The sequence below is a fragment of the Microbacterium sp. zg-YB36 genome (assembly GCF_024623575.2).
Taxonomy (GTDB): domain Bacteria; phylum Actinomycetota; class Actinomycetes; order Actinomycetales; family Microbacteriaceae; genus Microbacterium.
The window spans coordinates 392,682-507,659 of the sequence record NZ_JANJFD020000003.1 but is presented as its reverse complement, the minus strand read 5'-3'; the positions used below and the strand labels follow the sequence as shown (position 1 = coordinate 507,659).

Here is a 114,978-nt window from a genome sequence, read left to right as displayed (position 1 = left end):
GCTCGACGCTGCGGAATCTGGGTGAGCTCGAGCGCTCGGCAGAGATCTTCGCGCTGGCTCGCCGCGACTTCCCCGGGTCGCCGTCGCTGACGGTGTGGGAGGCGATCACGCAGCACGCAGCGGGCCGCTACCACGAGGCGATCGCCGCCCTGCTCGAGGTCATCGCCGACGGCGTCGTGGCACCCGACCTCGAGCGGTACAAGCCCGCCGTCCGCGGCAACGCCGCCTACATCCGCTCCCTCGCGGGCTCGTAGGCTCCTCCCGCGCCGTCGCGCGACCGCCCCGTAGACTGGCCCGGCACCCTTCCCGCGACATCGGAGCCCCCACATGCCCACCATCGTCGTCGACGTCATGCCCAAGGCCGAGCTGCTGGATCCCCAGGGGAAGGCCGTCTCCGGCGCCCTCGATCGCCTCGGCGTCGAGAACTTCGGCTCCGTGCGCATCGGCAAGCGGTTCGAACTCACCGTCGACGGCGAGGTCACCGACGAGGTGCTGGCCACCGCGCGCCGCATCGCCGATGAGATCCTCTCGAACGCCGTCATCGAGGACGTCGTCGGCATCGAGGTCGTTCAGTGACCGCCCGGGTCGGGGTCATCACCTTCCCCGGCTCGCTCGACGACGGCGACGCGCGGCGCGCGATCCGTCTGGCCGGGGCCGAGCCCGTCGCACTCTGGCACGGCTCGCACGACCTCGAAGGCGTGGACGCCCTGGTGCTGCCGGGTGGCTTCAGCTACGGCGATTACCTGCGCGCCGGCGCCATCGCCGCCCTGGCCCCGATCATGGCCGAAGTCAAGGATGCCGCCGCGAAGGGCATGCCGGTGCTCGGTATCTGCAACGGCTTCCAGATGCTCGTCGAAGCCCACCTGCTGCCGGGCGGACTCATCCGCAACGCGCACCAGCAGTTCATCCGCCGCGACCAGCGCCTGCGCGTGGAGAATGCCTCGACCGCCTGGACCAGCGAGTACGAGGTCGGCCAGGAGATCGTCATCCCGCTGAAGAACGCCGACGGCGGCTACATCGCCAGCGAGTCCGAACTGGACCGGCTGGAGGGCGAAGGTCTCGTCGCGCTGCGATATGTCGACGTCAACCCGAACGGGTCGCTGCGCGACATCGCCGGGCTCACCAACGGTCGAGGCAACGTGGTGGGGCTCATGCCGCACCCGGAGCACGCCGTCGAACCAGGCTTCGGGCCCAGCACGGCCGCTGCGATGCGCTCCGGCGTCGACGGCCTGCCGTTCTTCACATCGGCGGTCGCCGCCGTGGTGGCATCCGCCGTCTGACCCGTATCGTCGAAGAGTGACCTCCGACACCCGTCCCCTCCTCATCAGCGTCCCCTCCGACCAGCTCGCCGCCGACCTGGCGCCGCTTCCCAACGGAGTGGAGGTGATCGTGTGGGCGATGGACACGGATGCCCCGAGCGACCGGATCGACATCGTCGTGCCGCCGTACATGAGCAAGGGCTCGCTGCTGCAGCGGCTTGACGGCATCGACGTGCAGCTCGTGCAGGGTCAGGCGATCGGCTACGAGGGCGTCGCCGACCTGCTGCCGAAGGGCATCGTCTTCGCCAACGGATCCAGCGTGCACGAGACGTCGACCGCAGAGCTGGCCGTCGGGCTGACCCTCGCCGCCCAGCGCCACATCGACGACTTCGCCGTCAACACCCGTGAGGGCGTGTGGATGCCGCAGTTCTCGCAGAGCCTCGCCGACCGGCGGGTGCTGCTGATCGGCTACGGCGGGGTGGGCAAGGCCACGGCCGCTCGCCTGGCGCCGTTCGAGATCGAGCTCACGGTCGTTGCCCGCACCGCCCGCGATGAGGACGGCGTGCACGTGCACGCGATCGACGAGCTCGACGACCTGCTGCCGCACGCCGAGATCGTCGTGCTGACCCTCCCCGGCGGAGACGAGACCCGCGGCATCCTCGATGCCCGCACGCTCGCCCTGCTGCCCGACGGCGCCCTCGTCGTCAACGTCGGGCGCGGTTCGCTCATCGACACCGACGCTCTCGTTGCCGAGACCCGCTCCGGCCGGCTGCGCGCGGCGCTGGATGTCGTGGACCCCGAGCCGCTGCCGGCCGGTCACCCGCTGTGGGGCACGCCCGGCGTGCTGATCGCACCGCACGTCGGTGGCGCCTCCAGCGCCATGCGGCCACGCATCGCGCGGCTGCTGCGGACGCAGGCCGAGCGCATGGTCGCCGGCGAGGAGCCGATCAACGTGGTCCTGCGCACCTGACGCGTGTCACGGGCGTAGGAGATGGGGCGAGCGTAGGACGGATGCCGCGAGGAAAGTCCTACCTCCGCACCATCTCCTACGCTCGCGACCGCTGCCGGCCGCCGCGCGCCGGTCAGGCGGTGAACACCGCGTGGACGTCGCCGACGGCTTCGCGGCCACCGAGGCCGGCAAGCTCCATGAGCACGGCCGTGCCGATGACCACGCCGCCGACGGCCCCGACGAGTTCGTGTGCGGCCACGAGCGTGCCGCCGGTGGCGAGCACATCGTCGACCAGCAGCACGCGGGTGCCGTCGGGGATGTCGTCGTGCGCCTCGATCGTGGCCGTGCCGTACTCGAGCGTGTACGAAACGGATGCCGCAGGACGCGGGAGCTTGCCCGCCTTGCGGATCGGGACGAGCCCCACCCCGGCGGCGGTGGCCATGGCGCCGGCGAGCAGGAATCCTCGCGCCTCGATGCCTGCCACGACGTCGAACTGGCCCGCGAACGGAGCGATCATCGCATCGATGACGCTACGCAGCGCCGCGGCATCGGCCAGCAGAGGCGTCACGTCCCGGAACAGCACTCCCGGCATCGGATAGTCGGGGATCGTGCGGATGAGGGAGTCTGCGTGCGCGAGCGCGGGTTCGGGGGTCACCGATGGATTCTACCGGCCGCTCCCGCGGCATCCCCTGGGAGCGTGACGCCCCCCATCCCACTGCAAGCGCTTGCACTAGCATTGCCGCATGACTCTTCCCGAGACCGTTCTGCCCGGCGACTCGCTCGCGGACTCCCGGCCCGGTGCGCAGTGGTGGCGCACGGCCGTCATCTACCAGATCTACCCCCGCTCGTTCGCGGATGCCTCCGGCGACGGTGTGGGCGACCTGCCCGGCGTGACCGAGCACCTCGATGACCTCCGCACCCTCGGCGTCGACGCGATCTGGCTGAGCCCGTTCCAGCGTTCGCCGCAGAAGGATGCCGGCTACGACGTGTCCGACTACTGCGACGTCGACCCGCTCTTCGGCACGCTCCCCGACTTCGACGACCTGATCGAGGCAGCGCACGCCCGCGGCATCCGCATCATCGCCGACCTCGTGCCGAACCACTCGTCCGACCAGCACGTGTGGTTCCAGCAGGCGCTGGCCGCCGCCCCCGGCAGCCCGGAGCGCGCCCGCTACATCTTCCGCGACGGCAAGGGCGCCGACGGCGAACTGCCGCCCAACAACTGGGACTCCGTCTTCGGCGGGCCGGCCTGGACCCGCGTCGTCGAACCTGACGGCACGCCCGGCCAGTGGTACCTGCACCTGTTCGACACGTCCCAGCCCGACTTCGACTGGTCCAACCCCGAGGTGCACGAGGAGTTCCGCCGCATCCTGCGGTTCTGGCTCGACCGCGGCGTCGACGGCTTCCGCGTCGACGTGGCCCATGGCCTGGTCAAGGCCGAGGGCCTCCCCGACTACAGCCCCGACCCGGAGAGCGGCTCGATGGGTGGCGACGAGGCAAACGTGCCGTATTGGGGCCAGGAGGGCGTGCACGAGATCTACCGCGACTGGAACAAGCTGCTCGCCGAGTACGACGGCGACCGTGCCCTCTGCGCCGAGGCGTGGCTGCCGACCGTCGATATGACGGCGCTGTGGGTGCGTCCCGACGAGATGCACCAGGCGTTCAACTTCGCCTACCTTGAGACCGAATGGGATGCCGCCGCGCTGCGCGATGTCGTCGACGAGTCGCTGCGGGCCTACCCGGCGGTGGGGGCTCCCAGCACCTGGGTGCTGTCCAATCACGACGTCGTGCGCCACGCGTCTCGGCTGGCACTGACGGCCGAGAACCCGCAGGGTCATGGCATCGGTCCCGACTCCCCCGGTCAGCCCGACCCCGTGCTGGGCCTGCGCCGCGCCCGCGCCGCCTCCGCGGTCATGCTGGCGCTGCCCGGCTCCGCCTACATCTACCAGGGCGAGGAACTGGGCCTTCCCGAGGTCATCCACCTGCCCGGTGAGGCGCGTCAGGACCCGACGTGGTTCCGCACCGACGGAGAGCGCTACGGGCGTGACGGATGCCGCGTGCCGATTCCGTGGCACGCCACCGCCCCCGCCTACGGCTTCAGCCCGACCGGCCAGTCCTGGCTGCCGCAGCCGGAGGAGTGGGAGTCCCTTGCCCGCGACGTGCAGGCGGCGGACCCGGCATCCACGCTGTCGCTGTACCGCACCCTGCTGGCCGCACGCCGCGAGCATCGCCTCGGCGCCGGGACGCTGGAGTGGCTCGACGGCTACGGCGACGACGTGCTGGCGTTCCGCAACGGCGACGTGACCGTGATCGCGAACCTCGGCGAGGCGCCGGTGGAGCTGCCCACGGCGGACCTCATCGCCGCGAGCGAGCCGGTGACCGGCGGCATCCTCCCCACTGACACCACGGTGTGGCTGCGACCGGCCTGACGGGCGGCGGGCCGCGGGCATGGTGAGCATCGACGAGGTCGCCCGCGCGGCCGGGGTATCAACGGCCACGGTGTCGCGCGCGCTCAGCGGCCGCGGCCAGGTGTCCGATGACACCCGGTCGCGGGTGCTGGCCACCGCCGCCGCGCTCGGCTACGTCGTCTCGGCGTCGGCGTCGAGCCTGGCGTCGGGGCGCACCCGCAACATCGGCGTGCTGCTGCCGGTGGTCGACCGCTGGTACTTCTCCACGGTGCTCGCCGGCATCGCGTCAGGGCTGCAGCGTGCCGGATACGACATCACGCTGTACGCGCTCACCGAAGATGCCGGCGAGCGCGCCACCGTCTTCGAGACGTTCCTGCGGCGCCGCCGGGTGGATGCGGTGATCGCGATCGCGATCTCGCTGGACGCGACCGAGGTCGAACGCGTCGTGGAGCTGGGGCTCCCGGTGGTCGCGCTCGGCGCCGCCCACCCGCGGCTGCCGAGTCTGTCCGTCGACGACGTCGCCGTTGCGCGCGTCGCGACCGGGCACCTCACCGCCCTCGGGCACCGCGACATCGCCCACATCGGCACGACTCCCGAGTACGCCGTCGACGACGCCCACATCCCGACGCAGCGACGGCGCGGGTTCGAGCAGGCGCTGGCGGATGCCGGCATACCCCCCGCCTCCGCCCGGCACGAGTACGGCGACTTCACGATTGAAGGCGGCCACCGCGCGGCCATGCGGTTGCTGCGGGGCGAGCGCCCACCGACGGCGATCTTCGCGGCATCCGACGAGATGGCCATCGGCGCGCTGATCGCCGCCCGCGACCTGGGGCTGGACGTGCCGGGCGATCTGTCGGTCGTGGGCGTGGACGGCCACGAACTGAGCGGGTTCTTCGGGCTCACCACCGTCGACCAGTTCCCGCACGGTCAGGGTCTGCGGGCCGCGGCGGCGGTGCTCGCCGAGCTCGAGGCGACCGTGCCGGTGGTGCCACTCGCCGCGCTGCCGTTCGAGCTCGTCGTGCGGGCGTCGACGGCCCCGCCGACGACGTAGTCGCGGGCCTGCCCCTAGGCTCGCGGCATGAGCATCGACCTCGAAGCCCTCTATATCGATCTGCACCGGCATCCGGAGCTGTCGTTCCAGGAGACCCGCACTGCCGCAGTCGTCACCAGGGTGCTGGAGCAGCTGGGGATCGAGTTCGAAGAGGGCATCGGCAAGACCGGTGTGGCGGCGGTGCTGCGCAACGGCGAGGGGCCGGTGGTGTGGCTGCGCGCCGACATGGACGGCCTCCCCGTCGAGGAGCGCACCGGACTGGGGTACGCCAGCACCGCCCGCGGGACGGATCCGGCCGGGCAGGATGTGCCGATCATGCACGCGTGCGGCCACGACATGCACGTCACGGCGCTGCTGGGCGCCCTCGAGCGGCTGCACGCGACGACCGATGAATGGTCCGGCACGATCGTGGCGGTGTTCCAGCCGGCCGAGGAGTACGGCTCCGGCTCGCAGGCGATGATCGCCGACGGCGTGCTGGACCGGTTCCCCCGACCCGACATCGTGCTCGGCCAGCACGTCACGCCGTTACCGGTCGGGGTGGTCGGGGTGCGCAGCGGCACACAGATGGCCGCATCCGACGGACTCACCGTGACGCTGCTCGGACGGGGCGGCCATGGATCGCGACCGCATTCGACGATCGACCCGGTCGTGATGGCCGCGGCGACCGTGATGCGGCTGCAGACGATCGTGTCTCGCGAGGTGGACCCGCGCGACGTGGCCGTCGTCACGGTGGGGTCGATCCACGCCGGGCTGAAGAACAACATCATCCCGGCGGAGGCGCGACTCGAGCTCAGCCTGCGTTACCCCGACGACCAGGCGCGTGACCGGGTCATGGCGAAGGTGGAGCGCATCATCCGGGCCGAGGCGGATGCCTCCGGTGCCGAAGCGCCGCCCGTGATCAGCATCCAGCACACGCTGCCCCCGACGATCAACGACGCGGATGCCACGGCGCGCCTCACCGCCGCCTTCGAGCGCGCGTTCGGTGAGGGCACCGTGATGGACCCGGGCATGTTCACTGGCAGCGAGGACGTGTCCTGGTTCGCCCGCGACAGCGGAGCGCCGCTGGTGTTCTGGTTCTTCGGCGGCGTGGACCCCGAGGCGTACGCCGCCGCGGTTGCGGCCGACACCGTGGAGAAGGACATCCCCACCAACCACTCGCCGTTCTACGCGCCCGTGATGCACCCCACGATCGAACGCGGCGTCGCGAACCTCGTCGTGGCGGCGCGCGAGTTCCTCGGCTGACGCGCACCCGGGCAGGCTCCGGCGCGGCATCCGTCGCGCTCGCCCTGCACCTGTTGCCGAAATGCGGAGATCTGCCGGAGTGAGGGCCGGACGCCGGAAACCCACCGCATTCCAGCCGATCCCCTCATCCGGTCGGCCGGAAGACGCCGTCACGCCCGGCGTGGCGCTTCTCGCCGGGCCGAGGTGTGCCTGCCACGATGTGCAAGTGACCGCCCCCGCCCGAGACGGATCTCGCGTCGGACTCCTCGTCGCCCTCACCGCTGCCGCCGTGATTGCCGTGGCCCTCGCGGTCGTCGGCGTCTTCGCCCTGTCCCGAGCAGACGTGAACCCCACGCCCACGGCATCCGCGCTTCCGAGCCCGTCTGCGTCGAGTCCCTCCCCGCCCGTACCGACTGCGGACACCACGGCGCCGACCCCTGTATGAAGAGGGGGGGCCGGCGCGCGAGCAGTATCACGAGCCTTCGTACGCGCAGTACACGGGCAACGAGGTCGCGGATGTCGCGGTGACCGGTGAGTTCGGACTGCGGATCGGGATGCCGACCGACGAGGTGCGCGCCCTGGGGCCCGATGACGAAGTGACATACGACGTACGACTGGTCCTCAGGTTCGGGCTCGAGCGCGCCGAGGTCGGGGGCGACCACGCTGTCTTCGTGCACACCGACGCGGCCGGACACGTCGTCGAGCAGATCACCTACGGCAGCTACTTGGACATGTGACGAGCCCCACCCGCGTCCACCGGGAGTCGCTCGGCCCCTGAGTCCGCGGCATCGGCGGGGTATTGTCCGGACCCATTGCGCGTCCTGTCCCACAGGCGTAGCGTGCCGCGCCGTGACCACAGACGATCCCGACCCGGGGGTGGAGTCCCCCGCCGTCAAGCGGCTGCTGCTGGGCGGCCCGCTCACGTCAGCGAAGCAGGAGCAGCAGCTGCTGCCCAAGCGGCGAGCGCTGCCCATCTTCGCCTCGGATGCACTGTCGTCGGTGGCCTACGCGCCGCAGGAGCTGCTGATGATCCTGATGCTCGGAGGACTGAGCTTCCTGGCGTTCAGTCCGTGGGTCGCCCTCGCGGTGGTCCTGCTGTTGACGGTCGTGGTGCTCAGCTACCGCCAGCTCATCACGGCATATCCCTCCGGCGGCGGCGACTACGAAGTGGCCCGGACCAACCTCGGCCAGCTGCCAGGCGTCGTGGTCGCATCCGCGCTGCTGGTGGATTACATCCTCACCGTCGCGGTATCGATCGCCGCCGGCGTGGACAACATCATCTCGGCGCTTCCCGCGCTGGATCCCTGGCGCGTGGAGCTGGCGGTGGGGTTCGTCGTCGTGCTCGTCACGGTGAACCTGCGGGGCGTGCGGGAGGCGTCGCACGCGTTCGCGGTGCCGACGTACGTCTTCATCGGCTCGGTGGCCCTCATGATCGTCACCGGTCTCGCACGGTGGGCGCTGGGCGATGCGCCCGTCGCCTCCAGCGCCCACTACGCGGTGCAGGCGGAGAGCCTCACCCAGGCCGCAGTGGTGCTGCTGGTGCTGCGTGCATTCGCGAGCGGATGCTCGGCACTGACCGGAGTGGAAGCGGTCGCCAACGGTGTGCCGGCGTTCCGTCCGCCGAAGGAGCGCAATGCGCGTGCGACGCTGGCGATCATGGGGACGATCGCGATCGTCTTGTTCGCGGGGCTCACGACCCTCGCGCTCGTCGCCGGCGTGCACTACGCCGAGAACCCGTGTCACCTCGTCGGATTCGACTGCACGCAGCCGCAGCCGTCGCTCATGGCTCAAGTGGCGGCGGCGACCTTCGGCCTGGGGTCAGTGCCCTTCTACGTCATCCAGGCGGCGACCGCCTGCGTGCTGCTGCTCGCCGCCAACACCGCGTTCAACGGCTTCCCCCTGCTCGGATCGGTGCTCGCCCGCGACGGGTACGCGCCGAAGTCCCTCGATACGCGCGGGGACCGCCTGGTGTACTCCAACGGAATGATCATCCTCGGCATCGCCGCGATCGCGGTGCTGGTGGTGTTCCAAGCGACGCTGACCACGCTCATCCAGCTGTACATCATCGGGGTCTTCGTCTCGTTCTCGATCGGTCAGATCGGCATGGTGAGGCATTGGCAGCGCGAACTGCGTCTGCTGCCGAAGACCGCCGCCGCCGAGCGGCGCGCTGCCACGACGGGACTGATCATCAATGGTGTGGGCGCGATGTCGACCGCGCTCGTGCTCGCCATCGTGACCGTCACCAAGTTCACTCATGGGGCGTGGCTGGTCTTCCTCGCGATCCCGGTGCTCACGGCGCTGATGATCGGCGTGCACCACTACTACCGCAACGTGCAGATCGAGACCGCGATGGACGACACGGTCCACTTCGGCGCGCACGGCGACGTGGCATTGGTGCTCGTGGGAAACCTCCACAAACCCGCGGCCAAAGCGATCGACTATGCCCTGGCGGCCGAGCACGACACGACGCTGGCGGTGCACATCGCGATCGCCAGGCGGGAGACCGCCCAATTGGAGGCCGACTGGGAAGAGCACGCGGTGCCGGTGCCGCTGGTCATCCTCGAGTCGCCCTACCGTCACTACGCCGCCCCGCTGGCGGGATTCATCCGCGACTACCGCGAGAAACACGGGTCGTCGGTGGTCACGATCTACCTGCCGCAGTACATCGTCGGGCACTGGTGGGAGGTGTTCTTGCACAACGGACGCGCCAAACGCCTCGCACAGCACCTCATGCTCGTGCACGGCGTGGCCATCACACTTGTCCCGTGGCTGCTGGATTCGTCGAAGCTCATCGACCGGCGCCGGGCTCGGCCACTCCCCGGCGACGATCGCGCGGGTAACCACCAGGCCAGCTACGGCCTGGTGGCCCACATCGATCCGCAGCCACCCGCCGCCACGCGGCGTAGCCTGGAAGGGTGACAACTCTCGCATCCGAGCCCGGCCGGGTCCTCGACGCCGCCGCGCTGCGCGCCGACTTCCCGATCCTCGGTGAGACCGTGGGCGGCGAGCCGCTCATCTACCTCGACTCCGGAGCGACGAGCCAGAAGCCGCGGGTCGTGCTCGACACCGAGATCGACTTCCTCACCCGGGCGAATTCCGCCGTGCACCGCGGCGCGCACACCCTCGCCGCCGAGGCGACCGAGCTTTTCGAGGACGCCCGCGAGACCGTCGCCGGATTCGTCGGTGCGGCACCGGAGAACCTCGTCTGGTCCGCCGGCGCGACCGCCGCCCTCAACCTCGTCGCCTACTCGATCGGCAACGCCACCGCGGGCCGCGGCCTGCCGGCATCCGCACCCTACGCGCTCCGCCCGGGCGACGAACTGGTCGTCACCGAGGCCGAGCACCACGCGAACCTCATCCCCTGGCAGGAACTGGCAGCCCGCACTGGCGCCGTGCTGCGTCACATCCCGGTGCGCGACGACGGCACGTGGGACCTGGATGCCGCCGCGTCGATCATCGGCGAGCGCACCCGTGTCGTGGCGTTCGCGCACGTCTCGAACGTGCTCGGCATCGTGAACCCCGTTGCCGAGCTCGTCGCGCTCGCGCGGGCGGTCGGTGCGCTGACGGTGATGGATGCCTGCCAGTCGGTGCCCCACCTGCCGCTGGACCTGCCGGCGCTCGGCGTCGACCTCGCCGCGTTCTCCAGCCACAAGATGCTCGGCCCCTATGGCCTCGGCGCCCTGTACGGCCGCACCGAGGTGCTCGAGGCGCTGCCGCCCTTCCTCACCGGCGGGTCGATGGTCACCACCGTCACCCTCGACGAGGCCGGCTTCCTGCCCGCGCCGCAGAAATTCGAAGCCGGCACGCAGCCGGTGTCGCAGGCCATCGGTCTGGGCGCCGCGGTGCGCTACCTCCAGGACATCGGGATGGATGCCGTGCACGCGCACGAGCGCGCCATCGGCGGGCGCCTGCTCGCGGGGCTCCGCGACATCGACGGCGTGCGGGTGCTGGGGGATGCCGCAGACGGCACCGTCGATCGGATCGGACTGGCCTCGTTCGACGTCGCCGGCGTCCACGCCCACGACGTGGGCCAGTTCCTCGACTCCCGCGGCATCGCGGTGCGCGTCGGCCACCACTGCGCCAAGCCCCTGCACGCCCGGTTCGGCCTGACCGCCTCGGTGCGCGCATCGGCATCCGTCTTCACCACCGACGACGACATCGACCGCTTCCTTGACGCCGTCTCCGGAGTACGCGCGTTCTTCGGAGCCGAAGGAGCACACGCATGAGCGGGCTGGAATCGCTGTACCAGGACCTGATCCTCGATCACTCCAAGCACCCGCACGCCCGCGGACTCGCCCCCGAGGACGGCCGCACCGCCACCTCCCACCAGCACAACCCCATCTGCGGCGACGACATCACGCTGCGCGCGCGCGTCTCCGACGACGGCGAGACGCTCACCTCGGTCACGTGGGACGGCGCCGGATGCTCGATCTCGCAAGCGTCGGCATCCATGCTCGCCTCGCTCGTGGACGACCGGGTCGAATCCGACGGCGGCATGAGCCGGGAAGAGGCGATCGCCCTGATCGCCGGCTTCCGTGAGGCGCTGCGCTCGCGCGGGCGGATCCCGCTCGACGAGGACGTCTACGGCGACGCGACCTCGCTGTCGGGGGTGTCGAAGTTCACCGCCCGCGTGAAGTGCGCGATGCTCGCGTGGGTCGCCCTCGAGGACGCCCTGCCCCGCGCCTGACGGCGGTTGCCGCGGCCGGGGTTGCCGCGCGTTGCCGCGCCCGCCGCTACATCAGGTCGTCGGGTGCGATGATCTGCATCCCGCGGTCGTGCAGCACGAATTGCGCGCGCACGCGGGCGCCGTTGGCGCGCAGCGCCCCGCCCAGGGCCCGGCCCCAGGCGCGCTCTTCCGCGCGAACCTTCGCACCTCCCGGCCGTTCCCACACGAGCACGATCTGGGCGAATTCAAGTTCGCGCATGAGGAGCGATAGTCGCGCGCCGAGGACGTCGGCGAACGGGCCGTCGCCGAAGTCATCGACCTGCACGACTACGGCGGGGTCACCGGGCAGTTCGCCGACCGGAAGTACCGGACCGTCGAGGCGGTCGTCCGCGTCGAGAAAGAACAGCCAGAGTTGGCGACGAGTCGCGCTCTGCAGGAGCGGCTCCAGGTATTCCTGCAGGCGCAGGTCATCGGTCAGCGGTGGGGATTGGATGGGTGCGCTCATGCCCTCAGCGTGCAACGCCGCCGCGCGGCCTGGAGGTCGCGCGGCGGCGTTCTGGGGATAACTCCCCGGAGTTGCCGGCCTGTGGAGGAGGCGCTGCGCGTCAGTGGACCGCCGTTTCGCCGGCGAGCACCGACTCCAGCCGCGCGTAGCTGGTTTCCATTCCCTCGGCCATGCCGGTCGCGAGGATCATGTCGCGAGTCTCGGCGTCGGGGTACTCCATCACCAGGGTCAGCAACGTGGCGCCGTCTTCTTCCTCGAGGGTGAGGTCGTTGATGACGGTTGGGCCGTCCGTACCGATCATCCGCTCGGTCGTCGCGGCACGCCGCGGCGGGTCGACCAGCAGGGTTTCGCCCTCGAACCCGAAGCCGGAACCCTCGACGCCGTTCTGCACCCACTCGTAACGGTAGGTCTGCCCCACCTCGGGGGCCACCTCGCACGTGGTCATCGACCAGCCGTCGGGACCGAGCATCCACCGCCGCAGCAGGTCGGGCTCATGGTGCGCGCGCCACACCAGTTCACGCGGGCCCTCGATCAGTCGGGTGATGCGCACGTGGGCGTCGTCGAGCATTTCCACCTGCGTGCCCTTGCCCTGTGCGTACGCCCGCAATCCGGCCAGAACGCGGTCGAGCTGGTTCATGGCCATCGTCGAACCCTCGATCGCGCCCATCGCGATGACCTCTTCCAGCGCCTCGACCGACGTGAAGTAGGTCACGCTGCGCAGACGGCATCCGTCGGCCGTCGGCTCGAAGTCGTAGGTCACCCGCATCCCGGGCGGCATCCCTTCGGAAGGGGCGCCGTCCTCGTCTACGAAGGAATCGATGACTTCGAAGCGCGTGGGTTGCTCGATCGAAAGGAACTCCCAGGCGCCACGGGCGTGCTCGCCGTGCTGACTGACCATTTCGTAGCGGACGCGGCCGCCGACGGTGAGGTCGAACTCGGTGAAGGTGGCCGGCCAGCCGGGAGGACCCCAGAACCGCTCCAGCTCCCGCGGGTCGGTGAACGCCTGCCAGACGCGTTCGACGGGGGCGGCGAACTCGGCGCTGAGCGTCATCGTGAGCTCTTCGGGGTCGGTGGTGACATCTGTCACGGGCATGTCAATCTCCTTGCGTCGTTGAGGGAGAGGGTGGTTCGGTGGGTTCGGCCAGCAGATCGTCCAGCCGGTCGATGCGAGCGCGCCACAGAGCTTCGTAGGCCGCGAGGAGGGCGCGTGCCCGGGCGATCATGGTCGGATCCGCCCGCACGAGCCGCTCGCGCCCTTCGGCGCGCTTGACGATGAGCCCGGCCATCTCGAGCACGGCGACGTGCTTCTGCACGGCCGCGAACGACATGTCGTACGCGGCGGCGAGTGCCGAGACGGACTGCTCGTGTTCGAGCGTCCGCCGCAGGATGTCGCGCCGCGTCGCGGCCGCCAATGCGTGGAACAGGCGGTCGGTCTCATCATCGGTCAATTCCGTTTGTACAACCATTTGGTTGCACGTTACGACGGATGCCTGTCGTCGTCAAGACCTCCGATGCGGCTCCGGAGCCAGATCGCGGTGGTGACGACGAGCGGCACTTGGGTGATCCCGTAGAGCACGTGGAACGCGTAGTGGGCGGAGGTCTGAGCCGGATCGAAAGGAAGGATCGGCAGGGGCAGCACGGTGAAGATTGCGCCCAGGAGGTTCAACACACCCCACCCCAAAAGAGCCCACGCTGCGACGGATCGCAGCCGCGTGAACCACGCAGCGACGAGCACGACCGTCAGTGCCAGAGGGATGAGCGATTCTGGGCTGAGGATCGTCTGACCGGGTAAATCGGCCACATTGTGCACGAGCAGTCCGACCCAGCCGAGGGCGGCGGACACGGGAACCCACGGTGCGCTCCTCCTCGGACCGCCCGGTCCGTCGTGCACCCTGGTCCCGGTCATGCGGCGGACCCTCGTGACGGCGCGGTCCTCCGCATTCTCACCCTCTCTACACACCACATCGTTCGCGCTTTCCCATTGTCTCCAGCCGACAGCAGGCTCATATGACCTCGCGCGGCCCTCGGGCTCGGAGCGTACTGCGCACAGGGGTGAGACGGAACCACCACGACGCCTCAGGCCCCGCCCGAAGCATCTCGTCCCGAAAATGGCTGTGTCCTGGCAGAGCATGCCCCGCTGACGACTCTGCGCGTAGCCTCGCCGTCAGGGACGACACCGTGAAGGAGCAGCACGATGCACACACGAACACTCGGACGGGGGCTGCAAGTCTCCGCCGTCGGGCTGGGCTGCATGGGCATGTCCCAGAGCTACGGCCCGAATCCCGGGTCCCGCGGCGACATGATCGCGGTGCTGCGATCCGCCGTCGACCTCGGCGTCACCTTATTCGACACCGCCGAAGTGTACGGGCCGTACGTCAACGAGGAACTGGTCGGCGAAGCTCTCGCGCCGGTGCGAGATCAGGTCGTGATCGCGACGAAGTTCGGTTGGGACATCCAGCACGGCATCAGCGTCGGCCTGAACAGTCGACCCGAGCAGATCCGCCGCGTCGCCGATGCATCCCTCGAACGGCTCCGTACCGACGTGATCGACCTGTTCTACCAGCATCGCGTCGACCCGAACGTTCCCATCGAGGACGTCGCGGGCACCGTCGGGGAGCTCGTCGCGGAAGGCAAGGTGCGCCATTTCGGGCTATCGGAGGCATCCGCCGCCACCATCCGCCGCGCCCACGAGGTCTTCCCTGTCACCGCCGTCCAGAGCGAATACTCACTCTGGACCCGGGACCCCGAAACCGACGTGCTCCCCACCCTCGCCGAACTCGGCATCGGATTCGTGCCCTTCAGCCCCCTCGGCAAGGGATTCCTCACCGGCACCGTCACCACATCCACCACCTTCAGCGAGAACGACATCCGACGACGCGTTCCCCGCTTCGAGGAAGGAAACCTGGCCGCGAATCAGGCGCTGGTCGATCAGGTCAAAGAACTCGCCGCCGCCAAGGACGTCACTCCGGCGCAGGTCGCGCTGGCGTGGCTGCTCGCGCAGCACCCGTGGATCGTGCCCATCCCCGGCACCCGCAGCACCTCCCGCATCGAGGAGAACGCAGCCGCGACGACCGTGGGGCTGTCCGCGGACGAACGAGACGACCTGGACGGCCTCACCCGCCGCATCAGCGTCCAGGGTGACCGCTACAACGCCCAGCACATGGGCTACCTCGACCGCTGAGACCGCACCTCGACGCGACGAATACTCACTCGGCAGCGCGAATACTCACTCGGCAGCGCGAATACTCACTCGGCAGCGGGTCAGCCGAGGCCGGCGCGGGAGGCGTCGGGGTCGACGTTGCCGGCGACGGGCTTGCGGGAGATCCCGACGGCACCGGCATCCGGAGCCTTCGACACCGCCGCGGCGACGGCGACCGACTCGTCGACGTCGACATACCGGGGGCGCAGCTTCACGGCCTGCTGGCGACGGTGCTCGCGCTTGGCCTTGTTGGCCGCGTAGACCAGGTTCAGGGCCTCGACGAGGATCGCGAACGCCATCGGCGCGTAGATCAGGGCCTTGTCGATGTGCACACCGAAGCCCTCGGCGATGAGGAACACACCGATCAGCAGCAGGAACGACAGCGCCAGCATCTTCACGGTGGGGTGGTTGTTCACGAACGTGAAGATGAACTTCGACGCGAACAGCATGATGCCGAACGACAGCACGACCACCGCGACGATGACGAGGATGTTATCGGTCATGCCGACGGCGGTGATGACGGAGTCCAGCGAGAAGACGATGTCCAGCAGCAGAATCTGCGTCAGCACCGAAGCGAAGGTGATCGTCTTCGGCGCCGCGCCGTGGGAGTCTTCCTCACCCTCGAGCTTGTGGTGGATCTCGGTGACAGCCTTGTAAACCAGAAACAGGCCACCGGCGATGAGGATGATGTCCTTCACGGAGAAGCCCATCCCGAACAACTCGAAGATGTCGTCCTTCAGCGTGATGATCCAGCCGGCGAAGCAGACCAGCACCACCCGGATGACCATCGCGAGCGTGAGCCCGAGGTTCCGCGCCTTGGCCTGCTGCTCGACGGGGAGCTTGGAGGCGAGGATCGAGATGAAGATGACGTTGTCGACGCCGAGCACGACCTCCAACACGAACAACGTGAAGAACACGGCGATGAGATCGGGGGTCAGCTCGAGCGCGAAGTCCATCCGCTCAGGCTAGAGGGTGGAATCTATGCGACCGCCGTGAACCGCCGTCCACGACGACGGGTCCAGCGCGTATCGACATAACAATGGTGGCGCACGCGCATGCGTGGTAGTCATGTAAGCGCATACATCGATCCTCGGATCTACAACGACCAAAGGAATAGCACATGACCCACCGTCGAGTCGCGTTGCCCACCGCCACGGGGATCGCCCTGACCGGCCTCATTCTGTCCGGCTGCGCCACGGATGCTTCATCGCCCGCCGAGGGAGGCGGCGACGAGACCCTGATCGTTTACTCCAACTCGGTGTCCGATGGGCGGGGCGAGTGGCTCGTCGCGCAGGCCGCTGAGGCGGGGTTCGATGTGGAGTACGTGGATGCCGGCGGTGGAGAAATCGCGCAGCGCGTCATCGCCGAGGCGACGAACCCCATCGCCGATGTGGTCTTCGGCCCGAACAACGTGCACTTCGAGTACATGAAGGCCGCCGACGCGCTCGAGGCCTACGAGCCGGCCTGGGCCGACAAGGTCGAGCCGATCGACCCCAGCGGCGTCTATCACGCGATCGTGCAGGAGCCGATCATGATCGTCTACAACACGGAGGCCTTCGCGAACCCGGGTGATGCACCGCAGGACTGGACCGATCTCTTCGAGGACGAGTCTTTCCATGGCCGCTACGAGACGGCCACCACGCTCACCGGCGGCACGACGCAACTGGTGGTGACCAGCCTGCTCAGCCGCTATCGCGAGGACGACGGCTACCTCGGCATCAGCGAAGACGGCTGGGCCGCCATCGACAGCTTCTTCGAACACGGCTCCCCCGTGGTGGAGGGCACGGACCTCTACGCGCGGATGTCCTCCGGCGAAGTCGACATGGGTCAGATGTGGCTCGCCGGCAAGGCCAGCCGCGAGCAGGAGTACGGGGTGCAGAGCGAAGCCATTCGCCCCTCGGTCGGCGTACCCCTCGTCAACCAGGGCATCGGAGTGGTCAAGGGCAGCGACAACGCCGAGCTCGCGCAGGAGTTCGTCGATTGGTTCGGCAGCGCGGAAATCCAGGCCGCCTGGTCTCAGGAGTTCTTCACCGCGCCGACCAACGCCGACGCGATCGCCGATGCGAACCCGGGCGCGGTGGAGATGACGGCGTCGTTCACCGCTCAGGACATCGACTGGGCATTCGTGGCCGAGAACCTCTCGAGCTGGGTCGAAGAGATCGAACTGAACCACCTGGGCTGAGCCCCCTCACCGAGTCGGCACCCCGGCTGGAATGCGAATCGAAAAGTGATCACCTTCTCCGACGTCACCGTGACGTACGCAGACTTCACCGCGTTGCCGAGCTTCTCCCTGACGGTCCAGGAGGGTGAGTTCTTCACCCTCCTGGGCCCGTCGGGCTGCGGCAAGACCACGGCGCTGCGCACCCTCGCGGGACTCACCGCGCCCGCCTCAGGCACCATCACCATCGGGGGCAAGAACGTCACCCGGCTGCGCAGCGATCAGCGCGACCTCGGGATGGTGTTCCAGAACTATGCACTCTTCCCGTCGATGAGCGTGGCGGAGAACATCGCCTTCGGGTTGAAGACCAAGCGGGTCAGCGCCGCCGAGGTCGCCGAGCGAGTGCACGCGATCGCCTCCGAAGTGGAACTGCGCCCGGATCAGCTGACCAAGAACGTCAGCGAACTCTCCGGCGGCCAGCAGCAACGTGTCGCGATTGCTCGATCGCTCGTGCTGCGCCCCAAGATCCTGCTGCTGGACGAGCCGCTGTCCAACCTCGATGCCAAGCTGCGCCAGCAGCTGCGGCTGCAGCTTAAGCAACTGCAGCAGCGCTTCGGGATCACGACGGTGTATGTGACCCACGACCAGGACGAGGCGCTGGCTATGTCGGACCGTGTAGCGGTCATGAACGGCGGTCGTATTGAGCAGGTGGGCACACCCGAAGAGGTGTACGCCCACTCGACGACGGAGTTTGTTTGCACATTCATAGGTGAGGCCAATCGCCTGGAGGCTGCCCTTGTGGCACATCTGCGTGAACAGGGGGCGACACACCTGGACCCGGCGGCGACGAGCTACCTGCGCCTGGAGAAACCGACCCTTCTCGCAGGTGACGAGAATGTCGACCAGCCGGTCGTGGCTGGAACCGTGGCGTCGAGGGTGTATCACGGCACCAACTCGGCGTACGCCGTGGACTGCGGGCCCCTCGGCGTGCTCCGCGCGATCGTCCGCGAAGACGGGACGGTCGGACACGAGCCGGGAACGCGCGTGCGGCTCGCGCTGCCCGCCCAGCACGTCCTGCAGTATCCAGCCGCGGACGTCGAGAGGTGACCCGCTCGCTGCGCATGCTGCGCAACCCGCTCTGGCTCGCGGTCACCGTCGTGCTCGCCTGGGGTATCGGCGCGTTCCTGATCATGCCGAACGTCACTCTCCTGGGCGAGGTGTTCACTGACGACACCGGCAGCATCACGCTGCGCGCGTTCGACCGCCTCTTCGGCTCCGAGCGTGCGGTGCGGTCGTTGTGGAACAGCGTGCTGCTGGCCACGATCCTCTCCATCACGGTGAACATCGTCGGCATTTTCCTCGTGCTGGTGACCCGGTTCTACGCGATCCGCGGCGCCCGCCTGCTGTGGATCGGGTACGCGAGCACCCTCGTCTGCGGTGGCATCGTCCTGGTGTTCGGGTACAAGCAGGTCTACGGACCGACGGGTGCCGTGACTCGCCTCGCGATGCAGTTGTTTCCCGAAATGGATCCCAACTGGTTCTCCGGGATGTTCGCCGTCGTCGCGGTGATGACCTTCGCATCGACCGGCAACCACCTGCTCTTCCTCGCCGCAGCGATAAGCAAGGTGGACCTGCAGACCATCGAGGCAGCGCGAATGATGGGGGCGAGCGACCTGTCCATTCTGCGCCGGATCGTGCTGCCGGTGCTGAAACCGATGATCTTCGCGATCACGATCCTGACCTTCCTCGGCGGGTTGGGCGCGCTGGCCGCACCGCAGGTCCTCGGCGGCCGGGACTTCCAGACGGTCAGCCCCATGATCCTCGCGTTCGCCACCACGTCGACCTCCCAAGACCTCGCGGCGACGCTCGCCATCCTCCTCGGTATCGCAACCGTGGTGCTGCTTGCAGTACTCAACCGGGTGGAGCGAGGTGGCGTGTACTTCTCAGTGTCGAAGGTCCCGACGCCGCTGGAGAAGCAGCGCATCCACAACCCGGTCGTGAACGCCGTCACCCATGTGATCGCCTACGCCTTGTTCGTCGTGTACGTGCTGCCCCCGGCTTTGGTGGTGCTGTATTCGTTCACCGATGTCACCGCGATCAGTTCGGGCACCCTGAGCGCGTCGAGTTTCACGGTTGACAACTACGTCGCTGTCTTCACGACCCAGAAGGGGCTGCAGCCGTTCCTCGTGAGTGTCGCGTACGGCATCATCGCAGCGACGGTGGCGCTCGCGTTGATGGTTTTCACTGCGCGGATGGTGCAGCACAACAAGAACACCCTCACGCGGGTGATCGAGTATCTCCTACACATCCCGTGGTTCCTCCCCTCGACGATGATCGCCCTCGGACTGATTCTCACGTTCAACCGGCCACAACCCGCGGTGCTGGGCGCGGTGCTCACGGGCAGTTTCTGGATACTCGCGATCGCCTACATCATCGGGAAGATCCCATTCACGTTCCGGCTCCTCAAGGCCGCTTTCGCCGGCGTGCCGAACAACCTCGAGGAAGCGGCGTCCATGCTCGGCGCCAGCCAGATGTACACCTTCCGTCGGGTGCTGCTGCCGCTCATCGCGCCCACGGCTGCGGCGATCAGTGCGCTCAACTTCACGAGCCTTCTCGACGACTATGACTCGGCGATTTTCCTCTCACACCCGCTGCTCCAGCCCCTGGGCATCGTCATCAAGAACGCGACGAGCGCCGAGACCATCAGCGACGGCGTGGCCCTCAGCTACGTCTACACGGTGCTGATCATGGTCATCTCCACGGCGGCGATGTGGGCGGTGTACGGGCGCAAGCCCCGCCGACGTTCTCCCCTTCCCACGAGTGCTGCAATCACCCGAACGCCCCGAAAGAGCATCCGATGACCGCTGACGTCACCAACATTCGCCGCTCGGAGTTCGGGCAACCCGCGCACACTCTGATCAACCGGCGCCTCAATGATCGCTTCGCGCTGCGCGGTCTCCTCATCGCCGTGCACCGCGGCACCGGACAGGGCATGGTCGCCGAGAACACGGCTGCCGCCGTGACCGCCGCCGTCCGCAGCGGCGGCGACTTGGTCGAGATCGACGTCGTCCGCTCACTCGATGGCGAGTACTTCGTCTTCCATGACGGTTACGAACGGCAGCACTTCGGCATCGACCGTAACCTGCAGACGATGAGTTCGGTCGAGATCGATCAGCTCGCTTACCCTCATCGGACAGCGGCGCCACTGGTGCGCGTGCAGCGACTGGAGGCGCTACTGGAGGATTGTCCCGACGCGCTGCTGAACGTCGACAGGTCGTGGCGCTATTGGCCGGGGTTCTTGGATGTGCTCGATAAGCATGGCGTTGCCGACCGGGTCCTGATGAAGGTGGATGCGACGGACGACGAGGCGCTGCACGCCGCACGGCGACACGACACCAAGTACCCGCTGCTGCCCATCGCCAAGTCCGCCGAGGCGGCGGAAGCGCTCCTGGGGGACTCGCGGCTCAACGTCGTAGGAATCGAGGCGGTAACCGCCGATCCCACACATCCGTTCTGCGACCCGGCGTGGTCCCATGGACTGCGCGAACGCGCTACGTTCTCCTACATGAACGCGCTGGACCTGGGCAATGGCTCAGACCTGCTGGCCGGGTGGGATGACACGATCTCGGTGCTTGAGGATCCTGAGGATGGGTGGGGGCGCCTCGTGGACACCGGCGCCGATGTGATCCAGACAGACTGGCCGGGTCTGCTGCAGGACTTCCTTGTGGGCCGTGGCGCACGCAGGCCATGACATGACCGCAGCGCGTCGGACGCGCACGTGGCCGCGCGTGACCATGAAGGACGTCGCTCGCGAGGCGAACGTGTCCGACGCAACGGTTTCCCGCGTGCTCGACGGTTCTGCCGGGGTCTCGGAGTCGACCCGAAGTGCGGTGCTGGACGCCATCCGCCGCACGGGATACATCCGCAACGGGGCCGCACGACAGTTGGCAGGCAGCGCATCTGACGTGGTCGGGCTTCTCGTGCGCGACGTACGCAACCCCTACTACGGGCTACTCCACTCCGAACTCCAGCACGGAGCCACCGAGCGCGGGCTGAGATTGCTCACGGTTTCGCCAGCCTTCATGCAAGGCGTCACGCACGAGTTGAACGCCCTCGATCACCTCCTGGAACAGCGCGTGCGAGGCCTCCTCATCGCGACGGGCACGATTCCGTTGGACAAGGTGGCGACCTTCGCGGAATTCGTCCCCGTGGTGGTCGTCGGCCGCCCCGTGACGCTGGAAGGCATCCATTCCATCGCATACGACGAGCCAGCGAACGGACGCCTTGCCGCCGAGGAGGTGTGGGCGCGCGGGCACCGCGACGTCGCCGTGGTCGCGACCGCCGAGGCCGTCTCGTTCGTTGAGCACAGCCGCTCGGAAGCGATGATCGCGCGTCTACGTGAGCTCGGCGCCCGCCCCGTACCCGTGCACACAGATTCGTTCGCGCGGCTGAGTGACGTCACCCCCGAGTTGGTGCGCCTGACGCGGGAAGGGCGCGTGAGCGCAGCCATGTTCCCCTCCGACGAACGCGTCGTAGCTTTCCTGGAATCGACTCAAGGCACCCAGCTGCGCGTGCCGGAGGACCTGTCCGTCACCGGTGTCGACGGCGTGCTGCCGGGCTTGAAGCTGCTGGGCTTGAGTACCGTGCGCCTTCCGGCCGAGGAGCTGGCCCGACGAGGGATCGAGGTAATGGCCGAAGAGCTCGGGACATCTGATTCCCGTCCGCCGGTACGTGAGGTGTACCCGTCGACGTTCATCGCCGGCCACACCCTGCGGCGGGCCGACCCGGGAGAGGCGCCGGATGCCCGCGGCTAGGATGGACCCGTCCGGCGCCCCCACCGAATCCCTGGAGCTGAGCCGCGTGACCACCCCCACTTCGACCGCTGTCGCCGATACCGTCGAGAACGCGGTCGCCACTCCCGGCAGGGAGCAGCCGTACGCGGCGCTCGGCCTCAAGGCCGACGAATACGCCAAGATCCGTGAGATCCTCGGCCGCCGCCCCACGAGCGGCGAGCTGGCGATGTACTCGGTCATGTGGAGCGAGCACTGCTCCTACAAGTCGAGCAAGATCTACCTGCGCCAGTTCGGCCAGAAGGTCTCCGACGAGATGAAGACCCGCCTGATGGTGGGCATGGGCCAAAACGCCGGCGTCGTGGATGTCGGCGAGGGCTGGGCCGTGACCTTCAAGGTCGAATCCCACAACCACCCCAGCTACATCGAGCCGTTCCAGGGCGCGGCGACCGGCGTCGGCGGCATCGTCCGCGACATCATCTCGATGGGCGCGCGGCCGGTGGCCATCATGGACCAGTTGCGCTTTGGGGCGATCGACCACCCCGACACCGCCCGCGTCGTCCATGGTGTCACCAGCGGCATCTCGTTCTACGGCAACTGCCTGGGCCTTCCCAACATCGGCGGCGAGACGGTGTTCGACTCGGTCTACCAGGGCAATCCGCTCGTCAACGCCCTCGCGGTCGGCGTCATGCGCCACGAGGACATCAAGCTCGCCAACGCCACCGGCGCCGGCAACAAGGTCGTGCTCTTCGGCGCCCGTACCGGCGGCGACGGCATCGGCGGAGCCTCGATCCTGGCATCCGACACCTTCGCCGACGGCGGCCCGACCAAGCGCCCCGCGGTGCAGGTGGGCGACCCGTTCGCCGAGAAGGTGCTCATCGAGTGCTGCCTGGAGCTGTACCAGGGCGAACTGGTCGAGGCGATCCAGGACCTGGGAGCGGCCGGCATCTCGTGCGCCACCAGCGAGCTGGCCGCCAACGGCGGCTCCGGCATGCGGGTGGATCTGGAGAACGTGCTGCTGCGCGACCCCTCGCTCACGCCGGAGGAGATCCTCATGAGCGAGAGCCAGGAGCGCATGATGGCGATCGTCGCTCCCGAGAAGCTCGAGGCGTTCCTCGCGGTCACCGGCAAGTGGGACGTGGAGACGAGCGTGCTGGGCGAGGTCACCGGCGACGGCCGGCTGCAGATCTTCTGGCACGGCGAGGAGATCGTCAACGTCGACCCGTCGACCGTCGCCGTCGACGGCCCGGTGTACGAGCGCCCGGTGGCGTACCCGACCTGGATCGACGCGCTCCGCGACGACTCGGCATCCGCCCTCCCCCGCACCGACGACCCGGAGACGCTGCGCACCCAGTTCCTGCAGCTGGTGGCCAGCCCCAACCTCGCCGACACCTCATGGGTGACCAACCAGTACGACTACTACGTGCTGGGCAACACCGCGCTGAGCTTCCCCGATGACGCCGGCATGATCCGCGTCGACGAGGAGTCCGGCCTGGGCTTTGCCATCGCGACGGACTGCAACGGCCGCTTCTGCCAGCTCGACCCCTACGAGGGCGCCAAGCTGGCCCTGGCCGAGGCCTACCGCAACGTCGCCGTCACCGGCGCCGTCCCCACCGCCGTCACCGACTGCCTCAACTTCGGCAGCCCGGAGAACCCCGAAGTGATGTGGCAGTTCGGCCAGGCCGTCGAGGGCCTGTCGGACGGATGCCTGGAGCTGGGCGTGCCCGTCACCGGCGGAAACGTGTCGTTCTACAACCAGACCGGCGACACCCCGATCTTCCCGACCCCCGTGGTGGGCGTGCTCGGCATCATCGACGACGTCGGCCGGCGCATCCCCAGCGGCTGGCAGGATGCCGGCGAGAACATCTACCTCCTCGGCGTCACGTCCACGGAGCTGAGCGGCTCCCAGTGGGCTGGCACGATCCACGGGCACCTCGGCGGTCGCCCGCCGAAGGTCGACATGGCCGCCGAGAAGCGCCTGGCACAGCTGCTGCACGCGGCCTCGCTGCAGTCGCTCGTCTCCAGCGCGCACGACCTCTCCGACGGCGGGCTCGCCCAGACGCTCGCCGAGGGCGTCATGCGCTTCGGCGTCGGAGCCCGGGTGTGGCTGCGCGAGATCATGGAGCGCGACGGGGTGGATGCCGCGACCGCACTGTTCTCCGAATCCACCGGCCGCGTCATCGTCACCGTTCCCCGCGAGGACGACGTCAAGTTCCGCGGGCTCTGCGACGGACGCGGGTACCCCGTGCTGCGCATCGGCGTGACCGACGCCCCCGGCGACGGCGACGAGCCGGCGCTCGAGGTGCAGGACGTGTTCACCATTCCCGTTTCCGAACTGCGCGAGCTGTCGCGTGCGACCCTGCCCGCCGCGTTCGGCGCGACGGTCGCCGACCCCGCCTGAGAGGGATGACATGACCGACGACGAATACGGCTCGTACGGACAGGGACGCCAGCGCCGCATGAAGATCGTGGCGTGGGTCGTGATCGTGACGCTGATCCTCGTCGGTGGCGGCTCCACGGTGATCGCGCTGATCTTCGGCTGACCCGCGCGCTAACCTGCGGCATCCGCGGCATCCGCCCCGCACGGCGGCCCCGCCCTGACCCCGTCGCGGGGCCGCGGCTACGATGGCAGGGTGGAGACCGTGCTCCTGATCGTCGGCAGCTGGTGGTGGATCGCCCCGGCTGCCGCAGGCGTGGGCGCCGTCGGCTACGGGGCGCTGACCACCAACCGGCGCCGCGCTCGACGACTCGAGTTGGATGCCGCCCGCCAGGAGGAGCAGACCGCGTACCGCGCGCTGCAAGCCGCGCGCGCACAGCTGCGCGCCGCGCAGGCTGATCTACTCAGCGCGAAGGCGCAGCGCGGTGCGGCCGGCATCCCGTCGCAGTTCGAGGCGCGGCGCGCACTGCAGGCGGCCAAGCAACGGGAGCGGCAGGCGTCGCTGCAGCTACGAGCGAGCCGCAGCCGGGTGAAGGCAACGCGCGCGCGGTACGGCATGGCCGGCGGCGATGCCCCGCTGCCGATCGAGGAACTGCTGGCCCAGCACGACGCCGTCACGGCGCGCTGGCTGGAGTACGAGACGGATGCCGGCAAGGCTCTCGCGTTTCCGCAGATGCTCGACGCGCGGCATCCGGCCACGCTCGCGTTCCTGCGGGCACAGCGCGAGGCGCAGTCGCTGCGTCCGGCATCGGCGCGGGACAAGGTGACGCCGGCGGCGTTCCTGGCCTACCGCGATGCCGTGCGGCGCGCGGAGGTCGCGTTCGCCGTCGCCGAGCAGGAGGCCCACCGCGCGGCGCGGTCTGCCCTTCCGCGTGTTCCCGGTGTGCCTCGGCCTTCCGCGGCTCCGGGTGTTGACGGTGATGGCGGGGCTGGCGGGGGTTCGTCGCGGCCGATCTGGCCGGTGCCCGCCCGCACTCCCAAGCCGCCGGCATCCGCGTAACGGACGTCCCCGCGGCCCTCGACGGCAACACGCGAGGGCTAGCATGACAGGGGTGGACCCCCTGTTCGAGTTCCTTGGCAGCTACTGGTGGCTGGCCTTCCCGCTCGCCGGAGCGCTCGGGGGTGTCGGCAAGGCCTGGGAGCGCGCATCGAAGCGCCGCCACGAGCGGCGGCTGGAGATCCTCCGGGCCAAGAGCGAGCTGAAATCAGCGCAGGCCGCTGCGCGCGCGAAGCCGGTGGCGACAGCATCCGTGCCGATGGCGCTGACCCGTCCGTCGCCGGAGCCGAGCCAGCTGGAGCAGCTCATCGCGGCGCACGACGAAGTGACCCGCCGCTGGCTGGAGTACGAACTCGACGTCGGCAAGCTCATCGCGTTCCCCGCGATGAGCGATGGGCGGCAGCCGCTGACGGCGGCGTTCCTGCGCGCGAAGAAGAACGCCGACCACCTGCGTCCGGAATCCGCCAGGACCAAGGTGTCGAAGGAGCAGTTCGACGAGTACCGGGCCGCCGTGACCGAGTACGAGGTGGCGTTCGACCTGGCCGAGCGGGAGGCCCGGCGCATGCGCGATTCGTCGTTCACCGAGGTGGAGCGCAAGCGCCTGTCGACGGCGAAGCAGTTGCTGACGGTGGCGATCGACCAGGCCGCGACGCCCGCCGAGCGGCAGCTCGCGTACAAGCGGGTGCGCGAGGAGCTGGATGGTCTCATCTCGCTGTCCGACGGGGCCGTCGAGGTGCTGGAGACGAAAGTCGCGCTGCAGCTCACCGCCGGCGACCCCGCGCGTCCCCGAACTCCCGAGTGAGTATTCGCGCTGCCGAGTGAGTATTCGTGATCGCGAGTGAGTACTCGTGGTCGCGAGTGAGTACTCACGAGCCCGCCCAGACAGGGTTTCCCCGCGCCGGGAGTACTCACTCGACGGAGTGAATGCTCACTCGGCGCGGGGAATACTCACTCGGCGCGGGGAATACTCATTCGGCGGCGGGGGTGGCCGTCAGGGAGTCGACGTACTCCTGGTTCTCGGCGATCCACTCGGCGACGATGTCCTCGTACTCGTCGGTGTCCTGCCCGTTGAACATCGCGTTCTCGAGGGAGTACAGCGTCTCGCTGTCCATCGTGAAGGCGCCCAGCCACTCGGCGACCTCGGGGAACTCCTCCTCGAACGTGGTCGACGCGAACGTGTGCAGACCCTCGGCTTCGCCCAGCAGACCCTTCGGGTCCTCGAGGTCCTTCAGCGGGTAGGCGTCGTACGCCCAGTGCGGACGCCACAGCGTCACGAGGATGTTCTCTCCCGCGCTGGTGGCGGTGTCCAGCTCGGTGAGCATCGCCGGCGTCGACGAGGTCACGTGGTCGAACTCCTCCAGGCCGTACCCGGGGATGACCTCCTCATCGACGACGGTCGCCAGACCCGAACCGGACTCGATGCCGATGATGGTGCTGTCGAACAGGTCCGCGTTCTCGGCGAGCTCATCGATCGAGTCGACCGGGGCGTCCTCGTTCACGGCGAGGGTGAGCTTGGCGTCCTCGTTCCAGGCACCCAGATCCACCATGTCGGCGCCGTACTCCTCGACATAGTCGCCGTGCGTCAGCGGCAGCCAGGTGTCAAGCGTCAGGTCGTAATCGCCGCTGGCGATGCCGCTGAACACGGCTGCGGGGTCGGCGTACTCCAGCTCGACCTCGTAGCCCTGCTCCTCAAGCACGGCCTTCCACAGTTCGGATGCGGCGATGCCCTCATCCCAGCCGTTGAACACGGCGATCGTGATGGGGCGGTCGGCCGCGGCGTCGCCGTCGGAGCCGGTGGAGCCGCCGTCGCCGGAACCGCCGGCGCAACCGGTCAGGGCCAGGGCGGCGGCTGATGTGAAGGCGAGCGCCCCCAGCATCCTGCTTCTCTTGGTCATCGTGACTTCCTCTCCCTCCGCGTGCTGAGCACGGAGCGGTCGTTGTGGTCGGGCGCGGAGTCTCCGCACCCCTCGCGAGTGATGAGCTCGCAAGTGTGTGGGGGGTGTGGGGACGTCAGGCGGATGCCGCGGCGACGGGCTTCGCCTTGACGCCACCGCGCTTGGCAGTGGCAGCGCGAGTGCGCGCCGTGCTGCGGGCACTGCGCGTGGCCAGCGCCGACGTCAACCGGTCGAGGATCATCGCGATGACCACGACGGAGAGCCCTGCTTCGACGCCCAGGGCGATGTCGATCTTCTGCAGGCTCTGCACGACGTCGCCGCCGAGGCCGCGGGCGCCGACCATGCCGGCGATGACGACCATCGACAGGCTCAGCATGATGACCTGGTTGACGCCGGCCATGATGCTGGGCATGGCCAGCGGCAGCTGAATCTGACGCAGGATGCGGCCGGGCGACGCGCCGAACGCGTGCCCTGCCTCGACGACCTCGCGGTCGACCCCGCGGATGCCGAGCTCGGTGAGCCGGACGCCGGGCGCCAGTGCGAACACGATCGTCGCGACGATGCCGGGGACGACGCCCACCCGGAACAGCATGAGGGCCGGGATCAGGTATACGAAGGCGGGCATGGTCTGCAGGAAGTCCAGCAGCGGGCGCACGATCTTGGACACCGTGTCGTTGCGGGCGGCCCAGATGCCCAGTGGGATGCCGATCGCCAGGGCGATCACCGAGGCGACGATCACCAGCGCGAGGGACTGCATGGCGTTGTCCCATTGGTCCACACCCACGATGGCGAGCAGGCCCACGAGCGTTCCGAGCGCGAGCCACACACCCTTGGCCCACCACGCCAGCGCGGCGAAAACGAGGATGATCACCCAGAACGGCGGCGCCTGCAGCGCCCACTCGAGCGAGTCGTAGACGGCGAGGAAGACGGCGCGGATGCCGTCGAAGAGCCAGCCCATCGTGTCGATGAGCCAGCGGACGAACGTCTCGGCGATCTCGCCGAGCGGAAGGCGAATCAGGTCGTTCACGCGGCATCCCCCTTCGACGAAGCGGTGAGTTCGGAAGCCGAGGCCTCCGCCGCACCGAGCCGTGCCAGCGAATCAGTGAGGTCGGATTGCGGCACCGGGGCCGGCTCGATGATCGGCATCGACTGCGTCATGGGCGGGACGTTGCCCAGCGCCGCCAGCAGCGTCACCCGAGGGATGAGACCGACCAGCCGTCCACTGGCGTCGATGACGGGCACCGGCATGGTGGTCTCGACCGCGCGCTCGACGACGTCGGTGAGGGAATCTTCGGGCGACACGGTCGGCACCGAGGTGTCCACGATCGCACGCAGATCGGTCTGGCCCGCCTTGATCGCGCGGATCACCTGGCGGTCGCTGACCACACCCAGCAGGTGCCGGTTCTCGGTGACGAACACCGACCCCGCCTGCAGTTCGCGCAGCGACCGCAGGGCTCCGCGCAGGCCGGCGCTTACCGGCGTGGTGGCGTGGGCTGGTTCCATGACGGCGCCGGCGGTGAGCACCCGCGCCCGGTCGACGTCTTGGACGAACTGGGCGACGTAGTCGTTGGCGGGATCGGTGAGGATCTCCTCCGGCGTGCCGTTCTGCACGATGCGCCCATCGCGCATGACCGCGATGCGGTCGCCGAGGAACATCGCCTCGTTGAGGTCATGGGTGATGAAGACGATCGTGCGCCCCATCTCGCGCTGCAGCTCCACCAGCTGCTCCTGCATCTCGCGGCGGATGAGCGGGTCAAGCGCCGAGAATGCCTCGTCCATCAGCAGGATGTCGGTGCCTGCGGTGAGCGCGCGGGCAAGACCCACACGCTGGCGCATGCCTCCGGACAGCTCGTCCGGCATCGCCTCTGCCCGGTCGGCGAGGCCGACCTTGTCGAGGATCTCCAGCGCGCGCTTGCGCCGCTCCTCCTTGCCGACGCCTTGGATCTCCAGCGCATACGCGGCGTTGTCCAGCACGGTGCGGTGCGGCAGCAGTGCGAAGTGCTGGAAGACCATCGACACAGACGAACGACGGATGCCGCGCAGTTCGGTCGCCGACGCAGTCGTGACGTTCTTGCCCTGCACGAGCACTTCGCCCGCGGTGGGCTGCAGCAGTCCGTTGAGCATGCGGATGATCGTCGACTTGCCCGAGCCGGACAACCCCATGATGACGAAGATCTCACCTGGCTGCACGGTGAAACTGGCGTCGATCACCGCCGCGGTGCCGGCATCGGCGATGTCCGCCCGGCTCTGACCGGCGCGCAGCCGCTTGACGGCATCCTTCGGGTTGCGTCCGAAAACTTTGAACAGATTCTTCGCTTGGACAGCGGGTACGTCATTCACGTGCTTCACCTCGGCAGCCGCGTCTTCAGGCCAACATAGGTAACGCCCGGGTGGACGGTCATCGGCGCCGCCGCACACGCGTCGGAAATCGACGCGGTTCAGCGCTCGAGCGACGCACATCGGGTCCGCCGCCATGACCGTCGACCATACGGCTGCTCGGATCGGTGGCCCTCGGGTCGGCCACGTCGAGCGACCGCGGACTGGTCGTCGGGGCTCAAGGCCCGTTTCAAGGGTATATAGCGCTGGCCAGTGTGGCAAACCGCCGCAGTCCTCGAACGGCCCGACCCCTTGACATTCGCCGTGCGGCGTTGCATGGTTAGTTAGTCAAGTAATGAACCAGTGAACGGAGCGACGTGATCGAAGAGGGCCGGGCTCTTTTCCTGCAGATCGCCGAGGGCATCGAGGACGCCATCGTCGACGGGTCTCTAGCCGAAGAGGCACAGGTCCCCTCGACCAACGAACTCGCCGCCTTCCACCGGATCAACCCCGCCACGGCGGCGAAAGGAGTGAACATGCTCGTCGACAAGGGCGTGCTGTACAAGCGGCGCGGTATCGGCATGTTCGTCGCCCCCGGCGCCCGCGAGCAGTTGCGCGGCGAGCGCCGGGCAGCGTTCGCCGACCGCTACGTCGAGCCGCTGCTCGCCGAAGCACGCGCCCTCGGGCTCGGCCCCGATGAGCTCGGGGCACTCATCCAACAGCGCTACACCACCGCAGAAGGGACGGCACGATGACTCCCGTCATCGAGGTCACAGGACTCACCAAGCGCTATCGCGAGACGGTCGCCGTAGACGACGTGAGCTTCGCGATCGAAAAAGACACCATCTACGGCCTCCTCGGCCGCAACGGCGCCGGCAAGACGACGGTCATGTCGATCCTCACGGCGCAGAACTTCGCCACCAGCGGCGACGTGCGCGTCTTCGGGGAGCACCCGTACGAGAACGCCCGCATCCTGCAGCGGATGTGCTTCGTGCGCGAGAGCCAGAAGTACCCCGACGACGCCACACCCATCCACGCATTCCGTACGGCTGGGCTGTTCTTCCCCAACTGGAACCAGGAGTTCGCCGACCAGCTGATCGATGACTTCCAGCTGCCGCTGAAGACGCGCATCAAGAAGCTCTCGCGCGGGCAGCTGTCGGCCGTCGGCGTCATCATCGGTCTCGCCGCACGGGCGGAGATCACGTTCTTCGACGAGCCGTATCTGGGGCTGGATGCCGTCGCGCGGCAGATCTTCTACGACCGGCTGCTGGCCGACTACAGCGAGAACCCGCGCACGGTCATCCTCTCCAGCCACCTGATCGACGAGGTGGCCAACCTCATCGAGCGGGTGCTGGTCATCGATCGGGGCCGCATCATCATGGACGAGTCGACGGATGCCGTGCGCGACCGCGCCGCGAACATCGTCGGCGACACCGCCGCGGTGAACGCCTTCGTCGCCGGACGCGAGGTGATCCACCGAGAGACCCTCGGCCACGTCTCCAGCGTCACCGTGCTCGGGGCACTGACCGCCGCCGACCGCGAAAAGCTGGCCCGCAGCGGCCTGGACGTGACCCCGGTCTCACTCCAGCAGTTGATCGTGCGCACCACCCAGCACGCCGCCGAGAACGCGGCATCCACCCACTCCGCGGCATCCGCCGAGGAAGGAGCGCTCCGATGAGCCGCACACTGAACGTCGTCCGCATGCAGTTGGTGAACAAGCAGACCTACATCTGGGTGCCCCTCATCGTGCTGGCGGGTGCTTTGGCGGTCACCTTGGTGATCTACGGGATGCTCGCCAGCGCGGGGATCGATGAGCCGAAGTTCGGCGGCGGTGCACAGGCGCCGCTGTGGACCTTCCTCTTCGTCGGCGTCCAGGCTCTGACGCTGAGCTTCCCCTTCTCGCAGGCCATGAGCGTGACCCGCCGGGAGTTCTACCTCGGCACGGTGCTCACCGCCGCGATGACCTCCGCGATCCTGGCAGTGGTGTTCGTGCTCGGCGGGCTGGTCGAACTGGCCACGAACGGCTGGGGCCTGAACGGCTACTTCTTCCACCTGAACTGGATCTGGGAGGCAGGGCCGCTGGCGGCGGGCTTCGTGTTCTTCGTCATCGCCATGCTGTTCTTCGTCATCGGGTTCTGGGCCGCCACGATCTACAAGCGGTTCGGCAGCACGTGGGTGGCGATCATCCTGTCCGCAGTAGGTCTGGCCCTGGCCGGAATCACGTGGCTGATCACGCTCCGCGGCGCATGGGGCCCGGTCATAGAGTGGATCCTGACGCAGGGCGCGCTGGGCCTGGCTGCCTGGGGAGTGCTGCTCATCACCGTGCTCGCGGTCAGCTCGTGGGCGACGCTGCGCCGCGCCATCCCCTGACCGCTCTTTCATCGACGCGGACGCCCCGGGCTTCGGCTCGGGGCGTTCGCCGTGTCAGCGCCCGTCGGCCGCGGCGGTGTGGTGGCGGATGACCTCGGCGACGACGAAGTTGAACCACTTCTCGGCGAACTCGGGATCGAGATCGGCGTCTTCAGACAGCCCGCGCAGGCGCGCGATCTGCTGCTCTTCGCGCGAAGGGTCCGATGCCGGCATGCCGTGCTCGGCCTTGAGGATGCCGACCTGCTTGGTGCATCGGAAGCGTTCGGCGAGCATGAAGATGAGCGCGGCATCGATGTTGTCGATGCTGGTGCGCAGATTCCGCAGCGTCACGGCGGGGTCGGTCATGGCATCCTCCTCGTCACTCGACCCTACCGGCGAGTGCGGCGGGTGGGCCGTAGCGGGCGGGCACGCACCACCCTGCCGTCGGCGGATGCCCGCCCCTAGAGTGTCCCCATGAGCGACACCTCCGACCGCCCGCTCGCCGATACCGCGCCTTCGGGTGCGCCGATTCCGCGTCGCGCGACGAGCCTGTCCAGCCCATTCACCCTCGGGTTCATGCTCACTCTCGGTGGCCTCGCCGCCTTCGTGCTGGGGCTGGCGATCTCGAGCCTGTCGACCATCCTCATCTACATCGCATTCGCCCTGTTCGCCGCGCTGGGCCTAGACCCCGTCGTCCGCTGGCTCGAGAACCACAACGTTCCTCGCGCCTGGGGGATGGTGATCGTCTTCCTCGGGTTCGCGCTCGTGGTCGTCGGCATGCTGTGGCTGGTCATCCCGGCGGTGGTGAACCAGGTCAAGCAGTTCATCGATGACGTGCCATCACTGGTATCCGACTTCCAGAAGACCGATTTCTACTCCTGGCTCTCGACCACCTTCAGCGATCAGATCGGCACGCTTCTCACCGACGCGCAGAACTTCATCACGAACCCGAGCAACCTCGCCTCGATCGGCGGCGGGCTGCTGAAGGTCGGTCTCTCCATCGCGACGACCATCTCGGGCCTCATCATCGTGCTCGTGCTGACCCTGTACTTCCTGGCGTCGCTGTCCACGATCAAGGCATCGTTCGTGCGCCTGACCCCCGCGCACAGCCGCCCGAAGGTCGCCTCCCTCACCAACCAGATCACCGACTCGATCGGCAGCTACCTCATGGGAATGGTGATCCTCGCGTTCTTCAATTCGGTGTTCGCATTCATCCTGCACGTCGTGCTGGGACTGCCGTTCCCGGCACTGCTGGCCGTGGTCGCGTTCTGCATCACGATCATCCCGCTCGTGGGCACGGTGATGTTCTGGGTGCTCGCCACGACCCTCGCCCTGTTCAGCAGTCCGCTGGCGGCACTGATCTTCGGCATCGGTTATCTGATCTACATGCAGATCGAGGCATACATCCTCACGCCGCGCGTCATGAACAAGGCGATCTCGGTACCCGGGGCTCTTGTGGTCATCGGCGCGCTGGTCGGCGGCACCCTGCTGGGCCTGCTCGGCGCACTCATCGCGATCCCGGTCACCGCGTCGATCCTGCTGATCATCAAGCAGGTGCTGATCCCGCGTCAGGACGCGAAATTGTAGCGAGCCGGGACCCTTCCGGCCCGTCACGGGCGTAGGAGATGTGACGAGGGTAGGACGGATGCCGGCGGGTCCGTCCTACCCTCGCACCATCTCCTACGCCTGCGGCACCTTCGCGAAGGCCCGGACCGGAAAGGTCCCGAAGCCCTCGACCTTCGGCGGCACGACGGTGAACAGTGCGCCACTGGGCGCCAGTGCCTCCAGATGCGTCAGGTGCTCGACGACGTGGATCCCCGATCCCAGGAACACCGTGTGTGCGGGTCGCTCACCGCGCGCGTCGCTGGACATGTCGTCGATGTTGACCGAGTCGATGCCGACCAGCGTCACGCCCTGATCGGCGAGGTAACGCACCCCATCCTCGGTGAGGAACGGTGCGTCCACGCCGTACTGAGGTGTCCCGAAGTGGCGATCCCACCCGGTGTGCAGGAGGACTGCCTTGCCCCGCACGTCGCGGTCGTAGAAGACGGATGCCGGGATGCCCCGCTGCCCGGCGTCGGTGACGTGGAACACCTCGGTGGGGAGGTCGACCAGCGTCTCCAGCGAGAGGCTCGCCAGGTCGGCACCGCCCTCGAAACGGTGAAACGGGGAGTCGATGTAGGTGCCGGTGTTACCGGGGAGAGTGACGATGTCCATCACGAACGTCGTTCCGCGTGCGTACCGGCTTTCGGCGTCTGCGCGCGTCAAGTGCGGCGTGATGACCGGCGCCGGCACCCCGGGCAGCGTGACGAGCCCCGCTCGGATGGTGTGGCTCAGATCCACCAGCCGGTGGATCCCGCCCGGCGTGACCGCACTCGCGTTCGCAATGCCCCTGCTCCCCCGATGCTGCTCCGCAACGACCCGGAGCCCCTGCAGCCGCACCTCACCGACGAGAGCAAGACTGAGGTGCTGCACCAGCAGGCGCGCGATCTCCGCCTCGTCGGTGTCCTTGCTCGGGAGGTCGAGACGAAACCCCTCGGCGCTCAGGCTGCCGCCGTTGATGAACGTGATCTGCGCGTCGAACACAGCGCGGTAGTCACTCACGGGCCGAACCTATCAGCGACACCAGCACCACCCCACCGCGTGCCGAGCGTAGGAGATGTGACGACGGTAGGACGGATGCCGGCGGGTTCGTCCTACGCTCGCACCATCTCCTACGCTCGTGACGAGCGCAGCGGCAGGATGCAGGTGGGCGACGGCGCGGCGGTGCGGGCGCGGACGCCACCGGGGACACCGGTACGGATGTCGAGCGTGAGCGCGGCGACCTCTCCCGAGTGCTGGCCTGCCACCAGGAGGGTGTCGCGGACGACCAGGTGATGCCGCGGACCGTCGACTCCGGCCTCGGCGAGCGCGACCGGTGCCACCTCGGACCCATCGCCGCGCACGCGCAGCACAGCGAGGGTGTTGCTGCCGCGCACACCGGCGTACACGAACTCGGCGTCCCGCGAGAGACAGACCTCCGCAGCCGTGTCGCCCGCGAGGGTGCCTGCTCCCAACGGCGTGCCCGAGACGATGCGCCAGAGTCCGGCGGCATCCGGTGCCAGCACGAACAGCTCGCGGGACAGCTCGGTGACGACATACAGGTGACCGCTCGGATGCCACACCATGTGGCGCGGTCCGCTCCCCCGCGGCAGCACGACGGCGGAAAGCGCCCGCATGCCGCCGTCGCCGGCACGCCAGAACCGCACCAAGTCGAAGCCCATGTCGGTCGCGGCGACGACCCCGCCGGGCAGGTACACCGTCTGATGCGCGTGCGAAGCGCGAGCAACGGATGCCTCTTCGTCGGGTGCCGCCACCGGGGTGGACTCGGCCGGCGCGGGCGGGGAGTCGTACTCCGGCACCAGGTGAGCGAACTCGTCGCCGGCGGCCTCGCGCAGCGCACGCGCCGCGGCCGCGAGATCCAGCAGCCGCCCATCCGATTCCTCGCCGCGCGCGCCGAGATCCACCGCACCGGTCGAGCCGATCGCGGCGGCGCCCCACGCGTCGGGACCCTCCTCGGCGTGCGGATCGCGCGCGCCCGCGGCAGCGGCCGTGGGTCCGGGGCGCCCATCGGCATCCAGGCGCACCCGCACCACCCGGCCGTCGCCCCAGCAGCTCGCGATGAGCGACCCGCCGTCGGGTGCGACGGCGATGTGGCACGGCGCCTCGCCAACCGCCACGGGGCCGCCGAGGCGCGCGAGCGACATCGTGCCGGTGCGGCGGAACGCCTGCACCGTACCGTCACCCTCGAGCGCGGCGTAGACGACGTCGCGCGACGGATGCCAGGTGAGCCACGACGGCGACCCGCCGGCCGTGGCGGCGTCGCCCTCGTACGCCAGCGGACCGCCGGCGGATGCGGCATCCGCCTCTCCGGCCCGCAGCACCCCGATACCCTCGGCGGTGCCGCCCATGTCGGCGGTGTACCCGCCGAGCAGGAAGCGCATCAGTCCACGAGGTCGTGGCGCACGATCACCGCGTCGCGGGATGCACCCACGCCGATGACCGAGATGCGCGTGCCGCTCATCGCTTCCAGCGCCAGCACGTACTCCTGCGCCGCCGTGGGCAGCTCGTCGAACGTGCGCGCCGTGGAGATGTCCTCGCTCCAGCCGGGGAGGTACTCATAGATCGGCGTGGCGTGGTGGAAGTCCGACTGGTTCACCGGCACCTCTTCGAAGCGCTCTCCGTCCACGTCGTACGCGACGCAGACCGGGATGCGCTCCAGGCCGGTGAGGATGTCGAGCTTGGTGAGCACCAAGTCGGTGATGCCGTTGATGCGGGTGGCGTACCGGGTCACGGGGGCGTCGTACCAGCCGACGCGGCGGGGCCGGCCGGTAGTGGTGCCGAACTCGAAGCCGCGCGAACGCAGCCACTCGCCCTGCTCGTCGTGCAGCTCGGTGGGGAACGGTCCGGACCCGACGCGCGTCGTGTAGGCCTTCACGATGCCGACGATGCGGTCAAGACGATTGGGGCCGACGCCGGAGCCGGTCGACGCGCCCCCGGCCGTGGCCGACGACGACGTGACGAACGGATACGTGCCGTGATCGACGTCGAGCATGGTGGCCTGGCCACCCTCGAAGACGACGACGTCACCGGCATCCAGCGCGTTGTTCAGCAGCAGGCCGGTGTCGCAGACCATGGGCCGCAGCCGCTCGGCATACGACAGCAGGTCCTCGAGGACCTCGTCGACCGTGATGGCGCGGCGGTTGAACACCTTGACCAGCAGGTGGTTCTTCTGGTCGAGGGCGCCCTCGACCTTCTGCCGCAGGATGTTCTCGTCGAACAGGTCCTGCATGCGGATGCCGACACGATTGATCTTGTCGGCGTAGGCGGGGCCGATGCCTCGCCCCGTCGTGCCGATCATTCGCTTGCCGAGGAAGCGCTCGGTCACCTTGTCCAGCGTGCGGTGGTACTGCGTGATGATGTGCGCGTTGGCGCTCACCCGCAGCCGCGACGTGTCCAGGCCCCGGGCATGCAGCGCCTCGAGCTCGTCGAACAGCACCTCGAGGTCGACCACGACGCCGTTGCCGATGACGGCGTTGACACCAGGCGACAGGATGCCCGACGGCAGCAGATGCAGGGCGTACTTCTCGTCACCGATGACGACGGTGTGGCCGGCGTTGTTACCGCCGTTGAACTTGACGACCCAGTCGGTGCGCTCTCCGAGAAGATCGGTGGCTTTGCCCTTGCCCTCGTCTCCCCATTGGACTCCGACGATCACGATGCCTGGCATGGGCTACTCCCCCGTTTATCGGACGGTTACACCCCATCCTATCCGGCGGCCCCCGCGCGCCCGCGTGGGCGGACACCGCGGGGCGCGGCGACGCCGGCAGCGTCACCGCGGATGACACGCGGCGTAACGCGATTATCCAAGCGCGCACCCAGGGAGTTGGATCGAACCGGCCCCCCTGCCGCCGATCGGCGTGGCGCGGGGCCTCTGGGAAGGCCGGGACACTCCGCATGATCGCGCTCGAACACGTCACGAAACGCTACGGCGACCTCGCCGCCGTCGACGACGTGACGCTTCAGATCCCCAGCGGCGAGGTCTACGGCATCGTGGGGCAGAGCGGTGCAGGCAAGAGCACCCTCGCCCGCATCGTCAACCTGATCGAGCGCCCCGATTCCGGCCGGGTCGTCGTCGACGACACCGACCTCACTGCACTGCGTGAGTCGGACCTGCGCGCAGCCCGTCGCCGCATCGGCATGGTCTTCCAGCGCTTCAACCTGCTCGGCAGCCGCACGGTGCGCGGCAACGTCGAGCTCGCCCTCGAACTGGACGGAGTGCCCCGCGCCCAGCGTCGGGGCCGCGCGCAGGAGATGCTCGACCTCGTCGGCATCGGCCACCGCGGCGACGCGTCGGTGCACGAGCTGTCCGGCGGTCAGCAGCAGCGCGTCGGCATCGCGCGGGCCTTGGCCGCCCGCCCCAGCGTTCTGCTGTCGGATGAGGCCACGAGTGCTCTGGACCCCGAGACCACCGCCTCGATCCTCGACCTGTACCGCCGCATCAACGCCGAGCTGGGCCTCACGGTGCTGCTCATCACGCACGAGATGGACGTCGTCAAGGCGGCCTGCCACTCCGCCGCGCTGGTCGAAGCCGGCCGCGTGATCGAAAGCGGGCGGCTGGTCGACATCATCCGGACCCCCGGTTCCCGCCTCACGGCGCAGCTGTTCCCGCTCGGACCGATCCCGGCCACGGTGGCCACGGATGCCACGGTCATCGACATCACGTTCGCCGGCGGCACCGCCGACCGGCCCGTCATCGCGCGCCTGGCCCGCGAGCACGCCGTGGACGTGTCGATCCTCGGCGCCCTCATCGAGCAGATCGGCGGCACTCAGGCCGGGCGCACCCGTCTGGAGATCCCGGCCCCGGCCGCGGCCGGCATCATCGCCGACCTGCGCGGCCAAGACCTGCTCGTCGAGGTGCTGCAGGAAGGGACACGCTCATGAACGATCAGCTGTTCGAGGTGCTCCTGGTGGCGACGGGGCAGACCCTCTACATGGTGAGCGTCGCCCTCCTGGTGACTTTGATCGTCGGCCTGCCGCTGGGCATCGTCCTGGTCGGCACCGAAGAGGGCCGGTTCCTGGACCGCCTGTTCGGGTCGCGGACGACGGCCATCGTGGTCAACCGCATCCTGGAATTCATCGTCAACCTGGGTCGATCCGTGCCGTTCATCATCCTGATGGTCGCCCTCATCCCCTTCACCCGCCTGATCGTGGGCACCTTCATCGGCCCGACCGCGGCGATCGTGCCGCTGTCGGTGGTGGCGATCCCCTTCTTCGCCCGCATGGTGGAGATCGCGATCAAGGAGGTCGACCCGGGCCTGCTCGAAGTCGCCTCATCGCTGGGCGCGAGCCGCTGGGAACTGGTGACGAAGGTGCTGCTGCCGGAGGCCGCCGCCCCGATGCTGCTGGGCCTGTCGACCACCGTCACCTCGATCATCAACTTCTCCGCCATGGTCGGCACCGTCGCCGGCGGCGGCCTCGGTGACGTCGCCATCCGCTACGGCTACCAGCAGTACAGCTGGGTGCACATCGTCGCGGTGATCATCATCATCTTCGCCATCGTGATGGCGCTGCAGTCCCTGGCCACCTGGGGCGCCCGGCGCCTGGCCCGGCGAACCCCGACCCCACGGCGCCGCACGCGCGCCCGCACCGTTTGACCGACCGAGAGGACACTCCCATGCCCCGCTCCAACCGCACCCTGCTGTTGACCGCCGTCGCGGCCACCGCCCTGGCCCTCACCGCCTGCGCTGGCGGTTCCGCCCCCGAAGACGGCGGCGACGCCGCGGCATCCGATGACCTCGGCACGCTCAAGGTGGGCGCACTGCAGACGCCCGCCGGCGACATCCTGACCTTCATCGATGAGAACGCCGCCGCCGAGCTGGGCCTGGACATCGAGTTCGTGCCGTTCACCGACTACAACACGCCCAACACGGCGCTGGCCGACGGCTCGATCGACGCGAACCTGTTCCAGAACTCCACGTTCCTGGAGACCTTCAACGAGGCCACCGGCGCGGACCTCGTCAGCGTCGGGGAGGCCTACCTCCCCAGCGCCGCGTTCTACTCCGACAAGGTCGACAGCCTTGACGACCTGAAGGACGGCGCCACGATCGCGATCCCCAACGACCCCACCAACGAGGGTCGCGCGCTGAAGCTGCTCGCCGACGAAGGCCTGATCGAGGTCGAGGACGACGTGGTGGATCTCAGCGGCATCACCGCCAACCCGCACGACTTCGAGTTCACCGAGATCGAGAACGCGACCCTGCCGCAGGCGCTGCCCGACGTGGATGCCGCGTTCGTCACGATCTCCTTCGCGCTGCCGGCCGGCCTGTCCAGCGACCAGGCCATCCTGCTGGAGGGCGAGTCCAGCCCGTACTACAACGTGTTGGCGACCCGTCCGGAGCTTGCTGAGGATCCCCGCATCGAGGCGCTCTACGAACTGCTGATCTCGGACGAGGTCGCCGACTTCGAGAACGAGACCTGGGGCGGCCTGGTCGTCCCCGTCGTCGGCTGACCCGCACCCTCGTACTCTGGACCTATGAACCGTCGTTTCGCCGCCCCGCTGCTCGCCGTCTCGCTGCTCCTGCTGGCGGGGTGTGCGAGCGGCGGGGAGCAGGCGCCGCAGGCGTCACCCGATGCCGCGGGCTGCTCCTACTCCGGCGGCGGCAGCGCGGCCCGGGAGGTCGACGCACCCCCGGCCGATCCCACCGTGACCGGTGACGTGCAGGCGACGCTGGAGACCTCGGTGGGTGCCATCACGCTGACGCTGGACGCCGAGCGCACTCCCTGTACGGTGGGCAGCTTCGTCTCGCTCGCCGAGCAGGGCTACTACACCGACACCGAGTGCCACCGGCTGACGACCTCGGGGATCTTCGTGTTGCAGTGCGGCGACCCCACCGGCACCGGCCGCGGCGGCCCGGGCTACAGCTACGCCGACGAACTCGACGGCTCGGAAACGTATCCGGCCGGCACCGTCGCGATGGCCAACGCCGGCCCCGACACCAACGGCTCGCAGTTCTTCCTCGTGTACGAGGACACCGAGCTGCCGCCGTCGTACACCGTTTTCGGTGAGATGGATGCCGCCGGGCTCGAGGCCGTTCGCACGGTCGCCGCCGCCGGCGCCGTCGACGGCGCGCCCGACGGCGCGCCGGCCACCCCGGTGACGATCACCGGCGTGACCATCGGCTGACCCCCTCCCGCTTCGCCCCCGAGGACCCGCTCGCCGTCGCTTCACGCGCCGGGGCGGCATCCGCCCGATCACTAGACTGGAACCCATGTCGAAGGTCCTTCAATCCCTGCCCGTCGGCGAACGCGTCGGCATCGCCTTCTCCGGAGGACTGGACACATCCGTCGCCGTCGCCTGGATGCGTGACAAGGGCGCGGTCCCCTGCACCTACACCGGCGACCTCGGCCAGCCCGACGAAACCGACATCGACGCCATCCCCGGCCGCGCGCTGGAGTACGGCGCCGAGGTGGCACGGCTGATCGACTGCAAGACCGCACTGGTTGAAGAGGGCCTGGTGGCCCTGGCCTGCGGCGCGTTCCACATCCGCAGCGGCGGTCGCACCTACTTCAACACCACGCCGCTGGGCCGTGCCGTCACCGGCACCCTGCTGGTGCGCGCCATGAAGGACGACGGCGTGGACATCTGGGGCGACGGCTCCACCTACAAGGGCAACGACATCGAGCGGTTCTACCGCTACGGGCTGCTGGCCAACCCCAGCCTGCGCATCTACAAGCCGTGGCTGGATGCCGACTTCGTCACCGAGTTGGGTGGCCGCAAGGAGATGAGCGAGTGGCTGGTGGAGCACGGCTTCCCCTACCGTGACTCCGTCGAGAAGGCCTATTCGACCGACGCCAACATCTGGGGCGCGACGCACGAGGCCAAGACCCTCGAGCACCTGAACGTGTCGCTGGAGACGGTGGAGCCCATCATGGGCGTGCGCTTCTGGGACCCCGAGGTCGCGATCGAGACAGAGGACGTCACGATCACGTTCGAGGCCGGCCGCCCGGTGGCGCTGAACGGGGTCGAGTACGCCGATCCGGTGGAGCTCGTCTTCGAGGCCAACCGCATCGGCGGCCGTCATGGCCTGGGCATGAGCGACCAGATCGAGAACCGCATCATCGAGGCGAAGTCGCGCGGCGTCTATGAGGCGCCCGGCATGGCACTGCTGTTCATCGCCTACGAGCGCCTGCTCAACGCCATCCTCAACGAGGACACCCTCGCCACCTACCACGAGCAGGGCCGGCGCCTGGGGCGCCTGATGTACGAGGGCCGCTGGCTGGAGCCGCAGTCGCTCATGCTGCGCGAGTCGATTCAGCGCTGGGTGGGGTCCACGATCACCGGGACCGTCACCGTGCGCCTGCGCCGCGGCGAGGACTACACGCTGCTGGACACCACCGGCCCGAGCCTGTCGTACCACCCCGAGAAGCTGTCGATGGAGCGCGTCGGCGACGCCGCGTTCGGTCCGACCGACCGCATCGGCCAGCTGACCATGCGCAACCTCGACATCGCCGACTCCCGGTCGCGGCTCGAGCAGTACGCGGGTCTCGGCCTGATCGGCGGCGCGACCGGGGAACTGGTCGGCAAACTCGAATCCGGCGGCGCCGACGAGATCACCGAGCACGCCACCGGCTACACCGCCGAGCGTGAGGGCCTGGCCGAAGCGGTCGACGAGGCATCCGAGTCGGCGTCGTTCGACTTCGGCGCCGACTGACCCGATAGCATTCCCAGGCACCGCGTTTCACAGGGGAGACGCGGCACGACTGGGGATGCTCGATGACGACACGTGAACGCGCCATGACCGCTGACGACCCGCGGAGCGGGGACCCGGCGACGATCGGCGCACCCCCGCGCAAGCGCAAACGCTCCGTCGGCCGGGTGATCGGGCTGTCGGTGTACGGCGTGATCGTGGGGATCACGGTGATCGCGCTCATCGCGGTCAGCGCCGTGGTCTGGACGATCCAGCGGTCGTTCCCGCAGCTGGACGGCACCGTCGAGGTCGCCGGGCTCACCGGCGAGGTGGAGGTGCTGCGCGATGCGCTCGGCGTGCCGACCATCGTCGCCGACACCTCCGACGATCTGTTCTTCGCACAGGGCTACGTGCACGCCCAGGACCGATTCTGGGAGATGGACTTCCGCCGGCACATGACCGCCGGGCGCCTGTCGGAGCTGTTCGGCGAGAGCCAGCTGCCCACGGACCTGTTCCTGCGCACCCTCGGCTGGCACGAGATCGCCGAGCAGGAGGTGGCCGCACTCGACGACGAGACGCGCGGGTACTACGACGCGTACGCCGACGGGGTGAACGCCTACCTGGCAGATCACCAGGGGTCGGCGGCATCCTTCGAGTACGCCGTGCTCGGCCTGCAGAACCCCGACTACGCCATCGAGGAGTGGACGGCGGTGGATTCCATCGCGTGGCTGAAGGCGATGGCCTGGGACCTGCGCAGCAACGTGGAGACCGAGACCGATCGCGCGCTGATGGCGCAGGACTACACCACCGCGCAGATCGATCAGCTCTTCCCCGGCTACCCGTTCGACCGCAACCCGGTGATCGTCCCGGTGATCACTGCCGAGGACGACCTGCCGGGGACCACTCCCGCAACCGCGGCGACGGCGTCGATCGACTGGGTTGAGGTCGACGGCGTCGTCGAGGCGGCCGCGGCGATGCTCGGCGGCGTCGGTGAAGGCATCGGCTCGAATTCCTGGGTCGTCTCCGGCGACCTCACCGCGTCGGGGATGCCGCTGCTGGCCAACGACCCGCATCTGGGCGCGTCGTTGCCGAGCGTCTGGCACCAGAGTCACCTGCGGTGCCGGGCGGTATCGCAGGCCTGCCCCTTCGACGTGGCGGGGTTCGGCTTCTCCGGCGTGCCCGGCGTCATCATCGGCCACAACCGCGACGTGGCGTGGGGGTTCACCAACCTCACCACCGACGTCACCGATCTGTACATCGAGCGCATCGAGGGCGACGCGTACTGGCGCGATGGGGAGCTCGTGCCGCTTCAGACCCGCACCGAGACGGTGCAGGTCGCCGGCGGCGACCCGGTGACCCTCGAGATCCGCTCGACCGTGCACGGCCCGATCGTGTCGGGCTTGACGCCCGCCTTCACCGCGATCGCCGATGACCCGCAGATCCGCCGCGACACCGGGATCGGGGCACCGGAGGCGGAACCGACGGGAAGCGAATACGCCGTCAGCCTGCGGTGGACCGCGCTGGAGGCCGGTACCACCGCGGCATCCATCTTCGCGCTGGACCGCGCCACCGATTTCGCTGACTTCCGCGCTGCCGCGGCGCTGTTCGACGTGCCGGCGCAGAACCTCGTCTACGCCGATCGTGAGGGCAACATCGGCTACCAGACGCCGGGACGCCTGCCCATCCGCGGCGCCGGCGACGGCTCGCTCCCGCAGCCGGGGTGGGACTCCGCCTACGACTGGCAGGGCATGATCCCGTTCGAGGAGCTGCCGGTGGTCTACAACCCCGACGAGGGCTACATCGTCACCGCGAACAACGCCGTGGTGGATGAGACCTATCCCTATCTGCTGACGAACGACTGGGACTACGGCTGGCGGGCAGCCCGCATCACCGAGCTCATCCAGCGCAAGGCCGCAGCCGCTCCGCTGACGACAGCCGACATGCGCGACATCCAGGCGGACGCGCAGTTCTGGATGGGAAAGCGTCTGGCTGCGGTCTACGCCGACGTGCAGACCGGCGACGGGGAAACGGATGCCGCCCTCGCGCTGCTGCAGGACTGGGACGCGCAGAACTCCGCCGAATCCGCCGCCGCCGCCTATGCCAACGTGCTGTGGGACGAACTGGTGTCGAACATGTTCGTGCGCGAGCGGGAGGTGCCCGCCCCGGCCGGCAGCCACTCGCGCATGTTCCAGGTGGTCGATGAGCTGCTGAAGAACCCGTCCGACCCGTGGTGGACCAACGAGGGCCTCGAGGTGACCGGGCAGCAGGAGATGCTGGAGCGCTCCGCACGGGATGCCGCCGCACGCCTGACCGAGCTGCAAGGCGAGGACCCGACGCAGTGGAAGTGGGGGTCGCTTCACGCCATCACCCTCACCAGCGACACGTTCGGCTCGTCGGGCATCGCCCCGATCGAGTGGCTGTTCAACCGCGGGCCGTACGACGTGGCCGGCGGCGCCTCGGTGGTCGACGCGAGCGGCTGGTCGCTGGGCAGCGGGAGCTTCGCCACCGTCACGGTGCCGTCGATGCGCATGGTGGTGGATCTGTCCGACCTCGATGCGTCGCGGTGGAACCACCTCACCGGCACCAGCGGTCACACGTTCCATCCCAACTACACCGACCAGACCGAGACGTGGCAGCGCGGCGAGATGACGCCGTGGCCGTTCAGCGACGACGCGGTGCGGGCGGCGGCGACCGACGAACTGCGGCTCGTGCCGGCATCCTGAGCGCATCCGGGGCATCCGAAGCAGGTCATCGCGCCGGATGCAACCCCCGGGCGGCGGTCGCGTCTACTCGCCTACGATCGGAGCACCGACGAGGGGAGCACCCATGGCAGCAGGCAATGCGCGTGTGATGCGCTGTACAGCCGGCGACGTGTTCGCCACGCTCGCCGACGGCTGGATCTACCCGGTGTGGGTCGTGGGCGCGGCGCGCATGCGGGCGGTGTCGCCGCAGTGGCCCCAGCAGGGCGCGAAGCTGCAGCACTCGGTGGGCGCCTGGCCGTGGCTGATCGACGACTCCACCGAGATCGTGGAATGGTCGCCGCCGCATCGCGTGCGGCTGCGCGCGAAGGCCGGACCGATCGGCCGTGCCGTGGTCGTGATCGACGTGCGCGAGCGGGGCGAGGACACGCTGGTGACTATGGGCGAGGAGCCGGTCGCCGGCCCCGGCCGCCTGGTGTCGCAGCTGATCGCTCCGCTGCTGCGCGCCCGCAACCGTGAGTCGCTGCGCCGCCTCGGCTTTCTCGCCGAGGGGCGGCGACGCGAGCGCGAGGCGGGCAGCCAGACAGCGCGCCAGGACGTGCCGGACGCGTCCACCGCGGGCGCCGGAGCGCAGGCGCAGGCCGACGTGGACGGCGCGGACGGTGCCGAGCGCGCTGTGCGGGCCGCGGGCACGGGTGGTGACGTGGCAGGCGATGTATCCACCGGCGACGGGGATGCCGCGCGCAACGAACCCGGTGCCCCCGGGACATGACCACCCCCGACGTCGTCGTCGTCGGCTCAGGCCCCAACGGCCTGGCCGCGGCGGTCACCCTCGCCCGCGCGGGCCTTGCCGTGCGCGTCTACGAGCGCGCGGCGCAGCCCGGCGGCGGCTCGCGCACACAGGAGCTGACCCTCCCGGGGTTCCGGCACGACGTGTGCTCCGCGGTGCACCCGCTCGCGGTGGCCTCCCCCTTCTTCCGGGCGTTCGGCCTGGCGCACCGGGTCGAGCTGATCACCCCCGAGGTGTCCTTCGCGCATCCGCTGCCCGGCGGCGCGGGGGTCGCCTACCGGGACCTCGACCGCACCGCGCAGGAGCTGGGGCGCGACGGCCGCGCCTACCGGCGGCTGCTCGCCCCGCTCGCCACCCACGCCTTCGAGGTCGCCCAGTTCACCGGATCGAACCTGTTGGGCGTGCCGCGGCATCCGCTGACCGCGGTCCGATTCGGACTGCGCGCGCTCGCGCAGGGCAGCCCGCTGTGGAATGTGCGCTTCTCCGGGGCCGCCGCCCCGGCCATGATCACCGGGGTCGCCGCGCATGCGATCGTGCGGCAGCCGAGCGTCGTCGGCGCCGGTGCCGGGCTGGCGCTGCAGGCGCATGCCCACGCCGGCGGATGGCCGATCCCCCGCGGCGGCAGCCAGGCGATCGTCGACGCGCTCATCGCGGATCTCGTCGCGCACGGCGGCGAGGTCGTCACCGATCACGAGGTGACGTCGCTGCGGGAACTGCCGCCGGCGCGGGCGACGCTGCTGGATGTCACCCCGCGCGCGTTCCTCGGATTCGCCGGAGACGACCTGCCGGCCGGGTACCGGCGAGCGCTCGAGGCGTTCCGCTACGGCAACGCCGCCGCCAAAGTCGACTTCGCGCTGTCGGGCCCGGTGCCGTGGTCCGATCCTCGGGTGGCGAAGGCGGGCACGGTGCACCTGGGCGGCACCCGCGCCGAGATCGCGCGGGCCGAGAACGACGTCGCCCGGGGCCGGCATGCCGCGGAGCCGTATGTGCTGGTGTCGCAGCCGTCGGTGCTCGACGACACCCGCGCGCCCCGCGGCGCGCACACCCTGTGGGCTTACACGCACGTGCCGGCCGGATCCACGGTCGACCAGCGCGAGGCGATCGTGCGCACGATCGAGCGGGCCGCACCGGGGTTCCGGGACCTCATCCTCGACAGCCACAGCGTGACCGCGGCGGACCTGCCCGAGGAGAACCCCAACTACATCGACGGCGACATCAGCGCGGGGGCCGCGAGCCTGCGCCAGTTGCTGCGCCGCCCGGTGGTCGCGACCGATCCGTGGCACACTCCGCTGCCCGGGGTGTACCTGTGCGGGGCGTCGACCGTGCCCGGTCCCGGGGTGCACGGCCTGTCGGGGTGGTACGCCGCGCGCTCCGCGCTGCGCCGCTCCTTCGGCATCCGCACCCTCCCCTCCCTGGCCCCCGAGTGAGTATTCACACCGCCGAGTGAGTATTCACACCGCCGAGTGAGTATTCGCGGTGCCGAGTGAGTATTCAGCCGCCGCGCACGCGCGACAGTGCCCGCCGGACCCGCGCCGGGACGACCTTGCCCGCGAGGGCACGGGGCCGCCGCGCCGCGCGCGCGACGAAGTCCCGCAACCGGCCCGCGGACCCGTCACGGCGGAACTCGACGGTGCCGTCGCTGCGGACGCCGAGTTCGCAGTTGCGCCCCGCGAGAAGGGGCGACGGCTTCATACCGTCGAGGATCGCCGGGTCCGCCCGCAGCGGGGTCTCGAACGTCCAGCCGGCGTGGCGCACGCGGGCCACCAGTTGTCCGACGACGGATGCAGCGCCGACGGCAGCACTCTCGAGCGGATCGATGGTGACGGTTGCGCGCGCCATGTTCCGCTGCCGGCGCCCCCGGATGCGGCGTTCGCTGCCCTCGTCATCCCGCAGGAACAGGTCGACCCGGTCCTGCCACAGGTCGCGGCTCGCATCCCGGTCGGCTTCGGGGAGCACGTCGAGGCCCAGAGATTCGGGGGGACGCCACACCACGCGTGGCCCCTCTTCGGCGGGGGCCCCCGCATCCACACCGTCGCCGGCACCGGCATCCTCACCGGCACCGGCACCGGCATCCGTCCTCACTTCCCGCGGATCGAACACGAGCGCGTCCTGGCCGTCGCGAAGGAACCGGATGCGCAGCGTGAGCTTCAGCTTGCCGCCCGGCGTCCACTGCGCGGCCGTCACCACGGCGCGGCATCCGAGCTTCGCCTCGAACTCAGCCAACCGCAGCAGTTCGTCGCGCCGCCCTGCACGCAGCAGCGCGGAGCGCACCCGCAGCGGGAAGGGAAGACCCGCCTCGACGCCCGGTCCGAACCGCTCCCGGGCGATCGGAATGACCACATCGAGGAAGCGCTCCCGGTAGTCGTCGGGATAGTTCACGACGCGCCGGCCATCGAGGCGCTTCAGGATCTTGCCGCGATACCAGTGGCGCAGCAGCGTGTTCCGCAGCGCACCGGGTGGCGTATTGGCCTCGACGAGATCGAGCACCGTCTCGAGGTGAGGGAAGTAGGTCACCGGATCGATCCGGGACGAACTGGCGCTGCCGCGGTTCTTCACCCACGCATAGCAGGGCTCGCTCGCCAGGATCGAGATCGTCTTCGCGGCGAAGTACGCGCGCATCACGAAGAGGTGGTCCTCCAGTCGCACACGCCCGTCCGGGAACCTGATGTCGTTGTCCCTGAGGAACGCCGTCCGGAAGAGCTTGTGCGGGGTGAGCAGTTCCAGGAGCGGATCTTCGCCGAGCACGGCGTGCGGGATGTCCCGGCGGAAGATCTGGCCGGGGATGCGGCGCCCGATCCCGACCTCCTTGCCGATGACGACATCCGAGCCGTTGCGGTCCGCGTAGTCGCAGAGTCGCGCCAGCGCCCGCTCGAACAGCCAGTCGTCCTGGTCGACGATGTAGACGTAGTCACCGCGCGCGGCCTCGATGCCGCGATTGCGGGGCGTGCCGGGCCAGCCGGTGTGCTCGAGGCTCAGCACCCGCACGTTCGGGCGGGTGCGCGCGACCCGCGCCAGGCGCTGGCGGGTCGGCTCGTCCGATCCGTCATCGCACAGCAGCACCTCGAAGTGGCGGGCCCGTAACGTCTGCCGGTCCAGGGACCCGATCAGCTCGTCGAACTCCGCGCCCGGGTTGTACACCGCCACCACGACACTCACCCGAACGGTCCCCGCCCGGCCGTCTCCCCCACCCGGCATCCTGGTCATCATTCAACTCAACGCGCAACGGCCGGATCGTGCGCGGGGTTGCACTGCAGCCTTCGACGTGGCACTGCTCGACCTGCGCGGTCGGTTCGTCCTCTCAGGACCTGTGGATGCCACCCGTCATTAGAATCGAACCCCGACTCCCGAGGAGGTCCCGATGCCCTTGGACCCGTTTTTCTCCGAGCGGTTGCGGGTGCACCGGCGCTACCTGATCGGCCAGAGCCTGAAGGCGATGCGCGCGCGCGTCGCGGCCTGGCGCGCGTCGCTGTGGGGCGGCGCACCGCGGGCGGCGTCCAGTGGTGGCGGGGGCGTTTCGGGCGGCTCGGGCGGCTCGGGCGCTTCGGGCGGTTCGGGCGGGACGGGCGGGAACAGCGCCGCCCGGGCGCGGCATCGTCGCGCCGCGGTCGCCTGGGATCGCAAGGAACTCGAGGCGGTCGGAACGCCCGGGCCCGACGTGCGCACGACCGAGCACGAGGTGCCGGTGCCGGGGTACCCCGCCGTGCGCGTACGCATCTACTACCCCGATGGGGCGGCGGGGGGGTCGGTGCCCGCGTGGCTCGCGTTCTTCGGTGGCGCGTTCCGCATCGGCGGCATCGACTATCCGACGACGGATGCCGCCAACCGGCGCCGTGCGGCCGATGCCGGGGTCGCGATGGTCGCCGTTGATTACTCCCTCGCGCCGGAGCATCGCTTTCCGACGCAGATCGAGCAGGCATACGCGTCGCTGGTATGGCTGCATGAGAACGCCGCCGAACTGGGGATCGACCCGGGTCGCATCGGCGTCACCGGAACCTCGGCCGGCGGGGCGATCGCGGCGGGGCTGACGCTGCTCAATCGCGACCGGGCCGGCCTGCCCATCCGGCTCCAGGTGCTGGAGGTGCCCGTCACCGACCTCACCGGCCGCAATCTCGACCTGCGGGCGACGCGGGCACTGGGCATCCCGAGCATCATCGCGCTGCGCGAGCTGCGTTCGGTGGCCCACACGTATCTGCGGCATCCGTCCGACGCGCGCAACCCGCTCGCGTCACCGCTGCGGGCAGCCACCCACGTCGGGCTGCCAGAGGCGGTGGTCCTCACCGCCGAGTACGACCCGCTCCGCCGCGACGGCGACGCGTACGCCGCGAGGTTGCGTGCCGACGGCGTGGCAGCCAGCGCGGTGCGTTATCTCGGTGTCACGCATGACATTCCGTTGTTCACCGGCGCACTGGCATCCGCCCGCCGCTGGCATCGGGACGTCATCGGCGCCCTGGCGCGGCTCCACGACGACTGACGCGAATACTCACTCGACGCCGCGAATACTCACTCGGCAGCACGAATACTCACTCGGCTACCCGCCGGCGGCGGGGGGAGTCTCACGTGATTCGGCCAGTTCGTCGACATACAGCGATCCGGCGTCGATCGTGCCGTTGCGGTGCGCGGCGCGGCCCACCATGTGCGCCGACAGCGGCGCGGTGGCCAGCTGCACCATCACGACCGCGGCGAGGAACGCCACCACGGGCCACGAGCGGGCGGACAGCGCGACGGCGAGGCAGATGATGATCAGGCCCAGCACCTGCGGCTTGGTCGCCGCATGCAGCCGGGTGGGTACGTCGTGAAAGCGCAGCAGCCCGATCGCGGCGGTCAGGCACAGCAGCGCGCCCAGCAGGATGAGCACGAGGGAGATGGTGTCCAGCAAGGCGTTCATCGGCCCGCGTTGTCCCTTCTCGCGACGAACCGGGCGATCGAGATCGACCCGAACACACCCACCGCCGCGATGATCAGCAGCACCGGGAGCGTGCGCGTGTGGTGGTTGATGGCCATCTCCGCACCCAGCAGACACATCACCAGCGTCATCAGCACGTCGGCGGCCACGGCCCGGTCCAGGATCGACGGGCCTTTGATGATCCGCCAGACCGTCAGCAGCCCAGAGACGGCGAACACCACGTAGATCACGGTCAGCAGTGCGTTCATGACGGCGTCCCCCCGGGGCGCCGTGTGCCCGCCGCGCGGATCTGCTCCAGCTGCGCACGCGACCCCACCGCATGCACGATCCGCGACTCCCACCGCTGCACCGCCTCGCGCTGCAGCCGGACGTCCTCGTCGCTGGAGACACCGATCACATGCAGATACAGGATGCGACGGTCGCGGTCGGCCTCGACCACGAGCGAGCCGGGGATGAGCGAGGCCGTGACGCCCACGTGGGTCATGATGAGGTCGTCGTCGGTGCGCAGCGGTACCGCGATGATGGCCGTGCCGGGGTAGCGCGACGGGTTGAGCACCTGCCATGCGACCAGCAGCGACCCTCGCACCAGCGACCCGACGAACGTGGCGAGGAAGACCAGTCCGTACCAGAGGTTCACCCGCCCCGACAGTTCCACCGGCGGCAGCCGGAACACGCGGGTGACGAACAGCGACACCAGCAGCCCGGTCACCAGCGACAGCACCGTGAACTGGCCCCACAGCAGCATCCACAGCGCGACGAGCCAGACGATGAACGGCATCTGCCGCCACACCTGGGTCATGACCGACTGGCGCTCGGGGCTCATGACTGCGTCCCCTCTTCCAGCTGCACGAGCGTGACGGGGTCCATCAGCGACGCCCCGATGCGCGCGCAGACGTCGTACAGGGGTCCGGCGAACACCGTCAGGGCGATCGTGACGGCGACCATGCCGGCGGTCGCGGCGGTCATGATGCGCGGGATCACCCGGCGCCGGGTCTGGGTGGCCGCCGCCGGCGCGGCGCCCAGGTACGAGATGCGCTCCTCGGTCTCTGATTCACCGTGGTCGTCCTCGTCCTCGCGCCAGAACGACAGGTTCCACGCGCGCATGAGCGAGTACAGCGTCAGCAGGCTCGTGATGACGCCGCCGACGATGACCACGATCATGAGCGGTGCGCCGACGGATGCCGCGGCGTCGAAGAGCGCGAACTTGCCGATGAACCCGGAGAACGGCGGTAGGCCGCCGAGGTTGATCGCGGGGATGAAGTAGAGCACCGCGATGAGCGGCGCGGCGCGCATGAGCCCGCGGACCTTGAGGATCGAGGTGGATCCGGCGCGGCGCTCCACCAGTCCGACGGCGAGGAACAGCGTCGTCTGCACGATGATGTGGTGGATCGTGTAGTAGATCGTCGCGCCGATGGCAGCCGGCGTCGCGATCGCCAACCCGAACACCATGTAGCCGATGTGACTGACCAGCGTGAACGACAGGATCCGTTTGAGTTCGGCCTGCGCGACGGCGCCGAGCACCCCCACGATCATCGTCGCCAGCGCCACGATGAGCAGCAGCGTGTTGACGTCGTTGTCGCGGAAGATCTGGGTCTCGGTGCGGATCATGGCGTAGACGCCAACCTTGGTCAGCAAGCCGGCGAACACCGCCGTGACCGGTGCCGGGGCGGTCGGGTACGAGTCCGGCAGCCAGAACGACAGCGGGAACACCGCCGCCTTGATGCTGAACGCCAGCAGCAGCAGCACGTGCAGCACCATCTGCGTCTCTTGCGGCAGTTCGCTCATCCGCTGCGACAGTTGCGCCATGTTGACGGTGCCCAGCGCCCCGTAGATGGCCGCGATCGCGGAGAGGAACAGGATCGAGGACACCAGCGAGACGACGATGTAGACCACGCCGGTGCGGATGCGCGACTCGGTGCCGCCGAGGGTGATCAGCACGTACGAGGCGACCAGCAGGATCTCGAAACCGACGTAGAGGTTGAACAGGTCGCCGGCGATGAAGGCGTTGAAGATGCCCGCCGCGAGGATGAGGTACGACGGGTGGAAGATCGACACCGGGGTGTCGTCGTCGCCGTCCGCGGCGCCCTGGCCGACGGAGAACAGCAGCACCGCCAGCAGCACGATGCTCGAGACGACCACCAGGAGAGCGGCGAGCCGGTCGACGTACAGCACGATGCCGAAGGGGATCGGCCACCCGCCCACCGACACCGCGATGGGAAGGTCGGATGCGTCGACGGTCACCAGCAGCACGGCCGCGATGATGCAGACGAGGCTGAGCGTGGCGATCGACACGACCACCTGGGTGCGGCGGTGGCGCCCGGCGATCAGCGCGACGGCGGCACCCAGCAGCGGCAGGGTGACCAGCAGCGGGACGAGTGCGTTCAGGCTCATCGCTGCACTCCCCCATCGGGCCGGTCGGTGGGGGCGTCGTCGCGCAAGCCGGGGACGTCCTTCGCGTGCAGCACCGTGATGGGTGCGGTGTCGACGCCGACGAAGTCCGTCGTCGCCTGTTCGTCGTCGGTGGTGGTCTCGTCGTCCATCGAGTCCTCGTCCACGGCGCTGCGCTCGCGCACGGCGCGGTCTTCGGCATCGTCTTCGACGGTGTCGGCCTGACCGAGTTGCCACGAGCGGTAGATGAGCGCGAGCAGGAACGCCGAAACGGCGAAGGTGATGACGATCGCGGTGAGGGTCAGCGCCTGCGGCAGCGGATCGCTCATCCGCTGCGCCCCGGCGCCGTCCTCGCCGCCGAAGAAGGGCGCGACTCCGGGGTCCCCCATGACGATCAGCAGGAACAGGTTCGCGGCGTTGCCCAGCAGCAGGAAGCCGATGAGCACGCGGGTGAGACTGCGTTCGAGCATCGCGTAGACGCCGGCGGCGAAGAGCACCGCCATGATCACGATGAGGGTCAGTGAGACATCCATGACGCCGTCACCCCCCGGTCGCGCAGTTCCTGGGTCTGACGGTCGACTTCGGCGCCGAGACTGCGGAGCACATCGAGCACCAGGCCGATGACCACGAGGTAGACCCCGACGTCGAAGATCGTGGAGCTGACGAACTCCACGTGGCCGAGCACCGGGATCTCCGCCTCCCAGAACATGCTCGACAGCGGCGGCAGGCCGAACAGCAGCGGCACGATCGCGCAGCCGACGGCCAGCGCCATACCCACTCCCAGCAGCCGCCCGGCATCCGTGGGCGCCGCCGCGCCCAGCTCATACCGGCCGCCGGCGACGTACCGCATGACCAGGCCCATACCGGCGACCAGGCCCCCGGCGAAGCCGCCGCCGGGCAGGTTGTGGCCGGCGAACAGCAGGTAGATCGACACGACCATGATCGTGTGGAACAGGATGCGCACGATCACTTCGAGGATGATCGAGCGGTTCTCCGGCCGCACCCGCTGGCCGCCGACGAGCCAGGTGCGCGGTGCGCCGCGGTTGTCGGCGGTCTGCGGCCGGGGACCCTCGGCGGTGTCCACGAGCAGGCGCCGGTTGCCCGATGAGGCCATCGGCAGCGGCGCGACGGCACGCGAGAGCGTGTCGGCGCGGTGGGTGACGAAGACGAGGGATGCCACACCGGTGGCCGCCAGGATCAGCACCGACAGCTCGCCCATCGTGTCCCAGCCGCGCAGATCCACCAGCGCGACGTTGACGACGTTCTTGCCGTGGCCGAGCTCATAGGCCAGCTCCGGGAACGACGCCGAGATGGGTTCGTGGGTGCGTGCGCCGGTCGCCACGATCGCGACCATCGCCATCGTGAGCCCGACCGCGCCGGCCAGCACCGCGCGGGCCACCGGCAGCACCGAGGCGTTGTGCTCGCCGAGTCGGGCGGGGATGCGCCGCAGCACGAGCGCAAACGCGACGAGCGTGACCGTCTCGACCAGCACCTGGGTGAGGGCGAGGTCGGGTGCCCCACTCGTGGCGAACAGCATGACCATGCCGAGCCCGGTGACCGAGACGAGTACGACACCGGTGTAGCGCTTGCGGGCGCGTACCGCGACGATGCCGGCCACGATCATCAGCGGCGCGACCAGCAGCTGCGTGGGAGACTGCCAGGCCTCGAGGTTCATGCGCCATTCCGGCGTGGCCAGCAGGGCGGTGCCTTCCGCGGCGACCAGCACGATGAAGATCGTGCCGACGTAGACCGGCAGCGAGCCGCGCTGGGTGACGGTGACCGTCACGACCGCGAGGCGGGCGACCGAGCGCAGCACCAGGTTGTAGATGTCCGACGCGGTGAACGGCAGCAGCCGCCGAGGCGCCCCTACGCGCCCCACCAGCCAGAACAGCACCGCTCCGGCGGCGATGGAGCCCAGCGACAGCAGCAGGGCGGGTTCCACGCCGTGCCACAGGGCCAGGTGATAGCTGTGCTCGGGCGCCGCGACGCCGGGGCTGGACGCCGGGGCGGTGTCGGCGTAGGTCGCCAGCGCGGTGTCCAGCAGGGGCGCGGCGAGGCCGGCGACGAGCGTCAGGCCCGCCAGCAGCACCGGTGCGCCGAGGAAGCCGATCGGCGGGTCCGGCCATTCCGTTCGCGGCATACGAGCCCCGGCGGCATCCTTCTTGGTCCAGAACGCGCCCCAGATGAAGCGGATGCCGTAGGCGGCGGTGAGCACGGAGCCGAGCACGATGCCCACCAGGCCCACCATCGCCCACACCTGGCCCGCCGCACCCTCGTGGAGGAACGCGGTCAGCGCCGCCTCTTTTGCGACGAAGCCCACAGTGGGGATCACCCCGACCATCGAGGCGACGGCGATCATCGAGAACGCCGCGAGCGTCGGAGCCTGGCGTCCGACGCCGGACAGCTCCCCGATGTCACGAGTGGACAGCTGCCGGTCGATCACACCGACTACCAGGAACAGCGCCGACTTGAACAAGGCGTGGCTGATGAGCAGGGCAAGACCGGCCAGCGCGGCGTCGCGTGTGCCGTAGCCGAGCACGGCGGTGAGCATGCCCAGCTGGCTGACGGTGCCGAAGGCGAGCACGCGCTTGAGGTCGGACTCCCGCAGCGCCTGCAGGCCGCCGATCAGCATCGTGAGGATGCCGAGGCCGATGACGATCGGCCGCCACGGCGCGGCGAGCGCGAACACCGGGGCAAGGCGCGCGATGAGGTAGATGCCGGCCTTGACCATGGCCGCCGCGTGCAGGTACGCGCTCACCGGTGTCGGGGCGGCCATAGCGCCGGGGAGCCAGAAGTGGAACGGGAAGATCGCCGACTTGCTCAGGGCGCCCACGAGCACCAACACGAGGGCGGCGTCGATCACGGGGCCGGTCGGGGCGAGTTCGAGGATGCCGGAGAGGCTGGTCGTGCCGGTGTCGACTATCAGCAGCACGACGCCGATCAGCATGACCAGGCCGCCCATCGTCGTCACCAGCAGCGCCTGCAGCGCCGCCCGGCGGCTGGCGCCGCGGCGGTGGTAGAAGCCGATGAGCAGGTACGACAGCACGCTGGTGACTTCCCACAGCATCACCAGCACGACGATGTCGTCGGTCAGCACGAGGCCGTACATCGCACCGGCGAAGGCCAGCAGCACCGCGCAGAACTGTCCGACGCCGTCACGCTTGCCGTCGAAGTACCAGCGGCAGTAGATCATCACCAGCGCGCCGATGGCGGTGACGATGAGCGCCAGGACCCAGCCGAGAGTGTCCATCCGCATCGACACCGCGATGTCCAGCGCGGGGATCCACGACAGCGACTGGAATGGCGTGTCGCCCGCCAGTACGGCCCGCGTCTGCATCAAGGCGTGGCCGAACGCGGCGATCGGGAGGGCGGCCGAGACGTAGAACGCCCGGGCCCCGATGCGGCTGACCAGCCACGGCAGAATCAGCGGGAGGATCGCGAACGCGGCGAGAATCATCAGCATTCGCGGCCTCCTCAGGGGTCGCGGCCAGAGGCACGGCGTTCAGGATTGGCCTTCAGTCTACCGGTGAAGATCGGCGCCGATTGCCGCGGGGGTCACAATCCGGGCGGTGGAGCGGTTGTATTCCCCTCCCGGAACACGCTCGTGAAGCACACCGACGCGGCATCCTGCTCCGCGAGCATCGCCACGACGGCCTCGCCGGCGGCCCGGCCCTTTTCGGTGGCCGGCTGCACCATGGTGGTCAGGGTGAAGGGCGCCAGGCCGTCGACGTCGATGCCGTCGAAGCCGGTGACGCTGAGGTCCTGCGGCACGCCGAGCCCGCGTTCCTCCGCGGCGCGCAGCACGCCGGCCGCGAGCAGGTCGCTCTGCGCGAGCACCGCGGTGGGCAGGTGGTGCGAGTCGGCGAGGATCTCACGGCCCGCCGCCAGTCCTTCGTCGATCGAGCTGCCGCCGGCCGCGTAGGCGGGGGCGTCCGGGTAGACATCGCGGGCGCCCGCGATGCGGTGCCGGGTGACGTCCACGGTGGTTTCCCGCAGGCGCTCGGCGTCGATCCAGCCCCGCGGGCTGTCGCGATCGGTCGGCAGCGTCACCAGCGCCACCTCGGTGTGTCCGAGGGACCGAACGTGACTGGCCAGCGCGCGCTGGGCCTCACGGTTGTCCAGGATCACCCGGGGCACGTCTGGTCCGGCGTCGCCTTCGACGACGACCACCGGGATGCCGCGGGCGCGCAGGGTCGCAAGCGAATCGGCCATGCCGGGAGTGCAACCGATCAGCACGGCCGCGTCGATCGGGGCGGTGGTCAGGGACGCGCCGCGGGAGTCCCCTTCGACGCCTTCGCGCAGCAGCAGGAGCCCGGCATCCATCGGGGCCACAGCATCGGCCAGACCGTCCATCATGAGCCGGATCACCGGATCGACGAAGGCGGCGCCCAGGTGGCCCTGGAAAAGCACGCCCACGATGCCGGAGCGGCCGCGGCGCAGCGAAGCGGCGCGGGGATCGGGGCCGGTGTAGCCGAGGGTCGCGGCGGCGGCGAGGACCCGCTCCCGCGTGGCATCCGAGACCCGCGTCTTCCCGCTGAACACCACGGACGCCGTCGACGGCGAGACCCCCGCGGTGCGGGCGACGTCGGCGATCGTTGCGCGGCGCGTGCTCATGACGTCCCGATCGTAGCCGGTTGGGCCAATCGAATCGATTCGTTACGCTGAGCCGGTGGACACTGCTCTGACTCGTTCCCAGTTCGTGCGCTGGCGCACCGCCATCTTCGCGATCTTCGCCGCGAGCGGATTGAGCATCGCCACATGGGCGTCTCGGGTGCCCTCGATCAAGGACGACCTCGGCATCGAGAACAGCCAGATCGGCATGCTGCTGCTGGGCATGGGTGTCGCGTCGATCCTGGGCCTGTCCGCATCATCGGTGATCATCGCCCGGTTCGGCACGCGCCGCGGCATGCTCGGCGCCATGGTGATCTTCGCCGCGGGAGTCGCCCTCATCGGCGTCGGGACGAACTTGGTGCCTTCGCTGGCCATCGTGCTGATCGGCCTGGCGCTGTTCGGCTTCGGCAACGGCGCGGTCGACATCATGATGAACGTCGAGGGCGCGGCGATCGAGACAGCCTCGGCGAAGACGCTGCTGCCGCTGTTCCACGCGTTCTTCAGCTTCGGCACGGTGCTCGGGGCGGGACTGGGGGCGCTGGCCGCGGCGATGAACCTCAACGTCTTCACGCACACCGCGATCGTCACGGTGATCATCCTCGTCGTGGCCATCGTCGCCTACGCCAACGTGCCGACGCGCGAGGGCGCCGGTGACCCGGCAGCGGATGCCGCAGGCCCGAGGGCCGGCTGGCGCGAGCGTCTGATGACATCGCTGTCGGCCTGGCGGGAGCCGCGCACGTACGCACTGGGTGTCGTGCTGCTGGGAATGGCCTTCGCCGAGGGCGGCGCCAACGACTGGCTGGCGCTGGGTGTCACCGACGGTCATGGCGGCAGCGAAGAGCTCGGCGCCGCGGCGTTGATGGTCTTCTCCATCGCGATGACAGTGGTCCGTGTGCTGGGAGGGCCGCTCGTGGACCGATTCGGCCGCGTGGCGACACTGCGGGTCCTGGCGGTGACGGCGGCTGTCGGCATCGTGCTGTTCATCCTCGCGCCGAACCTGCCGCTGGTGTTCGTGGGGGCGGCACTGTGGGGCGTGGGGGCGTCCCTCGGCTTCCCGCTCGGCATGTCGGCAGCAGCAGACGACCCGGCCAAGGCCGCCGCTCGCGTGAGCGCCGCGGCGACCATCGGCTACGTCGCGTTTCTCTGCGGCCCGCCGGTACTCGGTTTCATCAGTGACCAGATCGGACTGCTCAACACGCTCTACGTGCTGGTGGCGCTGGTCGTGGCATCCGGATTCGCCTCGTCGGCAGCGCGCCCGTTGGCGGGCGCCAAGGTGGGCGCCGGTCACCACCGGGGCGAGTGAGCACAGGTAGGCTCATCGGGTGCGTTTGGTCATCGCCCGCTGTTCCGTTGTCTACGCAGGGCGCTTGAATGCGCACCTGCCCACTGCGACGCGCCTGCTCGTCCACAAGGGCGACGGCAGTCTGCTGGTGCACTCCGACGGCGGCTCGTACAAGCCGCTCAACTGGATGAGCCCGCCCTGCACCCTCACCGTCGAGACGCCCGACGTCGCCGGCGAGGACGAGGAGCAGGTCGTCCAGCAGTGGCGCGTCACGCACGCCAAGTCCGGCGACTCACTGGTCGTGCGCATCTACGAGGTGCTGCACGACTCCTCGCACGAGCTGGGCATCGATCCCGGCCTGGTCAAGGACGGCGTCGAGGCGGATCTGCAGCGCCTGCTGGCCGAGCAGGTCGGCGTGATCGGCGACGGCCTGACGCTGGTGCGGCGGGAGTTCCCCACCGCGATCGGCCCGGTCGACCTGCTGCTGCGCGACCCCGCCGGCGGCACGATCGCCGTCGAGGTCAAGCGCCGCGGCGACATCGACGGCGTGGAGCAGCTGACCCGTTACCTCGACCTGCTGGGCCGCGACCCGCACCTCGCGCCGGTGACCGGGGTGTTCGCGGCGCAGGAGATCAAGCCGCAGGCCCGGGTTCTCGCCGCCGATCGCGGCATCCGCTGCGTGACGCTGGACTACGACGAGATGAAGGGCATCGACTCCGGCGCCCCTCGCCTGTTCTGACCCGCTCCCCCGCACGCCCCACACACCGTGAGACCACAGCTGGTCGCCGAAACGATGGGAACCACCCAGGGTCTCGGCGACCAGCTGTCGTCTCACGGGTTGGGGGCGCCGATTAGGGTGGAGGGATGCCGGTTCGATCTCCCTTCTCATGCGTCCTGTGGGACGTCGACGGCACGATCGTCGATGCCTCCGAGGGGATCCTCCGCCGCCTCGCCGTGACGCTGGAGCACTACGGCCACCCGGCACCGACCTTCGCGGAGCTGGTGCACTGGATCGGCCCGCCGATGTTCGAGTCGTTCCAGACCAACGTCGGCATGACCCCCGAGCAGTCCGCCGAGGCCGTCGCGTTCTACCGTGTGCTGGGCAAGGCCGACGGCTACACCACCGGGGCGCGGCTGTATCCCGGTATCGCCGACCTCATCGCCGATCTCGCCGCCGCCGGCGTGCCGCAGGGCACGGCCAGCTCCAAGCCCGAGATCCAGGTACTCGCCCTTGTCGACCATTTCGCGCTGGCCCCGTTCTTCACCGCCGTCACCGGCGCCACGGCCGACGAGCGCACGCTCGCCACGAAGGCCGACATCATCGCCGAGGCGCTGCGCCGCCTGCAGGCCGCCGGGGTCGACACGAGTCGCCCGGTGCTCATCGGCGATCGCCACCACGACATCGACGGCGCCGCAGTGCACGACGTGCCCGTCATCTTCGTGCGCTGGGGCTTCAGCTGGCCGCACGAATCCGAGGGCGCCACCGCCGTCGTCGACACCGTCGACCAGTTGCGCTCGTTGCTGCTTGTGGCGGACCCGGGATGAACCTCTCCCTGGATGCGGTCCTGGCCTGGGTGATCCCGGCCGTGGTCGTGTTCGGGGTGACGGCGATCATCGTCGTCCTCGCGGTCTGGTCGGTCCGCCGCGCCCGCCGCTCGCCGCGCGCCCGCGCCGCGGCGGAGGCGGAGCGCACCAAGGCCGGGTCCGCTCTGGTGCGCCTCGACGATGCCGTGACCGAACTCGACCTCGAGGTCGGGCTTTCCGGGGCGCTCTACGACGGCGAGGCACCGGCGAGCCTGCGGCGAGCGCGGATGACCGCCCAGCACGTGCGGGACGAGGCGTTCGAGAGCTTCCGCGGGCTCGACGGCGCCGACCCCGCAGAGGTGCGTCGCATCAGCGGCCGCATCCGCACCCGCGCCGAGGGCGCCCTCGCACTCATCGCCCGCGCCCGCGCGGAGCATGACGACTGGATGCGGGTGCACAGCTCCGCCGCCGCGCAGGTGGATGCCGCATACGTGCGTCTCGAGCACCTGCGCACCGAGCTGGGAGACCCCGGCGCGCTCGTGGCCGATCTGTCCGGGCGCTTCGACGAGCCGGAGTGGCTCCAGGCCAGCGCCGCCGCGCATGCGGCATCCGAAGCCCTGACCCTGGCCCGGCAGCACCTGACGGCGGCGCGCGAACTGGCCGCCGACCCCACTCGCAGCGCGCTGCCGGAACTGGCCGCCGCGCAGCGCGAGCTGCACCGAGCCCAGGCTGGTGCCCGCGCCCTGGACGAATCCCATCGGCTCGTGACGGATGCCGCGCTGGCCGTTCCCCAGGAACTCGCCGAGGCTCGCGCGGCGCTGGCGCAGGCGCAGCGCGTGCGCGACGAGCTGGAACCGGCCGACGCGGAGCGGCTGGGCACCGAGATGCGCGCCGTCGCCGGGGAACTGGACCGACTCGTGCCCGCTGCCGAACGCCGCCCGACCGCGACCGTGGCCGAAGTCGCGCGGCTTCGCAGTCGCCTGGATCTCGCCCTTGGCGATGCGCGCACGGCCCAGCAGCGACTGCGGGGGGCCCGCACCGCGCTGCCGGGAACGTTGGCCGCCGCGCGCGGCGCTCTCGCCCGCGCCGAGGCCGCCGTCACCGGCAGCGGTGCCGACGCGCGGGTGCGCCTGGATTCCGCCCAGCGGGAACTGGCAGCGGCCCGGCAGGCTCAGGACCCGGTCGAGGCGTTGGATGCCGCGCGGCGGGCGCTGCGCCACGCCGAGGACGCGGTGGCCCTCGCCGACTACGGGCGCTTGGTCGGTCGCGCGGCACCCTGACCCGCCTAGGGTGGGCCACATGGCCCAGGCAACGCCCACGCGCCGGCATCCGCTCGCGCTGCTTGCCGCACGCATTCCGGCGACACTCGTGCTCGTCGGCCTCGTCGTGATCTGCGGCCTGGTCAGTCAGGGACTCTGGCGCCCGTTGTCCGCATCGCCGTGGTGGGACCAGGTCGCCTACGGCGTGCCGGCCCTCGCGGCGGGACGGTGGTGGACGCCGCTGGCCGGCACCTTCTTCAGTGACCCCTCCTGGCTGTACCTCGTGGTGATCTCCGGATTCGCCGGCGTCGCCTACCTGGAGTACCACCGCGGCTCGAAGGTGGCGCTGAGCTGGTTCGCCGTCGGCCAGCTGTTCGGAGTCCTGGCCGCGATCGCGTTCATCGCGGCCACCTCACAGCTGCCGTGGCCGTGGGCGGTGGCCTCGGCGGCGTCGCTGGACGTCGGCCCCTCCGGCGGCACCGTGGCCTGCATCGCGGCATCCGCCACGATCATGCGCTCCCCCTGGCGGGAACGGGTCTGGTTCATCACGCTGGGCGCGTGCGCCGTGCTGCTGCTGTTCTGGGGAAGCCTCGCCGACGTCGTGCACGCGTTCGCGGTGCTGCTGGTGCTCGCCGTGCAGCGGCCGTTGCCGGCGCGACGCACCACCCTACGGGAGCGGCGTCTCATCGCGTTCGTCGCGGTGCTCTGCCTGGGCACCGCCCAGGTGCTCACCGTGCTCGCGCCCACGAGCGGCCCGCTGGGCAGCAGCGCAGCGATCTCGGCGCCGCTGATCGACGTCACTGTCGACGTCGTGGTGATCGTCCTGATCGCCCGGGGGCTGCGCCGCGGCCGGCGCTGGGCATGGATCGTCGGCATCGTGCTGGCCGCGGTCAACATCGCATGGAGCCTCGTGGTGGTGACCGGGGTGCAGATCGCGGGGCTCCCGGAGGCCACGTTCGGCGGCGACACCGCTCCGCTGCTCGGTCACGCGGTGCTGTGGCTGATCTTCCTCGGCTACCTCATCTGGGCGCGCGCGGCCTTCCGCGTCGGCTGGCGCACCACGATCGGAGCGACGCCGGCGCCGACGGCGACGGATGCCGCGGCGATGCTCCGCGAACACGGCGGCGGCACCCTGTCGTGGATGACGACGTGGAAGCACATGTCGTACCTGCGCACCGAGACCGGCATCGTCGCCTACCAGCGTCATGCCGGCGTGGCGCTGGCCCTGGCCGATCCGCTCGGTCCCGCCGCGGGGCGGCAGCGGTCGGTGGCGGAGTTCGTCGCGGCATCCGAACACGCCGGTCTCGTGCCTTGTTGGTTCAGCGCAGGCGAAGCCACCCGCCGGGCGGTGCCGCAGACCTGGCGGAGCCTGGTCGTCGCCGATGACACGGTCGTGGACCTGCCCGGTCTGCGCTTCGGTGGCAACGCATGGAAGCCGGTGCGCACCTCACTCAACCGCGCGCGGCGCGAGGGGATGACTTTCCGCCTCACCCGTCTCGTCGACGAACCCTGGGGCGTGCAGGCGCAGCTGCGGGTGATCTCGCAGTCCTGGGTCGGCGGCAAGGAGCTGCCCGAGATGGGATTCACGCTCGGGACGCTGGAAGAGGCGAGCGATCCCGAGGTGCGCCTGGCCCTGGCCGTCTCACCGCAGGGCGACATCGACGGGTTCCTGTCGTGGCTGCCGGTCTACGGCCCCGATGGGGTGATCGACGGCTGGACCCTCGATCTCATGCGCCGCCGCGAGGGCGGCTTCGTGCCGGTGATGGAGTACCTGATCGGCTCCAGCGCGCTGCAGTTCTCGGCCGAGGGCGCGCGGATCATGTCCCTGTCGGGCGCGCCGCTCACGCATGAGTATCCGCCGGATGCCGGCATCATCGCCGTCCTGAGCGAACGGCTCGCGGAGGCGCTGGAGCCGGTCTACGGCTTCCGCTCGCTCCACAAGTTCAAGGAGAAGTTCCACCCGCGCTACGAGACGCTTTACCTGCTGTTCCGTGACGAGGCCGACCTTGCGCGGATCGGCGCAGGACTCGTCCGGGCGTACCTCCCGGACGCGTCACTGCGTCAGTTCGCCGACGCGGGCCTGGAGCTTGTGCGCAGCGAGAACGATTGAGGAGGTGCTCAGATGGGACGGATGTTCTCCGCCTGCAGGCCCTTGGGGCCCTGTGCGACCTCGAACTCGACGCGCTGGTTCTCCTCGAGCGAGCGGTAGCCGCCCGCCTGGATCGCGGTGTAGTGAGCGAAGACGTCGGCGCCACCCTCATCGGGAGCGATGAAGCCGAAGCCCTTCTCGGAGTTGAACCACTTTACGGTGCCCTGCGTAGCCATGAACTGCCTTCGTGCTGAGGATGCCGAAGCGGCCGCCCCGGCGATTCATACCGTAGCCAAAACGTGTGCGCGCGTCAGCCCCGGTTTCCGATGGTGACGAAAACGTTGCATGCGACAGGCGCGGCCGGGCGGCGCTGACGCCGATGGTGCCGGATGTGGTGCGGCGCTCGCGCGGGTAGCGTTGCCGGATGGCACACGTGGAGCTGCGACCCCTCGACGACGACGACCTCGACGCCGTATTCGAGATGATGCGCGATCAGGATGCCGTCGCGATGGAGGCCTTCACCGCGGACGACCCCGACGACCGCGCGGCGTTCGATGCGTGGATCGCTCGCGAGCGGGACGCCGAGGACGTGGCCCTGTTCGTCGTGACCGAGAAAGGTGGGTTCGCCGGAACGGCGGCGGCCTTCTCGGTCGATGAGGACCGCGAGGTGAGCTTCTGGATCGCGCGTCACGCGTGGGGCCGCGGTGTGGCGACCGAGGCGTTGCGGCTGCTGATCTCCCGCGAGCCGATCCGGCCGCTGTACGCCCGCGTGGCATCCCACAACGCCGCCGCGATCGCGGTGCTCGAGCGTAACGGCTTCGCCGAGGTGTCGCGGCAGCGCGCCTTCGCCCCCGGTCTCGGCCGTGAGGTCCAAGAACTCCTCTACACACTGGTCCCGGTGCTCGACGGCATCTGACCCCGCCCGCTCGCCGCGCCCCCCGCCCCACCGCTGAGACCACAGCTGGTCGCCGAGACTATGGGAAGTTCCCACCGTCTCGGCGACCAGCTGTCGTTTCACGGTCCGGGGCACGCCCGGGAACGAAGAAGGCCCCCGGGATCCGGGGGCCTTCTTGTCGCTGTGCGCGAGGGGGGACTTGAACCCCCACGCCCTTTCGGGCACTGGCACCTGAAGCCAGCGCGTCTACCTATTCCGCCACTCGCGCGAGCCGCATATTGCACGAACTCAACTTGCCGACGATATCACGTTTTCGCACGCCATTGCCGCGCCTGCCACAGGTCTGAGCCACCGCTGCGCGGCATCCGGACACACCCGGAGGGGGTTTGTGGATGCCGCAAAACCCCCGGGTTTCCGGGCATTCGCTCGGCGAAATCACGTTCTCCCAGCGCAGCCAACTAGCATGTAGCGACCGGTCTGCCTGCCTGAGGAGACGTGTGGGACTACTAGACAGCTTCGAGAAGGGGCTAGAACGCGCCGTCAATGGCGCGTTCGCGAAGACCTTCCGCAGCGGCGTCCAGCCCGTCGAGATCGCATCGGCGCTGCGCGCCGAGCTCGACGCGAAAGCCGCGATCGTCAGCCGCGACCGCATTCTGGCGCCCAACAGCTTCACGGTGCGCCTGGCTCCCAGCGACGAAGAGCGCATGCGTGCGTTCGGTTCCACGCTCGGCGACGAGCTGGACACACTGGTCCACAAGCACGCCCGCTCGCAGGGGTACTCCTTCGCCGGGCCGGTCACGATCGGCATCGTTCGCGATGACCAGCTGTCCACCGGAACGCTCCGGGTGGACTCGCAGAACGCACAGGGCAGCGTCGCCTGGCGCGGCGTGATCGACATCAACGGCACCCGGCACGCACTCGTGAAGGGTCGCACGGTCATCGGCCGCGGCAGCGACGCCGACATCACCATTCCCGATGCCGGCACGAGCCGTAAGCACGTGGAGATCCTCTGGGACGGTGAGCGCGCCATGGTGCGCGACCTCGGGTCGACCAACGGCACGAAGCTCGACGGCCAGCGGGTCGCCGAGGCGCCCCTGCCCCCCGACTCGACCGTGACGATCGGCCGCACCGACATCGTCTTCCGCGTCGTCGCGCAGGCCCAGCCGCCGCGACCGTCGCGCCCGGCATCCGATGCCACCCGCGCATTCGACGTGCGAGGAGGCGCCGGTGAGTGAACTGACCCTGCTGCTGCTGCGCATCGGCTTTCTCGTGCTGCTGTGGTTCTTCGTCTTCGCGGTCATCTATTCGCTGCGCGCCGACCTGTTCGGCGTGAAGGTGCGAAAGCTCCCCGAGCCGGCTGCCGCCGGATCAGCCCCGACCGCCGGACCCAGCGACCTCACCGCCCCGGTCACGAAGCGCCCCGCCGCCTCCCCCTCCCCGAAGTCCGGCGGGCCGGCAACCACCGGCACCGTCAGCCGCATCGTCATCACGAGCGGGCCGAAGACGGGCCTGGAGCTGCCGTTGGGCAACGAACCTCTCACGATCGGCCGCTCCAGCGAGTCGGGCCTGGTCATCCGCGACGACTACACCTCCAGCCACCACGCCCGCCTGGTGCTGTGGGGCGACCGATGGATGATCCAAGACCTCGACTCCACCAACGGCACCTGGCACGACGGGCAGCGCGTGGCCGCACCCGTGCCGATCAAGGTGGGCGCACCGATCAAGGTCGGCGCGACGACCTTCGAGCTGCGGAAGTAGCGGAACGTCTGCTGATGGTCTTCCAGGGCTCGAGCGTGGCGATCTCGCACACCGGCAAGGTGCGCTCCAACAACCAGGACTCCGGATATGCCGGATCGAACCTGTTCGCCGTGGCCGACGGCATGGGCGGGCACGCCGGCGGAGACGTGGCCTCGAGCATCGCGATCAACCGCCTCGCGGCCCTCGATCACACCTATGACACGCCATCGGATGCCGAGCGGGCGCTGCGCGACGCCATCGCCGACACCGCGTCGCGACTGATCGAGACCGTCAAGGCCCAGCCGGAGCTGGCGGGGCTCGGCACCACCGTCAGTGCCCTGGTCATGGTCGACGACTACGCGGTGCTGGCCCACATCGGCGACTCCCGGGTCTACCTGTACCGCGACGACACGCTGACCCAGATCACCACCGACCACACGTTCGTGCAGCGGCTGGTGGACTCCGGACGCATCACGCCGGAGGAGGCGCGGTACCACCCCCGCCGTTCGGTGCTGATGCGCGTGCTCGGCGACACCGACGCCGACCCCGAGCTCGACACGTTCATCATGCCCACCCAGCCGGGCGACCGCTGGCTGCTGTGCTCCGATGGCCTGTCGGGCGTGGTCGATGAGGCTCACACCGCCAAGGCGCTCGGTCAGGGCCTGCCGCCCGGCCGCACGGCCGACATCCTGCTGCGTCAAGCGCTCGACGGCGGCGCGCCGGACAACGTCACCATCGTGCTGGTGGATGTGGGTGGTCAGCACCCCGTCTTCATCGGCACCCCCACGATCGTCGGCTCCGCCACCAACCCGACCGGCGTCGAAGTCCCCGCCGCCCGGCCCACCCGCGCCGGCTGGCTGCACGCCGCCCGGCAGGCCGCGAACGACCCCACCCACTTCGAGCCGGCCGCGGAGTTCCTCGAGGAACTCATCGAAGAGGACCGCCGCCGGGCGCGCAGTCGCCGGATCTGGTGGGTCATCGCCCTCGTCGGCGTGTTGATCGTCATCGCCGGCGGCCTGTTCGCGGGATACTCCTGGACCCAGACGAGGTACTTCGTCGGCACCGACGACGACACCGTGGTGGTGTACCGCGGCATCCAGCAGAGCATCGGCCCCATCTCGCTGTCCACTCGATATACCGACACCGGCATAGACCTGGACGACCTGCCCGGCTTCGTGCGGGACAGCGTGGAACAGACCATCTCCGCCGCGTCACTGGCCGACGCGCAGCGCATCGTCTCGCAGTTGCGGGACACCGCGGAAGGCACCCTATGAGCACGCCCACCGAGGTGCAGGCCGACACCACCGTCATCCGCGCGCTGAAGAAGCTGCGGTTGCCGCAGACGCAGCGCAACCGCGAGCTGTGGCTGCTGCTGTTCGCGTTCGTCATCAACGCTGCCGCCGTCGCGCTGGTGCAGCTGGGCGTGAGCGGCGTCATCGACGCGACGTTCCTGATCTACTGCGGCGGCCTGACCGCCCTCGCGCTGGCACTGCACATCGTGCTGCGTCTGGTCGCGCGGGATGCCGACCCGTTCGTCGTCCCCATCGCCACCGTGCTCACCGGGCTCGGCATCGCGATGATCTACCGCATCGACCTGTACTGGGACACCCACGGCTGGGCGGCCACCTCCACCCGTCAGCTGGCGTGGGCGGCGATCGCCCTGGTCGGCGCGGTGGCCATCGTCATCGCGCTGCGCAACTACCGCGTGCTTTTCCGCTACACCTACCTGTTCGGGTTGCTCGGCATCCTGCTCATGCTGCTGCCGATCGTCCCGGGCCTGGGTGCGGATGCCAATGCGGACGTCTGGGTGGATCTGGGCATCTTCTCCTTCCAGCCCGGCGAGCTGGCCAAGATCGCGCTGGCGATCTTCTTCGCCGGCTACCTGGTGCGCACCCGGGAGGCGCTGACCTCGGTCGGCACCCGCTTCCTCGGGATCACCTGGCCACGGGCGCGCGAACTCGGCCCGCTGCTGGTGATCTGGCTTGCGTCGCTGGGGATCATCGTGCTGCAGCGCGACCTCGGCACCGGGCTGCTCATCTTCGGCATGTTCGTCGCGATGCTCTACGTCGCCACGGGCAAGACCAGCTGGGTACTCATCGGCGTGGTCCTCGCCGCCGGCGGCGCCTTCCTCGCCTCCCGCGTGCTGCCGTACGTCGGCGGCCGGTTCGAGAACTGGCTCAACGCCTTCGACCCCGAGCTGTACGAGGCCGGCGCCGGCACCTACCAGCTGGCCAACGGCATCTTCGGGCTCGCCCAGGGCGGTCTCGTCGGCACCGGACTCGGCCAGGGACGCCCGTGGCTGACCCCGCTGTCGCAGAGCGACTACATCTTCCCGAGCCTCGGTGAGGAACTGGGTCTCATCGGCGTGTTCGCGATCCTGTGCCTGTACATGGTCTTCACCAGCCGCGGCATCCGCATCGGCCTGGCCGGTCAGGACGACTTCGGCAAGCTGCTGGCCACCGGTTTGTCGTTCACCCTCGCACTGCAGGTGTTCATCATGGTCGGCGGCGTCACCCGCATCATCCCGCTGACGGGCCTGACGACGCCGTTCCTCGCCGCGGGCGGCTCCTCCCTCATCGCGAACTGGATCATCGTGGCCTTGCTGCTGCGCATCTCGGATGCCGTGCGCAGCCGTCCCCGGGTGGTGATCGGCTGATATGACGAAAGAACTGCGCAGGCTCAGCATCCTGGTGCTGGCGATGTTCCTGGCGATGTTCGCCTCGACCAGCGTCATCCAGGTGGTGCAGGCCGATGCGCTGGGTGAGAACCCGCTCAACCGCCGCGCGCTGTACGACACGTTCGAGGTGCAGCGGGGATCGATCATTGCCAGCGGCACCGCGATCGCCTCGTCGGTGCCCAGCGACGACCTGTACAGCTGGCAGCGGGTGTACACCGACGCCGACATGTGGGCACCGGTCACCGGCTGGATCAACCCCGTGCTGGCGTCGGCGACGGGCATGGAGCTCGCGATGAACCAGGAACTCAGCGGCACCGCCGACTCGCAGTTCCTCTCCCGCATCGAGCAGATCGTCAGCGGGCAGCAGCCCCGCGGATCGAACGTCGTGCTCTCCCTGGATGCCGCCGTGCAGCGTGCCGCCTACGACGCGCTGGGCGACCTGCAGGGCGCCGTCGTGGCGATTGAACCGGCCACCGGGCGCATCCTGGCGATGGTGTCCAGTCCCAGCTTCGACACCAATCCGCTCGCCTCCCACAACGGCGAAGCCGCCGAGGCGGCATACACGGCGCTCGAGGAAGACCCCCTCGATCCCCTCGACAACCGCGCGATCGCGGGTGCACTCAACCCGCCCGGCTCCACGTTCAAGCTCGTCGTCGCCTCCGCGGCGCTGGCCACCGGCGAGTGGACCGCGCAGTCGACGCTGCCCAATCCGCCCACCTACACGCTCCCGCAGTCCTCCAGCATCGTGCGCAACGCCGGGGGCGACACCTGCGGCGGCGGCGAGACGGTCACGATCGCCGACGCCCTGCGGCTGAGCTGCAACGTCGCGTTCGCCCAGCTCGCGGTGCTGCTGGGTGAGGACGTCATCCGGGAAGAGGCCGAGAAGTACGGCTTCAACACGTCGTTCACGATGCCACTGGTCTCCACGGCCTCGACCTACCCGCGTGGCCTGAGCGACGCCGAAACGGCTCTCACCGGATTCGGCCAGGGCGACGTGCGAGCCACGCCCCTGCAGATGGCCATGGTTTCCGCCGGTATCGCCAACGAAGGGATCGTGATGAACCCGCGCATGGTGGATTCCGTCATCGCCGCCGACCTCACCGAACAACAACGATTCGATGACACCGAGTTCGGTCGCGCCGTGTCCGCGGACATCGCGGAGTCGATGACTGCGATGATGGTCGCCAACGTCCAATCGGGTGTGGCCAGCGGTGCAACAATAGACGGCGTAGACGTGGCCGGGAAGACCGGCACCGCGGAGAACGGGGTGGACGATCCCTACACGCTGTGGTTCACCGGATTCGCTCCGGCGGATGACCCTCGGGTCGCCGTCGCCGTCGTCGTCGAAAACGGGGGCGGGCTGGGTCAGTCAGGCAGCAGCAACAGGATCGCGGCTCCGATCGCGGCAAAGGTCATGGAGGCGGTGCTGAGCAGATGAGACCGACGCAAGGGGTGACCTTCGGCGGCCGTTACGAACTGGACTCGCGGATCGCGATCGGCGGCATGGGCGAGGTGTGGGAGGCAACCGACCACGTCATCGGCCGTACCGTCGCCATCAAGATCCTCAAAGACGAGTACATGGGCGACCCCGGCTTCCTCGAGCGTTTCCGCGCCGAGGCTCGGCACGCGGCCCTCGTCAACCATGAGGGCATTGCGAGCGTCTTCGACTACGGCGAGGAGAACGGCAGCGCCTTCCTCGTCATGGAGCTCGTGCCGGGTGAGGCCCTGTCGACCATCCTCGAGCGCGAAGGGTCGCTGTCCACCGACAAGACCCTCGACATCGTGGCGCAGACCTCGCTCGCACTGCAGGCCGCGCACGCCGCGGGCCTCGTGCACCGCGACATCAAGCCGGGAAACCTGCTCATCACGCCCGACGGTCGGGTCAAGATCACCGACTTCGGCATCGCCCGCATCGCCGACCAGGTGCCGCTGACGGCCACGGGTCAGGTCATGGGCACGGTGCAGTACCTCTCCCCGGAGCAGGCCTCGGGACACTCGGCGACTCCGGCGACCGACGTCTACTCGCTGGGAATCGTCGCCTACGAATGCCTCGCCGGCAAGCGGCCCTTCACGGGCGAGTCGCAGGTGGCCATCGCGATGGCCCAGATCAACGAGCAGCCGCCGCCGCTGCCGCCGACGGTCGAAGTCCCGGTGCGCAACCTCGTCCTGGCCATGATCGCCAAGAAGCCCGATGAGCGCCCCGCCACCGCCTCCGCCGTCGCCCGCGCCGCCACGGCGCTGCGTCGCGGCGACATCGCCGCCGCCGCGGCCGCCGTGCCCGCCATCACCGGCGGCGCAGCCGTGGACGAGGTCACGCAACTGCTCACGCCGGGGCTGTCGACACAGGATGCCACCCGCATCCTCCCCGCCACCGCCGCGATGGACGGCGTCGACGGCGAGGGCGAGCCCACCGAGGGCAAACCCAAGCGCAAACGCAGCCCGTGGACCTGGCCGCTGATCGCCCTCATCGCACTGCTGGTGCTTGTGCTGGGCGGCACGGTGTGGGCGCTGCTGGCCGGCCAGGAGCCGGAGCCGGCTCCCAGTACCTCGTCGGCCGCTCCGACCCCCCGCGATACGCCCACCACCGAGCCCAGTCCCGACACGGTGAACGTCTCGGCATCCGATCTCGAAGGCCTCACGTGTGAGGAGGCCTCGGCCGTCCTCGACGAGCTGGGACTCGGGGCGCGCTGCGTCACCGGCGACGCCGCACCCGACGAGGGCAGCCAGGGGCTCGTCTACCGGGTGAACCCCACCGCGAACGTGCCGGTGGGCACGGTGATCGAACTCACCGTCTACGGTGACCAGGTGCCGCTCGAGGCGCCCGCCGCGCCCAGCCTGCCCGCCACGGTCGACGCCGGCAGCACGGTGCGGGTCAGCTGGCCCGGGTACTCCTGCCCGTCCGGTCAGGGCAGCGTCAGCTCGTACAACCTCTCCGCCACCAACGCCGTATTCCCCGTCAGCGGGCAATCCACGGCACCGTTCGGCGGCGGTGAACGTGCCGGCGACCTGCAGATCACCGGCGGGAGCGGCCAGACCGTCATCGTCACCTACACCGTCACCTGCTCCGGCGGCAGCGCCGGCCAGCGCGTCACCGGCACCTCCGGCGAGGCCGTCGCCCAGATTCAGGCAGTGGTCACCCCCAGCCCTGAGCCCACCGGCGGCGCCGAGCCCGAAGAAGACAACACCCCCGGCGGCTGACCCGCCCCGCCCAGGTTGGGCTGGGCGGGTCGACTAGGCTGGTTCTCTACCCAGGGGGGATGTCTGTGTCAGCTGAGCCGCGCGTGCTTTCCGGTCGCTATCGCATCGACGAACTCATCGGACGTGGCGGGATGGCACGCGTCTATCGCGGCTACGACCTCACCCTGGGACGGCCGGTCGCGATCAAGATCCTCAAGCGCGACCTCGCCGAAGACAGCGCGTTCCGCACCCGCTTCCGCCTTGAGGCGCAGGCCGCGTCGCGCATGTCCCACCCCACGATCGTGCGGGTCTACGACGCCGGCGAGGACTCCGAGACGGATGCGGATGGCTCGGTGCACCCGGTTCCGTACATCGTCATGGAGCTCGTGCAGGGCGCGCTGCTGAAGGACCTCATCGCCGACGGTCCGTTGCCGGCGACCACTGCGGTGCGCTACGTCGACGGCATCCTCGAGGCGCTGGAGTACTCGCACCGTGCGGGAGTCGTGCACCGCGACATCAAACCGGGCAACGTCATGGTCACCGATGCCGGCCAGGTGAAGGTGATGGACTTCGGCATCGCCCGTGCCGTCTCCGACTCCTCCTCGACCGTCGCCGACACCACCGCGATCCTCGGCACCGCGGCGTACTTCTCGCCCGAGCAGGCCAAGGGTGAGCCCGTCGACGCCCGTGCCGATGTCTACTCGACGGGGGTCGTGCTCTACGAGCTGCTCACCGGCCGTCAGCCGTTCCGCGGCGAGACCCCGGTGGCCGTTGCCTACCAGCACGTCAGCGAGACGCCGGTGCCGCCCAGCGAGGTCAACCCCGACGTGCCACGCGGACTCGATGCGGTGGTGCTGCGCGCGCTCGCGAAGGATCCCTTCCAGCGCTTTCAGGATGCCGCGGGATTCCGTGAGGCCCTCGACGCCACCGTTGACGGCAAGACGCCCTCCAAGCGTCAGGTCGGCGCGCTGACCAACCAGCTCTACGGTCCGGACCCCCGCCAGGCACAGGACACCGCCCGGTCGCTGCGGCAGCTGAGCACCGACACCACGATGACCCGCACCCAGTCCGGTCCCCCGGTGGCGTGGATCTGGGCGGGCGTCGCGCTGCTGGCGGTCCTGCTCGTCTCGGTGTTGTTCTGGGTCGTGACGATCCAGCCGGGTTCCAGTGTCCCCGACAACGCGCGGATCGTGCCCGACGTCGTGGACATGGCCTACGACCGGGCCGAGGAGCTGCTGGTCGCCGAGGAACTCGAGCCCGACCGGATCGAAGAGGCCAGCGACGACATCGCGGCAGGCAACGTCATCCGCACCGAACCGCAGGCTGGCACATCGATGGCCATCGGCGAGAAGGTCAACGTGTACGTCTCCACCGGAATCGAGACCACTTCGGTGCCGCCCCTCGTCGGGCTGGACCGCGCTGCGGCCGAGCAGGCGCTCACCGCGGCGGGATTGCGGATGGGGATCGTGACCGCCCGCAATGATCCCGCCGCTGCCGAGGGTTTCGTGCTCTCCGCCTCGCAGCCCGAGGGGACCCAGGTCCCCACGGGCACCGCGGTGGACCTCGAGGTTGCCACCGGCCGGGTCACGCTGGTCGACGTGTCCGGGTACCGACTGGACGCGGCGGTGCGCGAACTCGAATCAGACGAGATGCAGTTCACCGTCGTGACCGTCGAAGACCCCTCCTGCCCCGCGACGCCGGGAGAGCCCACCGTGGCCAGGCAGTCCGTCGCCCCCGGCGACGTGCCGATCCATTCGACGGTGGAACTGACCTACTGCACCGGCGAGTAGCCCGCCCCGCCCCGGTGGGGCCGTAGCTGCGACCCACGGGCGGCGGCACCACCCACGCCCACGCGCTCGAGCCAATTGCCCAGCAGCCGATAGCCGCCCTCGGTGAGCACGCTCTCCGGGTGGAACTGCACGCCGTCGATCGGCAGCGTGCGGTGCGTCACTCCCATCACCACCCCGGTCTCCGTGCGGGCGGCCACGATGAGCTCGGCGGGGAGGGTACCGGCGACGATCGCGAGCGAGTGGTACCTGCCTGCGACGAACGGAGCAGGCAGTCCGGCGTAGAGCGGTCCACCATCGTGGTGGACATCGCTGGTCATGCCGTGCATGAGTTCGGGGGCGTGGGTCACTGTCGCCCCGAACGCCTCTCCGATCGCCTGGTGACCCAGGCACACTCCGAGCAGCGGCATCCGTCGCTCGGCCGCCGCGTGGACGACGGCGATGGACGCGCCGGCGCGGGCGGGCGTGCCGGGGCCGGGCGAGATGAGCACTCCGTCGTATCCGGCGATGGCGGCGGCGGGGTCGATGATCTCATCGGCCTCGACGACGGATGCCATCGCTCCCAACTCCCCCAGGTAGCCGACCAGGGTGTGCACGAAGCTGTCGTGGTTGTCCACGACGAGCACGCGAGTCATCCGACGGTGACGTCCTCCGGGGTGAGCATGGCGCCGACCCACGGAAAGACGTAGAAGAACAGCCCGTACAGCACACCGGCGGCCAGCAGCAGCAGGATGAGGGTGCGGATCCACCAGGGGCCGGGCAGAACCCGCCACAGCGCTGCATACATCAGGCTTCTCCTGCCAGGGTGAGGGATTCAGGTTCGCCCTGGTCGCGCGGGGTGAACGATTCGTACACCGCATACGCGGCGATGCGCTCGTCGGTCGACCACATCGGACTGCACGTGGTCAGCGTCAGGTAGCGCCCGTCGGGGGCCACACCGACCTGCTGCGGCACGGGTTCGAGCACCGCGACTTCGCTGGGGCGGACGTACTCGAGGTTGCGGAAGCGGTAGGTGAACCAGCCGTCGGGCGTCTCGATCACGATCGCGTCGCCGATCCGCAGCGAGGGGACATGCTCGAATGGGGCGCCGTGGGTGTAGCGGTGCGCGGCCAGTGCGACGTTACCGACGGCGCCGGGCATCGCGGTGTTCGGGTAGTGGCCGATCCCGATGGGGTCGAGCACTCGTGACTTGCTGGTCCCTTCGGCCACCGGGAACACCCAGCCGTCGCCGAAGCGCGGGATGTGCAACGTGGCGAACACCTCGGCGTTGCCGACTTGCGCCGGCACGATGGGCTCGGCCGGTGCGGGTTCCGCTGCGGCCTCCGGCTCGGGGGTCGCCGGCTGCGGCTGAGCCTGTTCCGACCACTGCCGGCTCAGCTCGCGTGCCTCGGTCTGCCGCTCGCCGGCGATGATCGCGTCGCCGATCCACATCTGCCACGCGACGTACAGCAGCACGATCACGCCGAGGGTGATGAGGATCTCCCCGAGCACCCCGAAGACGTTCACCGGGCGCCGGCTGTCGGCCGGGCGGCGGCGCGTGCGAAGCGCTACGGAAGTCTCGGGCACATCTGCATCCTAACGAGGCAGGGTGGGACGGCGCTGGACGCTAAACTGGCCCGCATGGCACCTTCCGAAAACGGCGGCGACTCGGTCACCGAACGCAGCGAGGGCGACGCGACCCCCAACCCCGTCTGGTTCAAGCCCATCATGTTCGGGCTGATGCTGTTGGGCCTGGTGTGGGTGCTCGTCTTCTACCTGAGCAGCATGCAGTACCCGATCCCCGGCATCGACGCCTGGAACCTTGTGATCGGCTTCGGCATCGCCTTCATCGGCTTCCTGATGACGACGCGCTGGCGCTGATTCACCCCTCCACAGGTCGTCCCGCACCTGTGAATTACACCGGTGTGATTCATCCCCAGGCTGGGGATGAATCTGTGGATAACTTTCAGCCGTAGACCAGCACCGGCACAACGAGCAGTGCGAGAAGCCCCCCGGCGACCGCGATGAGCAGCCAGATCTGGCTGCGCCGCTGGCGTACCGCGCGCGTGCGCGCAAAGATGAGCCCGACCAGCGCGCCCACGAGGCCGCCGCCGATGTGGGCCTGCCATGAGATTCCCGAACCAGGCAGGAACGTGATCACGAGGTTGAGCCCCAGCAGGATCGCGATCGCGGTGACGTTGACGCCCAAGTGACGCCCGATCACGAACATCGCGCCCAGCAGGCCCCAGACCGCGCCCGAGGCACCCACGACCCACGTACCGGGTGCAAGCAACGCCACCAGCACCGATCCGCCCAGCCCGCTGAGCGCGTAGAGCGCAAGGAAGCGCCCGCGCCCCAGGAGGGGCTCGAGGCTCCGGCCCAGCGCCCACAGCGCCAGCATGTTCAGCAGCAGATGCCAGACACCCGCGTGCACAAGCGTCACCGTGAGCAGACGCCACGGCTGGAAACCCGGTCCGGGGAACAGGAATGCGCTGTTGAACGCCAGGTACGTGGACACCACGCCGCCGATACCGGGGATCATCGCGATGAGCGACACCACCGACGTGACGATCAGGAGCGCATAGGTCGCCAGCGGCCGCGTATCGGTGGACGTGGACTGCCACCGCGCCTTACGGCGCGATGGCATCCGCGTCACTTTCGCCGACTGCTGCTGATCGCGCAGGCACTCCGGGCAGATCACTCCGACCGGCATCTGCGTTTGGCATTCCGGGCAGATCGTCCGCAGACACCGCTGGCACAGCACGAAGCTCTGCCGGTCCGGATGCCGGTAGCAGAAATTCTCCGGATTGGTGCGGAAGTCCGCGGAAGTCACGATCGGGTTGTCAGACGGCGGTGACGTCGATCGAGGAGATCACAACCGGCTCGATGGGGCGGTCGCCGCCTGCCGTCGGAACCTTCGCGATCGCGTCGACGACGGCACGGGAGGCATCGTCGGCGACCTCGCCGAAGATGGTGTGCTTGCCGTTGAGCCACGGGGTGGGGTCGGTCGTGATGAAGAACTGCGAGCCGTTGGTGCCCTCGGCCTTGCCGGTGATCGCGTTACGGCGGAGCCCCGCGTTGGCCATGGCCAGGATGTAGGGCTTGCCGAAGTCCAGCTCGGGGTGGATCTCGTCGTTGAACGTGTAGCCGGGGCCGCCCACGCCCTGACCGAGGGGGTCGCCGCCCTGGATCATGAAGCCGGGGATGATGCGATGGAAGATGACGTCGCTGTACAGCGGGCCCTCGCCCGGCTTGCCGGTAGCCGGGTCGGTCCACGACCCGGTGCCGTCGGCGAGGCCGACGAAGTTCTGCACCGTGCGAGGTGCGTGGTCTCCGAAGAGATTGACGACGATGTCGCCATGGTTGGTGTGCAAGGTCGCGACCGCAGTGGGGAGTGCCATGTTGTACATTCTCGCAGAGTTATGCGCAACCCCTCCCGCCCAGGGGCAGGTCTGGCAAGATAAGGAGAAACGTCCCCGAGCGAAAAGGGAGGGCCCCTCGTGAGCCTCAGCCGCAAACGCAAGAAGGAACTCCGCAAGCTCCAGCAACAGGCCAACACGCTGTGGGAGTCGCAGCAGGTACTGGTTGGTGAGGCGGCACACGTCGCCAAGGAAGCGAGCCGTCAGCTCGGAAAGTACAACCGCGAGCAGGTCCTGCCGGCGATCAACACTGCCTACGGCCACTACGCAGCGCCGTACGTCACCAAGGCCGCGACCGTTTCGCGCAGCGTCCTCAACGACAAGGTGGTCCCCGCCGCCGGCGCCGTCGTCGGCTCCGCGATGTCGGTGTGGGATGCCGCGAACGACACCCGATCCCGCGTGGCCGCAGGTCGTGGTTTCGCCGCCCCCGACGTGGCGAAGTACTCCAAGAAGGCCGACAAGTACAGCAAGGATGCGGCGAAGAAGATCGCCAAGAAGCTGTCTGTCGTGGCCCCCGAGCCGAAGAAGAGCGTCAGCGCCGGTGGCGTCATCGCCATCATCCTGGGCGCTGCTGCGGCACTGGGCATCGTCTACGCCGCGTGGCAGACGCTGCGCGCCGACGACGAGCTGTGGGTGGCCGACGACCCGCTGAGCGCACCCGACGCTTGACGAGTCTCCCCGACGGTCTTTCTCGAGCCCGCGACGCCGCACAGGCGCGCGGGCTCGAGGTGTCTTTCCGGGAGCGTCCGGCCGCGCACAGCCTCCCCGAGGCGGCAGCCCTGCTGGGCCTGACCCCCGCGGACATCGTGAAGACCCTCGTGGTGGGGCGCAGCAACGACACGTATCTGTTCGTGCTCATCCCTGGGGACCGCGCGATCTCGTGGCCGAAGTTGCGCTCCGTCGTGGGCGTCAACCGGCTGCGCCTGCCGGATGCCGAGCACGCCTTGGCCGCCACCGGATACCAGCGCGGCACCATCGTGCCCATCGGCAGCACGACGGACTGGCCGGTGTTCGCGGACGAGCGCATCGTCGGCAAACACATCGCCATGGGTGCCGGCGCGCCCGGTTACAGCCTGTTCGTCGATGCCGACGCGCTCATCGCCGCCTATCAGGCCACCGTGGCCGACATCTCCACCGAGCTGGCTGCGGCATCCGTCAGCTGAGCTGAGCCATCTTCAGCGCGATGTCCACGAGCTTCACGCGCTGCAGGAGCCACACCCCGGCCAGCGGGAACCACTCGGCACGGTCAGTGGAACCATCCACCTCGTCGCGCAGCCGGCCCCCGGTGATGCGGGCGCTGTAGACGATGCGCAGCGTGTGCAGCGGACCCTCCCCCTCGGCGATGCGTCGGGAGGCCGGGATGACACGCGAGTGGATGCCAAGGACGGGCCCGACCGCGACGCGGTAGCCGGTCTCCTCGCGCACCTCGCGCCGCACGGCGTGCTCGGGGTCCTCGCCGTCCTCCAGGCCGCCACCGGGCATGGTCCAGCCGGAGTGGCCGTTCTGGTTCCAGTGGGCAAGCAGGACGCGCTCGTCGTCATCGGTGATGACGGCGTAGGCGGCGATCCGCATGTCCATGTCTGTGACTCTACCGAGCGGGGCGACATGGGCCTGGTGTCCGCGCCCACCGCCACAACTTCGGCGAACGTCACAACTTCGGACCATCCGGCCCCGCGGCATCCGAAGGACTGCCGATCTCCGAAGAACCGGTGCGCCGTCGCGGCAGTGCGAAGCCGGAAAACCGAAAAGCGCCGCCCGAGGGCGACGCTTTTCGAACTGTGGAGCCTAGGAGATTCGAACTCCTGACATCCTGCTGCCATTGCAGCAAGCAGAGGGGTGGAACCTCCCGTAGAGCAGCGGAATTCTCGTAGTTCTGACGGGCACATTCGCGGTTCGAAGACGGGAGTGCTTGATAACCGCTTGAATTCACGATGGCCCACTCATGGGGAGATGATTGGGTTGCGGGCCGGCCTAAGACCGCCCTGCATGTAGGGTTGTGCGCCTCCACCGGATACCACCGCGAGTTGAAGGATCGAGCGCAGGACTTCAGCTAGGACCCTACAAGCTCGATGGTCCGACTTCCCCGCCGTCAATCGTTCGACGCTGTTGGAGTTCCTCGCGCACCGTTGTCATCACCGTCGCGATTTGGTCCCGCACCGCCTCGCTCGGCGGGGCGCCGGGGGCGAGTAATTGCAGTAGGAACCCTTCAGTCGACTCGGTTCTTCGCGTGGCCCGAAGCACAACTGGGTTCTCATCGTCATCTACATAGACAGCAGAGCCCAGCACCCATTCATCCGGATCGTGCAGCCGCCAGAGTCTCAGCCCGAGACGATTGTCGAGGATGTCCGCGACCGTTTCAGTGATGGGCGCGGCGGAGTCAAGCAGAGTGACTAGGCGATCCGGGCCGATCCGCAGGTCTTGCGCTCCGACGCGTGAATGAACACCCTGCCCTAGCTTGTCTGCTACGAGTTCCGGATATCCGCCGCCGCCCCGTAGGCGCTCTTGCTCCAGGAGCTGCTGCTCCCAGTCAGCCAGCGACTCCGAGTCGGCGACCCCCTCGGTGGGCTGGTGACGCTGGATCAGGCCCTCGGCGGCAGCGTCGGCGATCACGCGGGTCAGCAGGCCCACCGCGCGGGCGGCGGCTTCGTTGCCGGGGATCGGGTACTGGAACTCGTCCGGGTCGGCGTCGATGTCCAGGATGCCGATCACCGGGATGCCGAGCTTGCGCGCCTCGTCGATGGCGAGGTGCTCGCGCTTGGCGCCTACGACCCAGATAGCCGACGGGGTCTTCTGAAGGTTGCGGATACCGCCGAGCGACTTGTGCAGCTTGTCCAGCTCACGCTTCTTGTGAAGGAGTTCCTTCTTGGTGAAGCCGCTGTTGGCGGGGGTCTCGTAGTCGAGCTCTTCGAGCTCCTTCATACGAGCCAGACGCTTGGAGATGCTGGTGAAGTTGGTCAGCAGACCACCGAACCAGCGCTGGTTGACGTAGGGCTGGCCGACGCGGGTCGCCTGCTCGGCGATGACTTCCTGAGCCTGCTTCTTGGTACCGACGAAGAGGATCGTGCCGCCGTCGGCGACGGTCTCCCTGACGAATTCGTACGCCCTGTCGATGTAGCGGAGCGACTGCTGCAGGTCGACGAGGTGGATGCCGTTGAGCTCGGTCAGGATGCGCCCGGTCGGACTGCGCCCACCCGGTGGGATCCACCGGAAACTCTGATGCCCGAATCGGTTGCCCCTCTTCTGCGCCAGGAGGAGAGACGCCACCTCGGTGTAGCGGCTCGCTACTATCTCTGCCGCTTCCTCTTCCTCGGCCATCTTCAATTTCCCTTTGGGGTTTGGAGGATCCAGTCCTCGTCATCACGGAAGTGGCTGCTCAGCCCGCCGGTGCTCTCCCTCGTGTCGGGCGGCCCACTACTTGAGAACAGGGCGAGCGTCACTGATCGTCCCAGATCGCGACTCGCGCGCTCGGCCCATGCAGACAGGTACAGCAGGTGATTCGCGACGTACACCTTCTCCACGAAGTTGTACGAACGATTGCTTACGCGCAGATCCTTCTCATCGGCTTCCGCAATGGAGAAGTTCTCGCGGATGGACTTACGGATTAGTTTGATGAGAGCGTTACTTGAGACCTGCACGTCGTAGTCACTGGGACATCCATCGATGCCCAGGACATACATAACGTCAAATGGGCGCGCCTCCGGGCGCGGTTGCCCTTCCGGCCACTGCTTCGCCACCGTCTCGTGGATGCTGTCAAGCGTGGGGTTGGGCGCTTCGGCCCCTCGGCTGTCCAGGTACGCCTGATAGATCGAGGCTCGTGAGTAGACCATCGCCTTGTGCTCACCAGAAAAGAACCGCACTGAGCTGCCCTGGATCCGAACATCGGCATCGTTGACGCCCTCTCGTTCGAGCGCCGCAAACAGGCCATGAACGAACCGAAGATACAGGTCCGCGGACATTCCGAGGGGGTACTGGCCCTCCGTCACGGCTCGGACGCTTTCAATCGGTATGCCCAGAAAATCGAGGTCACCCTTCGTGACCTGATAGCCGCGGTGGTCCAGCAGCTTTGGAACCGTATCCACTGCATCCATCCCCATGCGCCGAGGATAGTGGCGCCACGTAGGCCAGCACTACCACGACTTCGACCTGCGGTCTGGCGCCCCGCGCTCACCGTGGGGTGGTGGTGGCCTCCGCCTGCGGAAGGGATGAATCATCCGCAGCAAGGGCGCTGCGGCGACCCGACGTCGGTGAAGGGTCGTCGGTGGGTGGGAAGATCACTGCGAGCCGGTGCAAAGCTCTCGACCTGATCCACCAGCGGCTGTATCGGACGTGGCGCCGCTCATTCGGCGGTCGACAGGCAGAGCGACTCGTGCACGCCGGCAGCTCTACCTCGCGCTCATTCGCCCGGTACCGCTGGAACTCCCGTCGACGTTCCACCCTCACGCCGCGCATGGCGGTGCCATGACCACTGCGATTCTCTTGAGCGCCACCGTGACTGCGCACCCACTGTTCACCGCGGGAGAGCGCCTCGAACTCGAGGCGGCCTGGCCTGGCCCGGTGCACGGAGCCCAGGGTTCGGAACATCGTGCGCAGCAGGCCGGGGTCAGAATGCAACCGCACCTCATCGCATACCGCTTGTTGACGCGCCATGGTCACCGATACGAGCGGCTCGCCGTCGTGCACTCAGGCGCCGTCTCGCAGCGCGCGCTCTTGCGGGACTTTCCGCACGTCGAAATCGTCGAGGTGGTGGTCGATGCGGACACCTATACGGCCAAGGCCATACTGCTCGCGGTGGCAGTGGCGCTCTCGCATCCAGCAGAGACACATTGGTGACGCATGTCCCACCATGAGCAATCTGGATGTCCAGGGCGCGGCCGAATCGCCCCGCCGCACCGCGTGCGCATCCAGGTCTGCACTGAGTCTGTGACGTCGCTTGCATAGTGCCAAATCGGCGAGTCGGCGGCGTCGCGCTGCCGCAGCCGCAAGTGAACTCGACGTTGGCGGTGCGGCGCGCGTTCGTGTCGGACCATGCAGATAACCTGACATCGTGCCCGCCAACCCGCCCTACGCCGCGTCCGACGTAGACCCAGCGGCGGTTCGGAAGTCTCGCGGCGCCTTCTACACGGATTCCGCCATCGCCAGGCACATCGCAGACTGGGCCGTCCGCAGCGCGGACGACATCATCTTCGAGCCATCGGCGGGCGAGGCCGCCTTTCTCACAGCCGCGGTCGGACGGCTCCGGGAACTCGGGGCCGAGTGTCCGACCGTACGCGGCGTCGAGATTCACGCTCCAGCGGCTTCCGCGGCCCGTCGGCTCATCGCAGACGCCGGCGGTCAGGCGCAGATCAGGGTGTCCGACTTCTTCCGGGTCGAGGCGACGGCGTCCATGGACGCCGTTATTGGCAATCCGCCCTTCGTGCGCTACCAGGAGTGGACAGGCGCGCAACGTGATCGAGCCCGCTTCGCTGCGCTGCAGCAGGGCGTCGGTCTCACCGGCCTTGCTTCTAGTTGGGCACCGTTCGTCGTGCACTCCGCAGCGCACCTCAAACCGGGCGGTCGGCTCGGCATGGTCCTGCCGGCAGAGTTGTTGACCGTCAACTATGCGGCTCCGGTGCGCCGCTTCCTGCTGGAGAACTTCGAGTCTGTCGAGCTCGTGGTATTCGACGAGCAGGTTTTTCCAGACGCCGAGGCCGACACCGTGCTGGTGAAGGCAGCTGGCTGGAAAGGTGCACCTGCGGGCCTCGCCACGCTCCGGCAGACCAGGAACGCCTCGACATTGGTCGAGCTGGAAGCCGGGACGACCTGGACGCCGACCAACCCCGCCGACCGGTGGCTGGCACAGCCGCTTCGCCGAGCCACGATGGACGCCCTCGACGGGGTGCTTGGCCATAGCTTCGGCACGCTCCAGGATCTGGGTGAGACCTCGCTGGGCGCGGTCACTGGCGCGAATCGCTATTTCGCGCTCTCACCGGAACGCGCCCGGCGCCTTGGTATCCCAATGCGCGACCTTGTCAAAATAAGCCCCCCGGGCAGCGCGCACCTCCGCGGCCTCTCGTTCACCGGCACGGCGCGTACACGCCTTGGACAGCGCGGTGAAGCAACTTGGCTCTTGTACCCAAGCAGCAAGCCCGCCGATGCGACGCTGCACTACATCGCAGAGGGCGAGCACACAGGGGTCAATGATGCCTACAAGTGCCGAGTGCGACGACCATGGTGGCGCGTACCGCTCCTGGACGTGCCCGACCTGCTCCTCACCTATATGAACGGCGACACAGTGCGCCTCACACACAACGCAGCGGGTGCTCGCCATCTCAACAGCGTGCATGGCGTGTATCTGCGTGGGGAAGTGCGCGAGATCGCGACGGACGTCCTGCCCATCGCGTCTCTGAACTCCGTCACGTTGCTGGGCGCGGAGCACTCGGGTCGCTCCTACGGCGGAGGCATTTTGAAGATGGAGCCACGCGAGGCGGATGGGTGGTGGATGCCGAGCGCGGCACTGCTACACAAGCACCATGCAGCGCTCGCGGCGCTCAAGCCGCGGGTCCAAAGGATGCTGCAGGCAAAGAACCTGCTCGGGGCCGTTGCGGCGGTCGACGGCGTGCTTCTGGACGGGCTGCTGACCGATCAAGCTCTAACCGCGATCCGAGCGGACCGGCACGATTGGATGAAACGGCGAGTAACGCGAGGTAAGAGTGGCTAAGAGTCAGGATTCGAGCGCTACGCAGGCGTGGGTGCTTTTCGACGAGGTGGTCGCTAGGGCCGCGCCCGGCGGCGAATACACCAATCCTTGGGTCGGGAAGGGCGTCTACAAGCCGGATCTTGCCGTGCTGGAGGATTTGCTCGGCTGTGTGCTGTCGGTAATCCCAGATCCGCTGGACACCCAGTCAGGGGTCGCCGCTCTGGCACTCGACGTATGGCTCGCATATGAGCTGCGGCGCGCCGGGTTCGAGCGGGAGAATGTTTGGCCTCGAGCTACGCGTCCGCGGGTAATTCCACCGGACATTTCCGTCCTGCTGAACGGGCTTCCACAAAGCAAGGAGGCGCCCGAGCTTCGACGTCGCCTGGAAGGGGCACGCCCACCCAAGGGAGTCGTCAGCGCTACCGCGAACATCCTCGGACGCAACTACATCAAGCAAGTGGACGTAGTCATGAGTTCATGGGCAACTGGTCCCGAGATCCTGATTTCGACAAAGCGCATGGACGCGGCTTATGGCAAGAATGCCGCGAACCGCATCGAAGAGGCTAACGGGGACGCGAAGAACCTGAGAGGGCGTCACCCATTGGCTGCGCTCGGGTTCGTCTTCGGGCTGAGTGCTGCGGCGTTCGAGGAAGATCCGAACTCCGCCCACTGGATCGTGGACCAGCTCGAGAAGCTGAACGACGAAAGCGACGCCTACGAGGCCGTGAGCCTGATCGTGCCGAAGTACACCATTCCTCCCTCGGTGCTTAACGAGCGGGAGCGCAAGAGGAAGGCTCGGTCAGCCGCCCGCGCCGGACTCCCTCTTGAAGATCAGCAGGAGACTGAAGCGCTCGTAGAGCCCGGTGCCGACGCTGCAGGCATCGAAGCTGTTCCGTCACCAGTTCCTGACCTCGATGCGAGGCTGCGTAGCCTCCCGAAGGTCAAAGTCGATGAATCCCACGTGCCCGAGCGCCTGCGCCCGGCGACATTTCTTGCGGAGATCGTCACGTTTGTCTTGAAATCGACGCCGATCACTATGCATCGCGAGGCTCGCGTCCGCGGAGGTTGGCGCTACATCGACGCCGACGCTGAAATGGGTTAGTTTCTCGACTTTCCCATCAACATCTCGCTACGTCGCTCCCACGGCTTGAGCACACTCACGCATTCACACCCTCGTAATACCGAGTCGCGCGCCATAACTGCAATACGCTCGGCGGGTGGCACGACGAGGCGTTGGGTGGGTGTGGCCCACCCTCAATGCGGCGTTGCCGATCCTCGGGAGTTTCGCTGCTGCCCAATTCCTTTCGTGGGGGCTACGCGACAAGACGGGGATCAGCGGTTGGCTGTTCCTCGCCAGCGGCACCTGCCTGCTCGTCGCCGTAGGGATCACGATTGCCGGCAAGATCGTTGAGTATCGCCGCGGCGTCACGGCGGATAGGGCCAAACGTGGACTGCTCGTGAAGCTGCGTGACGAGTACATGAAGTGGGCGTCGACCACCGCTGAGATGGCTCGGCAAGTGCACGAGAGGCGGAGCGCGTATCTGGCTCAGGTAGCCGACAGCGCCGCCACCTCCTTGCGCTCCGTCGTTGCCGACCACGTGTCGCGTCCGAGAGCTGTGGTCTACCTGCTGAACCCCGACGACCAGCCGTACCGGATGGAACCAATCGGTCGAAGCGGTCGCGGAGAGAAGCCCAAACCTTTCATCGCCGGCACCCCCCGCGGAGACGCAGCACTAGAGTTCATCGAGAAGCGCACCACTGCGCACTACTCGGATCTGGACAACCGCAAGAATCCCCGACCCGACGGTTACGACGGCACGATGGCCGGCTACAAGACGTTCGTCGCAGCTCCCATCTGGACCGAGACCGGCGTCTACGGCATGGTCACCCTCGATGCTCCGCGGGCCAAGTCGTTCGATGACGGCGACGTCGCACTCGTCGAGCTGACGGCAGAGATGATGGCAATCGCGTTCGAGATCGGCCAGGACGACAACGCTCCGGATCCCAAAGAAATGTCCTGATGCTTGTCACAGGTGTGATCTACACTGAGCCCATGGCGAAGGACAAGTGGAAAATCGTCAAGACATCCGGCGGCTACGGCGTACTGAAGAGCAACGCTGGCGCGAAGGTTTCGAAGTTGACCATTGTGCGTCCCCGCACGACGGAGGCGCCGCGCGCCGGCAGGCTCCGTACCAAGACCGCCCGCTGAAGTTCGCTTAGCTGGCCGTCGATACTGCACGGCGCACCGTTCGCTCCGAGACGCCGAAGATCGCAGCGACCTCGTTGGTCGGACGGCCCTCGCCACGCATGCGGACCACCTCCCGACGCTTAGCATCACTAAGCGCCGCGGGCCTGCCGCCCACACGGCCCCGCGCGCGGGCTGAGGCAAGGCCTTCACGAGTCCTGATCCGGAGTGTCTCCAGTTCCATTTCTGCGACCGCAGCGAGCAGAGTAACGAGCAGCGTGGCCATGGGGCTGCCGTCGAAAACCATCGCCGGCTGGAGGCACCGCACCACGATGCCTCGGCCGTTAAGCTCACGCAGCAGCGATAGCACCTCGACTGTGCGGCGCCCGAGCCGGGACAGCTCGGCAACCAGCACCTCGTCACCGTCCCGGACCCGCAACAGGAGTTCGGCGAGCCCGTCGCGGACTGCGGCATCTCCACTGACGCCGTGCTCGATGACGATGTCGATTTCAGCGACACCCGCAGCGCAGAGCGCGTCTACCTGGCGGTCGAGGGCCTGGCGGTCGAGCGAGGTGCGCGCGAAACCGAAAGAACGACAAGTCATGTTCCCGTCATGCGCGGCGGTCACAAACGTACGTCACTCACGTCCGGTCAAGACGTGCGTTTGTGGCCTATAGCTCCCCGCGGATCGAGGCGAGGCACATCGGCAACCTGCGGCGGACATCGCCGCCGGCCTCAAACCATCGTTTGTGCCACGTTGGTCTGCGGAACTGCAGTCTTGCTCCGCTGGGGCCAGTCAGACCAAAACGCACACGGTCGACCCTCGCTCCGAGCCGTCTACTGGATCCTCACCCACTCGCCGCAGCCACCCTCGACACTGAGCGAGAAGTCCGAAGCAACAACCGTGACCTGCGCCTGGCTCGCCGCCGGGATGAAGTTGTTGTCGATGGTTTCGCCTGCGGCGTCGAGGCGCGCCCAGTAGCAATTCTCGATGTTGCCGGCGGCCTGGAACGTTCCGGGTTGGATGTCGCTACCCACCAGGTATACGCCTGTACCCCAGAACCTCAACCCTTGCGCTCGCTCCTGCTCAATCTGCTGCGCGAGTACCGAGCGAGCACGGATCTCACCTGCGCCTGGAAAGTCGGGGCAGAGAATCAGCATTCCAGCGATCTCAGCCTCTTGTTCCGGACTTACCGGACCATTCGTGACGTAAAATCCGTTCGTTTTCGCACATAGCGCGTAGAGGTACTTGAGTTCACCCGTGCCGCTGTACCCGGCTGCCCCGAGCGCGGCGCTTTGCTCAGAGGTCAGGTCTGATCCCCCAGCCCGCTCGGCGTCGCAGTGATCGAATGGCTTGCCCGTTGCCCACGACTGTTCGAACGAGGTGAAGAACATCTCGACCTGAGCGTCAGCAGGACTCGACCCAACCTTGGTGGGGTCATACAGCGTGGGGTCCTCGTACCTGCAGCGGATATTGAAGGTCACCGGCTTGAGCGCAGGTGGTGTGGCACTTGGCGAGGCGGCCGGCGAAGCATCCGGCGAGTGGCTGCTCGTCGGACTGCTCGTCGGGCTGCTCGTCGGGCGCGGTTCAGCTGTGCCGGGTGAAGCGCACCCTCCCAGCAAAGCGATTCCCGCCAGGGCCAAACCGAGCGCTTTAAATCTCCCCATGCGCAACATCATTGCGTAGAAAAGCGCCAGGACGCACCCCTTTGAGCCATGACCGCCGCGCCGGAAGGTTTGCGGTTGAGGCACTTCCACCTGCTCCAACAACAGAGCAGGCAGCGTGGTCTCGAGATGATCGCGGTGCTGCGGGATCAAGATGCCGACATCGAGGCGAGACGGGCAGAAGCTCCGCACAAGCTGAAGCAGGACCCGTGCGCGCACGGGTCCTGCTTCTCATCTATCTGCCGCCGGGGCACCGGCCCAGGTGGTCAACTCAGGATGCTGAGTGCCTTTGACACGAGCCTCAGCGATTCGTCGAAAACTCGCACGTCGAGACCGTAACCCACCACCAGTACAACGAGAGCGCACAGGGCAAGGCGCCCACCGACCGGGCGAGAACCTGTCTTTAGTTTCGTCTCGGCAGCGGCCCAGAACTGGTCTGCGGTTCGCCAGATGTCTGCGTCAGGCACGATATACCGCGACGGATTTTCCACGCCGAGTTCGGTCGCGACATTGATGATGAGATTGACCTCAACGGGGGTGAGAAAGGTTGCCATATGAGTGCTTTCTACTCGGGGGAAGGTGGAACTGAATGGGTTTCTTCTTTCCCTATGCGCGGTGTCCAGATGATTCGGTCCTTTGACCGCCATAGCCGACGCCGACCGCCGGCCGGCGGAGCTGCAGCGGGAATGCCCCTGGCCTCCGCCAGACACGGGATCTACATGATTCGGCACGGACCCCCGACGCGAGACCACTTCGGGATCAGGCCGGGAGGCTGTCACAAGCGGGTGCGGTTTGCGCGGGGTCGGCCCGGTCGTCCCCCCGGCGACCGGGCCGGCGTGCTCTCGGACGCAGAAGTTGCTCACTGATTGTGAGCGGGCGGAGAACTCGCTCCCTACTCACCATCTATGCGCGGTGACCCGCGGAAGCGAGCCCCACTTGGACGGACCTGCAATCTAGCCGTGTCGATATCTATAGACGAGGGCGACCGTCTGTCCCGCGGCGTAGAACCCGCCGGGCCGCACGGGCGAGGACGTCGCTGGTCGGCAGCTCGGTCGCGAGCCATGTACTCCGCATGTTGCGGTTGACGCGGCGTCCGGCCGCCGTCAGTCGCCACCCAGTTCGAGTCCGACGCAACTGCGCGAAGGTCGCATGTGGGACGCCCCGGTACGAGGCGGCGAAGTGGCGCTCGGAGCTGCTGACCTCAATCCGAATACCTATCCGTTCGGCCTGAGTCAGGCCTATCGCATCGAACGTACGCTCAGCCTCGTTCGCGGCAGCAACCACCTGCTCGGCGGTGAGGAGGCGGGTGCGGCACCGCGTCTGCGATAAGTCGAGCACCACCTGAATAACGGTGATGTCATCCATGGGAATGTTGATTCGGTCGGCCACGGGGGGTCCTTCTGGTGGGGAGGGAATGTGAATTCGACGGGGGTCCGTCGGTGCCCCTATGCGCTGCGGCTCGAACATCCGCCAAACGTCCCCATCCTGCGGGGCACCGGAAGGGCTGGGCGGGGTAGGAACCGACGGTGACTTGAATCGCAGTGGCTCGCGCCTTCACAAGTTCTGCGGTGAACGTAAACTCGCCCGCGTCGCAACAAACCGGAATCTCCGGATCGTTGGCCCTCATCTCGCAGCAATCAGCTGTTGCGCGACGGAATCGGGCGCGGCGAGCCGAATCCCAGTCTTCTTCGCGCCAAACGCCGCCGATGCAAGTCCGAGAACCGAGCCCACCAGTGAAGTGATGGCGCTTTGACTTGAGTGCCCTGCTCTCGCAGGATTGCGCGGCCTGTCGTTGGGAGTCGTTGACTAACTCTGTTCGTCACCAGCACGGCTACCGCGGGTTGCCCCTAGGGATCTGTCGTTGAGGAACGCGAGCGAGTTACTCTTTCGCCTGCCGCCGGCACTTCTCTTTTGCATTCGTGCCCACGTAGAAACAGGGGGGTAGTCGTGGGGCCTCCACGACCCGTGGATGGGCCAAATACAGACGTCCAGAGATGCCGTTTCCTCCCGAGAGCGGCATGTATTCCTCGCGCTGATACGGGCTTTTTATCCCCGGTGCCCTCCGTACAAGCGAAGGTGCGCAGTCAACTGATGTCGGGGAGATCCCCTCCGCTCCGTGCGCCGTACGCTGGCTTCATGATGCACCCCCCTCCGAGGTTGGCGGTTCATCCCTTTGCCGATCTACTCCCCCGCATGGCGCCGCAGGAGTTTGACGAGCTGGTGGCTGATATCGAACGCTATGGCCAGCGAGAAGCTGCCACGGTTTGGACCGACTCCGCCGACGTCCAATGGCTACTCGACGGACGTCACCGCGCAGACGCTGCTCACCTGTTGGGCCGCGAGCTTCGTGTAAGCCATTTCGAAGGATCAGAAGAGGACGCTCGCTCGCTCGTGCTGAGCTTGAATATACGTCGAAGACACCTTTCAGCCTCGGCTCGAGCCCTGGCTGCTGGCGCTCTCGCACGACGGACAAGAGGGGGAGTCAGTGGCGTTCGGGAGCAAGCGGCAGGATTGCCGATTCCACCCACTCACCAGCAAGCAGCGGAAATAGCAGGAATCTCCGAGCGTCTGGTGCGGGATGGATCGCTTGTCGTGGCGAGCGGTGCTGATGAAGTCATCCAGGCGGTCGCGCGTGGCGAACTCAGTGTGACCGCGGCCGCTTCATTGATACGCAGGAGCCAGCGGGACCGACAAGCGGCTGCTGCCCTATACCTCGCTCATCGGCGATCATCAGCCTCGGATGTGTGGCTCACACCCCAATGGGTGATCGAACGCGCGGTTGCCTGCCTCGGCGGAATAGACGGCGATGTCGCTGCGGAGCCTGAACGAGGCGTTCCGGCTCGGTGGTGGATCACTGCTGAGGATGACGCGCTTAGTGCGCCGTCATGGGCAAACGCTGACGGCTCGCCTTCTCGAATCTGGCTCAACCCGCCTTACGGCCAAGGGGGCCGAGGCCCTGGCGAGTGGACTCGCCGGCTCGTCGCTGAGTGGCATCTCGGTAACGTCCGCTCCGCTCTTGTGCTGCTCCCCGCGCGCCCCGGTGCCCGCTGGCAGCAGGAACTCGCCCCCTTTCCCCGCGTCGAGTTCTCCGACCACTTGGAGTTCGCGCCCGGTGTCGGCAACCCCGCGGTTGAGGGCTGGGCTGCTGACAAGCGCAATCAGGCTCCGTTCGCGAGCATTCTCCTCGGAGTTGGACTTGCTGCCTCAGAGCTTCACGAGCACTTCGGCGATGTCGGCGTTGTCTACACCGCCTATCTTCCACATCGAGATCCGCGCCACGAGTAGCCGAGCTGTTGAGGAATCGCAGGTGGCGGAGTTCGCCAGCAGTTGAGCAAAGGTGACTGCCGACTATTGAGCCCCGTAATTCCGGGGTAGAACGACACGCAGCGCAGTTGAGACGGTGAATTTCAGTCTCCGTCTTGTGGCGTTGTTCTCGTTCTTCACACCAAGGGCCGGGGCGTCGGGCAGATCTCACCAAGTGGAGGATCACTGCGGGATCACCCGCGGTGACGCGTGTTTACGGTCCTTAATACCCGCAGTCGAGTGGACCGACTGCGAAAGAACTTCGCCGCTACGCTTCCGATGCGCCTCCGGCCGGGAGCTTGACCTCCTAGCGTCATGGCCGCCCCAGTCGCCGAGGCTGCCGCTGGCCAGAGGAAGCCTCCGTCGACCCTTGAGTCGAGGCGGTCCCGCACATGCGACGAGGGACCCTCTGCTGACGCGCCAAACACTCGGGGTTGTGCCTCCGACGGGATCACGATGACTTCGCGCATAGAGGGCTCAGACTCCCGCCGAGACGCTCGGCAAATAGGGAAGTCCATCCGCCCCATCGCCCGAGCAACCGGGCACTCCCCCACCTGCGCCGGCCACGACAGCCTGCGCTATCTGACTGAAGGAGCCACCCTGTGGACTACTTGCTGCCGTACACCGACGAACCACCGACGCTTGACGAACCGCCTTTCCCTGATCCTGCTGGGATTCTCCGGGTCGATGCCCCCGCGAGCGATGAGAGCCCTGGGCGGCGCTCGCAGCCGGCTGGATACCCGGCCCCCGCTTGGGCTCGGTGTGACCAGTGGAACGGCTTCCCGGCAGCCGCACCCTTGTTGTCTCCCGCTTTGGTCGTCGCGCAGCTACACGCCGCCGCCGTACCCGCACAGTGCACCGCTGATGGTGGCGTCACTGTTGCGCTTGGCGAGGGCTTGGTCGCTCTCCGGCTACCGACGACCCTTCCCGACTGGCAAATAGACGCATCCGAAGAAACCGGCTGCAGGGAGCTCCTCAACCGTGTTGCCTGGGTCGAGCGCGTCGGAGACGTGTTCTATCTCTTGATGCGGATATCGAATCCCGAACTATTGGCAGCCCACGCGACCGTTCGCGACGGCGTACCCGTCGCCGAGCTGCACACCATTGGAGACCTGCCGCTAGAGAACGTCGCCCGCGGGGTGCGCGGAGAGGTGACCGTACTGACCGACGAAGAGGCGTTGCGGCTCGGGGACTTCTTGGATTGGGCATCGGAATCAACTACCGCACCCCGGCCTCAAGCCATTGACCTGCGTCGCCTGACGCGCAACGCGGCCCGCGTCCGCAACTCCTACAATCGCCAGCATCCCGAAGTCAGCATTCGGGATGGTGTGGTCCACCGCGCGTTTGACTTGCTGGACCCGAATGCCGAGAGGGCCGCAACACTTCTCCTCAGCGAAGGCGATGTCGTGGTCCCCAGCGGGTTCCTGCGCGCCTCCACGATCACCAAGGTGGTTATCGACGAAGCCGTCGACCACGTCGTGCGCCGCATTGTTGAGGTCCTTGTCGGCGCCGTCCAACAAGCAGATGAGACACTCCCCCTCGTGCTCGCGGAGCCCGGCGCGAAGGGCGCTCCTGCTCGCCTTCTCAGCGTCACTCCCTCGGGTGAAGTCGTTCGCTGGGACACGGGGACAGAGCTGCACACTCTCGTCCTTCTAGCGGTCCAACCGATGACGCGGGCAGGCGAAGCACTACGCCACCAGAGCGGCATACCCACCACCCTCCTCGGCCGCATCGCCCTCGAACTGCGCGCAGCCGCGCACCCGGTTGAGCACATCGTCTTTGAGCCAACACTCATCGGTGAATCTGTCATCGACACACCGGGATATCACCGAACTGAGCGCGCAGTCCTCACGATGCCTCACCGTGAACGTCGTCTGTGGGCCGCAACCTACGCAGTCCCCGACCGACCATCAACCGAGCAAGCGCAAACCTCGTTTGACTTCCTCGACGGCGAACTGTGCAGTGACTTTCCCTGGGCTGAGGAACGCGACCGCGCACGCATGATGGCTGCGCTCCTGACCGGAGTAGCCCGCGCGGCGCTCAGAAACAGCCCCGGGTTCCTGTGGGATGCAAACGAAATCGGTACGGGCAAGACGCAGGCCGCCGCGTGTGTCCGCCTGCTCGCTCAGGGATCCAAGAACGCTGCCGGATGGAGTCTCGGGCGGGGCCAGGATGAAGAATCGCAGAAGCGGCTCGCCAGCGCGCTTCTCAGCAGAAGCACGCGGTTCTGGCACTGCGACGAGGTTCGCGGCCCCATCAACAGCCCATTCGTTGGAGAAATCATCACTGCCGGGGACGGTGCCACCACGATCCGGGAGCTCGGCGGGAACCGCGAGGTCGTCGTCCGAGGCGTGTTTGTCTCAGCGTGTGGTAACAATGTTCGAATTGCTGACGACCACGCCCGACGGTGGTTCACGATGCGTATGGAGAAGCCACTCCTCCAGATGGCAACTGGGGGAAGGTACAAACACCCAGACCTTGAGGCTTACATCGTCGCGAACCGGCCCGCGCTCGTGGCCGCTGCCCACACGATAGTCCTTCGCGGCATCCAGCAGGGCCCCGCCTATCCGGTCCCCGCGCTCGGGTTTGGCCCGTCTTGGTCGCAGCGCATCCTCGGCGCGCTCACTTGGGTGAAGGCGAACGGCGAAACCGTCGCCGCCCACGCCCTCCGGGGCTGGGAAAAGGACGTGGCAGGCGCCGACCATGACTCCGAGCAATGGGGTGACGCACTCGCCTACGCCTGGGCACACCTGACGGGCCCCGTCTCGGCCAGCGAGTTCGCCCGCGTCACACTAACCTGCGACGGAGAACTCGGAATTCCGGAAGACCTTCTCGCCGTGAATCGACGTCAACTCGGAACCAGGTGGTCCCGTGAGCTCAAGGGCCTTCGCGGGAAGAAACTCATCGTCGGTGACCGCGTCTACCGCGTCATCGCGGAGGTGTCGAACGGTCGCTGGCAATTCGACGTCGAAGCGTATGACCTCGAATCCTTGCTCGACCACCGTACGGAACCACGTCCCCGCGACCCCCTCACGAGTGCTGAGCGAAGCCGCTTCAACGCGGCCATGGTCGGGAGCAGCTACTAATGACTCAGCTCACTCAGTTCACTAGCGGTCAGTTCATCGCGTGGCTGCAAGCCGCGCGACGGCCCCACGTCGGCTTGCTGCGCGGCGATCTCTTCACCATCGACTCGGCGTGGGATGCCGACCTTCGCACCCATGGCGGCCTCCTCCATTCCATCTGGAGCGAACACGGTGGGAAGCGATTGGTGTGGACCGAGGAAGGGTGTGCCACGGAACTCATCCGTCGCAGCGGGACTCCCGGCTGGGAGTGGGTCCGTAGCACTGCCACCGCGTGGCGCGTACGGCACAGCGCGAAGGGTGCCGCAATGCCGGATTCCATCGCGGAGGCACTCGCGGACGTGTTGTCGGATATACCGGCCGCTCGATACGCCCTCGAAGCCACCCGCCTGGAAGCGATTCTGGCGGCATCAACGGCACGTGGCATCCGAGTCGATCTGAAGGCCCTCCAACATACCCATGCAGACATGCAACGCATTCAGAAGCAATTGCGAGACACCTTGGGTTTCGACCCGCTCCTCGAAGACAACGCCGCGCCGACGCTGGCCTGGCTCTCCCAGCACGGCATCGACGTGCCAAGCATCCATAGCGATGACTGGGGCGCACGAACGACGTCCGGCCAGCCGCTGGCAACCGAAGCTGAGCGGGTGTATGAGCAAGTGCTGTATCTCCGGCGCCGATTCCCGAAGGTGCGCGAGCTCGTAGCGCAGGTGAAGCGCTCGACCCTCCACTCCAGGTTCGAACCGTTCGCGCAGGTGAGTGGGCGAATATCCTCCACCAGGCCGGCACTCAATAACATCGCGGCAGACCTCCGACACCTCCTAGTCGCGCGACCCGGACACGCACTCGTCACCGCGGACTTCGATGGCATCGAGCCCAGGATCCTCGCCGCACTGAGCGGAGATTCCATCCTCGCCGAGCACCTTGCCAGCGGTGATCCCTACGCCGACGCGGCCGAACGAGCGGGGTTCGGCCGGACGACGCACCGCAGGGCCTTCAAGGTGGTGATGATCTCCACGATGTACGGCGCCGGGGTGGGGCGGACAGCGCGGCAGCTCGGGGTTTCGCTTGAAGAGGCTAGAAGGGTGCGGGCTGCGCTCTGGCAACCGTATCCGCGCGCGCAAGCCTGGCTCCGGGAGGAGTCAGGACTCCAGGGAGCCACTCTCGACAGCGGTCGCCCACTCGGCGTGGTCGAACGTCCCTACGCGCGTCCGAACTTGCTCATCCAGTCGACGGCGTACGACGTCTTCCAGGGGGCCGCGTTACGGGTGCACGACTGCCTGCCGGCTCACTCCCACATTTGGATGCCGTTGCACGACGAGCTGATCCTCGAAACTCCGCACCGCTCGGTCGAGGCGGTCAAGGAGGTGCTCGGTTCGCTCATGCCAACCGAGTTCAGGGGCGTTCAGATCACCGCATTACCGGTGGAACTCGGCCCGGCTTGGAAGAAGATCTGACGCCCACGCGACGAAGCCCCAGGTCGCTCACCCACCCCTGAGGACGTGCGAGTGTGTCGCCGCCGCGCATTGCAACTGCATGACACGAATCCCCACAGCTCTCACTCTTGCCGCGCTCGGCGCCGTTTGCTAACAGGGTGCACGTCGAGCACGGGCGACCCCATGCTCGACGCTGCGAACACCTGGTTACGCACGGGCGACACGGGTACTGGCTGCCCGGACGTGTGGGCTCCCCAGTCACCGATGGCGGTGACATCGACGCCCATAGCGCCGCGTACGACTTCACCGCGACGGACCGCGCGGAGGCGTGGTCCGTGTACGCAACCGACACAGCCGGCCGTGAAGTCGTGGTCAACATCCAAGTTAAGGACGACGGCAGCATCTGCGTCTCTACGGCAACCGCCGTGGAATGAACCTCGAACGCCACCGACCGATCCAGCGCGGACACCGCGCTGCTGACGGGGCGCCAGAAGACTGCGCCAGCGCTGATCCTCTGCTATCCCCCGAGAATCGCAGGCCCGTCGAACTTCGGCATCTGATGTCCCGGCACGACGAACTCGATATGGCCGCAGACCACGCACCCCCAACCGCCCACCACGTTGCGCATGACAACGTCGCAGTGATGAGGCTGTGCCGCCAATTCAAGGCCGTCGGGCTCCATGGCGAGATATTAGCCCGCGGCGCAGGCTGTTGATCACAAGCGGCTGACGCAGCCCGCGCGCGAGGTTTGAACCCCGCGAACGCATGCTTGAATTGGCCTCGTGCCTCGTCCTTCGCGCCCGATCCCGCTCGGGTCCCAGATCGGGATCATCTTCCCGGTCCGCTCTGGAAGGACCTGGCGCGCGGTTGCCGAAGTGACGCCTCCGGGTGGCGACCGCTTTCAGGTCAGTAAGAGCGCTGCCAGCTATGACGAAGCACGCGCCAAGCTTGAGCGCGCAATCGCTACCGTCGCCGCTACCCAGCGCCGCTGGACTGTAGCTGAGCTCGCGGATGCCTGGGCAGCTTTTCAGCAGGGACCGAATGCCTCAGTCACGGACAGCACTCGTCTGCAGTACCTCGACATGTGGGAACGGAAGATCAAGACCTTTACCCCCGAGTTCAGCCGTGTTCCGCTCGGCGAGCGGGAGCCCGCATCCGTCACTCGCCAGGAACTCTTCGAGTGCGTCCACGCGGCCGGCTCGAGCGCACGGTACGTGGTGAACGCGCTCAGGGCGCTGTGGAAGTTTGCCGCCAACCGCGGCGTCGTCACTGAGAATGTGACCCTTGGTGGTTTCCAACTCAAGGGGCGGAAGCCCCAGCCGAAACCACTCGATCTCCAGACAATCGACCGAATCGAAACGCATCTCGCATCGCTCGAACGCCGCGGCCGACGGACCGACACGATGCTGCTGCTGGACGTCTGGGTACTCCTGCGCGCCAGCGGCGCCCGAATCGGTGAGGCACTTGCTCTCAAGGTCGGTGATATCGACTTCGACGCTGCCCAGGTACACCTTGCGGAGCAGCATGTAGCAAAGGTGAGCAGCCCGAACGGACGTGTCACAGACGGAATCACGCCGGGCGGCAAGACGCCCGCGAGTACACGCACCGTGGTCGTTCCGCGGCGGGCTCTCGACGGTCTGAAGATTCGCTGCGTCGACATGACCGGCGACCCCGCCGACTGGACGATGCGGGACCGAGGCGACTTTGTGTTCCGGACAGACCGCGGCAAGTTCGTGTCGCCCTCATCGTTTCGTTCCCGCCTTGGGCGCGAGTTGACGAAGCTGGATCTTGACCGCACGGTCACGCCCCACGATCTTCGCGACACTGTCGCGACCGCCATCGTAAAGGCGCTCACCGAAAAACACGGGCTTAGCGCTGGCCTCACTGAGGCGGCGCGGGTCCTCGGCCACAACGGCATCGGTCCTGCCCTGCTCGCATACGTCGAGAAGGCGGCTACGGTCGTGGACCACGTCGCGATCCTTGAAGGCCTCGACCCCCAGGTCCGCCGGGAACGAGCTCGTCAGCGCGGCCTGGAGGACATCGCACAGTCCTTCTTCGGGGCAGCCGTGACTCGCCTGAGCGCCGACAGCTTCGAACTGTCAGTACTGAAGGAGCACCTGCTCGCCGCAGAGAGCGCGGTAAGTGAGCTCGACTTCACGGTACTGGTCACCGAACTCGACCCCGACCACATCAGCTACTGACTTACGTGTTGCTGGCGGATGCGGAGCACCTTCGGCCCGTGCACTTGAATTCAGCTTGATTAGCTGAGGATTTGCCGGTAACCGAAACCAAAAAATCCCCGGCGCACCGGGGATTTTCGTGGAGCCTAGGAGATTCGAACTCCTGACATCCTGCTTGCAAAGCAGGCGCTCTACCAACTGAGCTAAGGCCCCGGGGCTGTGGTGGGGCTACCAGGACTTGAACCTGGGACCTCTTCATTATCAGTGAAGCGCTCTAACCGCCTGAGCTATAGCCCCCTGCGCCGATTCGCATCGGCAACCTCCAAGACTTTACCCGACGCGACCCGGTTTCACGAAACCGGCGACGCGCCGGGCGAGTCAGTTGGAGGTGAACCCGACGAGCAGCCCGCCGGTGATCTTCACCATGAGGTTGTAGATGCCCGCGACGACGGCACCGAGCACCGTCACCACGATGAGGTTGAGGATGGCCACGATCGCCGCGAACGCCATCACCTGGGGGAGCCCCAGGAAGGACGTGAGCGACCCCGTGCCGTCGGTGAAGGCCATGAACAGCTCGTCGACCTTGGCCAGCAGGGTCGTGGCCTCCAGGATCATGTAGACCAGGAAGATCGACACCACGGTCACCACGGCCAGCGCCACCGCCGCCAGGAACGACAGCTTCACCGCGGACCAGAAGTCCACGTAGACCAGCCGCAGGCGCACCTGCTTGGAGCTGGTCTTGCTTGAGGACTTCTTGGCCAGCTTGTCGGCTACCGTACTCATGCGTCAGTACTCTCTTCCGGGATCTCGGGGGAGGTGGTCCCGTCTGCGGGCTCCGTGGCCGGTGCGTCGGTATCTGCTGCTGCGGCATCCGCATCAGCTGCGGCGCTCTCTGCCAGGCCGCGCTCACCGTTACGGGCGATCGCGAGGATGCGATCCTCGTCGTCCGGTCGTGCGAAGACGACGCCCATCGTGTCACGGCCCTTGGCAGGCACCTCGGCCACGGCAGAGCGTACCACCTTGCCACTGGCAAGAACCACCAAGACCTCGTCGTCCTCGCCGACGATCAGGCCGCCCGCGAGGACGCCGCGATCCTCATTGAGTTTGGCCACCTTGATGCCCAAACCGCCACGTCCCTGGACGCGGTACTCGCTGAGTCGGGTGCGCTTGGCGTACCCGCCTTCGGTCACGACGAAGACGTAGCCGTCGTCGTGGGCGACGGAGGCCGACAGCAGGCTGTCGTCGCCGCGGAACGACATTCCCTTGACGCCCTCGGTGGACCGGCCCATCGGGCGCAGCGACTCGTCGGTGGCGGTGAAGCGCAGCGACATGCCGTGGCGGGAGATGAGCAGCACGTCGTCGGTCTCGTCGACGAGCAGGGCGCTGACGACCTCGTCGTCCTCGCGCAGGCGGATCGCGATGATCCCGCCCTGGCGGTTGGTGTCGTACTCGGTCAGCCTGGTCTTCTTCACCAGGCCGCCACGGGTGGCCAGCACCAGGTAGGTGGCCGCGGTGTAGTCGCGGATGTCGAGGATCTGCGCGATCTCCTCATCCGGCTGCAGCGCCAGCAGGTTGGCCACGTGCTGGCCCTTGGCGTCGCGCCCTGCTTCGGGGACTTCGTATCCCTTGGAGCGGTAGACCCTGCCCTTGGTGGTGAAGAACAACAGCCAGTGGTGGGTCGTGGTGACGAAGAAGTGCTCCACGACGTCATCGGCACGCAGCTGGGCGCCCTTGACACCCTTGCCGCCGCGGTGCTGCGAGCGGTAGTTGTCGCTGCGGGTGCGCTTGATGTAGCCGGCACGCGTGACGGTGACGACCATCTCCTCCTCGGGGATCAGGTCCTCGATCGACATGTCGCCGTCGTAGCCCTGCAGGATGTGGGTGCGCCGTTCGTCGCCGAACTTGTCGACGATGCCGGTGAGCTCGTCGCGGATGATCTCGCGCTGACGCAGCGGGCTGCCGAGGATGTCGATGTAATCCGTGATCTTCAGCTGCAGCGCTTCGGCCTCGTCGATGATCTTCTGGCGCTCGAGAGCGGCCAGTCGGCGCAGCTGCATCGACAGGATGGCATCCGCCTGGTCGCCGTCGATCTCGAGCAGCACCTTCAGGCCCTCGCGCGCCTCGTCCGCGCTCGGCGAGCGGCGGATGAGAGCGATGACGTCATCCAGCGCGTCGAGCGCCTTGAGGTAGCCGCGCAGGATGTGCATGCGCTTCTCGGCCTCGCGCAGGCGGTACTGCGTGCGTCGCACGATGACCTCGACCTGGTGGTCGATCCAGTGCGAGACGAAGCCGTCCAGCGGCAGCGTCCGCGGCACGCCGTCCACGATGGCGAGCATGTTCGCGCCGAAGTTCTCCTGCAGCTGGGTGTGCTTGTACAGGTTGTTCAGCACGACCTTGGCCACGGCGTCGCGCTTGAGCACGATCACCAGGCGCTGGCCGGTGCGGTCGCTGGTCTCGTCGCGGATGTCGGCGATGCCGGTGAGCTTGCCGTCGCGGGCGAGGTCGCGGATCTTCGCCGCGACGTTGTCGGGGTTGACCTGGTAGGGCAACTCGGTGATGACCAGGCAGTTGCGGCCCTGGAGTTCCTCGACGCTGACGACGGCGCGCATCGTGATGGAGCCGCGTCCGGTGCGCTGCGCGTCGCGGATGCCGCGGGTGCCGAGGATCTGCGCACCGGTGGGGAAGTCGGGGCCGGGGATGCGCTGCATGAGCGCTTCGAGCAGCTCTTCGCGGGACGCATCCGGGTTCTCCAGCGCCCACAGGGCACCGGATGCCACTTCACGCAGGTTGTGCGGCGGGATGTTGGTGGCCATGCCGACCGCGATACCCACCGAGCCGTTCACCAGCAGGTTCGGGAACCGCGCCGGCAGCACCGAGGGCTCCTGGGTGCGGCCGTCGTAGTTGTCCTCGAAGTCGACGGTCTCCTCGTCGATGTCGCGGACCATCTCCAGCGCCAGCTGGGCCATCTTGGTCTCGGTGTACCGGGGGGCGGCGGCACCCATGTTGCCGGGAGATCCGAAGTTGCCCTGGCCGTCGGCCAGCGGGTAGCGCAGCGACCACGGCTGCACCAGTCGCACCAGCGCGTCGTAGATCGCGGTGTCACCGTGCGGGTGGTACTGACCCATCACCTCACCCACGACGCGGGCGCACTTGGAGAAGGCCTTGTCGGGGCGGTATCCGCCGTCGTACATGCCGTAGATCACCCGGCGGTGCACGGGCTTGAGCCCATCGCGCACGTCCGGCAGTGCCCGACCGACGATGACACTCATCGCGTAGTCGAGATAGCTGCGCTGCATCTCGACCTGGAGGTCGACCTGGTCGATGTTGCCGTGCTCGTACCCGGGAGTCGGGTCGGGGCGCTGGTCGTCAGTCATGTTCTCTCAGTTCCGGTTCGCTCGTGCAGCGCAGCTCAGATGTCCAGGAAGCGCACGTCTTTGGCGTTGCGCTGGATGAACCCGCGCCGCGCCTCGACGTCCTCGCCCATGAGCACCGAGAAGATCTCGTCCGCGGCGGCCGCGTCGTCGATCGTCACCTGACGGAGGGTGCGCGTCTGCGGGTCCATCGTGGTCTCCCACAGTTCCTTGGCGTTCATCTCGCCCAGACCCTTGTAGCGCTGCACGCCGTTGTCCTTGGGGATGCGCTTGCCGGAGGCCAGCCCTTCGGTCATCAGCGCGTCGCGCTCACGGTCGCTGTAGACGTACTCGTGGTCGGAGTTGGACCACTTGAGCCGGTACAGCGGCGGCTGAGCGAGGTAGACGAACCCGGCCTCGATGAGTCCGCGCATGTACCGGAACAGCATCGTCAGCAGCAGCGTGGTGATGTGCTGCCCGTCGACGTCGGCATCGGCCATCAGCACGATCTTGTGGTACCGCGCCTTCTCCACCGCGAAGTCCTCGCCGATGCCGGTACCGAACGCGGAGATCATCGCCTGGATCTCGTTGTTGCCCAGCGCCCGGTCCAGCCGCGCCTTCTCGACGTTGAGGATCTTGCCTCGCAGCGACAGGATCGCCTGGCGTTCGGGGTCGCGGCCGCTGACGGCCGAGCCGCCGGCGGAGTCGCCCTCCACGAGGAAGATCTCGCTGATCGACGGATCCTTGCTCGAGCAGTCCTTGAGCTTGTCGGGCATGGATGCCGACTCGAAGACGCTCTTGCGTCGTGCTGTCTCGCGCGCCTTGCGGGCCGCGAGCCGCGCCGTGGCGGCGTCGACGGCCTTGCCGATGACGCGCTTGGCCTGCCCGGGGTTGCGGTCGAGCCAATCGGTGAGCTTGTCGCCGACGACCTTCTGCACGAACGCCTTGGCTTCGGTGTTGCCCAGCTTGGTCTTGGTCTGGCCCTCGAACTGGGGTTCGGACAGCTTCACCGACAGCACGGCGGTGAGCCCCTCGCGGATGTCCTCGCCGGTGAGGTTGTCGTCCTTCTCCTTGAGCAGGTTCTGGGCGCGCGCGTACTTGTTCACCAGCGTCGTCAGCGCGGCGCGGAAGCCCTCTTCGTGCGTGCCGCCCTCGTGCGTGTTGATCGTGTTGGCGAACGTGAAGACGTTCTCGGTGTAGCTCGTGGTCCACTGCATGGCCAGCTCGAGCGAGATGTGGCGGACGGTGTCTTCGGATTCGATCTCGATGATCTCGTCGTTGACGACCTCGGCCTTGCGCACCTTGTTGAGGTACTCGACGTAGTCGACCAGGCCCCGCTCGTAGTGGAAGTCGTCGTGCGGGCGGCGCTCCTCCGAGGTGCCGTCCGGCTGGTCGACCACGTAGGCGGACTCGGGGCGCTCGTCGCTCAGCGTGATGCGCAGCCCCTTGTTGAGGAACGCGGTCTGCTGGAAGCGGGTGCGCAGCGTGTCGTAGTCGAAGTGGACCGACTCGAAGATCGTCTCGTCGGGCCAGAACTCGATGGTCGTGCCGGTCTCGGAGGTCTCCTCCATCATCGCCAGCGGCGCCTGCGGCACACCACCGGTGGCGTAGGACTGCCGCCACGCGTGACCCTGACGCCGCACCTCGACCTCGAGGCGGCTGGACAGCGCGTTGACGACTGATGAGCCGACGCCGTGCAGGCCACCGGAGACGGCGTAACCGCCGCCGCCGAACTTGCCACCGGCGTGCAGCACGGTCAGCACGACCTCGACGGTCGACTTGCCCTCGGTGCGGTGGATGTCCACCGGAATGCCGCGACCGTTGTCCACCACGCGGATTCCGCCGTCGGCGAGGATCGTGACGTGGATCGTGTCGCAGTACCCGGCCAGAGCCTCGTCGACGGAGTTGTCGACGATCTCGTAGACCAGGTGGTGAAGACCCCGCTCACCGGTCGAGCCGATGTACATGCCGGGACGCTTGCGTACCGCCTCGAGCCCTTCGAGTACCTGGATCTCATCCGCCCCGTACTCGGCGTGCGTGGCCGGCGCCGCGTGAGATTCGGGTTCTTCGGAAACGCTGTCGGGGTTGTCAGGCGTCATAGGTTTCGAGCGCTCCACATCGATCGTGCGTGAGCGTCCAGTCTACTGGGTTTCACTCACCGAACGGGGCATAAACGGCCCTGTAGCGCCCTGAAATCGCGTGGAATGCCCCAGATCGTGGGTTAGCCGTAGGTATCGCGAGGACCCCGCCCTGGAATCGCTCTGCGGCCCCATTTCCAGGAGGGAACGTCCGGCCCGATGAACCGGATGCTCGACACGCCCGCCTCAGGGAAGCGGCGCGCGATCTCCGAGACGATCGTCGCGCGCATCAGGGTGAGCTGGCGAGCCCATGCGGTGGAGTCGCACTGCACGGTGAGGATGCCGTCGCCCAGAGCGACCGGCGCCGCGTGCTGCGCCGTCTCGGCGCCGGCGACCTCATCCCACTGCAGGACGAGGTCTTCGCGGGCCAGCTGCGAGTCCCACCCGGAGGCCCGGGTGAGCGCGGCGACCACGTCGCCCAGGCCGTGCGGATCGCGACCAGAGGTGAACGGTGCGTTCTCGTCGTCGGTGACGCGGCGGCGTTTGCGGCGTGAGCCGCGGGTCGTCGGTTCCAGGCCCCGCAACCTCATGTAGGTCGCGATCGTCTCGGGAATGCTCGCCGGATCAGTCATTTTCTGCCTCCAGGATGCGACCGGCATCCACCCGCACGGTGCGCGCACGCAGCGCGACCGGCACATCATCGTCGACGGCGGCGGTGACCACGACCTGCTCGTAGTCGGCGACCAGTCCTGCCAGGCGGCTGCGACGGTCGGCGTCGAGTTCGGCGAACACATCGTCGAGGATGAGTACCGGATCTCCCAGCCTCGACTCGGCGCGCAGCAGCTCTGCCGATGCCAGCCGCAGCGCGAGCGCGACCGACCACGACTCGCCGTGCGACGCATAGCCCTTCACCGGCAGGCCGCGCACCCGCAACAGCAGGTCGTCACGATGCGGGCCGGTCAGCGTCAGGCCACGGTCGAACTCGGCGGTGCGGCGGGAGGCCAGTGCCGTGCGGAACAGCGCCTCGACGGCGGAGGCATCGGCCGCGGACGCCGCCGACGCGGCATCCTCCTCGGGATCGGTACCGTCCACCGACAGCGCCCAGACCATTTCCGGGCTGTGGTCAGCGCCGGCAATCGCCGCATACGCGGCGACGAGCGGACCGGTGAGCTCGGATGCGAGGGCCAGACGAGCGCGAATCACCTGCGTGCCGAGGGTGACGAGTTTGTCGTCCCACACCTCGAGGGTCGTGAGCGCGTCGCCGCGGATGCCGCGCGCCTTCGCCGATTTCAGCAGGGCGGTGCGCTGCTTGAGTACTCGGTCGTAGTCGGCAAGCACTCCGGCCATGCGCGGAGTGCGCTGGATGAGCAGTTGATCGGCGAACCTACGGCGAGCGGAGGGGTCTCCCCGGACGATCTGCAGGTCTTCCGGAGCGAACAACACGACCTGCGCGTAGCGCGGCAGTTCGGATGGCTTCACCGGCGCCCCGTTGACGCGCGCCTTGTTGGATCCCTGCTTGTTGACCTGGACTTCCAGCTGCACACGCCGTTCACCGTGAGCCAGCCGAGCCCGAACGATCGCGGCGTCCGCACCGTGACGCACCATCGGGGCGTCGTTGGACACCCGGTGCGAGCCCAGCGTGGCGAAGAAGGCGATGGCTTCGACCAGGTTGGTCTTACCCTGGCCATTGCGGCCGACGAACACGTTCGCGCCGGGGAACAGCGCGACGTCGGCGACCGCGTAATTGCGGAAGTCCACGAGGCTGAGCTGCTCGACGATCACCGAATCACCCTAGTTCGCCGTTCCGACAGGTCGCCCGGGCCGGCTGCGGTGGTCAGCGCAGCAGAAGGTTCGGCTGCAGCAGGTACTTGAACGAACCCTCACCGGCGCGATCGACGGAGGTCTGCGCCGTGATCAGCACGGGACTGAGCTTGTTGGCGTTCTCGCTCGAGGTGAACGTGATGCGCGTGAACTCGCTGCGCACCGCGCCGAGCGCCTCGATGAGGTACTGCGGGTTCAGGCCGAGAGTGACATCCTCGCCGACGAGCGTGGCATCCACCGACTCCGTCGCACGTGCCTGCTCTGTGCCCGAGGCATCCATCGAAACGCTGTCGACCGTGAAGGTGAACCGCAGGGGCGCAGATCGGTCGAGCACGAGCGACACGCGGCGCACGGCTTCGATGAGCTCGGCGGTGTTGACCACCGCGTGGTGCTCGGTCTGCTCGGGGAACAGCCGCCGCACCGGCGGGAAGTTGCCCTTGATCAGCAAAGACGTGACCGTCTTGTTGCCGGCCGTGAACGCGATGATCTCACGGTCGCCGGAGCCGGAGAAGGCGATCGAGATGTCACCGGAGTGCGCGAAGGTCTTGCCGACCTCGGTGAGCGTGCGTGCCGGGACGAGGGCGGTCGTCGACTCCTCGGTGGCCGCGGCTCCGCCGTCCCAGGGCAGTTCCCGCAGCGCCACGCGGTAACGGTCGGTGGCGACAAGGCTCAGCTGCGTGCCGGAGACCTCGAGCTGCACGCCGGTGAGCACGGGGGTCACGTCGTCGCGGGACGCGGCGAAGGCGACCTGTGCGATCGCGGTGCCGAAGTCATCGGCGGGGACCAGGCCCGATTCGCCGGAGACCTCCGGGATCGCGGGGTATTCCTGCACCGGCATCGACGACAGCGTGAAGCGGGCGGAACCACAGGTCAGCAGGATGCCGCCGTCGTCCTCGATGCTCATCTGGATCGGGGCGTTGGGGAGCTTGCTGGCGATGTCGGCGAGGAGGCGGCCGTGCACCAGGATCGTGCCCGGGTCATCGACCGTGGCCTCGATCGTGGTGCGGGCGGACGCTTCGTAGTCGAAGGCCGACAGCGACAGACCCGCTTCGGTGGCTTCGATGAGCACGCCGGCCAGGATCGGCTGCGGGTTTCGCTGCGGCAGAAGCTTCACGACGAACGACACGGCCTCGCTGAACACATCGCGATTGACGTGGAACTTCACTGGTGCTCCCTTGACGGCGGGTTGGGCTCCCATGCTACTGCCCAGGAGGCACTGGCCCGGAAGATGTGATTCCGGTTCCGGTCACGGTGATGGACTGGAAATTCATAGAGATGGTTCTGTCATCTTGTTAACGCCTGTGGAAACTGTGGATAACTTCCGCGATGCCAGTCGAGACACCGTAACGACAACCGTGTCATTTGTTAGCGGCGTGCGGATTGGCGTCTTTCCGCGGGTATCGGCGAGGTGCCGTTGCGGTGCCGTCCTCCACAGGCTGGCCCGATCTGTGCACAATCACGTCGGCGCGTCTCACATTTATCCACAGGTTTTCCACACTGTGCAGAACTGGGATGATGGCGCGCCGAGGCGCGCCTGTCAAGCGCGAGAGACACGAATACGTCGCTCGACGGGCATGCGGACCGCGGCATAGGCCTGCGGACGGCGGTCAGCGGCCGTTGCGGCCCAGCTGCGTGGTGATCTCGGACACCTGGTTGTAGATGGAGCGGCGCTCTTTCATGAGTTCGCTGATCTTCTTGTAGGCGTACATCACGGTCGTGTGGTCGCGGTTGCCGAACAGCTGACCGATCTTCGGCAGAGACAGGCTCGTGCGCTCACGGCACAGGTACATCGCGATCTGACGGGCCGTGGCGACGGCCTGGGACCTGCTTGAGCCGTAGAGATCGTCCACCGACAGCCGGAAGTACTGCGCCGTGGCGGTGATGATGTCGGTCGGTGAGACCACGTTGGCATCGTCGTGATCGATGATGTCGCGCAGCACGGTCTGTGCGAGGGAGATGTCCAGCGACGAGCGGTTGAGGCTCGCGAACGCCGAGACGCGGATCAGCGCCCCTTCGAGCTCGCGGATGTTCGACGAGACCTTCGTGGCGATGTACTCGAGAACCTCGTCGGGCACCAGAAGTCGCTCGGACTGCGCCTTCTTACGGAGGATCGCGATGCGGGTCTCGAGGTCGGGTGCCTGAACGTCGGTGATCAGACCCCACTCGAACCGACTGCGCATACGGTCTTCGAACCCGGTGAGCAGCCGCGGCGGCAGGTCGCTGGTGATCACGACCTGCTTGTCGTGGTCGTGCAGCTGGTTGAACGTGTGGAAGAAGGCTTCCTGCGTCTCGGCGCGCCCCTGCAGGAACTGGATGTCGTCGATCAGCAGGATGTCGACTTCGCGGTAGCGTGCCTGGAAGGCGGCACCGCGGTTGTTGGCGATCGAGTTGATGAAGTCGTTGGTGAACTCTTCGCTCGAGACGTATCGCACCCGGATGCCGGGGTACAGACTCAGCCCGTACTCGCCGATCGCGTGCAGCAGGTGGGTCTTGCCCAGACCCGAGTCGCCGTAGATGAACAGCGGGTTGTACGCCTTCGCGGGTGCTTCGGCCACGGCCACGGCGGCGGCGTGCGCGAAACGGTTGGACTGGCCGATGACGAAGTTGTCGAAGGTGTACTTCGGGTTGAGCCGGGTGTCACTGCGGGAGGGCGGCGCGACCGGCTCGGGTGCCTCGGCGATGGGGCTGCGCACCACGATGGGAGCCGGCGCCGGCTGCAGCGGGATCGGTGCGGTCAGATGCGCGTCGGTCAGCTCGGGGTTGACCACGACGCGGAACGCGGAAGCTGCAGGTTCGGCGTCGACGCGGGCGAGGGCTTCCATGATGGGAGCGCGCAGCCGCTTGTTCAGCTGCGCCGCGGTCAGCTCGTTGGGTACGTCGAGATACAGTGTGCCGCTCATCACGCCCTGCGCGACGGCGAGACTGAGAAAGCCCTGCAACTGCGGGGTGACCCGCTCGTCGCCGGAGAGCTCGTCGAGCACAGCTCTCCAGACCGGTACGTCTGGAAGGTCGTGCTGTGACATTGCGCCTCCGGGGATCGATGCGCCGTGGCATCCGCCGCACTCGGAGGGGGCGGGCCTGTGGATAACGTGCGTGGGCAACGCTAATCAGGGAGGCTTCCCTCCACCAAATCCACTGTAGGGCGCGGTCGCGTGTCATTGCGAGGATCGCCCCCCGTCGGTGGATAAAGTGTGCGCTCCACCGCTCGGTTTGAGTTCAGAGGCGGCGCGACGTATCCTTAATCGGTTGACTTATGCCCACTCGGGCAGTCCCCTGTACCCGCGTCCCCGGTCTCAGCTTTCCGGTGACCGCCGATCCGGAGTGATCCTCATGAGCAAGCGCACTTTCCAGCCCAACAACCGTCGCCGCGCCAAGAAGCACGGGTTCCGTGCCCGCATGCACACCCGCGCCGGCCGCGCCATCCTCTCGGCTCGTCGCGCCAAGGGGCGCACCGAGCTCTCGGCCTGACCCGAGCGGTGCTCTCGAGGCCGAACCGCCTCACACGCGGCATCGAATACCGTGCGGTGGTCCGCGGTGGTCGGCGTTGTGGGGGAACCCACACCGTCACCTACGTCGCGCCCGTTGCCGGTGATGCTTCACCGCGGTTCGGTTTCATCGTGAGCAAGCAGGTCGGCGGTGCCGTCGTGCGCAACACTGTGCGCCGGCGGCTCAAAGCCGTCTGCGCAGAGGTGCTTGTCGACGCCGCACCCGCCGGCGACGTGGTGATCCGCGCCCTGCCCAGTGCAGCGAACGCTCCCTATGCGGAGCTACGCAGCGAGGTTCGTCGCTGTCTTGCCAAGCGGGTTGTGACATGAGTAGCGCGACGCTTCCCACGGCATCTGTTGGTGAAGGAACCCTGGATACCACGGCGCCGTGGCGCAGCATCCCGCTTCTCCCCCGCAATGCGGGCCTGGCGTTGTTGCACGGGTACCGCGCCACGATCTCCCACGTCTACGGCGACGTGTGCAAGTACTACCCCTCGTGTTCGGCTTATGCCGTCGGCGCCGTGCAGCAGCATGGCCTGGCCAAGGGGATCATCTTGGCGGCGGCGCGCCTGGGCCGCTGTCACCCTTGGGCCGCAGGTGGGATTGACGACGTTCCGTCGCACCCTCACTTTCGCCACGAGCTGACTCGGCACGGATTCGTCGTGCCCTCCTCCCGAAAGGACTGATCCGTGCTGGATCTCTTCGCTGCGACACCGGTGCCGGTGGTTCCGTCGCCCACGACTCCGCCGCCGGGTACAGGGTTCGACCTGTTCGCGACCCTGATGTGGCCGTTCAAGTGGCTCGTCGAGATGATCCTCGTCTTCTGGCACTGGGTCTTCACATCCCTCGGTCTCCCGACCGCCGCCGGCCTCACCTGGGTGCTCGCGATCATCGGCCTGGTCATCGTGGTGCGCTCGGCGCTGATCCCGCTCTTCGTGCGGCAGATCAAGAGCCAGCGCAAGATGATGGAAATCGCTCCTGAACTGCGAAAAGTTCAGGAGAAGTACCGCAATAAGAAGGATCAGCTCTCTCGCGAGGCCATGAGTCGCGAGACGATGGCGCTCTACAAGAAGCACGGCACGACGCCGGTCTCCAGCTGTCTGCCGCTCCTGGTGCAGATGCCGATTCTGCTGGGCATGTTCTACACGCTCAGCGACGTGAAGCGCCACGCCGAGTGGGGTGTGGGCGGTGTCGGCCTGCTCAATGCCGAGCTCACGAAAGAGTTCTACGAAGCGAAGCTGTTCGACGTCGCTCCGCTCCACGTGAACATGATCGAGGCGATCAATACAGGGCAGACGGCGACGGTCGCGATCTTGATCGTCCTCGTGGTCCTCATGATCGCCTCGCAGTTCATCACGCAGCTGCAGATCATCTCGAAGAACCTGTCGCCCGAGGCCAAGACCGGCCAGGCATACACGATGCAGAAGGTCATGCTGTACGTGCTGCCGCTGGCATTCATCTTCTCGGGTGTCTTCTTCCCCCTGGGTGTCGTCATCTACTGGTTCGTGTCGAACCTGTGGACGATGGGTCAGCAGTTCATCGTCATCCGCAACCTGCCGACCCCCGGGTCTGAAGCGGCCAAGGAGCGCGAAGAGCGCCTGGCGCGCAAGGGCAAGGCGCTGGATGCCAAGGGTCGCGTGATCCCCATGGAGAAGTACCTCGCCGAGCAGCAGCGTCTGCTCGAGGAGGCAGAGCGCGCCCGCGAGGCCGCCCCGAAGCGCCAGCAGCCGATGGGCAAGCAGCGCGCCAAGAAGAAGCAGCCACCCAAGAGCGGGGACTCCGGTAACCGGCCGGGCCTGAACCCGCCTAAGCCGACGTCCTGATCGACCGCGAAGGGAACTGACATGACTCTCACTCCTGAAACTCCCGAAGTCACGGTCGAGCAGCTCGAGCAGGAAGGCGACATCGCCGCCGACTACCTCGAGGTGCTGCTGGACATCGCCGACGTCGACGGTGACCTCGGCCTGGATGTGCGCGGCGGTCGCGCCTACGTGTCGGTCGAGGCCGATGACTCCGGATCGTTGTCACGCCTGAGCCACCCGGACACCGTTCAGGCGCTGCAGGAGCTGACGCGCCTGGCCGTGCAGAACCGCACCGGTCGATTCTCGCGGCTGATCCTGGACATCGGCGGGTCGCGGGACATCCGTCAGCGGGAGCTGGAATTGCTCGTTGACCGGGCTATTTCCCGACTGGACGAGGGTGCCTCCCAGGCATCCCTGCCGGCGATGTCGAGCTACGAGCGCAAGCTCGTACACGACGTGGTCTCGGCGCGTGGCTTCGTCTCGGAGTCGTACGGCGAGGGCGCTGACCGCCACACGGTCATCAGCCGCCCGTGACGTTTCACGTGAAACAGTGAGCACTCTCGAAGCAGAACCCGCCGTCGCAGCCCAGATCTTCGGCGATCGGATCGAGCCGGCACGCGCGTTCACTGCAGCTCTTGCCCAGCACGGTGAGGAGCGCGGGCTGATCGGCCCGCTCGAATTGCCCCGCCTGTGGAGCCGACACATCCTGAACAGCGCGGTTGCTGCGCCACTGTTTTCGGGTCGCGTCGGCGACGTCGGCTCCGGTGCGGGTCTGCCTGGGTTGGTGCTGGCCATTGCGCGCCCCGATGTCGAGTGGGTGCTCATCGAGCCGATGGAACGTCGTGTCGTGTGGCTGAACGAGCAGGTGCGCGACCTTGGCCTGGACAACGTCGAGGTGCTGCGAGGACGCGCGGAGGACTGGAACCGCGGTCCGGTGCTGGATGCCGTGACGGCTCGGGCCGTCAGTGCGCTGCGCACCCTGGTGCCGTTGACCGCTCCCCTGGTGCGCGACGGCGGTGAGTTGATTTTGCTGAAGGGCGCCAACGCCGCGAACGAGATCGCCGCCGCAGAAAAGGTGATTCGCAAGTACCGCCTGTCCGACGTGCGTGTGGAGCCGATCGGCGAAGGGATCATCGAAGAGCCCACGCGGGTCATTCGAGCCACCGTCCGCTGACCCCACCGCCCCCGTTGCCCCGGTGGTCGAGTAGCCCGCGAAGTGGGCGTATCGAGACCCCCATGCCGCGGGCGGCCCTCAGATCGTGGCGTACCGCCCCGTTTCACGTGAAACGTGGTCCGTGGCCCCGACTATCCCGGCTACCGCACCGCCGCTGGTCGAGTAGCCCGCAAAGCGGGCGTATCGAGGCCCCCTGTTTCACGTGAAACACCATCGAGGTGGAACGCGCAGCCTCCGCTGGTCGAGTAGCCCGCGAGGCGGGCGAATCGACACCCGCGAGCTGCGAGCGGCCCTCGCGTCTTGGCGTACCACCCGTTCCACGTGAAACATACCCCGTGGCCCCGACTGTCCCGGGTATCGAGCCCCCCGCTGGTCGAGTTGCCCGTAAAGCGGGCGTATCGAGACCCGCGTGCCTCACTTGCGCACATGGGCGGCGCGGCGCGTCTCGCAACAGACCGTTTCACGTGAAGCCCCGCGAACCCGTTGGTCGAGTAGCCCGCGGGCGTTCGAAACCCGCACGCGCGAGCGGCCCTCACATCTGCGGCGCGAAGCGCGGTATCGAGCCCGGCGCGTTTCACGTGAAACGCGCCTAGACGGAACTTTCCGCGCACGCACGCCCTCTGGACTTCGCGGCTGGAATCCAGGGTTGTCGCGATTGCCGCGCCGGCTGGGGTGGCGGTAGGTGTTTGGGCCGCTCAGATTTGGCTACTTTCGGTTCTCTCAGCGCCGTTGAGAGCAGCGCGCTGAGCCACTTGGCCGGCGGCAGTACCGTCAGATCGCGCTCTATTCTCTCCCGAAGAGCAAATTTCACGCCCGATCACCTACCTAAGCGACCGATACTCGACCCTGTGCACTGCGGGAGCGGGTCGTCGCCAAGACTTCGAGGTGACTGGGCCGTGATGTTTCACGTGAAACTTGCCGGCTGCTGAGGCGAACGACTGACCGCGCGCGGTGCGTGCGATCTGGACTTGGGACGGCTGCGCGTGCGTTTACCTGATGGCGTTGGACGCGATATGTCGTGACCGCGCCCAGGCAAGGATTCACGTGAAACATGGCGCCGTGCTACCTGCGTGATCGAGTCCTGCACAGCGGTGTAGACCGCCATTCTGTCCCCCGTTCGGGGTTCCGCTTGGCCGCCCTGCCCAATCCATCGGCCAGGGTGTCCGCATGGGGTACACATACATATTGGAGTGCGCCGATGGCTCCTTCTACGTCGGAAGCACCCGGCATTTGCTTCAGCGTGTCGAGGAGCACAACCACGGTGAGGGCTCGAACTACACGAGACCGCGATTGCCGGTCGTGCTGGTCTACTACGAGGAGTATGAGCGGATCGCTGACGCATTCGCAAGAGAAAAGCAGCTGCAGGGCTGGGGCCGCGCCAAGAGAGTCGCATTGATCACGGGAGCCAACGAGTATCTGCCCGCGTTGAGCCGAAAAGTGTGGCGCCGCGGTTGATCGACTGTGGGCGCCTGCTCACAGAGTGCATGTTTCACGTGAAACGGTGTGCGGTATCTATGCGGGCGGGGTTTCGATACGGCGCCTACAGCGCCTACTCAACCAATGGCCGGGGTGAGGGGACGCACCCGTGCCGGTGGTCGAGTAGCCCGCGCAGCGGGCGTATCGAGACCTGCGGACTGTCCGCGCTTGCGGTCCACGGTGTTTCACGTGAAACGGCGGTGGGGTTTCAATACGGCGCCTACGGCGCCTACTCAACCATCGGCGGGGGTGAGGGGACGGACCCGTGCCGGTGGTCGAGTAGCCCGCCCAGCGGGCGTATCGAGACCCACACTCCACTGCTGACACGGGCCCTGTAGCTGTGTTTCACGTGAAACCGCGGTGGGGTTTCGATACGGCGCCTTCGGCGCCTACTCAACCAGCGGCGGGGGAGAGGGGACGGACACTTGCCGGTGGTCGAGTAGCCCGCGCAGCGGGCGTATCGAGACCCGCGGACTGTCCGCGCTTGGAGGCCACCGGTGTTTCACGTGAAACGGCGGTGGGGCTTCGATACGGCGCCTTCGGCGCCTACTCAACCAACGGCGGGAGAGGGGACAATGCTTGTGCCGGTGGTCGAGTAGCCCGCCCAGCGGACGTATCGAGACCCGCGGACTGTCCGCGCTTGGGGCCCGGTGTTTCACGTGAAACGGCGGTGGGGTTTCGATACGGCGCCTTCGGCGCCTACTCAACCACCGGGTGCGCCGGATGCGCCTACTCAACCAACGGCGGGGGAGAGGGGACGGACTCTTGCCGGTGGTCGAGTAGCCCGCGCAGCGGGCGTATCGAGACCGGCCGGCGTCGCTGCGCGTGCACGCGACATCTCGGTGTTTCACGTGAAACGGGCGGGCGGGTTTCGATACGGCGCCTTCGGTGCCTACTCAACCAGCGGGGGGGGCGGGGGTGCGCCTTAGGTGCCTACTCAACCAGCGGGGGTGCCGGAGACGCCTACTCAACCGGCGGTATGGGGGACTGGGCGGGGTGTTCGGCGGGCTGTGGGGGTGGGGTCGCGTAGGGTTGAACACGTGGCTCGTCGAGTGAATACGGAAGGATGTTTCACGTGAAACAACCCGGGGATGCAGCCGGAACGGCATCCTTCTCCGTCGACGATTCACCGCTGGCACGAGAACTGATGGACCTGAGCGCCCGCCGCCGGGCGCTGGAGAACACGCAGGTCACCCTGAGTGGCAAGACCCGCATCGTGACGGTGTCCAACCAGAAGGGTGGCGTCGGCAAGACGACCACTGCTGTCAACGTCGCGGCAGCGCTGGCATCGGTCGGCGCACGGGTGCTGGTCATCGATCTGGACCCGCAGGGGAACGCGTCGACCGCGCTGGGAGTGCCGCACACCGCGGACGTCCCGAGCATCTACGACGTACTGATCGACGACTTCCCGCTCGCAGACATCGTGCAGACCAGCCCGGAGTCGCCGAACCTGTTCTGCGCGCCCAGCACCATCCACCTCGCCGGCGCCGAGATCGAACTCGTGTCGCAGGTGGCCCGGGAGCATCGCCTGAAGACCGCCCTCGAGGAATACCTCAACGGCCTCGAAGAGCGTCTCGACTTCGTGATCATCGACTGCCCTCCTTCCCTCGGACTGCTCACGA

The 114,978-nt window shown here is 68.0% G+C and carries 107 protein-coding genes, 3 tRNA genes and 1 pseudogene (2 of these 111 running past the window's edge); 67 read left to right on the top strand and 44 right to left on the bottom strand.

What is annotated here, in order from left to right:
- The 4 genes from NQ151_RS11760 to NQ151_RS11745 all read left to right on the top strand — a co-directional run.
- A protein-coding gene (locus NQ151_RS11760; protein ID WP_353477572.1) for a tetratricopeptide repeat protein crosses the window boundary here: on the top strand, positions 1–254 show its 3' portion. It extends 241 nt beyond the left edge of the window; the window shows 254 of its 495 coding nt (coding positions 242–495); its start codon lies off the left edge, out of view; it ends in the stop codon at positions 252–254.
- Positions 255–327: 73 nt separating this feature from the next.
- Positions 328–576, top strand: coding sequence for a phosphoribosylformylglycinamidine synthase subunit PurS (gene purS / locus NQ151_RS11755; protein WP_257507151.1), 249 nt, complete (start codon positions 328–330; stop codon positions 574–576).
- Positions 573–1,280: a phosphoribosylformylglycinamidine synthase subunit PurQ gene (purQ, locus tag NQ151_RS11750; RefSeq protein ID WP_257528186.1), complete on the top strand. Its 708-nt coding sequence runs from the start codon at positions 573–575 to the stop codon at positions 1,278–1,280. The genes purS and purQ overlap by 4 nt, the downstream gene beginning before the upstream one ends.
- A 16-nt stretch (positions 1,281–1,296) precedes the next feature.
- Positions 1,297–2,229, top strand: a complete 933-nt coding sequence (locus NQ151_RS11745; protein WP_257528185.1) for a 2-hydroxyacid dehydrogenase — start codon at positions 1,297–1,299, stop codon at positions 2,227–2,229.
- Between the two features lie 112 nt (positions 2,230–2,341).
- Here the strand turns inward: NQ151_RS11745 and NQ151_RS11740 are convergent, their stop codons facing one another.
- Positions 2,342–2,863, bottom strand: coding sequence for an adenine phosphoribosyltransferase (locus NQ151_RS11740; RefSeq protein WP_257528184.1), 522 nt, complete (start codon positions 2,861–2,863; stop codon positions 2,342–2,344).
- Between the two features lie 88 nt (positions 2,864–2,951).
- On the opposite strand from NQ151_RS11740, the gene NQ151_RS11735 reads away from it, so the two are divergent.
- From NQ151_RS11735 to sufU, 7 genes are all read left to right on the top strand, one after another.
- Positions 2,952–4,637: a glycoside hydrolase family 13 protein gene (locus NQ151_RS11735; protein WP_257528183.1), complete on the top strand. Its 1,686-nt coding sequence runs from the start codon at positions 2,952–2,954 to the stop codon at positions 4,635–4,637.
- A 19-nt stretch (positions 4,638–4,656) separates the two neighbouring features.
- Positions 4,657–5,667, top strand: coding sequence for a LacI family DNA-binding transcriptional regulator (locus NQ151_RS11730; protein ID WP_257528182.1), 1,011 nt, complete (start codon positions 4,657–4,659; stop codon positions 5,665–5,667).
- A 27-nt stretch (positions 5,668–5,694) separates the two neighbouring features.
- Positions 5,695–6,909 (top strand): amidohydrolase, encoded by a 1,215-nt coding sequence (locus tag NQ151_RS11725; protein ID WP_257528181.1) that lies wholly within the window; start codon positions 5,695–5,697, stop codon positions 6,907–6,909.
- Positions 6,910–7,412: 503 nt separating this feature from the next.
- Entirely contained in the window at positions 7,413–7,625 is a 213-nt protein-coding gene (locus tag NQ151_RS11720; protein ID WP_257507158.1) for a hypothetical protein, read from the top strand.
- A 112-nt stretch (positions 7,626–7,737) separates the two neighbouring features.
- The gene (locus NQ151_RS11715) at positions 7,738–9,807 is read left to right on the top strand and encodes an APC family permease (RefSeq protein WP_257528180.1); all 2,070 of its coding nucleotides are present in this window, start codon (positions 7,738–7,740) and stop codon (positions 9,805–9,807) included.
- Positions 9,804–11,114, top strand: coding sequence for an aminotransferase class V-fold PLP-dependent enzyme (locus NQ151_RS11710; protein ID WP_257528179.1), 1,311 nt, complete (start codon positions 9,804–9,806; stop codon positions 11,112–11,114). The genes NQ151_RS11715 and NQ151_RS11710 overlap by 4 nt, the downstream gene beginning before the upstream one ends.
- A complete protein-coding gene (gene sufU, locus NQ151_RS11705) occupies positions 11,111–11,575 on the top strand; it encodes a Fe-S cluster assembly sulfur transfer protein SufU (protein ID WP_257507161.1) in 465 nt (154 codons plus the stop codon). Before NQ151_RS11710 ends, sufU begins: the two co-directional genes overlap by 4 nt.
- A gap of 46 nt (positions 11,576–11,621) precedes the next feature.
- Here sufU and NQ151_RS11700 read toward each other — a convergent pair whose 3' ends face one another.
- The 4 genes from NQ151_RS11700 to NQ151_RS11685 form a co-directional block, all read right to left on the bottom strand.
- Positions 11,622–12,059 carry a DUF2599 domain-containing protein gene (locus NQ151_RS11700; protein WP_257507162.1) on the bottom strand — a complete coding sequence of 146 codons (438 nt, stop codon included), beginning with the start codon at positions 12,057–12,059 and terminating at the stop codon, positions 11,622–11,624.
- Positions 12,060–12,159: 100 nt separating this feature from the next.
- Complete coding sequence (locus NQ151_RS11695; protein WP_257528178.1) at positions 12,160–13,152, bottom strand: SRPBCC family protein; 993 nt, start codon at positions 13,150–13,152, stop codon at positions 12,160–12,162.
- 1 nt (position 13,153) lies between these two features.
- The gene (locus NQ151_RS11690; RefSeq protein WP_257507164.1) at positions 13,154–13,525 is read right to left on the bottom strand and encodes an ArsR/SmtB family transcription factor; all 372 of its coding nucleotides are present in this window, start codon (positions 13,523–13,525) and stop codon (positions 13,154–13,156) included.
- Between the two features lie 11 nt (positions 13,526–13,536).
- A complete protein-coding gene (locus NQ151_RS11685; protein ID WP_257528177.1) occupies positions 13,537–13,965 on the bottom strand; it encodes a hypothetical protein in 429 nt (142 codons plus the stop codon).
- 288 nt (positions 13,966–14,253) lie between these two features.
- Between NQ151_RS11685 and NQ151_RS11680 the strand changes: the two genes are divergently transcribed.
- Positions 14,254–15,240: an aldo/keto reductase gene (locus NQ151_RS11680; RefSeq protein WP_257528176.1), complete on the top strand. Its 987-nt coding sequence runs from the start codon at positions 14,254–14,256 to the stop codon at positions 15,238–15,240.
- An 80-nt stretch (positions 15,241–15,320) separates the two neighbouring features.
- On the opposite strand, the gene NQ151_RS11675 is transcribed toward NQ151_RS11680, so the two are convergent.
- Positions 15,321–16,214, bottom strand: coding sequence for a TerC family protein (locus tag NQ151_RS11675; RefSeq protein ID WP_257507167.1), 894 nt, complete (start codon positions 16,212–16,214; stop codon positions 15,321–15,323).
- Positions 16,215–16,378: 164 nt separating this feature from the next.
- Here NQ151_RS11675 and NQ151_RS11670 point away from each other — a divergent pair, with 164 nt between their 5' ends.
- The 9 genes from NQ151_RS11670 to NQ151_RS11630 all read left to right on the top strand — a co-directional run bounded on the left by NQ151_RS11670 (position 16,379) and on the right by NQ151_RS11630 (position 26,442).
- Positions 16,379–17,440, top strand: coding sequence for an extracellular solute-binding protein (locus NQ151_RS11670; RefSeq protein ID WP_257528175.1), 1,062 nt, complete (start codon positions 16,379–16,381; stop codon positions 17,438–17,440).
- A gap of 45 nt (positions 17,441–17,485) precedes the next feature.
- Positions 17,486–18,523 carry an ABC transporter ATP-binding protein gene (locus tag NQ151_RS11665; protein ID WP_257507169.1) on the top strand — a complete coding sequence of 346 codons (1,038 nt, stop codon included), beginning with the start codon at positions 17,486–17,488 and terminating at the stop codon, positions 18,521–18,523.
- On the top strand, positions 18,520–20,277 hold the full coding sequence (locus tag NQ151_RS11660) for an ABC transporter permease (RefSeq protein WP_257528174.1): 1,758 nt from the start codon (positions 18,520–18,522) through the stop codon (positions 20,275–20,277). Before NQ151_RS11665 ends, NQ151_RS11660 begins: the two co-directional genes overlap by 4 nt.
- Complete coding sequence (locus tag NQ151_RS11655; protein ID WP_257528173.1) at positions 20,274–21,167, top strand: glycerophosphodiester phosphodiesterase family protein; 894 nt, start codon at positions 20,274–20,276, stop codon at positions 21,165–21,167. Before NQ151_RS11660 ends, NQ151_RS11655 begins: the two co-directional genes overlap by 4 nt.
- Positions 21,168–21,210: 43 nt before the next feature.
- Positions 21,211–22,230, top strand: a complete 1,020-nt coding sequence (locus NQ151_RS11650) for a LacI family DNA-binding transcriptional regulator (protein WP_257528202.1) — start codon at positions 21,211–21,213, stop codon at positions 22,228–22,230.
- 46 nt (positions 22,231–22,276) lie between these two features.
- Positions 22,277–24,607 (top strand): phosphoribosylformylglycinamidine synthase subunit PurL, encoded by a 2,331-nt coding sequence (gene purL / locus NQ151_RS11645; RefSeq protein ID WP_257528172.1) that lies wholly within the window; start codon positions 22,277–22,279, stop codon positions 24,605–24,607.
- 10 nt (positions 24,608–24,617) lie between these two features.
- Positions 24,618–24,749, top strand: coding sequence for a hypothetical protein (locus NQ151_RS11640; protein ID WP_257507174.1), 132 nt, complete (start codon positions 24,618–24,620; stop codon positions 24,747–24,749).
- Positions 24,750–24,839: 90 nt separating this feature from the next.
- Complete coding sequence (locus NQ151_RS11635; protein WP_257528171.1) at positions 24,840–25,643, top strand: hypothetical protein; 804 nt, start codon at positions 24,840–24,842, stop codon at positions 25,641–25,643.
- A 52-nt stretch (positions 25,644–25,695) separates the two neighbouring features.
- On the top strand, positions 25,696–26,442 hold the full coding sequence (locus NQ151_RS11630) for a hypothetical protein (RefSeq protein ID WP_257507176.1): 747 nt from the start codon (positions 25,696–25,698) through the stop codon (positions 26,440–26,442).
- 166 nt (positions 26,443–26,608) lie between these two features.
- Here NQ151_RS11630 and NQ151_RS11625 read toward each other — a convergent pair whose 3' ends face one another.
- The 3 genes from NQ151_RS11625 to NQ151_RS11615 form a co-directional block, all read right to left on the bottom strand.
- Positions 26,609–27,535: a glycine betaine ABC transporter substrate-binding protein gene (locus NQ151_RS11625; protein WP_257507177.1), complete on the bottom strand. Its 927-nt coding sequence runs from the start codon at positions 27,533–27,535 to the stop codon at positions 26,609–26,611.
- A gap of 115 nt (positions 27,536–27,650) precedes the next feature.
- Positions 27,651–28,562, bottom strand: coding sequence for an ABC transporter permease (locus tag NQ151_RS11620; protein WP_257507178.1), 912 nt, complete (start codon positions 28,560–28,562; stop codon positions 27,651–27,653).
- Positions 28,559–29,875: a quaternary amine ABC transporter ATP-binding protein gene (locus NQ151_RS11615; protein ID WP_257507179.1), complete on the bottom strand. Its 1,317-nt coding sequence runs from the start codon at positions 29,873–29,875 to the stop codon at positions 28,559–28,561. The genes NQ151_RS11620 and NQ151_RS11615 overlap by 4 nt, the downstream gene beginning before the upstream one ends.
- Positions 29,876–30,228: 353 nt before the next feature.
- Here NQ151_RS11615 and NQ151_RS11610 point away from each other — a divergent pair, with 353 nt between their 5' ends.
- The 3 genes from NQ151_RS11610 to NQ151_RS11600 are packed head-to-tail and all read left to right on the top strand — an operon-like array spanning position 30,229 to position 32,221.
- Entirely contained in the window at positions 30,229–30,606 is a 378-nt protein-coding gene (locus tag NQ151_RS11610; RefSeq protein WP_257528170.1) for a GntR family transcriptional regulator, read from the top strand.
- On the top strand, positions 30,603–31,529 hold the full coding sequence (locus tag NQ151_RS11605; protein ID WP_257528169.1) for an ABC transporter ATP-binding protein: 927 nt from the start codon (positions 30,603–30,605) through the stop codon (positions 31,527–31,529). The genes NQ151_RS11610 and NQ151_RS11605 overlap by 4 nt, the downstream gene beginning before the upstream one ends.
- Positions 31,526–32,221, top strand: a complete 696-nt coding sequence (locus tag NQ151_RS11600; protein WP_257528168.1) for a hypothetical protein — start codon at positions 31,526–31,528, stop codon at positions 32,219–32,221. Before NQ151_RS11605 ends, NQ151_RS11600 begins: the two co-directional genes overlap by 4 nt.
- Positions 32,222–32,275: 54 nt before the next feature.
- Here the strand turns inward: NQ151_RS11600 and NQ151_RS11595 are convergent, their stop codons facing one another.
- On the bottom strand, positions 32,276–32,566 hold the full coding sequence (locus NQ151_RS11595) for a chorismate mutase (protein ID WP_257528167.1): 291 nt from the start codon (positions 32,564–32,566) through the stop codon (positions 32,276–32,278).
- A gap of 108 nt (positions 32,567–32,674) precedes the next feature.
- Between NQ151_RS11595 and NQ151_RS11590 the strand changes: the two genes are divergently transcribed.
- Complete coding sequence (locus tag NQ151_RS11590) at positions 32,675–33,787, top strand: AI-2E family transporter (RefSeq protein WP_257507184.1); 1,113 nt, start codon at positions 32,675–32,677, stop codon at positions 33,785–33,787.
- 93 nt (positions 33,788–33,880) lie between these two features.
- Here the strand turns inward: NQ151_RS11590 and NQ151_RS11585 are convergent, their stop codons facing one another.
- The 3 genes from NQ151_RS11585 to NQ151_RS11575 form a co-directional block, all read right to left on the bottom strand.
- Positions 33,881–34,804: a cyclase family protein gene (locus NQ151_RS11585; RefSeq protein WP_257528166.1), complete on the bottom strand. Its 924-nt coding sequence runs from the start codon at positions 34,802–34,804 to the stop codon at positions 33,881–33,883.
- A 110-nt stretch (positions 34,805–34,914) separates the two neighbouring features.
- Positions 34,915–36,183, bottom strand: a complete 1,269-nt coding sequence (locus NQ151_RS11580; protein WP_257528165.1) for a lactonase family protein — start codon at positions 36,181–36,183, stop codon at positions 34,915–34,917.
- Complete coding sequence (locus tag NQ151_RS11575) at positions 36,183–37,469, bottom strand: adenylosuccinate synthase (protein WP_257507187.1); 1,287 nt, start codon at positions 37,467–37,469, stop codon at positions 36,183–36,185. Before NQ151_RS11575 ends, NQ151_RS11580 begins: the two co-directional genes overlap by 1 nt.
- 227 nt (positions 37,470–37,696) lie before the next feature.
- Between NQ151_RS11575 and NQ151_RS11570 the strand changes: the two genes are divergently transcribed.
- The 8 genes from NQ151_RS11570 to NQ151_RS11535 all read left to right on the top strand — a co-directional run bounded on the left by NQ151_RS11570 (position 37,697) and on the right by NQ151_RS11535 (position 47,345).
- Complete coding sequence (locus NQ151_RS11570; protein WP_257528164.1) at positions 37,697–38,683, top strand: methionine ABC transporter ATP-binding protein; 987 nt, start codon at positions 37,697–37,699, stop codon at positions 38,681–38,683.
- Complete coding sequence (locus NQ151_RS11565) at positions 38,680–39,396, top strand: methionine ABC transporter permease (protein ID WP_257507189.1); 717 nt, start codon at positions 38,680–38,682, stop codon at positions 39,394–39,396. Before NQ151_RS11570 ends, NQ151_RS11565 begins: the two co-directional genes overlap by 4 nt.
- A 20-nt stretch (positions 39,397–39,416) precedes the next feature.
- Positions 39,417–40,250: a MetQ/NlpA family ABC transporter substrate-binding protein gene (locus tag NQ151_RS11560; protein ID WP_257528163.1), complete on the top strand. Its 834-nt coding sequence runs from the start codon at positions 39,417–39,419 to the stop codon at positions 40,248–40,250.
- 24 nt (positions 40,251–40,274) lie between these two features.
- Positions 40,275–40,925, top strand: coding sequence for a peptidylprolyl isomerase (locus NQ151_RS11555; RefSeq protein WP_257507191.1), 651 nt, complete (start codon positions 40,275–40,277; stop codon positions 40,923–40,925).
- Positions 40,926–41,010: 85 nt separating this feature from the next.
- Complete coding sequence (argG, locus tag NQ151_RS11550) at positions 41,011–42,453, top strand: argininosuccinate synthase (protein WP_257507192.1); 1,443 nt, start codon at positions 41,011–41,013, stop codon at positions 42,451–42,453.
- A 62-nt stretch (positions 42,454–42,515) separates the two neighbouring features.
- Entirely contained in the window at positions 42,516–45,152 is a 2,637-nt protein-coding gene (locus NQ151_RS11545; protein WP_257507193.1) for a penicillin acylase family protein, read from the top strand.
- A 103-nt stretch (positions 45,153–45,255) separates the two neighbouring features.
- Complete coding sequence (locus NQ151_RS11540) at positions 45,256–45,900, top strand: SRPBCC family protein (protein WP_257507194.1); 645 nt, start codon at positions 45,256–45,258, stop codon at positions 45,898–45,900.
- Positions 45,897–47,345 carry a phytoene desaturase family protein gene (locus NQ151_RS11535; protein WP_257507195.1) on the top strand — a complete coding sequence of 483 codons (1,449 nt, stop codon included), beginning with the start codon at positions 45,897–45,899 and terminating at the stop codon, positions 47,343–47,345. Before NQ151_RS11540 ends, NQ151_RS11535 begins: the two co-directional genes overlap by 4 nt.
- Before the next feature lie 64 nt (positions 47,346–47,409).
- Here the strand turns inward: NQ151_RS11535 and NQ151_RS11530 are convergent, their stop codons facing one another.
- Entirely contained in the window at positions 47,410–49,122 is a 1,713-nt protein-coding gene (locus tag NQ151_RS11530) for a glycosyltransferase family 2 protein (protein WP_257528162.1), read from the bottom strand.
- A 154-nt stretch (positions 49,123–49,276) separates the two neighbouring features.
- On the opposite strand from NQ151_RS11530, the gene NQ151_RS11525 reads away from it, so the two are divergent.
- Positions 49,277–50,389: an alpha/beta hydrolase gene (locus NQ151_RS11525; protein WP_257528161.1), complete on the top strand. Its 1,113-nt coding sequence runs from the start codon at positions 49,277–49,279 to the stop codon at positions 50,387–50,389.
- A 57-nt stretch (positions 50,390–50,446) separates the two neighbouring features.
- Here the strand turns inward: NQ151_RS11525 and mnhG are convergent, their stop codons facing one another.
- The 7 genes from mnhG to NQ151_RS11490 form a co-directional block, all read right to left on the bottom strand.
- Positions 50,447–50,803 (bottom strand): monovalent cation/H(+) antiporter subunit G, encoded by a 357-nt coding sequence (mnhG, locus tag NQ151_RS11520; RefSeq protein WP_257528160.1) that lies wholly within the window; start codon positions 50,801–50,803, stop codon positions 50,447–50,449.
- A complete protein-coding gene (locus NQ151_RS11515; protein ID WP_257507199.1) occupies positions 50,800–51,069 on the bottom strand; it encodes an MrpF/PhaF family protein in 270 nt (89 codons plus the stop codon). Before NQ151_RS11515 ends, mnhG begins: the two co-directional genes overlap by 4 nt.
- Positions 51,066–51,644, bottom strand: a complete 579-nt coding sequence (locus NQ151_RS11510; RefSeq protein WP_257528159.1) for a Na+/H+ antiporter subunit E — start codon at positions 51,642–51,644, stop codon at positions 51,066–51,068. The genes NQ151_RS11515 and NQ151_RS11510 overlap by 4 nt, the downstream gene beginning before the upstream one ends.
- Positions 51,641–53,206, bottom strand: a complete 1,566-nt coding sequence (locus tag NQ151_RS11505; protein WP_374113781.1) for a Na+/H+ antiporter subunit D — start codon at positions 53,204–53,206, stop codon at positions 51,641–51,643. The genes NQ151_RS11510 and NQ151_RS11505 overlap by 4 nt, the downstream gene beginning before the upstream one ends.
- A gap of 2 nt (positions 53,207–53,208) precedes the next feature.
- Complete coding sequence (locus tag NQ151_RS11500; protein WP_257507202.1) at positions 53,209–53,742, bottom strand: Na(+)/H(+) antiporter subunit C; 534 nt, start codon at positions 53,740–53,742, stop codon at positions 53,209–53,211.
- Complete coding sequence (locus NQ151_RS11495) at positions 53,727–56,672, bottom strand: Na+/H+ antiporter subunit A (RefSeq protein WP_257528158.1); 2,946 nt, start codon at positions 56,670–56,672, stop codon at positions 53,727–53,729. Before NQ151_RS11495 ends, NQ151_RS11500 begins: the two co-directional genes overlap by 16 nt.
- A 92-nt stretch (positions 56,673–56,764) precedes the next feature.
- Positions 56,765–57,823, bottom strand: coding sequence for a substrate-binding domain-containing protein (locus NQ151_RS11490; RefSeq protein ID WP_257528157.1), 1,059 nt, complete (start codon positions 57,821–57,823; stop codon positions 56,765–56,767).
- A 55-nt stretch (positions 57,824–57,878) separates the two neighbouring features.
- On the opposite strand from NQ151_RS11490, the gene NQ151_RS11485 reads away from it, so the two are divergent.
- The 5 genes from NQ151_RS11485 to NQ151_RS11465 all read left to right on the top strand — a co-directional run bounded on the left by NQ151_RS11485 (position 57,879) and on the right by NQ151_RS11465 (position 63,995).
- Positions 57,879–59,123, top strand: coding sequence for an MFS transporter (locus NQ151_RS11485; protein ID WP_257528156.1), 1,245 nt, complete (start codon positions 57,879–57,881; stop codon positions 59,121–59,123).
- A gap of 19 nt (positions 59,124–59,142) precedes the next feature.
- Complete coding sequence (nucS, locus tag NQ151_RS11480; RefSeq protein ID WP_257528155.1) at positions 59,143–59,841, top strand: endonuclease NucS; 699 nt, start codon at positions 59,143–59,145, stop codon at positions 59,839–59,841.
- 125 nt (positions 59,842–59,966) lie between these two features.
- Positions 59,967–60,647 carry an HAD hydrolase-like protein gene (locus NQ151_RS11475; protein WP_257528154.1) on the top strand — a complete coding sequence of 227 codons (681 nt, stop codon included), beginning with the start codon at positions 59,967–59,969 and terminating at the stop codon, positions 60,645–60,647.
- Positions 60,644–61,906, top strand: coding sequence for a hypothetical protein (locus NQ151_RS11470; RefSeq protein ID WP_257528153.1), 1,263 nt, complete (start codon positions 60,644–60,646; stop codon positions 61,904–61,906). Before NQ151_RS11475 ends, NQ151_RS11470 begins: the two co-directional genes overlap by 4 nt.
- A 19-nt stretch (positions 61,907–61,925) precedes the next feature.
- A complete protein-coding gene (locus tag NQ151_RS11465; protein WP_257528152.1) occupies positions 61,926–63,995 on the top strand; it encodes a bifunctional lysylphosphatidylglycerol flippase/synthetase MprF in 2,070 nt (689 codons plus the stop codon).
- Positions 63,996–64,003: 8 nt separating this feature from the next.
- On the opposite strand, the gene NQ151_RS11460 is transcribed toward NQ151_RS11465, so the two are convergent.
- Positions 64,004–64,210 carry a cold-shock protein gene (locus NQ151_RS11460; protein WP_257507210.1) on the bottom strand — a complete coding sequence of 69 codons (207 nt, stop codon included), beginning with the start codon at positions 64,208–64,210 and terminating at the stop codon, positions 64,004–64,006.
- A 188-nt stretch (positions 64,211–64,398) separates the two neighbouring features.
- Between NQ151_RS11460 and NQ151_RS11455 the strand changes: the two genes are divergently transcribed.
- Positions 64,399–64,890, top strand: a complete 492-nt coding sequence (locus NQ151_RS11455) for a GNAT family N-acetyltransferase (RefSeq protein ID WP_257528151.1) — start codon at positions 64,399–64,401, stop codon at positions 64,888–64,890.
- A 163-nt stretch (positions 64,891–65,053) separates the two neighbouring features.
- On the opposite strand, the gene NQ151_RS11450 is transcribed toward NQ151_RS11455, so the two are convergent.
- Positions 65,054–65,137, bottom strand: a tRNA-Leu gene (locus NQ151_RS11450).
- 229 nt (positions 65,138–65,366) lie between these two features.
- Between NQ151_RS11450 and NQ151_RS11445 the strand changes: the two genes are divergently transcribed.
- The 7 genes from NQ151_RS11445 to pknB are packed head-to-tail and all read left to right on the top strand — an operon-like array spanning position 65,367 to position 74,250.
- On the top strand, positions 65,367–66,104 hold the full coding sequence (locus NQ151_RS11445) for an FHA domain-containing protein (RefSeq protein ID WP_257507212.1): 738 nt from the start codon (positions 65,367–65,369) through the stop codon (positions 66,102–66,104).
- Positions 66,097–66,627: an FHA domain-containing protein FhaB/FipA gene (locus NQ151_RS11440; protein WP_257507213.1), complete on the top strand. Its 531-nt coding sequence runs from the start codon at positions 66,097–66,099 to the stop codon at positions 66,625–66,627. The genes NQ151_RS11445 and NQ151_RS11440 overlap by 8 nt, the downstream gene beginning before the upstream one ends.
- A 14-nt stretch (positions 66,628–66,641) precedes the next feature.
- The gene (locus NQ151_RS11435) at positions 66,642–67,880 is read left to right on the top strand and encodes a PP2C family protein-serine/threonine phosphatase (RefSeq protein WP_257507214.1); all 1,239 of its coding nucleotides are present in this window, start codon (positions 66,642–66,644) and stop codon (positions 67,878–67,880) included.
- Positions 67,877–69,262: an FtsW/RodA/SpoVE family cell cycle protein gene (locus NQ151_RS11430; RefSeq protein ID WP_257507215.1), complete on the top strand. Its 1,386-nt coding sequence runs from the start codon at positions 67,877–67,879 to the stop codon at positions 69,260–69,262. Before NQ151_RS11435 ends, NQ151_RS11430 begins: the two co-directional genes overlap by 4 nt.
- A gap of 1 nt (position 69,263) precedes the next feature.
- Positions 69,264–70,721 carry a peptidoglycan D,D-transpeptidase FtsI family protein gene (locus NQ151_RS11425; RefSeq protein ID WP_257507216.1) on the top strand — a complete coding sequence of 486 codons (1,458 nt, stop codon included), beginning with the start codon at positions 69,264–69,266 and terminating at the stop codon, positions 70,719–70,721.
- Complete coding sequence (locus NQ151_RS11420) at positions 70,718–72,481, top strand: serine/threonine-protein kinase (protein WP_257507217.1); 1,764 nt, start codon at positions 70,718–70,720, stop codon at positions 72,479–72,481. The genes NQ151_RS11425 and NQ151_RS11420 overlap by 4 nt, the downstream gene beginning before the upstream one ends.
- 59 nt (positions 72,482–72,540) lie before the next feature.
- A complete protein-coding gene (pknB, locus tag NQ151_RS11415) occupies positions 72,541–74,250 on the top strand; it encodes a Stk1 family PASTA domain-containing Ser/Thr kinase (RefSeq protein ID WP_257528150.1) in 1,710 nt (569 codons plus the stop codon).
- Here the strand turns inward: pknB and NQ151_RS11410 are convergent.
- Genes NQ151_RS11410 through NQ151_RS11400 form a run of 3 tightly spaced genes read right to left on the bottom strand, consistent with a single transcriptional unit; the run spans position 74,232 to position 75,813 of the window.
- A complete protein-coding gene (locus NQ151_RS11410; protein WP_257507219.1) occupies positions 74,232–74,882 on the bottom strand; it encodes an anthranilate synthase component II in 651 nt (216 codons plus the stop codon). The two genes, pknB and NQ151_RS11410, sit on opposite strands and share 19 nt — an antisense overlap.
- Positions 74,879–75,034: a hypothetical protein gene (locus NQ151_RS11405; protein ID WP_257507220.1), complete on the bottom strand. Its 156-nt coding sequence runs from the start codon at positions 75,032–75,034 to the stop codon at positions 74,879–74,881. Before NQ151_RS11405 ends, NQ151_RS11410 begins: the two co-directional genes overlap by 4 nt.
- Positions 75,034–75,813 (bottom strand): class E sortase, encoded by a 780-nt coding sequence (locus NQ151_RS11400; RefSeq protein WP_257507221.1) that lies wholly within the window; start codon positions 75,811–75,813, stop codon positions 75,034–75,036. The genes NQ151_RS11405 and NQ151_RS11400 overlap by 1 nt, the downstream gene beginning before the upstream one ends.
- Positions 75,814–75,867: 54 nt before the next feature.
- Here NQ151_RS11400 and NQ151_RS11395 point away from each other — a divergent pair, with 54 nt between their 5' ends.
- On the top strand, positions 75,868–76,107 hold the full coding sequence (locus NQ151_RS11395; protein WP_257507222.1) for a cell division protein CrgA: 240 nt from the start codon (positions 75,868–75,870) through the stop codon (positions 76,105–76,107).
- A gap of 85 nt (positions 76,108–76,192) precedes the next feature.
- Here NQ151_RS11395 and NQ151_RS11390 read toward each other — a convergent pair whose 3' ends face one another.
- Together NQ151_RS11390 and NQ151_RS11385 are read right to left on the bottom strand one after the other, a co-directional pair.
- On the bottom strand, positions 76,193–77,059 hold the full coding sequence (locus NQ151_RS11390; protein WP_257507223.1) for a rhomboid family intramembrane serine protease: 867 nt from the start codon (positions 77,057–77,059) through the stop codon (positions 76,193–76,195).
- 10 nt (positions 77,060–77,069) lie between these two features.
- On the bottom strand, positions 77,070–77,627 hold the full coding sequence (locus NQ151_RS11385; RefSeq protein WP_257507224.1) for a peptidylprolyl isomerase: 558 nt from the start codon (positions 77,625–77,627) through the stop codon (positions 77,070–77,072).
- A 99-nt stretch (positions 77,628–77,726) separates the two neighbouring features.
- On the opposite strand from NQ151_RS11385, the gene NQ151_RS11380 reads away from it, so the two are divergent.
- Positions 77,727–78,314, top strand: a complete 588-nt coding sequence (locus NQ151_RS11380; protein WP_257507225.1) for a DNA helicase — start codon at positions 77,727–77,729, stop codon at positions 78,312–78,314.
- Complete coding sequence (locus tag NQ151_RS11375; protein WP_257507226.1) at positions 78,311–78,808, top strand: aminoacyl-tRNA deacylase; 498 nt, start codon at positions 78,311–78,313, stop codon at positions 78,806–78,808. Before NQ151_RS11380 ends, NQ151_RS11375 begins: the two co-directional genes overlap by 4 nt.
- Here NQ151_RS11375 and NQ151_RS11370 read toward each other — a convergent pair.
- The 3 genes and pseudogenes from NQ151_RS11370 to NQ151_RS11360 form a co-directional block, all read right to left on the bottom strand.
- Positions 78,801–79,223, bottom strand: a complete 423-nt coding sequence (locus NQ151_RS11370) for an NUDIX hydrolase (RefSeq protein ID WP_257507227.1) — start codon at positions 79,221–79,223, stop codon at positions 78,801–78,803. The genes NQ151_RS11375 and NQ151_RS11370 overlap by 8 nt on opposite strands.
- Positions 79,224–80,150: 927 nt before the next feature.
- A pseudogene (gene rpsB, locus NQ151_RS11365) lies at positions 80,151–80,960 on the bottom strand (30S ribosomal protein S2); the annotation flags it as partial.
- A 2-nt stretch (positions 80,961–80,962) separates the two neighbouring features.
- Complete coding sequence (locus tag NQ151_RS11360) at positions 80,963–81,739, bottom strand: hypothetical protein (protein WP_257528149.1); 777 nt, start codon at positions 81,737–81,739, stop codon at positions 80,963–80,965.
- A gap of 364 nt (positions 81,740–82,103) precedes the next feature.
- Here NQ151_RS11360 and NQ151_RS11355 point away from each other — a divergent pair, with 364 nt between their 5' ends.
- The 5 genes from NQ151_RS11355 to NQ151_RS11335 all read left to right on the top strand — a co-directional run bounded on the left by NQ151_RS11355 (position 82,104) and on the right by NQ151_RS11335 (position 86,530).
- Positions 82,104–82,475 (top strand): hypothetical protein, encoded by a 372-nt coding sequence (locus NQ151_RS11355; protein WP_257528148.1) that lies wholly within the window; start codon positions 82,104–82,106, stop codon positions 82,473–82,475.
- A 214-nt stretch (positions 82,476–82,689) separates the two neighbouring features.
- Positions 82,690–84,342, top strand: a complete 1,653-nt coding sequence (locus NQ151_RS11350; RefSeq protein WP_257528147.1) for an Eco57I restriction-modification methylase domain-containing protein — start codon at positions 82,690–82,692, stop codon at positions 84,340–84,342.
- Between the two features lie 31 nt (positions 84,343–84,373).
- Complete coding sequence (locus tag NQ151_RS11345) at positions 84,374–85,423, top strand: hypothetical protein (protein WP_257528146.1); 1,050 nt, start codon at positions 84,374–84,376, stop codon at positions 85,421–85,423.
- Positions 85,424–85,562: 139 nt separating this feature from the next.
- A complete protein-coding gene (locus NQ151_RS11340; RefSeq protein WP_257528145.1) occupies positions 85,563–86,342 on the top strand; it encodes a GAF domain-containing protein in 780 nt (259 codons plus the stop codon).
- Positions 86,343–86,374: 32 nt separating this feature from the next.
- Positions 86,375–86,530: a hypothetical protein gene (locus NQ151_RS11335; protein ID WP_257528144.1), complete on the top strand. Its 156-nt coding sequence runs from the start codon at positions 86,375–86,377 to the stop codon at positions 86,528–86,530.
- Between the two features lie 7 nt (positions 86,531–86,537).
- On the opposite strand, the gene NQ151_RS11330 is transcribed toward NQ151_RS11335, so the two are convergent.
- The 4 genes from NQ151_RS11330 to NQ151_RS11315 form a co-directional block, all read right to left on the bottom strand.
- On the bottom strand, positions 86,538–87,134 hold the full coding sequence (locus NQ151_RS11330; RefSeq protein WP_257528143.1) for a recombinase family protein: 597 nt from the start codon (positions 87,132–87,134) through the stop codon (positions 86,538–86,540).
- A gap of 209 nt (positions 87,135–87,343) precedes the next feature.
- The gene (locus NQ151_RS11325) at positions 87,344–88,390 is read right to left on the bottom strand and encodes an Rv1352/Rv1906c domain-containing protein (RefSeq protein WP_257528142.1); all 1,047 of its coding nucleotides are present in this window, start codon (positions 88,388–88,390) and stop codon (positions 87,344–87,346) included.
- 47 nt (positions 88,391–88,437) lie between these two features.
- Positions 88,438–88,725, bottom strand: a complete 288-nt coding sequence (locus NQ151_RS11320; RefSeq protein ID WP_257528141.1) for a hypothetical protein — start codon at positions 88,723–88,725, stop codon at positions 88,438–88,440.
- A 415-nt stretch (positions 88,726–89,140) separates the two neighbouring features.
- On the bottom strand, positions 89,141–89,560 hold the full coding sequence (locus tag NQ151_RS11315) for a hypothetical protein (RefSeq protein ID WP_257528140.1): 420 nt from the start codon (positions 89,558–89,560) through the stop codon (positions 89,141–89,143).
- A gap of 702 nt (positions 89,561–90,262) precedes the next feature.
- Between NQ151_RS11315 and NQ151_RS16770 the strand changes: the two genes are divergently transcribed.
- The 4 genes from NQ151_RS16770 (at position 90,263) to NQ151_RS11300 (ending at position 98,191) form a co-directional block, all read left to right on the top strand.
- Positions 90,263–91,456 (top strand): DNA N-6-adenine-methyltransferase, encoded by a 1,194-nt coding sequence (locus tag NQ151_RS16770; protein ID WP_353477573.1) that lies wholly within the window; start codon positions 90,263–90,265, stop codon positions 91,454–91,456.
- Positions 91,457–92,076: 620 nt separating this feature from the next.
- The gene (locus NQ151_RS11310) at positions 92,077–94,560 is read left to right on the top strand and encodes a hypothetical protein (protein WP_257528139.1); all 2,484 of its coding nucleotides are present in this window, start codon (positions 92,077–92,079) and stop codon (positions 94,558–94,560) included.
- Complete coding sequence (locus NQ151_RS11305; RefSeq protein WP_257528138.1) at positions 94,560–96,011, top strand: DNA polymerase; 1,452 nt, start codon at positions 94,560–94,562, stop codon at positions 96,009–96,011. The genes NQ151_RS11310 and NQ151_RS11305 overlap by 1 nt, the downstream gene beginning before the upstream one ends.
- A gap of 761 nt (positions 96,012–96,772) precedes the next feature.
- Positions 96,773–98,191 carry a tyrosine-type recombinase/integrase gene (locus NQ151_RS11300; RefSeq protein WP_257528137.1) on the top strand — a complete coding sequence of 473 codons (1,419 nt, stop codon included), beginning with the start codon at positions 96,773–96,775 and terminating at the stop codon, positions 98,189–98,191.
- Positions 98,192–98,310: 119 nt separating this feature from the next.
- Here the strand turns inward: NQ151_RS11300 and NQ151_RS11295 are convergent.
- The 9 genes from NQ151_RS11295 to dnaA form a co-directional block, all read right to left on the bottom strand.
- Positions 98,311–98,383, bottom strand: a tRNA-Ala gene (locus NQ151_RS11295).
- Positions 98,384–98,390: 7 nt separating this feature from the next.
- Positions 98,391–98,467 (bottom strand) — tRNA-Ile (locus NQ151_RS11290).
- A gap of 81 nt (positions 98,468–98,548) precedes the next feature.
- Positions 98,549–98,953 (bottom strand): DUF3566 domain-containing protein, encoded by a 405-nt coding sequence (locus NQ151_RS11285; RefSeq protein ID WP_257507228.1) that lies wholly within the window; start codon positions 98,951–98,953, stop codon positions 98,549–98,551.
- A complete protein-coding gene (gene gyrA, locus NQ151_RS11280; RefSeq protein WP_257507229.1) occupies positions 98,950–101,544 on the bottom strand; it encodes a DNA gyrase subunit A in 2,595 nt (864 codons plus the stop codon). The genes NQ151_RS11285 and gyrA overlap by 4 nt, the downstream gene beginning before the upstream one ends.
- Before the next feature lie 35 nt (positions 101,545–101,579).
- Positions 101,580–103,619 (bottom strand): DNA topoisomerase (ATP-hydrolyzing) subunit B, encoded by a 2,040-nt coding sequence (gene gyrB / locus NQ151_RS11275; protein ID WP_257507230.1) that lies wholly within the window; start codon positions 103,617–103,619, stop codon positions 101,580–101,582.
- A 122-nt stretch (positions 103,620–103,741) separates the two neighbouring features.
- Positions 103,742–104,230, bottom strand: a complete 489-nt coding sequence (locus tag NQ151_RS11270; RefSeq protein ID WP_257528136.1) for a DciA family protein — start codon at positions 104,228–104,230, stop codon at positions 103,742–103,744.
- Positions 104,223–105,380, bottom strand: coding sequence for a DNA replication/repair protein RecF (recF, locus tag NQ151_RS11265; protein WP_257507232.1), 1,158 nt, complete (start codon positions 105,378–105,380; stop codon positions 104,223–104,225). The genes NQ151_RS11270 and recF overlap by 8 nt, the downstream gene beginning before the upstream one ends.
- A gap of 52 nt (positions 105,381–105,432) precedes the next feature.
- Positions 105,433–106,584, bottom strand: a complete 1,152-nt coding sequence (gene dnaN / locus NQ151_RS11260; RefSeq protein WP_257507233.1) for a DNA polymerase III subunit beta — start codon at positions 106,582–106,584, stop codon at positions 105,433–105,435.
- 442 nt (positions 106,585–107,026) lie between these two features.
- Positions 107,027–108,442: a chromosomal replication initiator protein DnaA gene (dnaA, locus tag NQ151_RS11255; RefSeq protein ID WP_257507234.1), complete on the bottom strand. Its 1,416-nt coding sequence runs from the start codon at positions 108,440–108,442 to the stop codon at positions 107,027–107,029.
- A gap of 307 nt (positions 108,443–108,749) precedes the next feature.
- Between dnaA and rpmH the strand changes: the two genes are divergently transcribed.
- The 8 genes from rpmH to NQ151_RS11215 all read left to right on the top strand — a co-directional run.
- Positions 108,750–108,887 carry a 50S ribosomal protein L34 gene (gene rpmH, locus NQ151_RS11250; protein ID WP_026302947.1) on the top strand — a complete coding sequence of 46 codons (138 nt, stop codon included), beginning with the start codon at positions 108,750–108,752 and terminating at the stop codon, positions 108,885–108,887.
- 8 nt (positions 108,888–108,895) lie between these two features.
- Positions 108,896–109,234 carry a ribonuclease P protein component gene (rnpA, locus tag NQ151_RS11245; protein WP_257507235.1) on the top strand — a complete coding sequence of 113 codons (339 nt, stop codon included), beginning with the start codon at positions 108,896–108,898 and terminating at the stop codon, positions 109,232–109,234.
- A complete protein-coding gene (gene yidD, locus NQ151_RS11240; RefSeq protein WP_257507236.1) occupies positions 109,231–109,590 on the top strand; it encodes a membrane protein insertion efficiency factor YidD in 360 nt (119 codons plus the stop codon). Before rnpA ends, yidD begins: the two co-directional genes overlap by 4 nt.
- Before the next feature lie 6 nt (positions 109,591–109,596).
- Positions 109,597–110,727, top strand: coding sequence for a membrane protein insertase YidC (gene yidC / locus NQ151_RS11235; protein WP_257528201.1), 1,131 nt, complete (start codon positions 109,597–109,599; stop codon positions 110,725–110,727).
- A gap of 21 nt (positions 110,728–110,748) precedes the next feature.
- Positions 110,749–111,240 carry a Jag family protein gene (locus tag NQ151_RS11230; protein WP_257507237.1) on the top strand — a complete coding sequence of 164 codons (492 nt, stop codon included), beginning with the start codon at positions 110,749–110,751 and terminating at the stop codon, positions 111,238–111,240.
- 16 nt (positions 111,241–111,256) lie between these two features.
- Positions 111,257–111,880, top strand: a complete 624-nt coding sequence (gene rsmG, locus NQ151_RS11225; protein ID WP_257528135.1) for a 16S rRNA (guanine(527)-N(7))-methyltransferase RsmG — start codon at positions 111,257–111,259, stop codon at positions 111,878–111,880.
- Positions 111,881–113,047: 1,167 nt separating this feature from the next.
- Positions 113,048–113,335, top strand: a complete 288-nt coding sequence (locus NQ151_RS11220) for a GIY-YIG nuclease family protein (RefSeq protein WP_257528134.1) — start codon at positions 113,048–113,050, stop codon at positions 113,333–113,335.
- 1,087 nt (positions 113,336–114,422) lie between these two features.
- On the top strand, positions 114,423–114,978 hold the 5' portion of the coding sequence (locus NQ151_RS11215) for a ParA family protein (protein WP_257507240.1). The gene runs 386 nt beyond the window's last position; only the first 556 of its 942 coding nucleotides appear in the window; it begins with the start codon at positions 114,423–114,425; the stop codon falls past the right edge of the window.

Excerpts from the sequence above, each read along its gene's own strand:
- NQ151_RS11500 (WP_257507202.1), bottom strand. The coding sequence starts at position 53,742 with ATGGATGTCTCACTGACCCTCATCGTGATCATGGCGGTGCTCTTCGCC.
- NQ151_RS11560 (WP_257528163.1), top strand. The coding sequence starts at position 39,417 with ATGCCCCGCTCCAACCGCACCCTGCTGTTGACCGCCGTCGCGGCCACC.
- NQ151_RS11670 (WP_257528175.1), top strand. The coding sequence starts at position 16,379 with ATGACCCACCGTCGAGTCGCGTTGCCCACCGCCACGGGGATCGCCCTG.
- NQ151_RS11525 (WP_257528161.1), top strand. The coding sequence starts at position 49,277 with ATGCCCTTGGACCCGTTTTTCTCCGAGCGGTTGCGGGTGCACCGGCGC.
- NQ151_RS11605 (WP_257528169.1), top strand. The coding sequence starts at position 30,603 with ATGACTCCCGTCATCGAGGTCACAGGACTCACCAAGCGCTATCGCGAG.
- NQ151_RS11580 (WP_257528165.1), bottom strand. The coding sequence starts at position 36,183 with ATGCGCTTCCTGCTCGGCGGGTACACCGCCGACATGGGCGGCACCGCC.
- NQ151_RS11335 (WP_257528144.1), top strand. The coding sequence starts at position 86,375 with ATGGCGAAGGACAAGTGGAAAATCGTCAAGACATCCGGCGGCTACGGC.
- mnhG (WP_257528160.1), bottom strand. The coding sequence starts at position 50,803 with ATGAACGCCTTGCTGGACACCATCTCCCTCGTGCTCATCCTGCTGGGC.
- NQ151_RS11355 (WP_257528148.1), top strand. The coding sequence starts at position 82,104 with ATGACCACTGCGATTCTCTTGAGCGCCACCGTGACTGCGCACCCACTG.
- NQ151_RS11395 (WP_257507222.1), top strand. The coding sequence starts at position 75,868 with ATGGCACCTTCCGAAAACGGCGGCGACTCGGTCACCGAACGCAGCGAG.
- NQ151_RS11435 (WP_257507214.1), top strand. The coding sequence starts at position 66,642 with ATGGTCTTCCAGGGCTCGAGCGTGGCGATCTCGCACACCGGCAAGGTG.
- NQ151_RS11730 (WP_257528182.1), top strand. The coding sequence starts at position 4,657 with ATGGTGAGCATCGACGAGGTCGCCCGCGCGGCCGGGGTATCAACGGCC.
- NQ151_RS11685 (WP_257528177.1), bottom strand. The coding sequence starts at position 13,965 with ATGACCGGGACCAGGGTGCACGACGGACCGGGCGGTCCGAGGAGGAGC.
- NQ151_RS11575 (WP_257507187.1), bottom strand. The coding sequence starts at position 37,469 with ATGCCAGGCATCGTGATCGTCGGAGTCCAATGGGGAGACGAGGGCAAG.
- sufU (WP_257507161.1), top strand. The coding sequence starts at position 11,111 with ATGAGCGGGCTGGAATCGCTGTACCAGGACCTGATCCTCGATCACTCC.
- NQ151_RS11220 (WP_257528134.1), top strand. The coding sequence starts at position 113,048 with ATGGGGTACACATACATATTGGAGTGCGCCGATGGCTCCTTCTACGTC.
- yidD (WP_257507236.1), top strand. The coding sequence starts at position 109,231 with ATGAGTAGCGCGACGCTTCCCACGGCATCTGTTGGTGAAGGAACCCTG.
- NQ151_RS11370 (WP_257507227.1), bottom strand. The coding sequence starts at position 79,223 with ATGGACATGCGGATCGCCGCCTACGCCGTCATCACCGATGACGACGAG.
- NQ151_RS11510 (WP_257528159.1), bottom strand. The coding sequence starts at position 51,644 with ATGAGCCCCGAGCGCCAGTCGGTCATGACCCAGGTGTGGCGGCAGATG.
- NQ151_RS11600 (WP_257528168.1), top strand. The coding sequence starts at position 31,526 with ATGAGCCGCACACTGAACGTCGTCCGCATGCAGTTGGTGAACAAGCAG.
- NQ151_RS11680 (WP_257528176.1), top strand. The coding sequence starts at position 14,254 with ATGCACACACGAACACTCGGACGGGGGCTGCAAGTCTCCGCCGTCGGG.
- NQ151_RS11650 (WP_257528202.1), top strand. The coding sequence starts at position 21,211 with ATGAAGGACGTCGCTCGCGAGGCGAACGTGTCCGACGCAACGGTTTCC.
- NQ151_RS11385 (WP_257507224.1), bottom strand. The coding sequence starts at position 77,627 with ATGGCACTCCCCACTGCGGTCGCGACCTTGCACACCAACCATGGCGAC.
- NQ151_RS11470 (WP_257528153.1), top strand. The coding sequence starts at position 60,644 with ATGAACCTCTCCCTGGATGCGGTCCTGGCCTGGGTGATCCCGGCCGTG.
- NQ151_RS11540 (WP_257507194.1), top strand. The coding sequence starts at position 45,256 with ATGGCAGCAGGCAATGCGCGTGTGATGCGCTGTACAGCCGGCGACGTG.
- NQ151_RS11410 (WP_257507219.1), bottom strand. The coding sequence starts at position 74,882 with ATGACTCGCGTGCTCGTCGTGGACAACCACGACAGCTTCGTGCACACC.
- NQ151_RS11640 (WP_257507174.1), top strand. The coding sequence starts at position 24,618 with ATGACCGACGACGAATACGGCTCGTACGGACAGGGACGCCAGCGCCGC.
- argG (WP_257507192.1), top strand. The coding sequence starts at position 41,011 with ATGTCGAAGGTCCTTCAATCCCTGCCCGTCGGCGAACGCGTCGGCATC.
- NQ151_RS11475 (WP_257528154.1), top strand. The coding sequence starts at position 59,967 with ATGCCGGTTCGATCTCCCTTCTCATGCGTCCTGTGGGACGTCGACGGC.
- NQ151_RS11570 (WP_257528164.1), top strand. The coding sequence starts at position 37,697 with ATGATCGCGCTCGAACACGTCACGAAACGCTACGGCGACCTCGCCGCC.
- gyrA (WP_257507229.1), bottom strand. The coding sequence starts at position 101,544 with ATGACTGACGACCAGCGCCCCGACCCGACTCCCGGGTACGAGCACGGC.
- NQ151_RS11695 (WP_257528178.1), bottom strand. The coding sequence starts at position 13,152 with ATGCCCGTGACAGATGTCACCACCGACCCCGAAGAGCTCACGATGACG.
- NQ151_RS11555 (WP_257507191.1), top strand. The coding sequence starts at position 40,275 with ATGAACCGTCGTTTCGCCGCCCCGCTGCTCGCCGTCTCGCTGCTCCTG.
- NQ151_RS11360 (WP_257528149.1), bottom strand. The coding sequence starts at position 81,739 with ATGGGGATGGATGCAGTGGATACGGTTCCAAAGCTGCTGGACCACCGC.
- NQ151_RS11405 (WP_257507220.1), bottom strand. The coding sequence starts at position 75,034 with ATGTATGCAGCGCTGTGGCGGGTTCTGCCCGGCCCCTGGTGGATCCGC.
- purS (WP_257507151.1), top strand. The coding sequence starts at position 328 with ATGCCCACCATCGTCGTCGACGTCATGCCCAAGGCCGAGCTGCTGGAT.
- NQ151_RS11320 (WP_257528141.1), bottom strand. The coding sequence starts at position 88,725 with ATGGCAACCTTTCTCACCCCCGTTGAGGTCAATCTCATCATCAATGTC.
- NQ151_RS11425 (WP_257507216.1), top strand. The coding sequence starts at position 69,264 with ATGACGAAAGAACTGCGCAGGCTCAGCATCCTGGTGCTGGCGATGTTC.
- NQ151_RS11270 (WP_257528136.1), bottom strand. The coding sequence starts at position 104,230 with ATGACTGATCCGGCGAGCATTCCCGAGACGATCGCGACCTACATGAGG.
- dnaA (WP_257507234.1), bottom strand. The coding sequence starts at position 108,442 with ATGTCACAGCACGACCTTCCAGACGTACCGGTCTGGAGAGCTGTGCTC.
- NQ151_RS11285 (WP_257507228.1), bottom strand. The coding sequence starts at position 98,953 with ATGAGTACGGTAGCCGACAAGCTGGCCAAGAAGTCCTCAAGCAAGACC.
- NQ151_RS11430 (WP_257507215.1), top strand. The coding sequence starts at position 67,877 with ATGAGCACGCCCACCGAGGTGCAGGCCGACACCACCGTCATCCGCGCG.
- NQ151_RS11725 (WP_257528181.1), top strand. The coding sequence starts at position 5,695 with ATGAGCATCGACCTCGAAGCCCTCTATATCGATCTGCACCGGCATCCG.
- rpmH (WP_026302947.1), top strand. The coding sequence starts at position 108,750 with ATGAGCAAGCGCACTTTCCAGCCCAACAACCGTCGCCGCGCCAAGAAG.
- NQ151_RS11535 (WP_257507195.1), top strand. The coding sequence starts at position 45,897 with ATGACCACCCCCGACGTCGTCGTCGTCGGCTCAGGCCCCAACGGCCTG.
- NQ151_RS11625 (WP_257507177.1), bottom strand. The coding sequence starts at position 27,535 with ATGACCAAGAGAAGCAGGATGCTGGGGGCGCTCGCCTTCACATCAGCC.
- NQ151_RS11700 (WP_257507162.1), bottom strand. The coding sequence starts at position 12,059 with ATGAGCGCACCCATCCAATCCCCACCGCTGACCGATGACCTGCGCCTG.
- gyrB (WP_257507230.1), bottom strand. The coding sequence starts at position 103,619 with ATGACGCCTGACAACCCCGACAGCGTTTCCGAAGAACCCGAATCTCAC.
- NQ151_RS11655 (WP_257528173.1), top strand. The coding sequence starts at position 20,274 with ATGACCGCTGACGTCACCAACATTCGCCGCTCGGAGTTCGGGCAACCC.
- NQ151_RS16770 (WP_353477573.1), top strand. The coding sequence starts at position 90,263 with ATGTCGGGGAGATCCCCTCCGCTCCGTGCGCCGTACGCTGGCTTCATG.
- NQ151_RS11595 (WP_257528167.1), bottom strand. The coding sequence starts at position 32,566 with ATGACCGACCCCGCCGTGACGCTGCGGAATCTGCGCACCAGCATCGAC.
- NQ151_RS11515 (WP_257507199.1), bottom strand. The coding sequence starts at position 51,069 with ATGAACGCACTGCTGACCGTGATCTACGTGGTGTTCGCCGTCTCTGGG.
- NQ151_RS11230 (WP_257507237.1), top strand. The coding sequence starts at position 110,749 with ATGACTCTCACTCCTGAAACTCCCGAAGTCACGGTCGAGCAGCTCGAG.
- NQ151_RS11545 (WP_257507193.1), top strand. The coding sequence starts at position 42,516 with ATGACGACACGTGAACGCGCCATGACCGCTGACGACCCGCGGAGCGGG.
- NQ151_RS11590 (WP_257507184.1), top strand. The coding sequence starts at position 32,675 with ATGAGCGACACCTCCGACCGCCCGCTCGCCGATACCGCGCCTTCGGGT.
- NQ151_RS11465 (WP_257528152.1), top strand. The coding sequence starts at position 61,926 with ATGGCCCAGGCAACGCCCACGCGCCGGCATCCGCTCGCGCTGCTTGCC.
- NQ151_RS11455 (WP_257528151.1), top strand. The coding sequence starts at position 64,399 with ATGGCACACGTGGAGCTGCGACCCCTCGACGACGACGACCTCGACGCC.
- NQ151_RS11305 (WP_257528138.1), top strand. The coding sequence starts at position 94,560 with ATGACTCAGCTCACTCAGTTCACTAGCGGTCAGTTCATCGCGTGGCTG.
- pknB (WP_257528150.1), top strand. The coding sequence starts at position 72,541 with ATGTCTGTGTCAGCTGAGCCGCGCGTGCTTTCCGGTCGCTATCGCATC.
- NQ151_RS11690 (WP_257507164.1), bottom strand. The coding sequence starts at position 13,525 with ATGGTTGTACAAACGGAATTGACCGATGATGAGACCGACCGCCTGTTC.
- NQ151_RS11530 (WP_257528162.1), bottom strand. The coding sequence starts at position 49,122 with ATGACCAGGATGCCGGGTGGGGGAGACGGCCGGGCGGGGACCGTTCGG.
- NQ151_RS11675 (WP_257507167.1), bottom strand. The coding sequence starts at position 16,214 with ATGGACTTCGCGCTCGAGCTGACCCCCGATCTCATCGCCGTGTTCTTC.
- NQ151_RS11565 (WP_257507189.1), top strand. The coding sequence starts at position 38,680 with ATGAACGATCAGCTGTTCGAGGTGCTCCTGGTGGCGACGGGGCAGACC.
- NQ151_RS11460 (WP_257507210.1), bottom strand. The coding sequence starts at position 64,210 with ATGGCTACGCAGGGCACCGTAAAGTGGTTCAACTCCGAGAAGGGCTTC.
- NQ151_RS11490 (WP_257528157.1), bottom strand. The coding sequence starts at position 57,823 with ATGAGCACGCGCCGCGCAACGATCGCCGACGTCGCCCGCACCGCGGGG.
- NQ151_RS11495 (WP_257528158.1), bottom strand. The coding sequence starts at position 56,672 with ATGCTGATGATTCTCGCCGCGTTCGCGATCCTCCCGCTGATTCTGCCG.
- NQ151_RS11735 (WP_257528183.1), top strand. The coding sequence starts at position 2,952 with ATGACTCTTCCCGAGACCGTTCTGCCCGGCGACTCGCTCGCGGACTCC.
- NQ151_RS11420 (WP_257507217.1), top strand. The coding sequence starts at position 70,718 with ATGAGACCGACGCAAGGGGTGACCTTCGGCGGCCGTTACGAACTGGAC.